The organism is Pseudoalteromonas sp. SR43-2 (assembly GCF_014163885.1).
In the GTDB taxonomy this organism is placed as follows: domain Bacteria; phylum Pseudomonadota; class Gammaproteobacteria; order Enterobacterales; family Alteromonadaceae; genus Pseudoalteromonas; species Pseudoalteromonas distincta.
Window position 1 is genome coordinate 1 of record NZ_JACJED010000015.1, and the last position, 115,343, is coordinate 115,343.

106 protein-coding genes (1 of these 106 running past the window's edge) are annotated in these 115,343 nt (G+C 38.6%); 77 read left to right on the plus strand and 29 right to left on the minus strand.

Features of this window, described 5'->3' with window-relative positions; genetic code table 11:
• Positions 1-146 precede the first annotated feature (146 nt).
• From H5120_RS13080 to H5120_RS13090, 3 genes are read right to left on the minus strand one after another with little or no spacing between them, the layout of a single operon-like run.
• Entirely contained in the window at positions 147-2,168 is a 2,022-nt protein-coding gene (locus H5120_RS13080) for a bifunctional diguanylate cyclase/phosphodiesterase (RefSeq protein WP_182674867.1), read from the minus strand.
• 4 nt (positions 2,169-2,172) lie between these two features.
• Positions 2,173-2,700, minus strand: coding sequence for a YfiR family protein (locus H5120_RS13085; protein WP_182674869.1), 528 nt, complete (start codon positions 2,698-2,700; stop codon positions 2,173-2,175).
• A gap of 9 nt (positions 2,701-2,709) precedes the next feature.
• A complete protein-coding gene (locus H5120_RS13090; RefSeq protein ID WP_182674872.1) occupies positions 2,710-4,770 on the minus strand; it encodes a TonB-dependent receptor domain-containing protein in 2,061 nt (686 codons plus the stop codon).
• Positions 4,771-5,250: 480 nt separating this feature from the next.
• On the opposite strand from H5120_RS13090, the gene H5120_RS13095 reads away from it, so the two are divergent.
• From H5120_RS13095 to H5120_RS13115, 5 genes are all read left to right on the plus strand, one after another.
• Positions 5,251-6,126: a diguanylate cyclase domain-containing protein gene (locus H5120_RS13095; RefSeq protein WP_182674875.1), complete on the plus strand. Its 876-nt coding sequence runs from the start codon at positions 5,251-5,253 to the stop codon at positions 6,124-6,126.
• 150 nt (positions 6,127-6,276) lie between these two features.
• Positions 6,277-6,462, plus strand: a complete 186-nt coding sequence (locus tag H5120_RS13100) for an epimerase (RefSeq protein WP_182674877.1) — start codon at positions 6,277-6,279, stop codon at positions 6,460-6,462.
• 108 nt (positions 6,463-6,570) lie between these two features.
• Entirely contained in the window at positions 6,571-7,587 is a 1,017-nt protein-coding gene (locus H5120_RS13105; protein WP_182674880.1) for a kelch repeat-containing protein, read from the plus strand.
• The gene (locus H5120_RS13110) at positions 7,584-8,300 is read left to right on the plus strand and encodes a Sir2 family NAD-dependent protein deacetylase (protein WP_182674883.1); all 717 of its coding nucleotides are present in this window, start codon (positions 7,584-7,586) and stop codon (positions 8,298-8,300) included. The genes H5120_RS13105 and H5120_RS13110 overlap by 4 nt, the downstream gene beginning before the upstream one ends.
• 121 nt (positions 8,301-8,421) lie before the next feature.
• Positions 8,422-9,219 carry a response regulator gene (locus H5120_RS13115; protein WP_182674884.1) on the plus strand — a complete coding sequence of 266 codons (798 nt, stop codon included), beginning with the start codon at positions 8,422-8,424 and terminating at the stop codon, positions 9,217-9,219.
• 64 nt (positions 9,220-9,283) lie between these two features.
• Here the strand turns inward: H5120_RS13115 and H5120_RS13120 are convergent, their stop codons facing one another.
• Positions 9,284-10,597 carry a M20/M25/M40 family metallo-hydrolase gene (locus H5120_RS13120; RefSeq protein ID WP_182674887.1) on the minus strand — a complete coding sequence of 438 codons (1,314 nt, stop codon included), beginning with the start codon at positions 10,595-10,597 and terminating at the stop codon, positions 9,284-9,286.
• Positions 10,598-10,998: 401 nt separating this feature from the next.
• On the opposite strand from H5120_RS13120, the gene H5120_RS13125 reads away from it, so the two are divergent.
• The 3 genes from H5120_RS13125 to H5120_RS13135 all read left to right on the plus strand — a co-directional run bounded on the left by H5120_RS13125 (position 10,999) and on the right by H5120_RS13135 (position 12,962).
• A complete protein-coding gene (locus H5120_RS13125) occupies positions 10,999-11,817 on the plus strand; it encodes a PIN domain-containing protein (RefSeq protein ID WP_220487092.1) in 819 nt (272 codons plus the stop codon).
• 129 nt (positions 11,818-11,946) lie between these two features.
• The gene (locus tag H5120_RS13130) at positions 11,947-12,537 is read left to right on the plus strand and encodes a lysozyme inhibitor LprI family protein (protein ID WP_220487093.1); all 591 of its coding nucleotides are present in this window, start codon (positions 11,947-11,949) and stop codon (positions 12,535-12,537) included.
• A gap of 44 nt (positions 12,538-12,581) precedes the next feature.
• Positions 12,582-12,962 (plus strand): VOC family protein, encoded by a 381-nt coding sequence (locus tag H5120_RS13135; protein ID WP_182674889.1) that lies wholly within the window; start codon positions 12,582-12,584, stop codon positions 12,960-12,962.
• Between the two features lie 124 nt (positions 12,963-13,086).
• Here the strand turns inward: H5120_RS13135 and H5120_RS13140 are convergent, their stop codons facing one another.
• Positions 13,087-13,767 carry an SDR family oxidoreductase gene (locus H5120_RS13140; RefSeq protein ID WP_182674890.1) on the minus strand — a complete coding sequence of 227 codons (681 nt, stop codon included), beginning with the start codon at positions 13,765-13,767 and terminating at the stop codon, positions 13,087-13,089.
• A 55-nt stretch (positions 13,768-13,822) separates the two neighbouring features.
• Complete coding sequence (locus H5120_RS13145; protein ID WP_182674893.1) at positions 13,823-14,821, minus strand: DUF4382 domain-containing protein; 999 nt, start codon at positions 14,819-14,821, stop codon at positions 13,823-13,825.
• A gap of 226 nt (positions 14,822-15,047) precedes the next feature.
• On the opposite strand from H5120_RS13145, the gene H5120_RS13150 reads away from it, so the two are divergent.
• Entirely contained in the window at positions 15,048-15,902 is an 855-nt protein-coding gene (locus H5120_RS13150; protein ID WP_182674896.1) for a mechanosensitive ion channel family protein, read from the plus strand.
• A gap of 81 nt (positions 15,903-15,983) precedes the next feature.
• On the opposite strand, the gene astB is transcribed toward H5120_RS13150, so the two are convergent.
• From astB to H5120_RS13165, 3 genes are all read right to left on the minus strand, one after another.
• On the minus strand, positions 15,984-17,330 hold the full coding sequence (gene astB / locus H5120_RS13155) for an N-succinylarginine dihydrolase (RefSeq protein ID WP_004334492.1): 1,347 nt from the start codon (positions 17,328-17,330) through the stop codon (positions 15,984-15,986).
• Positions 17,331-17,966: 636 nt separating this feature from the next.
• The gene (locus H5120_RS13160) at positions 17,967-19,073 is read right to left on the minus strand and encodes an L-dopachrome tautomerase-related protein (protein ID WP_182674899.1); all 1,107 of its coding nucleotides are present in this window, start codon (positions 19,071-19,073) and stop codon (positions 17,967-17,969) included.
• 45 nt (positions 19,074-19,118) lie between these two features.
• A complete protein-coding gene (locus H5120_RS13165) occupies positions 19,119-19,553 on the minus strand; it encodes a MarR family winged helix-turn-helix transcriptional regulator (protein ID WP_182674902.1) in 435 nt (144 codons plus the stop codon).
• A 123-nt stretch (positions 19,554-19,676) separates the two neighbouring features.
• On the opposite strand from H5120_RS13165, the gene H5120_RS13170 reads away from it, so the two are divergent.
• The 5 genes from H5120_RS13170 to H5120_RS13190 all read left to right on the plus strand — a co-directional run bounded on the left by H5120_RS13170 (position 19,677) and on the right by H5120_RS13190 (position 25,138).
• Positions 19,677-20,105, plus strand: a complete 429-nt coding sequence (locus tag H5120_RS13170) for an organic hydroperoxide resistance protein (protein WP_149593264.1) — start codon at positions 19,677-19,679, stop codon at positions 20,103-20,105.
• A 175-nt stretch (positions 20,106-20,280) separates the two neighbouring features.
• On the plus strand, positions 20,281-20,637 hold the full coding sequence (locus tag H5120_RS13175; protein ID WP_182674905.1) for a metalloregulator ArsR/SmtB family transcription factor: 357 nt from the start codon (positions 20,281-20,283) through the stop codon (positions 20,635-20,637).
• A gap of 20 nt (positions 20,638-20,657) precedes the next feature.
• Positions 20,658-21,668: an ArsJ-associated glyceraldehyde-3-phosphate dehydrogenase gene (locus tag H5120_RS13180; protein ID WP_182674908.1), complete on the plus strand. Its 1,011-nt coding sequence runs from the start codon at positions 20,658-20,660 to the stop codon at positions 21,666-21,668.
• A gap of 24 nt (positions 21,669-21,692) precedes the next feature.
• Positions 21,693-22,910: an organoarsenical effux MFS transporter ArsJ gene (arsJ, locus tag H5120_RS13185; protein WP_182674911.1), complete on the plus strand. Its 1,218-nt coding sequence runs from the start codon at positions 21,693-21,695 to the stop codon at positions 22,908-22,910.
• A gap of 107 nt (positions 22,911-23,017) precedes the next feature.
• A complete protein-coding gene (locus H5120_RS13190) occupies positions 23,018-25,138 on the plus strand; it encodes a methyl-accepting chemotaxis protein (protein ID WP_182674914.1) in 2,121 nt (706 codons plus the stop codon).
• Positions 25,139-25,241: 103 nt separating this feature from the next.
• Here the strand turns inward: H5120_RS13190 and H5120_RS13195 are convergent, their stop codons facing one another.
• Positions 25,242-25,829, minus strand: coding sequence for a TetR/AcrR family transcriptional regulator (locus tag H5120_RS13195; protein WP_182674917.1), 588 nt, complete (start codon positions 25,827-25,829; stop codon positions 25,242-25,244).
• Between the two features lie 112 nt (positions 25,830-25,941).
• Between H5120_RS13195 and H5120_RS13200 the strand changes: the two genes are divergently transcribed.
• Complete coding sequence (locus H5120_RS13200) at positions 25,942-26,484, plus strand: carboxymuconolactone decarboxylase family protein (RefSeq protein WP_024595406.1); 543 nt, start codon at positions 25,942-25,944, stop codon at positions 26,482-26,484.
• A gap of 60 nt (positions 26,485-26,544) precedes the next feature.
• On the opposite strand, the gene H5120_RS13205 is transcribed toward H5120_RS13200, so the two are convergent.
• Entirely contained in the window at positions 26,545-27,075 is a 531-nt protein-coding gene (locus tag H5120_RS13205) for a hypothetical protein (protein WP_182674919.1), read from the minus strand.
• 51 nt (positions 27,076-27,126) lie between these two features.
• Between H5120_RS13205 and H5120_RS13210 the strand changes: the two genes are divergently transcribed.
• Complete coding sequence (locus H5120_RS13210) at positions 27,127-27,498, plus strand: DUF1294 domain-containing protein (protein ID WP_182674922.1); 372 nt, start codon at positions 27,127-27,129, stop codon at positions 27,496-27,498.
• Positions 27,499-27,562: 64 nt separating this feature from the next.
• Here the strand turns inward: H5120_RS13210 and H5120_RS13215 are convergent, their stop codons facing one another.
• Together H5120_RS13215 and H5120_RS13220 are read right to left on the minus strand one after the other, a co-directional pair.
• Entirely contained in the window at positions 27,563-27,919 is a 357-nt protein-coding gene (locus H5120_RS13215) for a PEGA domain-containing protein (protein WP_024595403.1), read from the minus strand.
• A gap of 170 nt (positions 27,920-28,089) precedes the next feature.
• On the minus strand, positions 28,090-30,063 hold the full coding sequence (locus tag H5120_RS13220; protein WP_182674924.1) for a serine/threonine-protein kinase: 1,974 nt from the start codon (positions 30,061-30,063) through the stop codon (positions 28,090-28,092).
• 493 nt (positions 30,064-30,556) lie between these two features.
• Here H5120_RS13220 and tagH point away from each other — a divergent pair, with 493 nt between their 5' ends.
• From tagH to H5120_RS13380, 32 genes are all read left to right on the plus strand, one after another.
• A complete protein-coding gene (gene tagH, locus H5120_RS13225; protein WP_182671923.1) occupies positions 30,557-31,867 on the plus strand; it encodes a type VI secretion system-associated FHA domain protein TagH in 1,311 nt (436 codons plus the stop codon).
• Between the two features lie 15 nt (positions 31,868-31,882).
• Positions 31,883-32,347 (plus strand): type VI secretion system lipoprotein TssJ, encoded by a 465-nt coding sequence (gene tssJ, locus H5120_RS13230; RefSeq protein ID WP_182671924.1) that lies wholly within the window; start codon positions 31,883-31,885, stop codon positions 32,345-32,347.
• 15 nt (positions 32,348-32,362) lie between these two features.
• Positions 32,363-33,691, plus strand: a complete 1,329-nt coding sequence (gene tssK / locus H5120_RS13235) for a type VI secretion system baseplate subunit TssK (protein WP_182674927.1) — start codon at positions 32,363-32,365, stop codon at positions 33,689-33,691.
• Positions 33,692-33,712: 21 nt separating this feature from the next.
• Positions 33,713-34,993 (plus strand): type VI secretion system protein TssL, long form, encoded by a 1,281-nt coding sequence (gene tssL / locus H5120_RS13240; protein WP_182671926.1) that lies wholly within the window; start codon positions 33,713-33,715, stop codon positions 34,991-34,993.
• 9 nt (positions 34,994-35,002) lie between these two features.
• Complete coding sequence (tssM, locus tag H5120_RS13245; protein WP_182674929.1) at positions 35,003-38,515, plus strand: type VI secretion system membrane subunit TssM; 3,513 nt, start codon at positions 35,003-35,005, stop codon at positions 38,513-38,515.
• On the plus strand, positions 38,497-39,225 hold the full coding sequence (gene tagF, locus H5120_RS13250) for a type VI secretion system-associated protein TagF (RefSeq protein WP_182671928.1): 729 nt from the start codon (positions 38,497-38,499) through the stop codon (positions 39,223-39,225). Before tssM ends, tagF begins: the two co-directional genes overlap by 19 nt.
• On the plus strand, positions 39,218-40,015 hold the full coding sequence (locus tag H5120_RS13255; protein ID WP_024595081.1) for a PP2C family serine/threonine-protein phosphatase: 798 nt from the start codon (positions 39,218-39,220) through the stop codon (positions 40,013-40,015). Before tagF ends, H5120_RS13255 begins: the two co-directional genes overlap by 8 nt.
• Positions 40,016-40,235: 220 nt before the next feature.
• Positions 40,236-41,351: a type VI secretion system protein TssA gene (gene tssA / locus H5120_RS13260; RefSeq protein WP_182671929.1), complete on the plus strand. Its 1,116-nt coding sequence runs from the start codon at positions 40,236-40,238 to the stop codon at positions 41,349-41,351.
• Between the two features lie 16 nt (positions 41,352-41,367).
• Complete coding sequence (tssB, locus tag H5120_RS13265) at positions 41,368-41,871, plus strand: type VI secretion system contractile sheath small subunit (RefSeq protein WP_024594566.1); 504 nt, start codon at positions 41,368-41,370, stop codon at positions 41,869-41,871.
• Positions 41,868-43,358, plus strand: a complete 1,491-nt coding sequence (tssC, locus tag H5120_RS13270; protein ID WP_058547845.1) for a type VI secretion system contractile sheath large subunit — start codon at positions 41,868-41,870, stop codon at positions 43,356-43,358. The genes tssB and tssC (H5120_RS13270) overlap by 4 nt, the downstream gene beginning before the upstream one ends.
• A gap of 36 nt (positions 43,359-43,394) precedes the next feature.
• The gene (tssC, locus tag H5120_RS13275; protein ID WP_182674932.1) at positions 43,395-44,921 is read left to right on the plus strand and encodes a type VI secretion system contractile sheath large subunit; all 1,527 of its coding nucleotides are present in this window, start codon (positions 43,395-43,397) and stop codon (positions 44,919-44,921) included.
• Between the two features lie 2 nt (positions 44,922-44,923).
• Positions 44,924-45,691, plus strand: a complete 768-nt coding sequence (locus H5120_RS13280) for a type VI secretion system accessory protein TagJ (protein ID WP_024598494.1) — start codon at positions 44,924-44,926, stop codon at positions 45,689-45,691.
• Positions 45,692-45,708: 17 nt separating this feature from the next.
• Positions 45,709-46,194: a type VI secretion system baseplate subunit TssE gene (gene tssE / locus H5120_RS13285; RefSeq protein WP_024594570.1), complete on the plus strand. Its 486-nt coding sequence runs from the start codon at positions 45,709-45,711 to the stop codon at positions 46,192-46,194.
• Positions 46,191-48,017 carry a type VI secretion system baseplate subunit TssF gene (gene tssF / locus H5120_RS13290; protein WP_024594571.1) on the plus strand — a complete coding sequence of 609 codons (1,827 nt, stop codon included), beginning with the start codon at positions 46,191-46,193 and terminating at the stop codon, positions 48,015-48,017. The genes tssE and tssF overlap by 4 nt, the downstream gene beginning before the upstream one ends.
• The gene (gene tssG / locus H5120_RS13295) at positions 48,014-49,003 is read left to right on the plus strand and encodes a type VI secretion system baseplate subunit TssG (protein ID WP_024594572.1); all 990 of its coding nucleotides are present in this window, start codon (positions 48,014-48,016) and stop codon (positions 49,001-49,003) included. Before tssF ends, tssG begins: the two co-directional genes overlap by 4 nt.
• A 22-nt stretch (positions 49,004-49,025) precedes the next feature.
• Entirely contained in the window at positions 49,026-51,629 is a 2,604-nt protein-coding gene (gene tssH, locus H5120_RS13300) for a type VI secretion system ATPase TssH (protein WP_182674935.1), read from the plus strand.
• Positions 51,630-51,879: 250 nt separating this feature from the next.
• Entirely contained in the window at positions 51,880-52,359 is a 480-nt protein-coding gene (locus H5120_RS13305) for a type VI secretion system tube protein Hcp (RefSeq protein WP_024594574.1), read from the plus strand.
• A gap of 73 nt (positions 52,360-52,432) precedes the next feature.
• Positions 52,433-54,310 (plus strand): type VI secretion system Vgr family protein, encoded by a 1,878-nt coding sequence (locus H5120_RS13310; RefSeq protein ID WP_182674938.1) that lies wholly within the window; start codon positions 52,433-52,435, stop codon positions 54,308-54,310.
• A gap of 7 nt (positions 54,311-54,317) precedes the next feature.
• Positions 54,318-54,674 carry a hypothetical protein gene (locus H5120_RS13315; protein WP_182671935.1) on the plus strand — a complete coding sequence of 119 codons (357 nt, stop codon included), beginning with the start codon at positions 54,318-54,320 and terminating at the stop codon, positions 54,672-54,674.
• A gap of 35 nt (positions 54,675-54,709) precedes the next feature.
• Positions 54,710-55,000, plus strand: a complete 291-nt coding sequence (locus H5120_RS13320; protein ID WP_024595244.1) for a PAAR domain-containing protein — start codon at positions 54,710-54,712, stop codon at positions 54,998-55,000.
• A gap of 2 nt (positions 55,001-55,002) precedes the next feature.
• Positions 55,003-56,031, plus strand: a complete 1,029-nt coding sequence (locus H5120_RS13325) for a hypothetical protein (RefSeq protein WP_182674940.1) — start codon at positions 55,003-55,005, stop codon at positions 56,029-56,031.
• A complete protein-coding gene (locus H5120_RS13330) occupies positions 56,028-56,879 on the plus strand; it encodes a hypothetical protein (protein WP_182674943.1) in 852 nt (283 codons plus the stop codon). The genes H5120_RS13325 and H5120_RS13330 overlap by 4 nt, the downstream gene beginning before the upstream one ends.
• A complete protein-coding gene (locus tag H5120_RS13335; RefSeq protein WP_259397838.1) occupies positions 56,879-61,453 on the plus strand; it encodes an RHS repeat-associated core domain-containing protein in 4,575 nt (1,524 codons plus the stop codon). The genes H5120_RS13330 and H5120_RS13335 overlap by 1 nt, the downstream gene beginning before the upstream one ends.
• Positions 61,446-61,910 carry a hypothetical protein gene (locus tag H5120_RS13340; protein WP_182674946.1) on the plus strand — a complete coding sequence of 155 codons (465 nt, stop codon included), beginning with the start codon at positions 61,446-61,448 and terminating at the stop codon, positions 61,908-61,910. Before H5120_RS13335 ends, H5120_RS13340 begins: the two co-directional genes overlap by 8 nt.
• A gap of 760 nt (positions 61,911-62,670) precedes the next feature.
• Positions 62,671-63,165, plus strand: a complete 495-nt coding sequence (locus H5120_RS13345) for a DUF6795 domain-containing protein (protein ID WP_182674949.1) — start codon at positions 62,671-62,673, stop codon at positions 63,163-63,165.
• A gap of 12 nt (positions 63,166-63,177) precedes the next feature.
• A complete protein-coding gene (locus H5120_RS13350; RefSeq protein WP_076924325.1) occupies positions 63,178-64,347 on the plus strand; it encodes an alpha/beta fold hydrolase in 1,170 nt (389 codons plus the stop codon).
• A 117-nt stretch (positions 64,348-64,464) separates the two neighbouring features.
• Complete coding sequence (locus H5120_RS13355; protein WP_182674952.1) at positions 64,465-65,229, plus strand: ChaN family lipoprotein; 765 nt, start codon at positions 64,465-64,467, stop codon at positions 65,227-65,229.
• Between the two features lie 2 nt (positions 65,230-65,231).
• On the plus strand, positions 65,232-65,810 hold the full coding sequence (locus H5120_RS13360; protein WP_182674954.1) for a hypothetical protein: 579 nt from the start codon (positions 65,232-65,234) through the stop codon (positions 65,808-65,810).
• Between the two features lie 104 nt (positions 65,811-65,914).
• Positions 65,915-66,181, plus strand: coding sequence for a hypothetical protein (locus H5120_RS13365; RefSeq protein WP_055020043.1), 267 nt, complete (start codon positions 65,915-65,917; stop codon positions 66,179-66,181).
• Between the two features lie 90 nt (positions 66,182-66,271).
• The gene (locus H5120_RS13370; RefSeq protein WP_182674957.1) at positions 66,272-67,051 is read left to right on the plus strand and encodes a hypothetical protein; all 780 of its coding nucleotides are present in this window, start codon (positions 66,272-66,274) and stop codon (positions 67,049-67,051) included.
• A gap of 237 nt (positions 67,052-67,288) precedes the next feature.
• Positions 67,289-67,720, plus strand: coding sequence for a DUF4198 domain-containing protein (locus H5120_RS13375; RefSeq protein ID WP_253188801.1), 432 nt, complete (start codon positions 67,289-67,291; stop codon positions 67,718-67,720).
• Between the two features lie 23 nt (positions 67,721-67,743).
• Positions 67,744-68,910: a lipase family protein gene (locus H5120_RS13380; protein WP_076924320.1), complete on the plus strand. Its 1,167-nt coding sequence runs from the start codon at positions 67,744-67,746 to the stop codon at positions 68,908-68,910.
• Positions 68,911-68,924: 14 nt separating this feature from the next.
• Here H5120_RS13380 and soxR read toward each other — a convergent pair whose 3' ends face one another.
• On the minus strand, positions 68,925-69,386 hold the full coding sequence (gene soxR / locus H5120_RS13385; protein ID WP_182674959.1) for a redox-sensitive transcriptional activator SoxR: 462 nt from the start codon (positions 69,384-69,386) through the stop codon (positions 68,925-68,927).
• Between the two features lie 77 nt (positions 69,387-69,463).
• Here soxR and H5120_RS13390 point away from each other — a divergent pair, with 77 nt between their 5' ends.
• From H5120_RS13390 to H5120_RS13410, 5 genes are all read left to right on the plus strand, one after another.
• Positions 69,464-69,937, plus strand: coding sequence for a flavodoxin family protein (locus tag H5120_RS13390; protein ID WP_182674961.1), 474 nt, complete (start codon positions 69,464-69,466; stop codon positions 69,935-69,937).
• A gap of 65 nt (positions 69,938-70,002) precedes the next feature.
• Positions 70,003-70,515 (plus strand): DsrE family protein, encoded by a 513-nt coding sequence (locus tag H5120_RS13395; RefSeq protein ID WP_182674963.1) that lies wholly within the window; start codon positions 70,003-70,005, stop codon positions 70,513-70,515.
• Between the two features lie 8 nt (positions 70,516-70,523).
• Positions 70,524-71,159, plus strand: a complete 636-nt coding sequence (locus tag H5120_RS13400; protein WP_182675031.1) for an SGNH/GDSL hydrolase family protein — start codon at positions 70,524-70,526, stop codon at positions 71,157-71,159.
• Between the two features lie 78 nt (positions 71,160-71,237).
• Positions 71,238-72,776, plus strand: coding sequence for an EAL domain-containing protein (locus tag H5120_RS13405; protein ID WP_182674965.1), 1,539 nt, complete (start codon positions 71,238-71,240; stop codon positions 72,774-72,776).
• Between the two features lie 56 nt (positions 72,777-72,832).
• On the plus strand, positions 72,833-73,354 hold the full coding sequence (locus H5120_RS13410; RefSeq protein ID WP_182674967.1) for a hypothetical protein: 522 nt from the start codon (positions 72,833-72,835) through the stop codon (positions 73,352-73,354).
• Positions 73,355-73,434: 80 nt separating this feature from the next.
• On the opposite strand, the gene H5120_RS13415 is transcribed toward H5120_RS13410, so the two are convergent.
• On the minus strand, positions 73,435-75,687 hold the full coding sequence (locus tag H5120_RS13415; protein ID WP_182674969.1) for a TonB-dependent receptor: 2,253 nt from the start codon (positions 75,685-75,687) through the stop codon (positions 73,435-73,437).
• Between the two features lie 285 nt (positions 75,688-75,972).
• On the opposite strand from H5120_RS13415, the gene H5120_RS13420 reads away from it, so the two are divergent.
• From H5120_RS13420 to H5120_RS13435, 4 genes are all read left to right on the plus strand, one after another.
• Positions 75,973-76,980: a LacI family DNA-binding transcriptional regulator gene (locus H5120_RS13420; protein ID WP_007378432.1), complete on the plus strand. Its 1,008-nt coding sequence runs from the start codon at positions 75,973-75,975 to the stop codon at positions 76,978-76,980.
• Between the two features lie 175 nt (positions 76,981-77,155).
• On the plus strand, positions 77,156-78,394 hold the full coding sequence (locus tag H5120_RS13425; protein WP_182674971.1) for a sugar MFS transporter: 1,239 nt from the start codon (positions 77,156-77,158) through the stop codon (positions 78,392-78,394).
• A 14-nt stretch (positions 78,395-78,408) separates the two neighbouring features.
• Positions 78,409-79,911 (plus strand): trehalase family glycosidase, encoded by a 1,503-nt coding sequence (locus H5120_RS13430; protein ID WP_182674973.1) that lies wholly within the window; start codon positions 78,409-78,411, stop codon positions 79,909-79,911.
• A 184-nt stretch (positions 79,912-80,095) separates the two neighbouring features.
• Positions 80,096-80,785 carry a LuxR C-terminal-related transcriptional regulator gene (locus H5120_RS13435; RefSeq protein ID WP_182674975.1) on the plus strand — a complete coding sequence of 230 codons (690 nt, stop codon included), beginning with the start codon at positions 80,096-80,098 and terminating at the stop codon, positions 80,783-80,785.
• Between the two features lie 81 nt (positions 80,786-80,866).
• Here H5120_RS13435 and H5120_RS13440 read toward each other — a convergent pair whose 3' ends face one another.
• Genes H5120_RS13440 through H5120_RS13455 form a run of 4 tightly spaced genes read right to left on the minus strand, consistent with a single transcriptional unit; the run spans position 80,867 to position 83,997 of the window.
• A complete protein-coding gene (locus H5120_RS13440) occupies positions 80,867-81,640 on the minus strand; it encodes a CsgG/HfaB family protein (RefSeq protein ID WP_182197166.1) in 774 nt (257 codons plus the stop codon).
• Entirely contained in the window at positions 81,640-82,065 is a 426-nt protein-coding gene (locus H5120_RS13445) for a curli assembly protein CsgF (RefSeq protein WP_024595597.1), read from the minus strand. The genes H5120_RS13440 and H5120_RS13445 overlap by 1 nt, the downstream gene beginning before the upstream one ends.
• Positions 82,055-82,453, minus strand: coding sequence for a curli production assembly/transport protein CsgE (locus H5120_RS13450; protein ID WP_024595596.1), 399 nt, complete (start codon positions 82,451-82,453; stop codon positions 82,055-82,057). The genes H5120_RS13445 and H5120_RS13450 overlap by 11 nt, the downstream gene beginning before the upstream one ends.
• Before the next feature lie 41 nt (positions 82,454-82,494).
• A complete protein-coding gene (locus H5120_RS13455) occupies positions 82,495-83,997 on the minus strand; it encodes a curlin (protein WP_182674977.1) in 1,503 nt (500 codons plus the stop codon).
• A 584-nt stretch (positions 83,998-84,581) separates the two neighbouring features.
• Here H5120_RS13455 and H5120_RS13460 point away from each other — a divergent pair.
• Positions 84,582-87,083, plus strand: a complete 2,502-nt coding sequence (locus H5120_RS13460; protein ID WP_182674979.1) for a S8 family serine peptidase — start codon at positions 84,582-84,584, stop codon at positions 87,081-87,083.
• 64 nt (positions 87,084-87,147) lie between these two features.
• Here the strand turns inward: H5120_RS13460 and puuE are convergent, their stop codons facing one another.
• The 8 genes from puuE to xdhA are packed head-to-tail and all read right to left on the minus strand — an operon-like array spanning position 87,148 to position 96,206.
• The gene (puuE, locus tag H5120_RS13465; protein ID WP_182674980.1) at positions 87,148-88,080 is read right to left on the minus strand and encodes an allantoinase PuuE; all 933 of its coding nucleotides are present in this window, start codon (positions 88,078-88,080) and stop codon (positions 87,148-87,150) included.
• 1 nt (position 88,081) lies between these two features.
• Positions 88,082-89,293 carry a urate hydroxylase PuuD gene (locus H5120_RS13470; RefSeq protein WP_182674982.1) on the minus strand — a complete coding sequence of 404 codons (1,212 nt, stop codon included), beginning with the start codon at positions 89,291-89,293 and terminating at the stop codon, positions 88,082-88,084.
• Positions 89,294-89,298: 5 nt separating this feature from the next.
• Positions 89,299-90,663: a guanine deaminase gene (gene guaD / locus H5120_RS13475; RefSeq protein ID WP_182674984.1), complete on the minus strand. Its 1,365-nt coding sequence runs from the start codon at positions 90,661-90,663 to the stop codon at positions 89,299-89,301.
• A 2-nt stretch (positions 90,664-90,665) separates the two neighbouring features.
• A complete protein-coding gene (uraH, locus tag H5120_RS13480) occupies positions 90,666-91,004 on the minus strand; it encodes a hydroxyisourate hydrolase (RefSeq protein WP_024595278.1) in 339 nt (112 codons plus the stop codon).
• Complete coding sequence (gene uraD / locus H5120_RS13485) at positions 91,001-91,501, minus strand: 2-oxo-4-hydroxy-4-carboxy-5-ureidoimidazoline decarboxylase (protein ID WP_182674986.1); 501 nt, start codon at positions 91,499-91,501, stop codon at positions 91,001-91,003. The genes uraH and uraD overlap by 4 nt, the downstream gene beginning before the upstream one ends.
• Complete coding sequence (xdhC, locus tag H5120_RS13490; protein WP_182674988.1) at positions 91,498-92,388, minus strand: xanthine dehydrogenase accessory protein XdhC; 891 nt, start codon at positions 92,386-92,388, stop codon at positions 91,498-91,500. The genes uraD and xdhC overlap by 4 nt, the downstream gene beginning before the upstream one ends.
• The gene (gene xdhB / locus H5120_RS13495; protein WP_182674990.1) at positions 92,381-94,720 is read right to left on the minus strand and encodes a xanthine dehydrogenase molybdopterin binding subunit; all 2,340 of its coding nucleotides are present in this window, start codon (positions 94,718-94,720) and stop codon (positions 92,381-92,383) included. The genes xdhC and xdhB overlap by 8 nt, the downstream gene beginning before the upstream one ends.
• Positions 94,707-96,206 carry a xanthine dehydrogenase small subunit gene (gene xdhA / locus H5120_RS13500; RefSeq protein WP_182674992.1) on the minus strand — a complete coding sequence of 500 codons (1,500 nt, stop codon included), beginning with the start codon at positions 96,204-96,206 and terminating at the stop codon, positions 94,707-94,709. The genes xdhB and xdhA overlap by 14 nt, the downstream gene beginning before the upstream one ends.
• Positions 96,207-96,404: 198 nt before the next feature.
• On the opposite strand from xdhA, the gene H5120_RS13505 reads away from it, so the two are divergent.
• The 9 genes from H5120_RS13505 to H5120_RS13545 all read left to right on the plus strand — a co-directional run bounded on the left by H5120_RS13505 (position 96,405) and on the right by H5120_RS13545 (position 105,836).
• Entirely contained in the window at positions 96,405-97,964 is a 1,560-nt protein-coding gene (locus H5120_RS13505) for an ABC transporter ATP-binding protein (RefSeq protein ID WP_182674994.1), read from the plus strand.
• Positions 97,961-99,064 carry an ABC transporter permease gene (locus tag H5120_RS13510; protein WP_024591977.1) on the plus strand — a complete coding sequence of 368 codons (1,104 nt, stop codon included), beginning with the start codon at positions 97,961-97,963 and terminating at the stop codon, positions 99,062-99,064. The genes H5120_RS13505 and H5120_RS13510 overlap by 4 nt, the downstream gene beginning before the upstream one ends.
• Before the next feature lie 3 nt (positions 99,065-99,067).
• Positions 99,068-99,994 (plus strand): ABC transporter permease, encoded by a 927-nt coding sequence (locus H5120_RS13515; RefSeq protein ID WP_182671964.1) that lies wholly within the window; start codon positions 99,068-99,070, stop codon positions 99,992-99,994.
• 72 nt (positions 99,995-100,066) lie between these two features.
• Positions 100,067-101,134 carry a BMP family ABC transporter substrate-binding protein gene (locus H5120_RS13520; protein ID WP_182674996.1) on the plus strand — a complete coding sequence of 356 codons (1,068 nt, stop codon included), beginning with the start codon at positions 100,067-100,069 and terminating at the stop codon, positions 101,132-101,134.
• Positions 101,135-101,211: 77 nt separating this feature from the next.
• Positions 101,212-102,588, plus strand: a complete 1,377-nt coding sequence (locus H5120_RS13525; RefSeq protein WP_182674998.1) for a uracil-xanthine permease family protein — start codon at positions 101,212-101,214, stop codon at positions 102,586-102,588.
• A 29-nt stretch (positions 102,589-102,617) separates the two neighbouring features.
• Positions 102,618-103,352: a DUF5020 family protein gene (locus tag H5120_RS13530; protein WP_182675000.1), complete on the plus strand. Its 735-nt coding sequence runs from the start codon at positions 102,618-102,620 to the stop codon at positions 103,350-103,352.
• A 137-nt stretch (positions 103,353-103,489) separates the two neighbouring features.
• Entirely contained in the window at positions 103,490-104,086 is a 597-nt protein-coding gene (locus H5120_RS13535; protein WP_182675033.1) for an RDD family protein, read from the plus strand.
• A gap of 134 nt (positions 104,087-104,220) precedes the next feature.
• The gene (locus H5120_RS13540) at positions 104,221-104,622 is read left to right on the plus strand and encodes a hypothetical protein (protein WP_182675002.1); all 402 of its coding nucleotides are present in this window, start codon (positions 104,221-104,223) and stop codon (positions 104,620-104,622) included.
• A 578-nt stretch (positions 104,623-105,200) separates the two neighbouring features.
• The gene (locus H5120_RS13545) at positions 105,201-105,836 is read left to right on the plus strand and encodes a trimeric intracellular cation channel family protein (protein ID WP_004334621.1); all 636 of its coding nucleotides are present in this window, start codon (positions 105,201-105,203) and stop codon (positions 105,834-105,836) included.
• Between the two features lie 2 nt (positions 105,837-105,838).
• On the opposite strand, the gene H5120_RS13550 is transcribed toward H5120_RS13545, so the two are convergent.
• Positions 105,839-106,183 carry an N-acetyltransferase gene (locus tag H5120_RS13550; protein ID WP_182675004.1) on the minus strand — a complete coding sequence of 115 codons (345 nt, stop codon included), beginning with the start codon at positions 106,181-106,183 and terminating at the stop codon, positions 105,839-105,841.
• Between the two features lie 350 nt (positions 106,184-106,533).
• Positions 106,534-108,000, minus strand: a complete 1,467-nt coding sequence (locus H5120_RS13555) for a DASS family sodium-coupled anion symporter (protein ID WP_182675006.1) — start codon at positions 107,998-108,000, stop codon at positions 106,534-106,536.
• Between the two features lie 283 nt (positions 108,001-108,283).
• On the opposite strand from H5120_RS13555, the gene H5120_RS13560 reads away from it, so the two are divergent.
• From H5120_RS13560 to H5120_RS13605, 10 genes are all read left to right on the plus strand, one after another.
• Positions 108,284-109,123 (plus strand): DUF417 family protein, encoded by an 840-nt coding sequence (locus H5120_RS13560; RefSeq protein ID WP_182675008.1) that lies wholly within the window; start codon positions 108,284-108,286, stop codon positions 109,121-109,123.
• 10 nt (positions 109,124-109,133) lie between these two features.
• Entirely contained in the window at positions 109,134-109,385 is a 252-nt protein-coding gene (locus tag H5120_RS13565) for a Rho-binding antiterminator (RefSeq protein WP_182675010.1), read from the plus strand.
• Between the two features lie 499 nt (positions 109,386-109,884).
• Positions 109,885-110,205, plus strand: a complete 321-nt coding sequence (locus tag H5120_RS13570) for a hypothetical protein (protein ID WP_182671972.1) — start codon at positions 109,885-109,887, stop codon at positions 110,203-110,205.
• Positions 110,206-110,316: 111 nt separating this feature from the next.
• The gene (locus H5120_RS13575) at positions 110,317-110,715 is read left to right on the plus strand and encodes a hypothetical protein (RefSeq protein ID WP_024593234.1); all 399 of its coding nucleotides are present in this window, start codon (positions 110,317-110,319) and stop codon (positions 110,713-110,715) included.
• Between the two features lie 79 nt (positions 110,716-110,794).
• Positions 110,795-111,217: a hypothetical protein gene (locus H5120_RS13580; protein ID WP_024593235.1), complete on the plus strand. Its 423-nt coding sequence runs from the start codon at positions 110,795-110,797 to the stop codon at positions 111,215-111,217.
• A 316-nt stretch (positions 111,218-111,533) separates the two neighbouring features.
• Positions 111,534-112,118 carry a GNAT family N-acetyltransferase gene (locus H5120_RS13585; protein WP_024596159.1) on the plus strand — a complete coding sequence of 195 codons (585 nt, stop codon included), beginning with the start codon at positions 111,534-111,536 and terminating at the stop codon, positions 112,116-112,118.
• Between the two features lie 240 nt (positions 112,119-112,358).
• Positions 112,359-112,751, plus strand: a complete 393-nt coding sequence (locus tag H5120_RS13590) for a hypothetical protein (protein ID WP_310735978.1) — start codon at positions 112,359-112,361, stop codon at positions 112,749-112,751.
• Positions 112,752-112,860: 109 nt separating this feature from the next.
• Positions 112,861-113,373, plus strand: a complete 513-nt coding sequence (locus H5120_RS13595; protein WP_033038241.1) for a hypothetical protein — start codon at positions 112,861-112,863, stop codon at positions 113,371-113,373.
• A gap of 166 nt (positions 113,374-113,539) precedes the next feature.
• On the plus strand, positions 113,540-113,773 hold the full coding sequence (locus H5120_RS13600) for a ribosomal protein L7/L12 (RefSeq protein ID WP_182675012.1): 234 nt from the start codon (positions 113,540-113,542) through the stop codon (positions 113,771-113,773).
• A gap of 319 nt (positions 113,774-114,092) precedes the next feature.
• Positions 114,093-115,343, plus strand: partial view of a glucan biosynthesis protein gene (locus tag H5120_RS13605; protein WP_182675014.1) — the 5' portion only. 288 nt of this gene lie beyond the right edge of the window; the window shows 1,251 of its 1,539 coding nt (coding positions 1-1,251); the start codon lies at positions 114,093-114,095; the stop codon falls past the right edge of the window.

The window sequence follows — 115,343 nt, forward strand, 5'->3', positions numbered from 1 at the left end:
GAAAAACGTGTTGATAGCTAGGCAAAAAATTTGCTATTTAGTTGTTCTCGGCAATTGCTCCTGCATTGCTCTACCTTCTGCATCCATGCAGTCGTAAATGAGAATTTTTTAACACAGGTAGCGACCCGTTTAGCCCCGCAAAATGATTAAGTATTATTGCGGATTGGTATTATATACTTTTCCATAAACTCTTGTTTAGTAATTGCCTTTGAAAAAATGTAGCCTTGAATATAATCACAAGCAAGCTGCTTTAATAGGTCATACTGTTTTTGTGTCTCAACTCCTTCAGCAACCACCATTACGTCTAGATTGTGAGCCATAGTGATAATAGCTTTCACGAGAGCAATACTATTATCGTTTGATTCTATATCGTTGATAAATGAGCGATCTATTTTTAAAATATCTATATCTAAGCGTTGTAAATACGCCAAAGAAGAATAACCAACACCAAAGTCGTCAATCGCAATATCTATATTAATAGTGCTTAAGCGTTTTAATTGTCGTTGTATTGACGAGTCGGGATCCATTAAAGTATTTTCAGTGACTTCAATTAAAATTGTGTTTGCAGGTAGTTGATACTTTTTACTTGCTACAATCCATTCATCCACCCAGCAACCAGCACGGTCAATTTCAAGAGGTGATGTATTCACACTGACTTGAATTGCCTTTTCACTTAAAACATTGAATTGGACGGTATCTTGAATTGCTTGAGATTTTACCCATTGGCCGATATCGTTTATTAATCCGTTTTTTTCAGCGACAGGTATAAATTCATTTGGCCCTATTAGGCCTCGTTCAGGGTGATTCCAACGAATTAGAGCTTCAGCTTTTGGTACTGATTTCCCGTCGATTGAAAATATAGGTTGGTAAAATAATTCAAATTGGTTTTTAACAATTGCAGTGCGTATCTCCTCTATTAGACGACGCTTTTCTGTGGCTTTTTCTTCTATAGCATAAGAGAAAAATTCATAGCGATTCCGCCCTTTATTTTTAGATAAATACATTGCTTGGTCAGCGCGTCTAACGAGCTCTTCTACTGTTAAACCATCAGCAGGGAAAAGTGTTAAACCTATGCTTGCAGTAACATAGACTGTCTCTTTTTTTACTTTAATGCTCTGCATTAAGCTGCTTTTTACAGCTTCGGCAATTTTTGATGCTTCATCCGGGCTATTTACACCCTCTAAAATTAATGTAAATTCGTCACCACCTAAACGTGCGACTGTATCTTTAGTCGTTATACAACTTTGCAGTCTTGTGGCTACTTGGTGTAAGAGTAAATCACCGTAGTCGTGACCTAGGCTGTCATTTACTTCTTTAAAGCCATCCAAATCTATGAATATAAGGGCGAACTTCATTCCCTTAATACTTACTAAGCTTTGTAGTTTTTCGTAAAAATAACGCCTGTTCGGTAAGTCGGTTAATCCATCTTGGTAGGCATATTGTTGCAACTGAATATTCGCATTTTCAAGTTCATTAGTACGCAGTCTAACTTGGTTTTCTAATGAATTTTCTCTTTGCTCAATGTTGTATAACATTGCATTAAAACAATAGGTTAATTGTCCTACTTCATCTTGTGATAGCTGTTTAGCGCGTAAGCTATAATCGTGTGATGTAGTTATTTTATTTGCTGTTTGAGCTAGATATAAAATAGGGTTTAAAAAGCGACGCCTTAATAAAAGAGATAAAATTAGGCTGATGGCAAAGGTGAATACCATCAAAATCATTATAAACTTAAAGTAAAAAGTAATTCTGTCTTGAATGTAGCTGTTGTTAGCGCGTATTTTTAATATACCGTAATCATGCATATCGAGCTGAAGGGGTGTACTTACTTCAATACTTTGCTCCATATCTTCATCTTCGGATTGCGCAATAACAAGTTCCTCACCAGTCATACTTGTTACCATTATACTAATAACATCTGATCGTATAAGTATTGGGTTTATAAGCTCTTGCACTGCATCTAAATCATCAAACATAAGTGCTGTAGTTATATTCGGTGAAAGCATTTTTGACAGAGAGCCCAAGCTTTCTATTTGTTCCTCTTTAGCGCTAGTGATTTCATAAGCACTAAATACAATGGTTACTGTCGCGGTTGATACAAGTGCAACACTCATTAAGATTAATAGTAATTTTTTGCTCATCGTATTTAATGCAAATAGTTTTTTCATTGCACTACCTATCTACAACGCGGGCAAGGCGTAGCACTTTTGAGCTCATAGTAATGCCTGCATCTTTAAGCTGTTTCGGAGCAATTTCAAAGCGAATTTTACCACTGGAAAGAAAAAACCTAATATGACCGCCATTTTCAATAAATGTGTCTGTTTCACCAATGAGCATAACGTTTTTCAGCTCTAAAGGTGTTACGTTTTGCCATTCGATAAATGTATCAGAGGTAATAAATAGCATGTTACACGCCGAGGTTGTTACTTCATCAAGAGTGATTAATTTATTGTATAGAGGTAAGTTTTTTATAGTGCGGCTTTTTAAAGCGTTGTTAGCCGCATCAATAAAGTATTTATCAGGGCTACAAATAATAAATTCATTAAGAGATTCTAAATGATAATCCCAGTGTCCAAAACGTGCAAAGTTATATAAGAAGCCTGCTTTTAGCATGTATTCTTTTTCAACAGCACAAACGCTGGCACTAAAAAGTGTCAACGTTATTAAGCTACTGTGAATAAAACTTCTTAATTTAATCATCTAATTAACTTAGAAATTTGCTGAAATTGTAAATGTAATACATTCATCAATATAGTTTGGTAATGTATAGGTTTCGCGCGTATTATTGTACTCAATATGTGAACCTGCAAAGAGGTTTCTACCCGAAATTGCAGTAGACCACACAGGTGTTGCTTGCCAATTCCAACTAACATCTAACGTTGTGTAATTATCAGTGTTATATGCATTTGAGTTTATTGCGCGCAATGTCGCAAACACATTATGGTTGGTTAAAAAAGAATAATCGGCTTTTGCAAATAACTGCCTGTTTTTAGAGTCATAGCCGATTGCGGGCTCTACTCGAGGAGGTAAATCGTAGTTATAATCGGTGTAACTATAACCAAACTCAGTATTGAGATTATCAACAGGTTGCCACGATACAACTAGGTCGAACCCTTTAGTGGTCGTGTCTGCTACAGATGCAAAGTCTAAATCTATGCGAGTCATTGTTAGTGCTTGAAATACTTCTGGGATTCTCCCTGCTAGAAATAATTCAAGTATAGGAGTGAATTGTTCAGCATGTGTATTCATATCAATAACCGCTACGTTATTAGCATCGGTATAATAAGTAGAAAGATCCAATGACCAATCGTTAGCAGTAAAACGGTAGCCTAATTCATAAGATAGATAGTTTTCTGATTTAACTTTGTCGTTACCATTTAGGTAGGTTGCAATTCGGTATTCGTCTATTTGTCCAAAGCCAGAGCTTAAACCGGTAAGATCTTTAATTTCTGTACCATTAACTTTAAAGTTGTCGTTAAATTCAATCAATGTTGGTGTACGTACACTTCGCGATATAGCACCCCAAGTAAGGTGGTTATCTACTGGTTTGTATATAAGTCTTGCTGACGGTTGATTTTCCCAGCCAGTTAAATCGTTATGATCAAGCTTAGTACCAATAATAAAATCGAGTGTATCAGGCGTCACATTGTATTGAGCTTGAACAAGTGCACCAAACTGTTTGAGGTTATCAAAGTTTTTATCGCTATCTAAAAATACACTTTCTGCGAAAGAGATAGAGTTATACCGGTAGTTTAATCCCCAATCTAGCTGTAGAGATTGGTATATGAAGTTCATTTGATAATCAATATCTATCGATTCAAAATCTTCTTTAATATAATCTTGAGAACCATTTTGTTTCAGCCAAGAAATTTGTAGCATTTGATTGGCATCGGGCGACACTCTGTTTTCAAGTCGCGCCATTATGCGTGAGTCTGTTCGCTTTAAATCATCTGAGAATGAAATATTTTCGTTGGTTTCATCTATAACACCTCGGTAGTTTTGACCAAGTGTTGAGTGAGTAACGTCCCCCTGAAGTAGCGCAGACCACTCATCATTAGGGGTAAAGTCAGCCCGAAAACCTAAGGAATTTTGTTTAGTTGTATCGTTAGGTGCGAGTAAGATCCCTTTTTTTGATTCATTCGCATCTTTTACATGACCATACACACGGTAGCTGCCTACGTTACTTATATCACCACCGTAACGAAGATTTGCATCAACATTTATTTGATTACCAGTTGTTACGTTTGCGTATCCACCGCGAGTATCAATACTGTTTTTAGTAATGATATTAATCACGCCATTATTTGCGTTACTACCCCAAAGTAATCCGCCTTGTCCGCGTATTACTTCAATGCGTTCAATGTCATACAAAGGAACGTTGAGTGTTTCCCAATAAACTGCAGCAAATTTTGGGGTATATAAGCTTTGTCCGTCAATCATAACCAATAGTTTGCTAGAAAATCGAGAAGCAATACCTCTTGATGAAATAGCCCATTGATTGTTATCGAGCTGACGTACAATTAAACCAGGCACCATTTTCAGTGCTTCAGGTACTGATGTAGCACCAGAATTAGTAATTTGTTTTTTACTTAATACATAAATAGATGAAGCGGTATCAAATGCTGATTGCGCTCTTTTCATCGCAGAAGTTGCTTGTACATCCATGCCCATTAAAGCATCAAGATCGAGGTCTTCATCTTCAAACGGCTCGGCCGTTAAGAGAGGGCAAACAAAAAGTAATGGCCAAAACAAACGTTGTGATATTTTCACCCAAAAGTCTCCTGCGCAATCAAAAAATCAAAAACAGTCATTGTTTTTGTAATGCATGTGATATCACACAATATTAACATACATTAACAGTGTAAGAGCATAAATGAGATTAAATCAAGGTAGCTAATTTTGTAGTAGTTAAAAGGTCTAATTTCGCCCAATTGAACTGTAAAAATATAGTTAAATGAACTTTATAAGTATATTTATTAAAGAGTCAGTAAAATGTAAATAACTGATAAATATATGTTTATATACAACTTAAAATTTAGTCTATTTCAGAATAACTTCAAAGTATTTACGGTTATTAAATATTTAATCTTAACTATTTCGTATCATGCTTCTCAAAGTAATATTAATTATATGGGCACAATTTATACCTAGCCCTGTGTTATCTACGATTGTGGTTTAATTATCTTTGCTTTTGTTAAAGCTATATAGAATACTTAAATTTGCTTGGTTTTGCTTTGAAGGCACCAAAGTATGATAAAAAATGAATTAATTAATGTAGAAGCAGTACTCGATTTAATGCTTGATGCCGTTTGTGTGGTAGATAAACAAGGCACATTTGTTTTTGTAAGCGCAGCATTTGAGCAAATTTTTGGTTATACGGCCGACGAAGTTGTAGGCAAAAAGATGATTAACTATGTTTACGAAGGTGATCATTACAAAACGCATAACGCCGTAACTTCGCTATTGTCTGGCGAAACGGTAAACCCTCGCTTCGAAAACCGCTGGATGAGAAAAGATGGTCAAATAGTCCATATATTATGGTCTGTTCGTTGGTCAGAGCAACATCAAGTAAGAATTGCAGTTGCGCACGATATAACTGAGCGAAAAGTAATGGAAGAGCAGCTCCATTACATGGCTCGGCACGATGTGTTAACTGGTTTGCCTAATCGCTCTTTATTGATGGAGCGATTTGAAAAAGTAATTATTAGTGCAACTACAAACAACACATTTTTTTCTTTACTGTTTATAGACATAAATGGCTTTAAAGCAGTAAACGACACCCACGGACACGAAACTGGCGATAAGCTTTTATGTGCTATAGCAAAAAGGCTCTCAGCGTCGGTTAGGCATTACGACACAGTAGGGCGTTTAGGCGGAGACGAATTTTTAATTATTTTAGATAATTTAAGTTCTAGTCACGAAACCGTCAGAATAAAAAATAAAGTCCTCACTGAGTTTAAAGCTGTCTTTAAGTTGGATGACGTACTACTAAATATTTCCCCCAGTATTGGCATTGCAAACTACCCAGAGCACGGCCAAACAGAGCACGAACTTATAAAATATGCTGATCAAGCTATGTACAAAAATAAACAACAAGGGTTAGATAACGTAACCTATTTACCTTAAAAAATCATGCTGAACTACCACTTTAGACAACTCATCATCACAACGCCCTTAACTACAATACATTACTTAGCGCCACATTTTTAATAGCGGTTTTCCAGTGCTGCGTTAAAAAATCTATAAATGCTCTTACAGCAGTTTGTAGGTAGTTCCTTGATAAATAAACTGCACAAGCTATGCCTGGTTGATAATGAAGGCAATTACCGTATAGGCAGTAATACATTTTTTACTAATGATGCAGGCGAAAGCAAGGTATCTGTCACTGATTATGCAAGCGCAATGGTTGATGAAGCGCAAAATGCAGCGTACGTAAATCAGCATATTAGTATTGCCTACTAATATAGTTACTAATCAAAAGCGTTTGATTATTTAGATATAACAATACTGGCTCACAAGGCTAAAATAATTTAATCTGAGCGTATTAATTCTTATTAAATTATTTGCCTTATGAGCCTTCTTTTTTCTCTTGCGTTAGCAAGCCTTCCCGCTTTACCTGAGCCTGTTGCAAATAATGCTGTGGCTAAAGTTATTGTTAAAAATCAGCCTTACTTTTTAAGCTTTATGGGGCTGGGGCGCGATAAACAATACTCGTCAGTGCATAATAAAGTGTGGGCGCTTAAAGTTGGCGATTCACAGTGGCAATCTAAAACTGGTGTGCCTTCAAGCTTGCCATTAAAAGGGCGCTTAGCAAGCACCGCAGCCGGTTTAGGCGAATACGCTTATGTGTTTGGCGGCTATACGGTAGCAGAGGATCATACTGAAGTTTCAAGCCCCGACGTATATAGGTACGACGTAATAAAAGATACCTACACTCATCTTGCGAGTATGCCAGTACCCGTAGACGATAGCGTCGCGCTGAGCTACAAAGCGCGTTACATTTATCTAATAAGCGGTTGGCATAACGACGGCAACGTAAACTTAGTACAAGTATACGACACGCAAAATAATACATGGCAACAAGCCTCGCCATTTTTAGGTGAGCCTGTATTTGGCCAAGCCGCTGCAATTAGCGATAATATCATTGTTATTTGTGATGGCGTTAAAACACAAGCTAATCCTGATTCGCGTCGCTCGTTTGCAGGTGTAGCACAGTGCTTAAAAGGCACAATAGATTCAACTAACCCACAAAAAATAGATTGGCGTACCTTGCCACATCCAACAGGCACTGCTCACTACCGAATGGCAGCCACCAGCTATAATGGCAATATTTATATGATGGCAGGCTCTAATAACCCATATAACTACAACGCAATAGGTTACGACGGCAAACCTGCACCAGCAAGTGACCATGTTTGGCGCTTTAGTGGTGATAAAAACGAATGGCAGATTTTATCCCCAGTTGAAGTAAAGAGCATGGATCATCGTGGTTTACTTGAGCACAGTGGGGTTTTATATCGAATTGGCGGCATTGATAACAGTCAGCAAGTTAGCGCTAACGTACTCGGTTACGAGGTTGAAAAGTGAACACTCTTTACATTACAGGAGCGGGAGTCAGCGCAGCCAGTGGTATTCCCACCTTTAGAGGGGAGGATGGTTATTGGACCATTGGCAGTAAAAATTATACGCCTATGGAAATGGCAACGCGCGCAATGTACCAAAATGCCCCAAAAGAGTTTTTAGCATGGTATTACCATCGCTTTGCAACGTATCGCAACCATGGCCCAAACGACGTACACCATTGGCTAAGTGACAAAAACCTAATTACTCAAAACATAGATGGGCTTGATGGCAAAGCGGGTAACAAAAATTACATAGCGATACACGGCAGGCTTGATCAAATGACCTTATTTCATGAGCAAGGTGAGCCTGTCATGCCACTTGCCACCCCGTGGGATAGCGTAGACGAAAGCCGCCTGCAAGAGTCTCTTTTTGAGCTATTTAATATTCAAAACCAAACGCCTGAGCTAAACCATTCATTTAAGCCCTTTGTTTTATTATTTGACGAATACTACACCGAGCTTTACAGAATAACACAAGCACAACAGCGTATGCTCAACGCCGATAAAATTGTATTTATGGGCACCTCGTTTAGCGTCAATATTACGCAAATGGCAATTGAAATAGCCCGAAATTACGACATTCCTGTTGAAGTGGTTGACCCTGAGCCTGTACATATTTTGCACGCTAACGTCACGTATAAAAAAATGAATGCGTTAGATTACATTCAATCTAATTAATAAGTGCTATATTTTAAAGAGATTGATAGTGTTTTCTTAAATATTACAATCTCTTTATATAATATTAACGAGTCAAAAATGTTATTATTATCCTGATTATAACAATACTAAAGAGATCTGAATGAGCGACTTAACTGCAATAGCAAACTTGTCCATTTTACTTGTAGAGCCTTCGGAGGTTCAGCAAAAAATAATAATAAAATCGCTTTTAGAAAGTGGTGTAAAACAAGTTGAAACTGCATCTACACAAACACAAGCGCTTAGCTTATTAGCAAGTTATCACCCTGATCTAGTTATAAGCTCTATGTATTTATCTGACGGGTCAGCCGACTCACTATTGCAAGAAATAAGATCAAACCCTATCACCGAGCATCAACCTTTTATGCTTATATCGAGCGAGCGTAATAAAAAATACCTTGAGCAATTACGCCAATCGGGTGTGCTGGCTATTTTGCCCAAGCCTTTTAGCGCAAAAGCCATTACCCGCGCACTCAAAGCAACCCTCGATATTATAAGCGAAGAAGAAGTAGAACTTGATCATTTTGACGTAACGTTGCTGCGAGTTTTAGTGGTAGACGACAGCCGCTTTGCGCGTAAACACATAATACGTGTACTTGCGGGGATGGGAATACCTTCACCAATAGAAGCTGAAAATGGTAAAGAAGCTATTGAGCACTTGAATAACCAACCGTTTGACTTAATAGTAACCGACTACAACATGCCAGAAATGGACGGGCGAGAACTAACAGAAACCGTTAGAAGCTCAAATAGTTACTCGCATATTCCTATTTTAATGGTGAGCTCAGAGGCAAACGAAACGCACCTAGCAAATATAGCTCAAGCGGGAGTTGATGCTATTTGTGATAAACCGTTTGAACCGGCCACAGTGCGAGAATTATTGTTTAAAATAATGTCTTAAAAGTAAGTACAAGCGTAGGTCGGTTATTATTTGGCCTACGCTCATCTTTAAAATACATTTACTATTACAGTTTTCCTAATCTATAAATGAGTAATGCCGTTTTTTTAATGTTTTTATCAAGGCTGGTTAAATCGGCTGTTTCGTTTTTAGTGTGCGCACCGCTGCCCATCAAGCCTAAACCATCAAGTGCCATATCAACATGATTTGCCGCAAACGAAATATCAGCCGCACCTGCATTGCGTGGATTGGCGGCTACTACTTTGTTGAAGCCTAAATCGTGGCTTGCGTCGCTGTATAATTCTAATAGCTTTTTATTGCCATCAGTTAATGCCATTGGCGGGTAACCGTCTTCAAAAATAAGTTCTGCTTTACTGCCATCTAAGTTTTTAGCCACAATTTGTAGCATAACCCTTTTAGCGCTTTCTACCTGCTTTGGCGAAAGTGCGCGTAAATCACCTGCAACATGCACGGTTTGTGCTATTACATTACTTTTACCAAACGCCGTTGCTGACGAATTAGCGCTGTCGTAATCGGCATTTGTACCGCCCACAATAAGCCCCGGGTTAAACGTTAAATTAGGTTGCGTGGCAAGTTGCTCTCTAAAATCATTTAAAATGCGTGATGCTTCGTAAATAGCGCCATAACCAACGCTTTCGCTAAATATTTGTGACGAATGCGCTGCATTTGCCGTTACGTTTAGCGTCCAGCCTGTATAACCACGGCGCGCCGCCATAGCTGTTTTTATATTGTTATCGCCATTTTCATAGCCAAGCGCTACGTCAGCCCAAATTGCTGCATCAACAATAGCTTGTTTAGATAAGCTAAGCGGGCGACCGCTGCTTTCTTCATCGCCAGTCAGCAATACTTTTATGCTTACATTTTCGAGTAAATTAAGGGCTTGTAAGCTTTTAAGTGCGGTAATTATTATCGTGTTACCGCCTTTCATATCAGCAACACCTGGGCCACTGGCAGTATCGGCATCAAGCTGTTTGTAAGTGGTAAAGTCATCGTGCTTGGCAAATACCGTATCTAGATGGCCGATCATCAGTATTTTTATTGCATCGGGATCATTACTCTCATGGGTTGCTAATACATGTCCTGCGCGGTTAAACGCACTGCCATCCAGCCATTCTACTTTAAAACCAATGGCTTTAAGCTGCTCACTTGTCAGCGCACCTACTTTTTTTACACCTTCAATATTAAGCGAACCGCTATTAATATTTACGGCTTGCTCTATTTCTTTAAGTGCTTGGGGAATGTTTTTATCGACCTGTTTTACTATTTCACGCTCGTTTTTATCAAGCGCCGCATGGCTTGTAAGCGACAGGGTACTCGTAATGGTAAAAATAAGTGCATGGCTAAATTTTAAAAATGACATAACAGCATAATAAGTGAGAAATAAGAATATTTAATATGAAGTAAAAATACAGAGTATTCAATAGAAGTAGATTGTGATTTTTAACTAATTTTATAAGCAATAACGAGTTACAGTTTTAGGGGTTATAGAGTGTACGCGTTATTGGTTTAAACACAGGTATTTAAAATATAACCTGTTAATTGATAATCAAGCTGTATAACTAAACAACGATTTGTCTGATATTACTGATCTACACCATTTTGGGGTTTTGCTACATTTAGAAAAGGTAAGGCGAAGCTAACTAACTGTTTACAGTTGTTTATTATATAGTTAGGATGAAACTATTATAAAATAGGGACATTTGCCGATTTGTAAAAAGAAAAATGTCGTAAACTAAATTGTTATGTTTGTAGGAGAGTTTAGTGCAACTGGATGCTTTGATTTTTGTAGATACAAATATTTTGCTAGATTTATATCGAATAAGGAAAAGCGATGTGAGCCTTGCATACCTCGACAGGTTAGAAGATTGCAAAGATCGCCTAATAATAGGCTCTCAGGTTGAAATGGAATTTAAGAAAAACAGACAAAAAGTAATTCTTGAAACATTAAAAGCTTATACCTCTCCTGATTGGGGGAAGCTTACCCCTCCAGCTTTATTAGCTGACTTCCAACCATCGAAGATGATTGAGAAACACAAAAAAGAAATATCTACACAACAAAAGAAAGTAAAAGCTAAGGTTGAAAAGATATTACAAAACCCATCTTCTAACGATCCGGTTTTTCAAAAATTAAATAGAATTTTTAAACGTAAATCTGATTACAATCTAGATCGAGAATCGGATGACCGCTTTAGAATTAGAAGGTTAGCTCGAAAAAGGTTTTCCCTTGGCTACCCTCCAAGAAAAGATGCAGATAATTCATTTGGTGATGCAATAAATTGGGAGTGGATTATTGAGTGTGCAAATCAAACAGATAAGGAAATTATCATAGTTACTAGGGATACTGATTACGGTGCAATTCATGGTGGAAAATCTTATTTAAATGACTGGCTTAAAAAAGAGTTTCAGGAACGGGTGAGTAAAAGGCGTAAAATAATTTTGACTGACAAGCTATCATTTGCACTTAAAGCCGTAGATGAAGTTGTAACAAAAGAAATGGAAGAGGCGGAAGAGCAAATCAAAGCAATTATAGCATCCTTAAATGAAAGCCTCGGATTAACTGGTTTTGAATGTGAAAATTAAAAATATAACAAGCGCATGAAATCTGACTCCGCAAACTTTCCGATTTTTTGCATAAAACAAAGGGCGTAAAAAATCGTCCAGCTTGCTCCGCAGGTCATGTGGCGTTAGGGCTAAACAAGAATCGAGCTTATGAATATAACTGAAAAATTTGGATTAGTGCTCCTTGGTGTTGTTATTAGTGTCATTGGATATTTGTTTAAACGCAAGATTGAGAGTAAGCCTCAACTTGAAACGTTAGATAAACAGAAGAAGCTTCTCGATATTCATAAGCAAATGAATGAGCAAGGAATAGATATTAATGGTTTAAAGCAGCTAGAAGCTATGATTACCGGAAAATCTGAAGCTATCCTAACAAAAAATCGGGCTCTTCAAGCCGAAGCTTCACCTCTAATCGAAGAGAACGAATCAGAAGATTTTACCCAGCTTGAATTGAACAACAGAGCGGCGAAACGACTGGAAGTTGCAAAAGAGAAAATGCAACGTGCCATTGCTGGAATAGATAGTCGAGTAGGTGATTTTGTGAGTCAATCTTTAATGAACAGCCAAACAGAATGGGAAAGCTACAGCATCAGTCAGGCAGAGGCTGCTTCAGCTAGTTATCAAGGCGGTAGCATTTACCCATTTATTTATGCTTCTGAACTTGAGTCATTAACTAACGAGCGTACAGCGAGACTTCAGGCGGAATTAGATGAACTTATTGGGCGATGCAACTATAGTTGAACGGTGGAGTGCCCTAACTGAATATTAGGGGCAAAGGAACTTAAATGAACTTAAATCAAATTACATTACCCGTTAAAGACATGGAAATTTCGACTAAAGTTTATCGCGACTTAGGTTTTACTCAAATTGTAGATACCCCACATTATGCTCGCTTTGAATGCCCAGATGGAGATTCAACTTTCTCATTGTCTTTAGATCGAGGTGAGTTTGATTGTGGCACGGTAATATATTTTGAACATGAACAATTAGATGAACTGGTTGAGGCTTTAAAAGTTAAAGGTTTTGTATTTATACAAGAACCTACAGACCAGAGTTATTTATGGCGAGAGGCCGTACTGCATGATCCGTCAGATCATAAAATTAAGCTTTATTGGGCTGGTGAAAATAGGATTAATCCACCTTGGCGTGTAGAAGTACGCAGCTAATCTGATCTTTAATTATGCAGTGTTCAACTTTACGCTATTAAAATCTAACCACAAAATACAAGCAACCATCAGGTTTAACGCCATTAGCATTAAACCCGACAGCCAAAAATCTACCAAGCTACATTTAGTTAGTTGGCATTAAATAAATCTCGCGCACGCTGTTGCGCTGGTTTGCTTCAATAGCAAACAGTACGGCGTCGGCTACATCTTGCGGGTCGAGTTTGTCGGGTTTAGCTTCATCAAAAAACGGGGTGTTTACCATGCCTGGTGCGATAGTAGTGCAGCGTCCGTTCCACTCACTCATTTCCTCAGCTAAGTTTTGTCCAAAGCCATAAGCAAACCATTTAGTTGCACCGTAAATAGAGCCGCCAATTGGCTTACGGCCCGCGGCAGAGCTGGTTAATATAAAGTGACCTTTGTTTTGGCGTAAATGCGGCAGTGTTAATTTTGCAGTCCACAGTAGGGCTTTAATGTTTATGTCAATCATGGTTGACCACTCATCCGGATCACCTTTTTCGGTGCCAGCGGTTGAAACACCCATACCCGCGTTAGCAAAGGCTACATCTAATCGGCCAAACTTTTCAATGCCTTTGGCAACTACGTTTTCAAGCGCGGTAAAGTCGGTTGCATCTGCGGCTACGCTCATTGCGTTATCTGATCCTAGCTCGGCAACAAGTTGGTTAAGTTGCTCTTCTCTACGGGCGGTTAATATAACTTTATGACCGTTGTTTACTAAGGTTTTTGCCGTTGCTTCACCAATGCCACTAGAAGCGCCGGTTATGAGTACTATTTTCTCTTTTGCCATGGTTTTTTCCTTATTAACAAATGAATAAAGGCGCAGCTCAATGTGCGCCATGCAGTTATTGGGCTATGTCAAAATTGACTGATAAATCGTCAGCTTGCGTTAGGCTAATTTGTTTTAGTTGATAAATATTAAAATCAGCATCTATTTGCTCTGCATCGTCTATGTGTGCGCTACACGTATAAGCAAGTTGATAGTCGCCTGGTGTTATGAATGCGAGTTCAAATTCGTATTCATTATCGTCTGCATCAAATACAACATTGGCAATAGCTAACGGAGCGTTATCAGGCGTTTGGTCATCTATTTCATGAATATCTGTTGGGGTTTGTGCCTGCGCAGAGTAAAGGTAAACAGCATGGCCAAATGATGAATCATCAGCGGCAAGAGCAATGTTGTCAGTCTCGCAATTGTTTATAAGTGTTTGGCTTACAGTGCCTTCAATATCTTGTGATTCAGAAAGGTTTTGTAAACGCACACCGCGAGGTTTTAAAAAGACTTCGTTATTATTTTGTGGATCAACTAACGATTTTTTTAAATCAAACTCTAATACAAACTCGTTGTCGGTTTGATTGAGTGTAAAGCCATCTAGCTGTATTTCACCCACACCATCATTACCTTTTCTTTTTACGATAAGCGGTGCAATGCTGCCGTCTTCATAAACTACGTGAGATGTTAAGCTAAGGTTGTTTGTGTCGCCGTTTATTACTTGTGCGCGGATCCACGAATAATCACCTGCAGGTACTTCTTGATCGTCAAGTAATTGAAAAATATCGTCGCCCGTATAGTCTAGTAAGTTGACCATTTGCGCTAAGGTGGCATCGTTTTTAGAGCGAGTTTCAAAGCTAACTTCTTCACCTTCTTGGGCTTTAATTGTTATTGAATCAAATACAACGTTAACCTGTTTTAAACCAGTAACTGGAGCGTCGGAAATTCCTAAGCTAAAAGTGGTTTTATCACTTGTTTGCGGTGGGGTTGTTTCAGCATCGTCATTTGATGAGCCGCAGCCTGCTAAGGCAAAAATAATAGCGCTACTTAATATTGTTGATTTAAAGTTCATGGTTGTTTCCTCTTATTTGATTTGTTAAGTGTATGTATTTAACCCTTAACCTAAATTGAATTAAAAATATAAGAAGTTATAACTTTTAACATGCTGTTTTAAAACGTTTTTAATTTCATCGATTTAATCTTTTTTTACTATATACTCGCGCCACTTCTTTTGAAGTCGGTTTTATTAGATCTAACCATTATTTTGCTGAGTGTCAGCAATATTTATCGGAACAAACATGAAAGATAAACTTTTAGCGTTTTGGCAAAGCCATTCAGAAACAATCATCACTTTAGGGTACAAAGTGATTTTAGCGTTAGTGATTTTAATTGCGAGTGCCTTAATTGCACGCTCGGTTAAAAAAGCGATTAAAAACTCTAAATCGCCATTAAAAAAAGTGGATAGTACGCTGCTTCCTCTTTTATCGAGTATTGCTGGTTATTTAGTTTATATAATTGGCGGGCTATTTATTTTAGATATTTTTGGCGTTAATACGGCAAGCTTAATTGCACTAATGGGTGCTGCTGGTTTAGCGATTGGTTTAGCCCTTAAAAATACGCTGAGCAATATTGCTGCGGGTATTATGCTGCTAATACTCAGACCTTTTAAAATAGGCGATTTTGTTGATGCCAGTGGCACACTAGGTACTGTGAGTGAAATAAACCTGTTTACCACTATTTTTAAAACCACCGACGGCCTTTATATAGCATCGCCTAACGGCAAAGTGTGGGGTGGGAATATTAAAAACTTTACCCGTAATGGCAAAAGACGAATGGACATAGTGGTGGGTATTTCGTATGCCGACTCTATTGATGTTGGCTTAAATGTACTTAAAGAATTAGCCGCATCAGAGAGCCGATTACTCGCAGAGCCTGCACCTAAAGTAATGGTAACTTCAATTGGCGAAAGCGCAGTGAACATTCAATTACGTGCGTGGGCTGTTAATGGTGATTATTGGCAAACTGTGTGGGATTTAAATAAACGTGTTAAAGAAGCAATTGAAGACGCTGGGCTGAGTATTCCGTTTCCGCAGCGTACACTGCATATATCTGAGTCTATGGCATCGGCCATAACTGTTAACAAAGATGCTTAAGTATGTATTAACATAAACATAAATAAAAATAGCGAGCCTTGGCTCGCTATTTTTATATTAGCCTTTGTGTAGGCTGAGGTATTAACCTTCTAATTGAAAGTCGTACACTGAACCTAAATTTAGTAGCTGCGTTAGCTCATCAAGTGCTTGGTAGCTTTCAGTCAATAGGGCTGAGTCTGCAAAGTCACTTGCGCCTAATTTGTCGCGGTAGTTACGTTTTGCCCAGTCACACAGTTGTGTGTATTTAGTATCAGTTAAAATAACCTCTGGGTTTACTGCAGCAAGTTCTTGCTCGTTAAGGGCTACACGTAAACGCAAGCAAGCTGGGCCGCCGCCATTTTGCATACTTTGGCGTAAATCAAAAAACTGTACTTGGTTTACTGGGTTATCAGCCATGATCATTTCTTCAATGTAGGCGTTAACCGCGCTGTTGCGTTTACACTCTTGTGGTGCCACTAATAGCATTGAACCATCTTCAAGGCTCACTAGCTGGCTATTAAATAAGTAACTACTTACAGCGTCGGTAATGCTTACTTTATCGGTAGGTACTTCAATAATGTAAAATTCTTTATTGCCCACATATGCTTCGCGAATATCTTGAAGTGCCAAAGCTTGGTTTAAAAATGCTTGCTGGTGGCACAGTAATACGTTGGCGTTACCTACTGCAATTACATCGTTATGAAACACACCTTGATCTATTACGTCTGGATTTTGCTGTAGTAAAATTTGGCTTGAATCTTTTAAGTTATGTAAACGGCAAATTGCTTCTGAGGCTTCTAGTGTTTGCCTTGCAGGAAATTTTGCTGGTTTTGGTAATTGGCTGTTAAACGCGCTGGCACCAAATACAAACATTTCAAGGCCTTGCTCGCCGTGGCTGTCACAAAAACGAGTATGGTTCGCTGCGCCTTCGTCGCCAAAAAAGCCTTGGTCTGGCAAATGGGTATGGTGCGCAAAGTATTTGTCGTTGTTAAACATCGCTTTTAATAAGCGTGTAGTGGTTGCAGGCTCTAATGAACGATGAAACTTATTATTTAAATTAGCTGAAGTAAAATGTACTTTGCCGTCGGTTGTATCTGGAGATGGCGATACCGTAGCTGCATTTGCTGTCCACATTGCAGACGCTGAATAACACGCGCGTAATAAAATAGGATCTGCTTTAAATGCTTTGTGAATTACTTGTGCATCATTACCGGTAAAGCCTAAGCGGCGCAGTACGTTTAAGTCGGGGCGCGCATGAGGGGCAAATACACCTTGAGTTAGGCCTTTGTCGTGCATGGCTTTCATTTTTTCAAGGCCTTGAAGCACAGCCTCTTGAGGATTTGAAAAGCTTGCTGCGTTATTTAACGAGGCAACATTACCATACGATAAACCAGCGTAGTTGTGAGTAGGACCAACTAAGCCATCAAAATTAACTTCCAAAGCGTGCATACACGTTCCAACTAAAAATTTTCAATAGGATGCAACAATACAACGCAATAGGGCTGCTTGCAAAGTTATAAACGCAGTGTTTTTACTAATTTTTTCGAGGTTTTTAAATATGGAGTTTATTACAAGGGAGTTGTTTTTATATTGAATGATTAATTTGAAGTTTAATTAAAATGTACACATAAATTTCATAGTGTGCAAAAGCTTAGCCTAAAGTAGGTTTATACATTTAAGCTTTATGCCAAGCCTTTACACAATACGATGCTACTTAACATAGGCGCGTTCTTTATCAGCGGTAGTGCGGGTATTTGTTGGATCATTAACTTGCCAAACGCTAATGTCTAAACGCCATAAAAGGTAAAGGGTATGGTATAAGTTGAACATGGTTTTTCCTTGGTATTTTCACTGAACACATCAGTTTATTGGAAGAAGTATGCCAACATTAACTTGAATATTTTATGAATAGAAATCAGGTATTTAGTATTTAAGTGTAAATACGTACTAAAGCATTAGCACCAAAGCGGTGAAGTATTACTAAAATATGCACCAACGTGGTGTGTTTTTAACAAAAAGCCCTGCAACTATTGGGTCACTTAAATGTGCAAGGCTTTTTAAAAATGTAGTCGCTTAAAAAGTAAATTAGCGGCCTACTTTTCCTTTTACTAAAGGTTCAAACGACATTACTTTAAACTTACCGTGACTTTGATTTTTGCCATTATTAAGTACAGGCGAATTATGTAAATCGTCAACGGTAAAGTATATTTTATGATCGGCTCCGTAACTAAAACCATCAGGCCAGCTAAGACGATCGTCTTTAAATAATACTTCGTAGTTGCCAGTGGGTTTAACTACGCCAATTGCGCCATTAGTTATGTCGGTTACATATACGTTACCGCCGCCATCAACAATAATACCGTCTGAAATTGGCTTAGTGCCGTAACGCGTAACTTTGTCTTCAAGTGCTTTACCCGAAAGGCTATCGTTATTTATATCGCTGGTGGCAATGCGGTAAACCGACGTGCCCGACATTGAGCCAAAGTAAAGCCAGTCTTCGTTAGGGTCAAGCGTAATAGGGTTAACACCTAAGCGGGCTGGTTGTCCGCCAAGGCTCATTGTGCGCCCATCAATAACCATATCGATATTTTCGGCGGTGGTGTAATGGCTATTTTGTAACACTCTGCGTGCGACACCTGTTTTAAGGTTTACCGTGATAATAGCGGCTTGGCTGCCTTGGGCTGTGTCGGCAATGTATACAACGCCATGTTTATTATCGATGACTAAATCGTTTAAAAACGAGGTGTCGGTAATGGTCGGTTTAGCCAGATAAATAATTTTATGTAGTTGCTCTTTGTTTGTATCCCAGCCTACTAAGCGCCCAGCGTGATCGGGCCCTGAAGTGTCTAGCATCCATAATACACCATCGCTTGATACGTTTATGCCAAGTACGTCGTAAAAACCTTTACCGTTATTGTACGCGTATGCCCACTCTTCATTAGGGTAGGGCTTAGTTGTACCATCGCTTAAAAGCTCCATAATTTTTTGCTTTTGGCCAAAAAAGCCATGCACAGATAAAAACTTTCTGCCTGATGGGGTAATAGCAATGTTGCCCGGTGGGTGCTGCGCATCAAATGTGGCTACTGTTTTTAAATCAGCATTTTGGCCAGCGGTGTTAGCAGATACAGCGTTGCTACCTAAAAGTGCCGTGCTACACGCCGCTGCTAATAGTAATTTTTTAATATGAGTCATTTTTAAAACCTTTTAAAACACGTTTATTGTTTAAAAATTAAGAGCCTAATCGGCTAAGTCGTTTACTACTAAATCGAGCAGCTGCATCAACTGTTTCGCTTGTGTTGCATCTACACTATCAAATTTACATAAAATATTTTTAGGAATATCGGCTGCTTTTAACTTAAGTGATTGGCCATGCTGGGTTAGCTGAACTAGGCGTTTGCGTTTGTCGTGCTCATCTTTAATAACAGCCAGTAATGATTTGTCGCTCATTTTTTTGAGTATTTGGGTCATTGCACCGCCATCTATCGCGGTTTTATCTATTAGCTCTGCAATTGTTATTTCGTCTTGCTCCCACAGCGCCATCATTACTACGTATTGCGGATAAGTTAAATTTAGCTTGTTTAAAGGCTCGCGATACGCACGCGCAATGCTGTTAGATGCCATGTATAACCGATGGCATAACTGATTTTTTAACTTTAATTGCTCAAACGGCATAACGTTATCCTTTATTTCGATACATGGTATTTTAATTTGCATGCAAAGTATTTGCAATCTCTAATTACTTGTTCTATTATTTTGCATGCAAACTAAATTAATTACTAAACTTTGGAGTTCATTATGAATGTATTACAAAACGTAGCTTATACAGCAAAAGCAACTGCAACTGGCGGCCGCGAAGGCGTAGCTAAATCTGATGATGGTCGTTTAGATGTAAAGCTATCAACACCTAAAGGTTTAGGCGGAGACGACGGTCAAGGTACTAACCCTGAGCAATTATTTGCCGCAGGTTATGCCGCGTGTTTTATTGGCGCACTAAAATTTGTAGCAGGTAGTGAAAAAATAGACTTACCAAGCGACACACATATTGACTCACAAGTATCTATTGGCGCGATTGAAGGCGGTTTTGGTATTGCAGTAAAACTTGCTGTATCACTAGGTGATATGGATAAAGCTGCAGCGCAGGAGCTTGTAGATAAAGCGCACCAAGTATGTCCATATTCAAACGCAACACGTGGCAATATTGAAGTAGAGCTTTCAGTTATTTAATTAATTGCTAAGTTAACTAATACTGTAATAGCCCAGTGGTTTTGCTACTGGGCTTTTTTGTGCGTGGAGTTTAATAAAAAAAGCCGTTAAATAAATATACAAAAAATCATATATTCACTATTTCATATGTTCTGTTTTTGTTTTATTGTATGTGCAATAAAACTGCGAGGACAATATGGAACAATTCAACCCACTTCAATTTTATAAATGCCTAGCGGACGATACGCGTTTAAAAGCAATGCTGCTCATTAGCGACCAAGAAGAGCTATGTGTATGCGAACTGGTTACTGCACTTGAGCTAAGCCAGCCTAAAGTGTCTCGCCATTTAGCGCAGTTAAGACAATGCGGATTGTTGAGCGACCGTAAACAAAATCAATGGGTTTATTACAGTATTAATAAAGCCCTGCCAGAGTGGGCTAAAAATGTATTAACACAAACGCTTACTGCTAACCCTTCATTTTATGAAAACGATTTAACGCGCTTAAATGTTATGGGTAATCGCCCTGAACGTATTACTAGCTGCTGTAACTAACTTATTAAAGGTATTTAATTATGACTATTAAAGTAGGTATTAACGGTTTTGGCCGTATGGGACGTTTAACTCTGCGTGCAGCAGTTGATTGGCCAGAAATAGAGTTTATTAAAGTAAATGATGTAGCGGGCGATGCTAAAACCCACGCACATTTAATTGAGTTTGACTCAGTACACGGGCGCTTAGCACAACAGGTTTCTAGTGATGATAGTAGTTTTAGTGTGGGTAAGCATACGATTGCAGTTACCAACAACAAAACCATAAACGAAACTGATTGGTCTGATTGCGATGTAGTAATAGAAGCCAGCGGTAAAATGAAAACCACAGAGCTGTTAAATCAATATTTAGCACAAGGCGTTAAGCGTGTTGTGGTAACCGCACCTGTAAAAGAAGACGGTATTTTAAATGTGGTAATGGGTGTAAACGATGATCTTTATAATCCAAGTGAGCATAAAATTGTTACAGCCGCCTCGTGTACTACTAACTGTTTAGCGCCAATAGTAAAAGTACTGCAAGAAAAAGTGGGCATTAAGCACGGCTCAATGACCACTATTCACGACATTACTAATACCCAAACGATTATTGATGCCCCTCATAAAGATTTACGCCGTGCGCGTTCGTGCGGTACAAGTTTAATTCCTACTACAACCGGTAGTGCAACAGCTATTACGCATATTTTCCCTGAGCTAAAAGGTAAATTAAACGGCCACGCCGTGCGCGTACCCCTTACTAACGCATCAATTACCGATTGTGTTTTTGAGCTCGAGCGAGGTGTTACACAAGACGAAGTAAACACGTGGTTTAAAGACGCTGCAAATAACGAGCTACAAGGTATTTTAGGCTACGAAGAAAGACCGCTTGTATCTATAGATTACAAAACGGATCCGCGCAGCTGCACTATTGATGCGCTTTCAACCATGGTAATTAACAACACTCAACTTAAACTATACGCTTGGTACGATAACGAGTGGGGTTATGCAAACCGTACTGCTGAGCTAATGCTTAAAGTTGCACAAAGTGATTTGGTTTAATCTCGCTTAAAAAGGTTTAACGCTATGTTTGCGCAGTTGGCTAACTTACCGAGCTCTATAAAACAATATTTAATAATTACTAGTAACTATTGGGCATTTACTTTAACTGATGGCGCGCTACGCATGTTGGTGGTGCTGTATTTTCATCAGTTAGGTTATGGCGCATTTGCGATAGCCATGTTGTTTTTGTTTTATGAAATATTTGGGGTGATCACCAATTTAGTAGGTGGTTGGCTTGGCGCACATTTAGGGTTGAACAAAACCATGAATGTAGGGCTTGGGCTACAACTTGTCGCTTTAGCCGTGCTTTGCGTGCCAGGGGATTGGCTAACCGTTGCCTATGTTATGGCAGCGCAAGCACTGAGTGGCATAGCAAAAGACTTAAATAAAATGAGCGCAAAGAGCGCCATTAAGTATTTAGTACCACAAAACGATGCAGGGCAAAGCCAATTATATAAATGGATTGCCATACTTACGGGCTCTAAAAATGCTTTAAAAGGGGTGGGCTTTTTTTTAGGCGGCTTATTACTAACTGTATTTGGTTTTGTGGGGGCATTAATAAGTCTAATTATTTTACTTAGTGTTGCGTGGGTTATTAGTTTAATTTTTTTAAAAGGCGATATTGGTAAAGCTAAAAACAAACCTAAGTTTAAAGAATTATTTTCTAAATCGCGGGCAATTAACTTACTTAGCGCAGCGCGTTTATGCTTGTTTGCAGCGCGCGATGTATGGTTTGTAGTTGCACTACCTGTTTACTTAGCCGCTCAGTTTAACTGGGATCATTGGTGGGTCAGCGGTTTTATGGCTTCGTGGGTAATTGCTTATGGGCTGGTGCAATCGCAAGCACCGCGAATAACTGGGCAAGGTGATTCAACTTCACATTCGGTTAAAAAAGCATACTGGTGGGTTGCTTTATTAAGTGGTGTAACTGGCATTTTGGCGTTGTTGATGCAATTGGATATAGCGGTACATTTTACGCTTGTAATAGGCTTACTTATTTTTGGTGGAGTATTTGCTGTAAATTCATCGCTGCACAGTTACTTAATAGTAAGTTTTGCTAAAAACGATGGAGTGTCACTAGACGTTGGCTTTTATTATATGGCCAATGCGATAGGGCGTTTGCTTGGTACGGTGCTTTCTGGTTGGGTTTTTCAAGTATATGGGCTTAGTGCGTGTTTATGGGTAAGTGTGTGTTTATTAGTTTTAGCCGCAATTACAACAGCACGGTTAGCTAAACTTTAAAAAAACCAACGTATTGTATTAAATTCAATTTGTTTAACGATATTCATAGCTTCGTTGGTTAGATCTACTAAACTGTATCAGTAGTTTTAATTTAAAGGGTGTAATGAATGCGAGAAATATCGTTAGCAAAAAAGTTACTCTGGCTTAGTGTCGGTAGTATATTTATAACTGTACTAGTGTTATCAGGCATTTTGTGGTGGCAGTTATCATCAAGTAATAAGCAGTTAGCGACTAAATCTGAAGAGTACATTACTGTAGAAGTAGAAGAAAAGCTTAATGCTCATGCAGCTGGATACGGAGAAAAAATTGCCGGCTTTATTAATGAAGCTTACCGCATCCCTTATTCATTGGCTGCTTTATTAGGTGACGCAGCCAAAAGCGAAACCCTGAGCCGCGATACGGTAGTAAGTATTAACCGCTCGATGTTAGAGCAAAATACTTTGCTTTCTTCTATATATTCGCAATTTGAGCCTAATGCTTTTGATGGGCAAGATTCGAGCTTTAAACAAGGTTACAAACATTCGGTTAATGGTAATGGCACCTTAGAGGTGTATATAACTCGCGACCAAAACGGCGTAATTGAACAGCAAAAAGTAGCCAACGCTGCCGATAAATATATTACCTCTTTAAATGAATTTGGTATTCGTGAAGCGCATTGGTATTTGTGTGCAAAAGACACGCTTAAGCCTTGTATTATGGAACCGTATTTATACGAAATCCCATCGGGCGACTCAGTAATGCTAACTTCGTTAACTGTGCCTATTTTAAAGTCAGGTCAGTTTATTGGTTTAGCTGGCGTTGATTTAACGCTCCCAACTTTTCAGGGCTTAACCGAAAAGCTGTCGAGCGAGCTTTACAACGGCCAAGCAAAAGTAACACTTTTAAGTGATATAGGTTTAATCGTAGGCAGCAGTCACTATAAATCTAAATTAGGCCGCCCATTTAAAGAAGCGGTTAGTAGCAACACTTACAGTGAGCTGGTTAAATTTAAAGGTCAACATGGCCTCTTTAAAACGCCTAGCGAGTATTTAGTTAACTACCCAATTAATATAAAACTAGCTAACACTCAGTGGTCATTAATCATAGAAGTACCTACAGACCTAGCACTTGCAGGGCCTGAAGCGCTAGAAAAAAACATGCAGGAAACAGCAGCATCACTCGGGTTTATTATTTTAATTACAGGCTTAATAATTGCTGTGGTTGCTTTTGTTATTATGAAATTAGTAATTGCAGGTGTAATAGCGCCGCTACAACAAATTCAACAGCGGGTTGATAACCTCGCAAGTTCTGAGGGTGATTTAACGCATACATTGCATGTTGATAGCCACGCAGAACTTATTGCATTAGCTGGTGGGTTTAATCGATTTTTAGCAAAACTACGTGATTTAATTTCTGAGCTTAAAACGGTGTCTGATCAAACCAAGCAGCAAGGCGAAATAGCACAACACATCGCTATTGATACTAAGCATAATGTGCAATCTCAATTTCAAGAAATTGAAAGTGTGGTAACGGCTATGAACGAAATGAGCGCAACAGCACTCGAAGTAGCCAGAGCATCAGAGCAATCAGCCCAACAAGCCGATGAAATAAATAGCTTGGTAGTAAGCAGTGAGTCGAGCTTATCATCTGCGATGACGCAAGTTAAAACGATGTCTGAAGAAATTAAAGAAGCTAACCAAGCCGTTGAAAAAGTTGCTTCGCGTAGTAAAGACATTACGCAAATATTAGATGTAATTCGTACTATTTCAGAACAAACAAATTTACTTGCACTTAACGCTGCTATTGAAGCTGCGCGCGCTGGTGAACATGGGCGCGGCTTTGCCGTTGTTGCCGATGAAGTACGTGCACTTGCTTCTAAAACGCGTTCATCAACAGATGACATAAGCCAGCTAATTGATAGTTTATTATCTGAAGTAGGTAACGCATCTACCGTTATTGAAAAAGGCGTAGTACGTGCACAAAATGCCGTTGATGAAACATCAGTAGCTTTTGATGCTCTGCACAGTGTTGTAGTTAAAGTTGATGAGATAACAAATCAAATTACGCATATTGCAACTGCTGCTGAAGAGCAAAGTTCGGTAACAGAAGAGATAAATCGTAACTTAACTCTTATATCTGATGCCGCATCGCAACTTGCTGACTTATCTACACAAGCAGGGGATAGCAGCGAAGCGCTTAATGCACTTGTTGCCCAGCAAGATAATGAACTTAACAAGCTTAAAACGTAACTTACAAATTAAGCTTTAAGCACAAAAAAATGGTCAGTTAATACTGGCCATTTTTATTTAGTAGAATAAATATAACTTGTTGAGAATGCTCGATAACTGCTATTTATAACTTTTTAATCAACATAAACATTTGGTTGATCATTGGCTCAGCAAATTGCTCTACATTAGGGCGATTAAAATAACCGCGTAAACCTGTAAATTGCACTTGAAAAAAGCGCGCATATTCAACAGCGGTCAACGTATTACTTAACTCACCTTTGTTTATTGCTTGTGTAAACAACTGCGTTAAATAAGCTTCAAATTGAGCTGTTAAATCTAAGCTTAACTCGTATAGGTTTGAGTCTTTTTCTGCAAACTCGCTGTTTGCTTTAACTAGCATACAAATAGCGCTTGGGCTGCAATCTTTTGTTTTAATTACCACGCTTTCAACAAACGCACGTAATCCACCAAGTACTGTATCGGCACTTGATAAAAACCCTTCTATTTGGGTTTTCATTTGTACGGTGTAATCTTTCAGCGATTCGCAGTATAGACCTTCTTTAGAGCCAAACGCAGAGTAAATACTACCCGGGCGCATATTAACGGCTTCTTGTAAGTCACGCGTTGAGGTTGCATGAAAACCTTTTTGCCAAAATAGCTGACTAGCAACGCGAACTACATTCTCGCGTTCAAATTTAACCTTATTAGCCATATCATTCTCAATCAATTTGAACATTTGCTCAATTTTAACTTGAACGGTCGCTCAAAATCAAATACTATGTGTCTCGAAGTTACTTAAAACTATTAATTATTAGGAGCTAACCATGGCCGAATTTACTTTATACACTCAAGAAAACGCACCAGAAGAAGCAAAACCGTTACTAGCTGATTCAGTAGCAGCATTTGGTATGCTTCCTAACTTACATGCAGTAATGGCTGAAGCACCAACATTACTTAAAGGTTACCAAGTACTGCATGAGTTGTTTCAAAAAACATCATTCAACGCAGAAGAGCTAACAGTAGTATGGCAATCAATTAACGTAGAGCACGACTGTCATTACTGTGTTCCTGCTCACAGTGGCATTGCAGCGGCAATGAAGGTTGATCAAGGTATTGTTGACGCACTTGTTAACAAAACACCACTTGAAAACCCTAAGCTGGAAACTCTTCGTGAAACTACACTTGCAATGACACGTGAACGTGGCGTGATCAGCGATGAGCAAATCGAAAAATTCTTTGCCGCAGGTTACGCTAAGCAACAGCTACTTGAAATTATTGTAGGCTTGTCTCAAAAAGTAATGAGCAACTACACTAATCACCTTGCTGATACACCAGTAGACGCTGCATTTAAAAAATACGTAAAATAAATACGGTTTTATAAATGACAAAAGGCAGCCTAGGCTGCCTTTTGTGCTTTTAAATCACAGCTATTTAAATTTGACCGTTTTTGTACTGCGTGTATAAATACGTTGTTCGGGCTTTGTCCACTCACCTTTTTTTAAATAAGAGGTCGATACAATAAATTTATCGTCTTTTAGTTCACTCATTGATTTAACCTTTGTAATACCATCTTGGCTACCCGTTACATCTTCATAAGCTACAAATTGAGTGGGGCTGAGTACTTTCATAGTCCCTTTTGTATAAAATCCTGCGGTTGTGAAATAGTAAAATACCAAAGACTCTTTTTTACTGTCGTAAAAAATCATCGACTCGCCGCCATACTCACCTTCATTAATAGAGTGCTTGGTATGTATCGCTTTACCGTTTAAAGCACGCTCCCAACGGCCAACATCTTGTATTTTTTTAGCACCTTCAGGGACTTTAAAGTCAGCCTGCCAAGTTCCTAAATAGGGCTTAAATACGGCAAGTTCTTTATCAAGGTTGGTGGATGTATCGGATGCATAGCTATTAAATGTTGATAAGCATAAGACTAAGAATATCGCTTTAAAATATGTCATAATTTGGCTCTTGTTTTTGTAATACCAATGCCAAGTATAGGCGATAATTAATTGATAAAGAAAATATTAATCACATTCTCATTACTTTATTTAGCCGCCATTTGGCTGGCTTACCTACTGCAATACTTACCTGTTTATATACCAATATATGTACCTGGTTATATAAGTGTATTAAGTGCTATCACTTTTTTAATGTACGCGTGGGATAAGCGACAAGCTAAGCGCTCTTCACATAAAAAAGTAAATCGCACGCCAGAGCGCACACTGCAACTACTTGCATTATTTGGAGGATGGCCGGGGGCATTACTTGCTCAACAATTACTTCGCCATAAATCACAAAAGCGACGTTTTATAGTGGTGTTGTGGTTATGTAGTTTAATAAATGTAGGGGCTGTGGGGAGTTTATTATATTATTTGGTGTAGTTTAAAATTATGCCTTTAATACATGTGAAATGTTTAAAGGCATAATTAAAGTTTAGATACTGGACTAGTTAGCCGCTTCAGTTGCTGCCACTTCATCTAAATTTACTGTTAAAATTGTCTTTTTATCGACTACAACCCATTTGCGGTAAGTTAAGTAACCTGGCTTGCTTACTTCAACGTCGTACTTACCTTCTTTAAGTTCAATGGCATCTTGGTACACAGGCGCAATGTTCATAATGCGTACGCGTGCATCACTAGGGTTAGTGATTACAGTTAATGAAATAGGTGCTACAGCTTCGACAATTTCTTCTTGTACTTGAACTGCTTCTTCTTTTGCAAGTTGCTGCGTTTCATCTACAGACGATGTAGTTGAACAACCACTTAGTATTAGTAATGCCGCTAGTGCGCTTATCTTTTTCATAGGTACTCCATAAACTCATTTAAATAGTGATAATTACGAAAAATCTTGGAGGAGTTTATGCAAAATGATCGCTCAACCCGTCGTCCTTGACCTTCGTTTGTTAAAACAAAACGTTTGTTAGTTTAATATATTTTTAGTTATTTGGTGATGCTCTCGCAATAAATAGTTTTTTAAAGCATTACATTATCAAGAGACTGAGTAATAGCTTCGCTTCTTTCAACAAGTTGCTCTGCTGTACGGTACATCTTTCTTTTCATTAACGTATTTGCCATAGTGATATAACGTCTAGATAATTCTTGTTTTAAAGAAACGAGTAATGAAAAGTCTTTAGGTAATGTTGCAGACTCGGTATTGATTAATTCTTCAAAATCTAATAAATCTCTGTACTCTTCAATCGTCTCTAGTTTTTGTGTGTATCTATCAAATCTAGGACCGTAAAATACGACGGCATCTTCAGTAGGAAAATCAGCTGGCTCACCTAGATTTACTTTCTTTTGGTAAAGCGTTAAAGCATCTATCGCCGACTCTCTTTTTAGAAGGTCTGCAAAGCCAAGTTCATTTTTTTGATTATTGGTGAAAATAGCTTTACCAACATTAAGTAAAGATTTTTGCGTGATAACATCATCTTCTTCAATCGCTTTATCTAAGGCAAGTTTATAGTTATCAAAATGCACTTCAGACGGGCGATAAACGTAGGTGCTATCGACTACACTTAAATCATTGATTAATTGTGGAATACTATTATTGTCTAGTTCACTATAGCGAGATTGCTCAAGTAACAAATCAATACGAGAAGTAATATCTGAAATTATTGATTGACGCTCTCTTAAAATGCTTTCGAGTTGTACCGATAGCTTTTCTGAATCTGGGTAATATTCCAAGGCTTTACTATAAACATTAATTGTTTCATCAAAGTCTTTAAACTTGTTAGCGCTTGTATTGATTTGATTCGCTCTGTAATCAAAGCTTTGTAGAATATTAGCTTGATTAGATCTTAATAATCCCTGTTTTAATACCTCGTATTGAGGTGGGATTTCTGCAAGCTTGTTTAGAATCTCCGGTCCATCCCAAGACATCCATGTTTCTACTTGTTGGTTAATTGCTTTTGCATTATCTAATTTTGCTTCAAGCTGCTTTATATTATTTGTATTTGATAGATAGTACTGACCAGCCAAAAGGGCTAACACAACAGTACTGGCTGCAAGTGCTATTGCCGGTTTAAAGTTACTTTGAAGCTTATCTAAAACAGGCTTTAACGAATCAGTTCTTTTTGCTGCATCTAAAGAAATTGCTTTATTAAGTGTGCCCCATAACCATAAAGGGCAGTTACTAGGACGTTTTGCCGATGTATCTTTAGGGAGTGTGTCTGCTGCAACACGATTATATGGATGTTTGCTACTTAATAACTCTAGGGCAATACACGCATAAGAAAAAACATCATCTTTAACGGATGCTGCAGCACCTTTTAATTGTTCAGGACTTGCATAGGTTGGCGTATAACCTCCTACAGTGCCTAGGCTTGATTCACTATTAACTGCATAGGCATCTTCAATGGTTTTGTGTTTAGCAATACCAAAGTCAAGTACCTTGAGGCTACCATTTGAATCGAAGATTATATTCGATGGCTTTAAATCGTTATGAATGACGCCACGAGAATGAGCATAAATTAAAGCATCGGCAAGTTGATCAAGAATCACGCTCGCTTTTTTGAAAACCATTCCAGAGGGTTTGTTGCGTTTAATTATTTGCTCTAGCGTTTCGCCTTCTACTAATTCCATGGTTACGTAATGTAAACCGTTATCAGAACCTGCAGAATATACTTTTACAATATTTGGATGGGAGAGCTGTTGTGTTTTAGTTGTTTCATCCTTAAGAAGTGAAATAGCTTCTTCAGAATGAGAAAACTCTTCTAATAATACTTTAATCGCTACGAAAACTTCAGGACGACTCGCACTTTCTAAAAATAAATCTCTGGCTCGGTAAATGTAACACATACCACCTTGGCCAATAAGTTCTTCAACTAAGTAGCGATCCGAAACTTTTTTACCAATAAGGTTTAATTTATTTATTGCTTTTGACGTGCGAAGATTTGAGTCAAGCGAAGCTATCTGCGTTTTATCATTAGAACTGTTGACACCGCTCATTATAAATCCTTTTATTGTGTATATTAAAATAATCGCAAAGGTGAGTTTTTTATTTTTATCAATTCTCCCTTTGATAAGCGCTGTATTTTTACAAAAATTAGCCAACTTAGCAATGTTTCTAAAGCAGAACTTTCGTACAAAACTTTAAAAAATTAAGGGCTTTTATATTAATTATTGAAATATCGTTTATTTACAGTTTATATTTATAAACAGCGTAAGCCTACAGGCATTGTTTTGTAACACTTCTAGGGGCTTAAAATGAATAAAATGTAATGCTAATTATTAAATAGCAATTTTTTAAATGGGAACATACAAAATATCTTTTGTAAGCTTTGAAAGGGCTTTTTTATATAGGTTTTGTTTAATTTAATTTATTTAAATTTGAGCTTTTGTATGGTTGAGTATATTTTTATATATTAATTTCAATGTTGACAATAGTTTCTCTTCTACTTTATCCTAATGAGAATGTAGATTTATGGGACTAACTTATCAAATGGAACTGATACTAAACATCACTAGTTATCATAGACTCTCTCCAGAAATTGAAGCAACTAAAACAGTAAAAGACTCTCTAATATTTGGCCGTTCAGAAGCATGTGATTGGCATTTTCCTGATCCTGAAAAAATCATTTCTAGTAAGCACGGACGCATAGTTAAAGAGGGCGACTCTTTTTATGTTTACGATACATCTACAAATGGTACTTTTGTAAATTTTGGTGTAGCTCCATTAGGTCAAGGCAATAAACAACGCTTGTCAAATAGTGATACGATCACTGTGGGTGATTTTCAGATAGAGGTAAAATTAGCTACTAATGAAAAAACACCTGACACCGATTATGGTAATTTAAGCGCTGCAGCTAGTATTAGCAAAGAGCCAGAAAGATCTTATCAGCATCCTACGGAGCATTTTTCTGAGCCAGAACAGTATTTTAATGAATCAATAATGGATGAGTCTATGCCTGCAGTTTCTATGACTCAGGCCAGTGACCTTAATTCAGCTAACCAAATACCGGAAAACTGGGATGAGCTTGCTCACTTAATGAACCCAGAAGCTGTAACTCAACAAGCACCCGTTGTAAGTAAACCACAACAAAAACCAGCTGTAGAGCAGCAAACTTCAGTTAATACACCAGTACTAGATACGCCTGTAACTAAACCTCAAGCAGTAAAGCCTGCTCCTAAACCAGTAGTGCAAAAAAATCCAACATCGCCTAGTGAAGATACCGCTTTAACTGATGCTTTTTTGAACGGGCTGGGGGTCAAAGCTGAGTTGCAAAATTCATTAAACTCACAAGAACTTTGGTTTGAAATGGGCCAAGGGTTAAATCTATTACTGACCGAGTTGATGGAGTCTCTTCGCCAAAGAGCGCTTGTAAAAAACCAATTGCGTTTAAACCAAACGATGTTTCAAACTCAACAAAATAACCCAATTAAGTTTTCGGCAGATATTGATGACGTTATTCAGAATTTATTCATCAGAAATAGTGCAAGCTTCCTGTCGTCTCAAGAATCAATCAAAGAAAGCTTTGTTGATACACGAAGACATGAACATGCTTTATTAGCAGGAGCTGACGGCGTATTAAAAGGGATGTTAGAGCAAGTTTCTCCCCAACATATAAATCAACAAATAAATGATAATTCTAACGTATTAAAAATCATCCCTGGTCAAACAGAGGCTAAGTGCTGGAAGCTATACAAAAATTTATATGATGAGTTATCTCATGATGTAAATAGTAAGGGAGCTATGGCGTTGTCAGATGATTTCTTAAAAGCATACAACGATAGAATTAAAGAATCGTTCTAGAAAGGAAAGTAGATAATGAACAAATTTAAGCTCTTTTTAATGAGTTTCAGTTTACTGTTTTTAGCCATGGGTTGTTCAACTGTTAATAAGTTTGTGCCTCCTTCTACGGATCTAAAAATTAATGTGTCTAAAAATGTAAATCCAGACACGTCAGATAGACCTTCACCGGTAGTAATGAAAATTTTTGAGCTTAGCTCGAGAACAATTTTTGATACTCAGGATTTCTTTAGCCTGTATGAAACACCTGAAAAACTATTAGGCCCGGACTTATTAAAAAAAGATGAATTAGAATTACAGCCAAACTCTGTTCAAGAATATAAAATGAGCTTAAACCGCAATACACGATATGTTGGTGTTGTTGTCGCGTACAGAAATATCGATCAAGCACGATGGAGAGCTGTAATCGAAGTTGACCCAACTGGCTATGACGATATAGATGTAAATGTTGAAGCAATTGCTACATACATGAGAGAGCAGTAAAAAAGGATTTGTACAATGAGTGATAACACTCGTGTTGCCTGGACCGAAGGAATGTTCTTAAGGCCGCAACACTTTCAGCAGTCAGATAAGCATTTTTCGCATTTAATTAAGCAAATTTGTAATGGGAATTTAGCAGATCCTTGGGGCATACTTGATATAAGTATCGATACTCAGCTATTAAGCTCAGGCCAATTTGCTATTGAGTCATTGTCAGCTATTACCCCTGATTTGCTACCTATCGATATGCCTCAATCTACCTATTTGCCTGAGCCTTTAGTGGTAGGCAAAGATGTTTATGATGAAATAATTTATTTAGCGGTTCCTGCACTAAAAGCCAGTGGTATTAATATTTCATCTTTAGATGAGGATATTGTTACGCGTTATAAACTAAGCGACTTATCTGTAAGTGATGACTCTTTAGGTGCACAAGCTCAAGAAATTATTCAAGTAGCTAAGGTATTTAGTAAGCTAGTATTGTCATCAGACGACCATGCAGGCTATATATTATTGCCACTTGCACGCATTGTTGAAGTTAGCAGTGAAGGGCAAATTAAGCTCGATCCAAAGTATATACCAGCATCGTTAAAAGTCGGTCATTGTAAGCCATTACTTGGTTTAGTGAGAGAGATTGGCTCAATGATCAAGCAGCGCTCAGAGAGTATTGCTGTTAGATTGTGCCAAGGTTATGCGGGAAGTACCTCTGTAGCTGATTTTATTATGCTGCAAACATTAAACAAGTATGACGCTGTTTTTGAAAACTTATTATCAGTTAATAATCTTCATCCAAGCGTTCTTTATACACGTCTAATAGAGCTTGCTGGTGAGTTATCTACTTTTAGTACAGTAAACAAAAGAGTGCCTAAATTACCTAAGTATGATCATAAAAACTTAGGCCCAGTATTTAGTGAAGTAGTAAACTTTTTATACCAATCTTTAAGTCATGTAATTGAGCAAACTGCTACAGAAATAAAGTTAGAGCAAAGCAAGTTTGGTATTTCTTTTGGTGCGCTCAAAGACAAATCAGTACTTAGCTCAGGTCAATTTGTATTGGCTATTAAAGCCAGTGTTCCTCACGAGGAGCTTCGTAAGATATTACCTTCTCAAATTAAAATTGGTAGTGTTGAGACAATCCGAGATTTGGTAAATAATCAAATCCCAGGTATTACAATCAGTAACTTACCAACGGCACCGCGTCAAATTCCTTACCATGCAGGTTTTCATTATTTTGAATTAAATAAACATGGCGAGCATTGGGCTAAACTTCATTCAAGTGGTGGTATTGCTATCCACTTGTCAGGAAATTACCCCGAGTTACAACTAAGCCTGTGGGCAATAAGAACTTAACTTTTAAAAGGAAGAGTTTCAATGGACGAAACCATTATAAAACCACGTCCTGGTCGATTAGGGCGTGATGCCTCAAATAATCCTCAAGTAGATAATGATCCAGACAAAACAGTCATGTCTGTTGAGCCTGTTGCAAGTAGTATTCCTAGTAATGCAAAGGTTTCTATATTTAGAAACCCATTAATGGAAGCCGCAACAGACTGTTTCTCTTTGGTTATTTCAATTAGAAAATCAGTTGAGATGACTAACTTAGCTGCGTTAAAGCATCGATGTGTAGAGGCTATCAAACGTTTTGAAGTCGAACTACGTAATCAAAATTTATCAAAAGATGTAATCAAAAACTCTCGTTATTGTTTATGTGCAATTTTAGATGAATCAGTTTTAAACTCTAAATGGAGCTCTATGGAATGGGCTGACGAAAGCTTGCTTTCGACATTTCATAAAGAAACTTTTGGCGGTGAGTACTTTTATACTTTACTTGATAATGCATTGACCCAGCCTGAGCAACACAAAGCCTTTCTAGAGCTGCAATACCACTGTTTAAATTTAGGTTTTAAAGGTAAGTACAGGCTAGATACTGTGGGTGATAATAAAGTAGAAGAATACCGCTCACAAATGTATCACTTATTAAATCAATTAGATGGGCCAATCAATAATAAGCTTTCTCCTAACTGGAAACAAAGAGTAGCCGCTGGCGTAGAATTAAGAAATCAGGTGCCATTGTGGGTTATTTTTTCTGTTTTAGGCTTACTTTTACTTACCGTTTATTTATTTATAAATATGAAGCTAAATGATGATGTTATGGCTGTTAGTGACAAGCTTGCAATCATTCATCCTGTAGCTGAAGATCAAGCAGTAGATAAAAAAGATCAGCAGTTACTTGTACTAGAGCAGCTATTACAAACCGAGATTCAAATGGGGATTGTAACGATAAAGAAAAATATCGATAGGATCAGAATCTCAATTAATAGTGAGAGCCTTTTTAATCAAGGTGACTCTAAATTATTACCTTCATTTCAGCCTATTTTAGAAAAACTAGCGTTAAGCCTTGAAGGAACCAAAGGACGTATTTTAATAACCGGCCATACAGATGACACACCAATTAGAACTGATAAGTACCCTTCTAATTGGCACCTTTCTTTAGCGCGCGCAACGCAAGTTGCAAACTCTATGGCTAAAAGTACAAACCTCAGTGGGCGTTTATGGCCCGAAGGTAAGGGCGCAGCAGAGCCTATTGCCAGTAATTCAGATTCAGCTTCTCGGTCATTAAACCGACGAATTGAAATCGATTTATTATTTTAAGAGGCTGAAATGAGTTTTTCACAAAAAATAAAAAAAGTGACCTACGCACTTACATCTCGTACGGCAATGCTAATTATTGGCTTTTTAGCTTTATCATTATTAATTTGGTTTGGCGGCCCATTAATCGCGATAGCTGACTATGTACCACTACAAAGTATTGCAGCAAGACTGTTTACTATTATATTGGTTTTATTGGTTTTTTCTGTGTCTAAAATTTATCGTCTTGTGCAACAAAGCAAACGAGACGAAAAAATGGCTGATGAGTTAATTGATAGTAATAACGATACAAATAGCTCTGAAGTAAATGAAGAAATTACTACGCTTAAAACGCGAATGAACGAAGCTATCGATCTTTTAAAAGACGTAAAGCTGTTCAAAGGTAAAAATATTTACCAGTTGCCATGGTACATAATGATAGGCCCACCAGGGGCTGGTAAAACTACCGTAATTCATAACTCAGGACTTGATTACCCGCTAAAAGACAAACTAGGTGTTGACTTGGTTCATGGTGTTGGCGGTACTCGTAATTGTGATTGGTGGTTTACCAATAAAGCAGTTTTAATTGATACAGCTGGGCGCTACACAACGCAAAGCAGCCATGCAAAGCATGATTCACGTGCATGGGAAGGCTTTTTAGGATTACTTCGTAAGTACCGTCCTCTTAGGCCTATTAATGGTGTAATGATCAGTATGGGTATTTCTGAGCTGATGAGCCAGACCAAAACTGAGAGAAACCTACATGCTCGTGCTATTAAACAGCGCTTACAAGAGCTGCAAAGCCAATTAGGCATGACCTTTCCTGTTTACGTTATTTTTTCTAAAGTTGATTTAATTGAAGGTTTTAGAGAGTTTTTTGGCGAATTAACCGAAGAAGAGTGTGAGCAGGTTTGGGGCGTAACCTTTGAACTTGATTTAGATAAAGACACGCAAGTAGATGCTTTCAACAAAGAATTTCACTCATTAATTTCTAAATTAACTGAAATGTTAAATCGTAGATTAATTAATGAAAGAAACGAAGAAATTCGCGCTAAGATATTTGAATTCCCTAGGCAGCTTCGTGTTTTACAAGGTGTAGGAGATGCTTTTTTAAAAGAAATATTCACTCCTAATGCATACGAAGAACTACCAATGTTTCGTGGTGTTTACCTCACAAGTGCAACGCAAGAAGGTACGCCATCTAGTTTTTTAAACGAAGCAAACGCAGGCGAATCTGGATACATTAACCAATCTAAAAGCTTTTTTATAAAGAACGTATTAGAGGGTGTAATTTTTCCAGAGCAAAACTTAGCAAGTACTAACAAACATCATGACAAGCAAAATAAATGGCTTCGTGTTGGTAGCATAACGCTTGCATGCATAGCTTTACTTGGTTTTTCAACATCGTGGTACTTTAGTTTTGCTTGGAATAGTAACTTAATTTCAGAGACTGAAGACGCGATTGCAACGTACCAAGAACTTGATACAGCCTCATTTGACCGTAATAACTTACTAGTACTAAACGACAGATTAAAGGCTCTTAGAAACTTACCTGCAAGCAACCCTGAACTTGTTAATACACAAGAGTCTAAATCAATTGGGTTTGATAAACTAAATGAAATAAAAATGGCTTCTACACAAGCCTACGACCGTTCATTACAAACGTATTTAGAACCGTTTATTGCAAGTACCTTAATTAAAGAAATGGAAGCTCATCCTGAGCACTTAAGCTATTTATACGAAACACTTAAGTGTTACCTCATGTTGTTTCAGCCTGAATACTTTGAAAGTGAAGATATAACGGTTTGGTTTAACGCTTATTTAGAGCGTAACTTACCAGGCGATAAAAATATGCAAACCAGAGTAGAGCTGATGGAGCATGTAGCTACATTACTTGAAAATGGTGTAAGCCAAATTGAAATTGATAATCAAGCAGTGCGTGTTGCGCGAGCTGAGCTAACTAAGCTACCAATTGCTGAGCGAGCATATCAACGATTACAAGCCGACTTCCTAGATAGCAGTATTCCGCCATTTAGGCTTACAGACATTATTAGTTTTGAAAGTGCGCAAAAATTTACTTTTAGAAATGACGGTGAGCTTACGCGAAGTATCCCTGGCTTATATACATTTAATGGTTTTCACGGCATTTTTAATGTTGAGAAAAGTAAAATGCTTGGCAATTTAATGGCAAGTAGCTGGGTGTATGGTGAAGAGGCAACGGGCACTTACGATATTTCTAAAGATGAGATTGAGAAGAAACTAGAGCAGCGATACTTTCAAGATTATATCTATTATTGGCAATCATTTATTGATGATCTGAGCCTGAATCAATATAGCTCTCCGGCTGAGGGGGTTAATATTACTGATGCCTTAGCAGGCTCTGAAGCGCCTATTAAAAATATTATCACTGCAGTACAAAAAAATGTGCAGCTAACTAAATTACCAGTATCTGATAACCAAAAGGCTGCAGGTAAAGTTGCAGCAAATGCTGCTGAAATAGCTATGCAAACCAAAGCTAATCGTATCAAGCGATTTTTACCTGACGAAGCCCCTAAATTTGATATTAAATTACCGGGTCACCAAGTTGAAGAAGCCTTTGAAGATGTAATAAAAATTGATGCTCAACAATTAGATAATATTCAGAAAAACCTAAGAGAGTTAAACGTTTACTTAACCAAACTTGATAGAGGCGATCAATTAAAGTCGTCAATTAAAGACCAAATTAGCGGTAAAAGTAAGCCTAGCTTTATTCGTCAGCTTGAGTTTCAAAGTCGAGATTTACCTTACCCGTTTAATAGTTGGCTGTTAGATATAAGTAGAGATACTAGTAACATAACTAAAAATAGTGCCAACAGACATTTAAACGAGATGTGGAAAAGTAAGGTGCTACGCGAATATAACGCTGCAATTGTTGGCCGTTATCCGTTTTCTCCATACGCAGAAAAAGAAGTGAATATGAAAGATTTCACTCGATTTTTCGGCCCAGGTGGAACAATTGATAGCTTTTTCACCAATTATATTGCGCCAAGTGTAGATATGAGCTCAACGCCATGGAAATTTGAAAAAGATATAGGTATTAGCCGAGATACATTAGCGATGTTTGAACTGGCGAATCAAATTCAAACAGTCTTTTTTGATGGCGGAAGTGCAACACCAAGAATTGAGTTTGGCTTAAAACCATTAGAATTAGACCGTACCATCTCTAGCTTTATGCTCGAAATTGACGGTCAGTCAATGACTTACAGGCATGGTCCACTTAGAGTAACAAATTTTGTATGGCCTGGAGCAAGTGGCCAGAGTAAAACACGAGTTGTATTTACTCCTCCAAATGGTGGTCGTTCTATAAATACAACTTACCAAGGTGAATGGTCGCTATATCGCATGTTAGACGAGTTAAGTGCTAAAAGAGCAAAAACACGTGAAGACTTAGAGTTACATTTTTCACTCATGGGAAACAATGCGAAAGTCGAGTTATTGCCTAAATCAATCAGGCATCCATTTTGGAATAAAAGTGTAGAGAAGTTTTCATGTCCGACCCGATTATAAATATTGGTTATCTTGGCAAAGTACCTAGTTTAGGTGATTTTGTACAAGATAGCGTTTCGAAAGAGTTTTCAGAGCATTGGGAGCAGTGGCTGCAAGCAGCCATTGCAGTGAGTAAAGAACAGCTAGGTGAAGTATGGCAAGATAATTACTTAATTGGACCAGTATGGCACTTTGCATTATCGCCAAACATTGTTGGTGACAAAGGCGTTATGGGGACTCTATTACCGAGTATGGACGCAGTAGGTAGACACTATCCCTTCACAGTTGCTAGCACATTAGAATTTGCACCTATAGATGTTTTAAACTCAGGTGTGTTTTCTTTAGAGTATGAAGACACTGTATTAAAAGTGCTTGATAGTTCGGTTGATTTATTCTCTTGGCGTAAAGAGGTTGCTAAGTCTCTAAGCTCTATAGCAGGAGTTAAAAAGCAGGTTAGTTTTTTAAATTCTGTAGATAAAAATAAAAGTGCAGAAGCATTTGAGTTCTCAGGTGATGAGTTATCAAGTCAAGTCCTCCAAGATGCAATGCATGCTCTTTTGTTAAAAAAACACGGTGATTACAGCGTTTGGTGGACACATGGCTCTTATAATATAAAACCTATGGTACTCATAACGCCTGGCTTGCCTGCGGTAAATCAAGTTGCAGCAATGTTAGATGGAAGGTGGAAACACTGGGAATGGAACTTTACACAGGTAAAAAATAGTGATTAGCAAGTTTAGTACAAGTTATGCAATTACCCACCGAGGCGCTGTGAGGCAGCTTAACGAAGATGCGCATGTAGAGATAAATAACCATAACTTATGGGTTGTCGCAGATGGGATGGGAGGTCACGAAGCAGGTGAAGTTGCCAGTCAGCTTGTTGTAGATGTAATAAGAGCAAAAGTTGAAGAGCTACCACTTGAGAAGCTTGAAGTATCTCACATAGTTGAAGCCATTGAAGATGCGAATAGGCAATTAAACGAATATAGCGCCCAATATTTAGGTAGCAAAACCGCAGGAAGTACAGTTACTGCCTTATTTCTTAAAAATAATAAGTACTATGTTTTGTGGGTTGGTGATAGCAGAGCTTATATGCTTCGAGATGGCCAACTTAAGCAGATATCGAGAGATCACAGCCAAGTAAACGATTTAATTGATGAAGGGATTATTTCAGTAGAAGAAGCCAAGACACATCCATTATCAAATGTAATCACAAGAGCTGTGGGTGTTACTGCGGATGTAAAAGTAGACGTTATTCAAAATGAAGTAAAAACGGGCGATATATTTTTACTTTGTTCAGATGGGCTCACCGGTGAGTTGTCTGATGAGGACATATGTTTATCGCTAGAGCCTAGTAGCATTATTGATTCTGGTATGGCGCTTATGCATTCATCATTAGTTAGAGGTGCAAGAGATAATGTGACCTGTATTTTAATTAAGTACGATGAAGGATACGCTGGTCATAAATCAGAAACATTCAACATTCAAGATGAAGCTACTATCCCGCTTTTTTCTAAATAACGATTTTAAGTTAAAAAATTTGGTTTGTATTTTATATTTGAGTTTTTACTTTAATTACATCTATTAATTAATAAGTATATTAAATTTTAATTGTTTATATAAAGGCAATAATTAAGGTTTAAACTCAATTGTAACTAGGCTTGTAATTTATTATAAAGAATGTAATATGAAATCCGCTCCGCTTTATTGGAGTTTTATGGATAATTATTAGGACGATGGAATGTTTTTATTTGAAGAGTATATTTCCCCTATTTCAGACACCGAGGTTGCAGGTATTGATCCTCGCTCAGATGTCTCGCCTACGTCGACTTATTACGCCTTAAAAGATTTAAGAAACCAGCTTCGCGCAGCAGAAAGAAATGCATTAGTGGATGAAGAAGGTATTTCCTCACTAGCAAGAGATTGGCTTCCTTTATTAGAGCAATGTAGCAAAGCAATAAAAACACAAAGCAAAGATATCGAATATTTAGCTTGGTTTATTGAAGCACTTTGTCGAATTCATGGCTTCAAAGGCTTAGCTTTTGGTTTTAAAGTTGCTCATAACTTGCTCGACAATTATTTTGATGAATTATACCCGTCACTCGATGACGATGATGAAGTGTCAGACAAAGTATCTGCATTGGTTGGCCTTAATGGTTCAGCAGGCGAAGGTACATTAATAATCCCGATAAAAAGTATCTATCTGACCGATAGCGCCAGTATGGAGTCATATTCTTTTTGGGAATATCAGCAAGGCTATGATATTTCTCGTTTAACAGATGAAAAAAGAGAGAAAAAGCTTAATTTAGGTGCTGTTGACTATGAGCTCATTGAAAGAAGTGCTGCAGAAACAAGTACTGAATTCTTTGTTACTTTAAAACAAGACATTGAAAACGCGATTGAGCAATTTGCTTTATTAAGCGAAGTATTGGATAGAGTAACTGGACAGCCACAGCCAACATCAAATATAAAACAAGCATTAGAAGTTAGTCTTGCTGCTGTTGAGCATGTTGCTGCAGATAAGCTTGAAGCTGCTGATAAGGCAAAAGCTGCATTAAACGAAGTGCAAGAAGTGGTTCAAAGTGAAGACGACGACGGTCAAAGTGTTACAGAGCAAGTTGTAAAAGTTAATCACGAAATTAACTCAAGAGAAAGTGCGATTAATAAACTCAAAGAAATCGCTACTTTTTTTAGAAAGACAGAGCCGCACTCACCTATGTCGTACACCATAGAACAAGTAATTCGATGGAGCGAATTGTCGCTGCCTGAATTATTAAATGAATTAATTACAGATAGTGATGCTAGGACTGGGTACTTTAAGTTGTCTGGCATTAAAATCAGCGAAACTGAAACATAAGTAAAAGGAGTTCTCTATGAGTATCCATGATAAATTAAAACGAGTTCGTAAGCCTCGCGTACACATCACTTATGATGTGGAAACTGAAGGCACTGCAGTAAAAAAAGAATTACCATTTGTTGTTGGTGTTATGGGCGACTTCTCTGGTGATAACACAGAAGCATTAAAACCACTTAAAGATAGACGATTTGTGCAAATAGATCGTGAAAACTTTAATGACGTTTTAAAGCGCATGAGCCCTTCACTAAAATTATTAGTTGATAATACGCTTAATGATGATGGTTCTGAATTTGAAGTAAAACTTAACTTTAAATCGATTGATGACTTTGAACCAGCAGCTGTTGTAAATCAGGTTGAGCCATTACGTAAATTAATGGAAACACGCAACAAGTTACGCGATTTAATGACTAAGATTGACCGCTCAGAAGAATTAGAAAACGTGCTTGAAGAAGTACTAAGCAACACAGCAAGCTTAGATACAATCGCAAAAGAGCTTAAAATAGAGGAGACTGAAAAATGAGTACAGAGCAACTAAGTACTGAATTAGAGTCTACCTCAGAAGCAACGTCTTCACTATTAGAGCAAGCTATTGGCGCAACTAAGCAAACAGATGCAAGCCGTGCAGAAGAGTTACTTAAAACACTGACAGAAGAAGCCTTAAAAGGGACTGTTCAGTGGAACAAAAACATGACAGTGACGTTTAATGAAGCAATTCAATTAATCGACCAAAAGATCTCAAAACAGCTAAGTGTAGTAATGCACAGCGAAGAGTTTCAAAAGTTAGAAGGCTCTTGGCGTGGATTGCACCATTTAGTAATGAATTCTGAGACAAGCTCTACACTTAAAATTCGTATGCTAAATATGAAGAAAAAAGAACTTCATAAAGATTTGAGCAAAGCTGTTGAGTTTGACCAAAGCCAAACATTCAAAAAAATCTATGAGTCTGAGTTTGGTACTCCAGGTGGCGAACCATACGGTACTATCGTTGGTGACTTTGAGTTTACTAACCACCCTGAAGATGTTGAAACATTAAGTCTAATGTCTAATGTTGCAGCCGCTGGTTTCTGTCCATTTATTGCAGCTTCATCGCCATCATTATTTGGTTTTGATAACTGGGAAGAGCTAACCAAACCACGTGATTTAGAAAAAGTATTTGAATCTCTAGAGTACACTAAGTGGCGGTCATTCAGAGACAGCGATGATTCGCGTTTTGTTTCATTAACTATGCCTCGTTTCTTATCTCGCCTACCTTATGGTGCGGCTTCTAAACCAGTTGAAGAATTTAACTATGAAGAGTTTGAAGTTGAACCAAAAGATGGCCGTTCAGTAAGTACTGATAACAGTGATTACTGTTGGAGTAATGCAGCCTACGCTATGGCAACAAATATGACCAAAGCATTTGCTCAATACGGTTTCTGTACTGCAATACGTGGTGCTGAAGGCGGCGGTAAAGTAGAAGGTCTTCCTACGCATATCTTCACAAGTGATGATGGCGATCCAGATCTTAAATGCCCAACTGAAATTGGCATTACAGATCGTCGTGAAGCTGAATTAAGCAAGTTAGGTTTCTTGCCTCTTTGTCATTACAAAAATACAGATTATGCAGTATTTTTTGGTGGACAAAGCTGTCAAAAACCACAAATTTATTCAACTCCAGATGCCACAGCTAATGCGGCAATATCTGCACGTCTACCTTACCTTATGGCAACGTCTCGCTTTGCTCATTACCTAAAAGTAATGGCGCGTGATAAAATTGGTAGCTTTATGGAAGCTGAAGACGTTGAGTCTTGGTTAAACCGCTGGATCCTTTCGTATGTAAATGCGACTGAGGGTGGTGGTCAAGATATCAGAGCACGTTATCCTCTAGCAGATGCAAAAGTATCAGTTAAGGAAATTCCAGGTCAACCGGGTGCATATAATGCAGTTGCATGGTTACGACCTTGGCTACAAATGGAAGAGCTTACTTCTTCTTTACGCCTTGTAGCTAAAATTCCAGAGATCGGTTAATTAACTGATCTCGAGCGTTAAGGATAATGCAGTAGAATGAATCACGAAGAGTTTTCATTTATAAATCAAGACTTCGCTTTTGTACAAAAAGCGCAGTCTAGAATAAGTGATAATGAGGCTTTACTCGATAGGTTTTTAAACGAAAAAAACCTAGATAAAGCCTTGTTGTTATGGCTTGAAGGCTCTTCAGATTCACCTATATCTTGGACTAAAGAATCACTTGGTCCTTATTTACAGCGCGTAATTGTTGAACTCGATCAACTCATTTCAGAACAATTAAACCTCATAATTCATAATGATAGATTTCAAAAGTTAGAAGCCAGTTGGCGTAATCTTTGGTGGCTAATACTTCAAAGCGAACAATACGACAAAGAAAATAAAGTAAAAATAAAAGTATTGAACTGCGATTGGGCAACACTCTCTAAAGATGTAAACAAAGCTATTGATTTTGACCAAAGCCTATTTTTTCAACTACTTTATCAAAGTGAGTTTGATAGCGCAGGTGGCGAGCCATTTGGTGTAGTAGTAGGTGATTATGAAATTAGTAACATGTGCTCAGCAGGCACAATTTATAATGACATAGACACAATAAAAGAAATATCTAGAACCGCTGCCGCTTCTTTCTCTCCATTTATTTGCTCGGCTTCTCCTAACTTATTTGGTGCAGATAACTTTTCTGATTTAGGCTATTACGCAGACTTGTTTAACCAGTTTGAACAACCCGAATACGCTAAATGGCAAAGCTTTCGAGCGATGGAAGAATCTCGCTTTATTGGGCTTACGCTTCCTCACGTATTAGTTAGACCGCCATATAGCAATGATGGAAAGCGTCATCAAGATTTTTACTTTAAAGAACAAATTAAAGATCCTGAAAGCGATATGCTTTGGGGCAATGCAGCATACCAATTTGTATCTACCTTAATAAGAGCATATTGCGATAGTGGCTGGTTTGGTCACATTCGTGGTATTGAGCCGGGTAAATTTTCAAAGGGGCTGGTTACAGGGCTGGCGAGAGACAGTTTTGCAAACGACACCTATCAAAAAGAAGCAAAGCCACCACTAAACTTGTTAGTGACAAGTAAGTTTGAAAAGCAATTTTCTGAACTTGGCTTTATTCCAGTATCGTCAGTGACTAATACAGAACACATTGTTTTTTATAGTAATGCATCGGTTCAAAAAACTAAAAACTATGAATCAAGCGCTGCTAATATTAATGCGCGCTTATCTTCAATGCTGCAATATATTTTGTGCGTATCTCGTTTTGCTCACTATTTAAAGCTATTAGCTCGAGACCGTGTCGGCTCTTATAACACGGCACAAGCTTGTGAGCGAGACCTACAAGCGTGGATAAATAATTATACAACGGCTTCAGACTCTGCCTCCGAGCATATAAGAAGTAAGTACCCGCTAAGTAATGCCAGAATAAAAGTCAGTGAAAATAAAGCCAATCCAGGGCATTACTTTTCTGTTTTACAATTACAGCCACATTTTCAATTAGATCAGATGATCTCCAGTATTAAATTAATTACAGAGCTCAGTCCTCATCATAAAATAAAGGAATAGTCATGAAAAAAATACATAGCTTAATTCGCGAGGGGAAACTTACTGATGCATTATCTTGTTGTGCTACAGAGCTTCAAGATGAGCCATTAAACTTTGATATCAGAAGTATTTACGCCGAATTACTTTGCATAAATGGTGAACTTGAAAAAGCCGATAAACAGCTAGATTTCATGGTACAAAAAAATCCAGAGTTTGCAGTAGGTGCAGTAAATTTAAGGCACTTAATTCGTGCTCAGCAATCTCGTGTAGATTTTTACCAAGGTAAAGGCATTCCTAAGTTATTTCATGATGCGAATGAGTTAGACACACTATTTTTGAAAATGCATGTTGCTCTGTTAGAAGGCTCAACCGACGAAGCAGCTCAGTTAGCTCAAGAGATGGAGTCTTTAAGAGTTAGCACAGACGAGGCATCAACAAGAGATCTCGATGATTGCTTAAGCCCGTACCTAGAGGTTTTAGGTACTAATGGTGAGTTTTATCTAGCAAACTTTAACGAAATTGAATCGTTAAAAATGGAGCCAGTAGAATCTTTATTAGAAAGTATTTGGTTACGTGTTGAAATTACAATTAAAGATGGTCCATCAGGTACAGCTCATTTACCACTTGTTTATATTAACTCTGAATCGGAGCTTGAAAAGCTAGGTCAAGTATCTGATTGGGTTGAGTTAAAAGATGAATTTATTATTGGTAAGGGCATGAAAATGCTGTTTGTTGATGATGAGGCTATCACCATCCCAAATTTAAAAATAAGCTCACTTGAAACAGCATAATTTAAGCTTAAGCAACCATGATAGAGCATAAACAACAGCTTCAAGCATCCATTATAGATAGGCTCATTGACGATGAGCCCGACTTCCAGGATGCGCCATCACGTACCGAAGGCATCACTATTAGTGAGCTTAGAAAAAACGTGCGCAGAGATATAGAAGCTTTGCTAAATGCTCGAATTCAATGGCATACATGGCCAACTCAATACACCGAACTGGCTACTTCATGTTTGTCTTATGGTTTACCTGACTTTTCGAGTATGTCTGTAAGCTCTCACGAAGGGCGCGCATTACTGTGCGAAACCGTCAGAAATACAATTTTAAAATTTGAGCCACGGTTTCTTGAAGTTGAAGTGTTCACTGACGAAGAAGTACCTTTAAATAGAGTATTAAATTTAAGAATAAATGCGCTTTTATACGCCGATCCTGAGCCAGAATTTATTAGTTTTGATTCAGAAGTAGAGCCCGTGAACTTAGGTATGAAGATTATTGAGGCATCATTATGAACGATGAGTTATTGAAGTATTACAATCGTGAATTAGCATTTGTGCGTCATCTAGGTAAAGACTTTGCTGAAAAATATCCAAAAGTTGCAGGGCGTTTAAAGTTAAGTGAAGATCATATTGAAGACCCTCATGTCTCAAGATTAATAGAATCTTTTGCATTTTTAACTGCCAATATAAGGCAAAAGCTCGACGATAGTTTCCCGGAGTTAACGGATGCTTTGCTAGGGCAAATGCTACCAGATTACCAAGCGCCAATTCCATCAATGTCAGTTGTTAAGCTCGAAGCTGAGAACTTATCTACGGCAGGGGTGGTTATACCAAAGGCAAGTGAAGTAGAAACTAACGTTGACTCAATGAAGCAATGTAAATTTCAAACGTGTTATGAAACCTACCTTTGGCCTGTTGAAATAACAAATGTGCAATTTGATAATAGCCCATTTGTAGCGCCTAAGCCTCGCTGGCAAGAAAAAGCAAAATCTATTTTCAAAATAGAATTAACAGGTGAGTATAAAGGGGTTTCGCTTGCAGAAACTGGCCTTGAAAAATTACGGATTTTTATCAATGGCCAATGGCATCATACACTTAAAGTTTACGAACTACTGTTCAAACATAGTATTGGTATTGCTATAGACAATGGCGATGAAGGTATTAGATATCTGTCAAAAAACCAATTAAAAGCAGTGGGCTTTGATTCTAACGAGGCTGTGGTTCCTTATTCACAGCGCTCATCTGCCGGATATCGTTTGCTCGTCGAAAATTTTACTTTTCCTGAGAAGTTTAGGTTTTTTGAGCTTGAAGGCATTCTTTCATCACTGCCTAAGCAATCTAATAAATGTAGTATTTATATTTACCTAGATACTGAATCTGCTGAGCTTGAAAAGCAAGTAGATAAAGATATGTTCTTATTAGGCTGTACACCAATAATAAACTTATTTGAACAAGAGCTTGAGCCAATACGACCTGAGATCAGTGAATATGAATATCAGTTAACACCGCGTTATATGGACTCGGAAATATCAGAAGTAATTGGTATATCGGAAGTTATTGCATTTGATCATAAAGGCAATAAACAAATTGTTTCGCCTTTTTATGGTCAAACACATCCTAAATATCATGGACATGATGATTTGTTTTGGCATATTCGTCGAGAAACTGCTTCTTGGGCTGGCGGTTATGTAGAGTCAGGAACCGAAACATTTTTATCGTTAGTTGATGCTACTTTTGAAAATAGTGCGATGGAATATGGTGACGGAAACTCTGTACTTACTGTGCGCGCAAATTGTAGTAATCGCAACCTACCAGCAAGCATGCCATTTGGTGATGACGAACTTGGTTTATTAATGCCTGAGCGCGGCGATGTAATTAAAAAAATAAGATGTTTAACGCCATTTACTCATGCAGTGAGACCTATATTAGCTGATGCAACACGGTGGCAGTTAGTTAATCATTTAACGCTTGATACCTTTAGTGGTGAAGACGCATGTAATAAGCTTAAAGAAGTTTTACGTTTATACGATTTTAGAGCATCACCACAAACTAAAGGCATGATAGATAATATTTATAGAGTGGTAATAGAGCCCTCAACTGCCCGTGTGATTCAAAAAGGTAAAGTAAGCTTTGCAACAGGCAGCGAAATTGAAATTACATTTGCTAATGATGATTTTTCTGGCAGCGGCATGTTCTTCTTTGCATCAATACTTGATCACTTTTTTGCTCAATTTGCAGCAATAAATAGCTACACGCGTTTAAGTTTAAGGCTTAAAGAGCAAGAACAAATTTATTATCAATGGCCTGCAAGAGTGGGTGACTGTCCGTTATTATGATAAAGCAAATAATCTCACAAGCTTCTCAAATTGACTTTTACAAAGCTGTTTTCATAATTGAAAATCAGCTAAAAAAGCGTGGCTTAGATTATCGACATGTCGGTTACGACAGTAATCCAAAGCAAGAGTTGATTAAGTTTACAGCTACCCAAAAGTTTGGTTATCCAGGTAATGCAATTACCAAATTAGAAGAAACTGGTTTTGAAGACGGTATGCATAAAGTAACTATGCAGGTTTCTTTTATGGGGCTGACGGGTTGTTCAGGCGCTTTACCCCAGTTTTATAGTGAACTTGTGATGCAGCGTTTACGCTATAAAGATACAACCATGCGTGACTTTTACGACATGTTTAATCATCGTTTAGTCTCACTGTATTACCGCGCTTGGAAAAAATATAAGCCTTCGCTTAATCACGTTAATAAAGAAAAAAACAAAGACCCATACACACAAATACTCGGTTTATTAAGTGGTGGCTATAACGAGCACCAACTGCATTTTTCAGGTTTATATAGCCGTAAAATTAGAAATGCATTTGATTTAAAAAATGTACTTTCGTCATACCTAGGTTGTGATGTATCAATCAAACAAATGGTTGGCCAATGGCACGAGTTAAAAGAGCAAGAACAAACCCGTTTAGCCAGCCAGGCATTATATGAAGGCCAGCACGCCCGTTTAGGTGTTGATACCATGATTGGAAATAAAGTATGGGACGTATCTTCTAATATCGAAATCCACATAAAATCAGATGATCCAGATAAAGCAAAACAACTTTTGCCCAAAGGTCCGCTTTTTGAAATAGCGAATCAAATAACAAAAGACTATGTAGGAAATGCTATTAACTTTCGCTTAGTCATTGAGTCAAATTTTCAAAATTTAGGTGCCGCTAAACTTTCAAAAAATGAGTGTCAGTTAGGCGCCAATAGCTTCTTATCTGTACAAGATAACAAATTAAAATCTAACCCTACTAAGTTATCGTTTAAGGGATAATTAAAATTAAAAGGAAAAAAGTATGTCTTCGATGACACTGAATAAACTAGTTGAAAAACTGAGTCCTGATTGCAGAAAAAGCCTAGAAGGTGCTGTTGCTATATGTAATAGTCGCAGTCATTTCACGGTTGAACTTGAGCATTGGTTACTTGCAATGATTGAGCAGCAATTAGATGATGTTAGACTAATTTTTGGCTCGTTCGATATAGATATTGATAAAGTTCAACAGGATTTAAATCAATCATTAGAGTCGTTTAAAACGGGTAGTGAGTCATCTCCTAGTTTGTCAGTGCATGTTACGAGTCTTCTTAAGCAATCTTGGTTAAGTACTAGCATTGAGTTTACAGATAATCAAATTCGTAGTGCATACGTTATTTATACCCTTACTAAAGACGATACATTATCTAGCTTAGTAACACGTTGTAGTAAGTTATTTAATAAAATAGAGCCTGGTCAATTGCTTCATGCATGGCCTGAAATAGTTGCGCAATCTCAAGAGCGCAACCATTCAGTACAAAATGCGTCAACTCAAGCAAATGTTGGTTCTAAAACTCCAAGTTTAGATCAATTTACTGTTGATTTAACTGCCCAAGCACTCGCTGGAAAAATAGATCCTATTCTTGGTCGTGATTTCGAAATTCGTCAAATGGTTGATATTTTAACCAGACGCCGCCAAAACAACCCAATTTTAACTGGTGAAGCGGGCGTAGGTAAAACAGCAGTCGTTGAAGGGCTAGCATTAAGAATTGCTCAAAAAGACGTACCTGCTGTATTACAAAATGTAAAAATTCACAGCTTAGATTTAGCACTATTACAAGCTGGTGCAGGTATGAAAGGGGAATTTGAAAATCGCCTTAAATCGCTTATCAATGAAGTAAAAAATGCGGTAAATCCGGTTATTTTGTTTATTGATGAAGCACATACCATGATTGGTAGCGGTGGTGCAGCGGGTCAAAATGATGCGGCAAATCTATTAAAGCCTGCTTTAGCGCGTGGTGAATTACGCACAATAGCTGCAACTACTTGGGCTGAATACAAAAAGTTTTTTGAGAAAGACGCCGCATTAACACGCCGGTTCCAAGTTGTAAAAGTTGAAGAGCCAACCCCTGAAAAAGCGGTGGCAATGTTACGAGGCTTAGTGCCTGTAATGGAAAAACACCACAAGGTGTTTATATCTGAGCAAGCACTTGAAGGCGCGGTGCATTTATCACATCGTTACATTACTGCAAGGCAGCTACCAGATAAAGCCGTTGCATTACTAGATACAGCTTGTGCACGTGTTGCAATGAGCCAAGCATCTACTCCAAATACTATAGAGCAGCTTGTAAATCGCTTAAGCGAAATAGAAACACAAGTAAAAATGCTTAACAGAGAGCAAAAAACGGGTTTAGATCATTCTCACCAGCTAGACACATTAAAAGCAGAGCTAATTACAATTGAAGAGCGATTAGCGCCGTTAAATGAGCAATTTAGTGCTGAAAAAGAAATTGTAGCTGAGCTTAATCAAGCTTTAGAGCTTATTAACTCTCAAGATGAAGAGTCATCACAAGAAATACTCGATAAGCTAAGACTTAGTAAAGAGAAGCTAGCCTCTTTTGAACATAATATGGTTCATTGGCAGGTTAACGAAGAGCTTATAGCGCAAGTTATTTCAGATTGGACAGGGATACCTGTTGGCAAAATGCATGAAGATGAAATACATGGCATTTTAAATTTAGCACAGCAAATGAAGCAACGAGTTGTAGGGCAAGACCACTCTCTTGATTTAATAGCTAAAGTTGTTCAAACATCTCGTGCTCAGCTAGCAGATGAAAGCCGTCCTAACGGTATATTTATGTTAGCAGGGCCAAGCGGTGTGGGTAAAACAGAAACTGCACTTTCGCTAGCCCAAGAAGTGTATGGTAGTGAAGAAAACGTCACGGTAATTAACATGTCAGAGTTTAAAGAAGAACATAAAGTTTCTTTATTACTTGGCTCTCCTCCAGGGTATGTAGGTTACGGTGAAGGAGGAATATTAACCGAGGCTGTAAGAAGAAAGCCATACAGTGTTGTACTTTTGGATGAGATGGAAAAAGCACACCCAGGCGTACAAGATATTTTTTATCAAGTGTTTGATAAAGGTACAATTAAAGACGGTGAAGGCCGCGATATCGACTTTAAAAACACAATTATTATTATGACCTCAAACGTGGGCACAGATACCACAATGAGCTTATTTGAAGACGAAGAAAGTAAACCAAGCATCAAAGGTTTATTAAAGGCATTACAAGATGATTTACTTGCTTCATTTAAACCGGCATTTTTAGGTCGTATTAATGTAATACCTTACATTCCATTAAGTGACGATATTCTTACTGAAATTGCCGCTATTCAAATAAATAAAATAATTAAACGTGTTAAAAAACACTACAATGCAGAGTTAATTTATAATGACGATGTAATTGAATATATTATTGCTAATTGCCAAAATGCAGGCTCAGGTGCACGTAATATTCACACTATACTTCAAAATAGAGTGCTGCCATTGTTGTCTGAGGTTTTACTTTCTAGCATGATTGACGACAAAGAAATTAATAGTATATCGCTATTAGTAAAAGATAATGAATTTGAACTAGAGCTGAATTAAAGGTTAATTAAAGTTAATTTGAAATAACTTGTTATTAAGGTTGTTTCTTTAGTTTGAGGGCATTATAATTTTGGTGCCTGATATCACTACATGGAATTTTTGAGACATTGTCTTCATCTAAGGAAAGGAATCAGAAGGCCTTTTCATTGCTGTATTAAAGATAATGGTTTCAAAGGAATTTTGGTATATACCAAAGTAAAGAATCCAGTATTAATGGATAACATTGTTTAATAAAAAGGAGCATTATCAAATGCAAGCAAATACATATTTAAAATACGGTTCAATCAAAGGCGAAACTACTGCTGAGTCTTTCAAAGATTTAATTACAGTTTTATCTCTTGATTGGAATGTAAGTCGCGAAATTAGCTCAGCTACTGGTACAGCGATGGACCGTGAGTCAAGCTCTACTCGCCTTGGTGACGTAACAATCACTAAACTTCAAGATAAAGCATCTCCGGATCTTTTCAAAGAAGCGACAATCGGTAAAGGTTTACCAGCTGTTTTCCATATCACTAAGCAAGGTGATAAGGTTGAAGAAATCATGAAAATCGAACTTACAGATGCAATGATTTCTAGCTACTCAGTTTCAGTACAAAATGATCGTCCAATCGAAACAATCACTATCAGCTACACAGAAATGATGATGACTGTTACTCCAACAGACGACAAAAATAACATTACTGCTCCTCTTGTATACGGTTACAGCGGTGTTAAAGGTCAACAAATGTAATATTTGTTACCTTATAATGGCTCTGGGCATTGCTCAGAGCTTTTTTTGATCTTTAGGACGGGAAAAGCAAGGAATGCAAAAAGCAACACAAGATAAAAACGTAATTCAAATTAGCACCCCTGTTGGTAAAGATGCCCTCTATTTAACTCGTTTTGTTGCCCAAGAGGCAATGTCTGATTTGTTTGTTATGTCGGCCAATATGTACACTATTGGAAAGCAGATCGCGCACGAAGACTTAGTGGGTAAACCTGTATCTATTAAAGTAAAAAATGCAGATGGCGGTGGTGAGCGTTACTACCACGGCATTGTTAGTCATTTGGTTTCAAATGGCAGCCGTACGGCTGATGTTGACGAGCAAAAAAATTATATAGATTATCAAGCGACGATAGTTCCATTCGCAGCTTCAATGCGCAATCGTAAAAATAGCCGCATTTTTCAAAAGAAAACAATTAAAGAAATATTTGCTGATTTATTTGGCCAACACAATGTTGCCTTTAGCGATAAAACCAGTAAAACCTACCCTAAATACGAATATTGTGTTCAGTATCAAGAGTCTGATTTTGATTTTATTCAGCGCTTATTCCAACAAGAAGGTATATTTTACTTTTTTGAACACTCAAACAGTAACCATACGCTTGTATTAGCTGATGATATTACGGCTTACGAAGTATGTAATGAAGGCAAAGTTGTATTTTCAACTGGCCATTTAAGCGAATCACACGTATCGCGCTGGCAAGGTGGCTTAAGCATTGCCCCTGGTAGTTTTAAACGTATTGGTTACGATTTTAAACAGCCATCACGATACCCAGATGGCGAGCAAGCAAACGCTGAACTTCCTACTCAATCGGTCTCTGAAATTTTTGAATACACGGGCGAGCAAGAGTGCCACCCGCGCGCTGCTAATCTAGCGTCTGTGCAGTTAGAGTCACTGCAAAGAGACATGAAGCTTTCCAGTGGGCGCAGTGACTGCCGCTCATTTACTGTAGGTAAGTTATTTAGTTTTAAAAAGCACGAAGACCCACGTCTTGAAGGTAAAACATTTGTTATTACCTCTATGATGACTTCAATTACAGTACCCAACCAATCAGGTTCGCAGCAGTCATCGGTAGAAGAAGTTTATTCAAATCACTTTGAATGTGTCCCAAAAGAAATCCCGTACAGAGCACAAATAAATAAGAAAAAGCCTGTAATAAACGGGGTCCAAACGGCAATCGTAACTGGCGACAGCGCTGATGAAATTATGATTGACCAATATGGTCGCGTAAAAGTGCAATTTGATTGGGACAGAGAAGGCAAAAAAGATTCTAAAAGTTCGTGTTGGATCCGCGTTGCCCAAAACTGGGCTGGTAAAAAGTGGGGGGCTTTTTTCTTCCCTCGCGTTGGCCAAGAAGTACTTGTGGATTTTATAAATGGCGACCCAGATCAACCTATAATAAGTGGGGCCGTGTATAACGCAGACTTAATGCCTCCGTATGCATTACCGGCAGAAAAAACACAAAGCGGCATAAAAACGCGTTCTACAAAAGAAGGCGGAGCAGATAATTTTAACGAGCTTAGGTTTGAAGATAAAAAAGGCAGTGAGCTGGTTTATCTTCAAGCAGAAAAAGACAAGCAGCTCTATGTTAAAAACGATCAAAACGATAAGACAGATCACGACCACAACATTGAAATTGGCAACGACAGAAAAACAGATATTGCTAACAACGACACCCTTAATGTTGCTAAAAATCGTATTGCCGAAATGGGTGAAAACGATACTTTAAAAGTAGGTAAAACATTAAATATAGAAGCGGGTGATGAAATAGTTATTAAAACAGGCTCTGCACAAATTAAAATGAGCAGTAATGGTAATATAACTATTGAAGGCACTAATATAAATATTAAAGGTAGTAATGTTAAAGTTGACGGCAGTGCTATTACTTTATCAGCTGGAATGATTAAATTAAATTAGTGCAAATATGGAAATAATAAATAGCTTTCATTCAGGACTTAGAAACGGCATTAATAATAACGGATATGTTGTATATTGCCGTTATGGGCTTGCGCATTTAATATGTTTGCCAATTAATAGGCCAGACGATCCATTGCTAAATCCAGCATTAAGTCATCTAAAAGCAATGAATGGTTATTACGCTGGCCAGTTTTTAAATAATTTACACCCAGTATTAAATAGTGAAGATGTTGTGTCGGGATTATACCAATATGCTATGCAAAGCCCTGTTGCACTTTCAGATTATTCTCAAAGTGAATTAATAGAGTGTTTATCTCTATTAGTGGCGCACAGCAAGTTATTAATTATCCCTTTATTTGATTAGTTTTATTTAAAAATATAAACAGACAAGGAGTCTTTATGGGCAAGCCCGCAGCTACAATTGGTCACATGCATGTGTGTCCCAAAACAACCGGCACAGTGCCGCATGTAGGCGGCCCTGTAGTTATTGGTTCAACTAATGTCTTAATTGGAGGAATGCCTGCTGCGCGTAAAGGCGACATGATGGTGTGTATTGGCCCACCAGATAGTATTAAATCGGGTTCTGGCTCGGTTAAAATTAACGGTAAGCCTGCAGCTAGAATGGGCGATGACAGCTCCCACGGCGGTAAAATTGTTGTTGGCAACCCTACAGTATTAATAGGTGGCTAACCTTGCTATCTACATACCTAAGTAATCATAAAGCGCAACTGCTAGCAATTAGTGAAGCACAATATTGCCCTTTTACATGCGTAGGTTTTATTAAAACGCTTAAAACAAAGCTATTAGAAGCATGTTGGTTAACGGCTAAGAAAAATAACGTCCCACAAAAATTTAGCCAGCCAGATTTAGTGCAATTAATCACTTTTTTACAAAGTGACCCCAATATTGATTCCACTGCACAAGCATGCGTTGAGGTAATGGCTAATTTGCCTCAAAACATTAACTTAGCGTTTATTAACGCTTTAATGAACGAGCCTACCTTACATAGCCTAACTAAATTAATTATTTATAAAGTTCTATTACAACAACATAGCTTGAATTTAATCGCTTATATTGACTTAAAAACTTTGTGCTTTGCATTAACCACTGACAAAGAGTCACTTGAGCATTTACAGCCAGCGTTGGAGCAAAATTTATTAATAAGTAGCCAAGCCAAAAATACCGATGTAATAAATACGTTTAAACACATATGCAATGCCGGGCTTATTAATTCTCCGTTAATGTCGCTTTTTTTATTATCACTCAGTTGGGAACAGGTGAATGTAGTTGGCAACCATGCAAGCAACACTTTAACGGTTGACCAAACCATGCAGGTATTACTGCAAAGTAGCTTTGCAAAATTAATTCCATTAGCTAATACTTTTTTAAATAAAGTTGAAGAACCACATACCATTATTGCTTTAATAAGGCGCTTGCTTGGCGATAAGCTTGATTTATTAGTGAGCTTTGAAACACAACTGCAAGCATGGCAAGGTGATGAGCTATCGTGTAGTGAATTTAAGCGTCAGTTACACACTAACTGGCCAAAGTTTGAGGGCGAGCTTTCATCTTCGCGCTTAATAGCTGGTAAAGCGCTAAATACTAAGTTAAATGCTATAGAAATGTCTGCTATGGATAGTTATAGCCAAGCTGTATTTAACTTATATAACTACTACCAACACGCTACTGCTAAAAAGTTAGCTGCGGAGGCCGTGCTGTGAGTGCTTTTAATATTAATATGGAGTGTTTTTTAGCGCCATTTTCACAAGACATAGATGAGCTTTTATACGGCGAAGAGTCAGCATCAAATGAGTTTAAAGAATGGCAATCGTGGAATGCATGCATTTACGATTGCATATTAAAAGCAAAAGAATTATTTGCAAAAGTTGAAGACCTACAAGCGCCTTTAGTTTGGTTGCTTCCTGCGCTTGAATACCAAGGCGAGCTTAAGCACCTTTTGGCAAATAGTTTAAAACAGTTATTTCCACAGCATGTAAGTCATATTTTGTTTTATGGTGCTACAGGCGCTAATGCAATGATCGAACTTGTGCAAAAAAATCAGTGGAAAAAGGTTAACGTACTTGCAGTAGACGCTACACACAAAGCAAATATAAACGGTGAATATACTTATCAAGGTGTTGGTGGAGCACTTGCAACTGTTACAGCGGTTAAAACTGGTTGGATGCAACAAAGCCACGAACTGGCTCCATCTGTAGATTTTATAAAGCATAACCAATTAAGTGGGATTTTTTCTAACATTGCGCTTAATAGTAAAAAACAAATAGATTTTATATGTGCGCCAGGTAATGGCGTAAACCACGAAAGCGATGTGTGGTTAACAAATTTACAATTGCTCAGTAATTTAATTAGTGAGCATACACATTATGAATTACCTAATTACAAATTAGGTAAAATTGGTGCGCTTGAAGGACTCGTCAATTTATATCAATTGACCTCAAGCCCGGCTATTGTAAATCACTTTAAACACGCGTTAGTGATTTCTCAAGAACAATCAAAATACCAGGCCGCAGCATCATACTTATGGATAAGTGAGGAAGTACACAACTAATGCAAAGTAATACAGTTGTTTTACAAGGAACAAGTTACCCCATTTGCCTCGTTGCTGGTAAAGGCCAAACGCCTTCTGGCTATGCACCTGCAGTAGCAAACACGGCACAAAGTGCTAAACAGCAAATAGCTGAAATTGGTGGTGCGCTAACTGGCGATGCTGCCAAACGCCTCGACGTAATTAACTTATTAAATAGCGCAGGCGTTAGCTGCCCACGCAGCGCCTCTGCCCGCGAAACCGCAAGTGCACTTACCCAAGCTTTAATAGCTGGCGCTGTAACGTGTTATCACCAAAAAGCAAAGTCATCTATTCAAGTTAGTGATAACACCAATAGTGGAGCAGCTGGCAAAAAGTCGAGCAAAAAATCAAGCTCAACAGCATCAGGGAAAAGCGCATCGCAAGCACCCGCTAAAAACACTGGCGGTGCAAGTAATAACACCGCAAGCGAAGAGCCCATTACAAATCAAGAGTGCCGTTCAGATCCGGTATCAATGCTTTCGGGCGAAGAAATTCTCCCGCTCATCGACTTTACCCTAGCAGGGAGTCGGCAATTAGTGTGGCGACGTTTGTATCGCTCATCTCATGCTGATGTGTGTACAACAATGGGTAATGGTTGGCGCCATGACTTTATGGCAAGCCTTACAGAGCATTATTTGCCGCCGCCAAAAGTGGGTCCTAAACAAAAAGGCACTTACTGGTTAGAGTACCAAGACGAGCACGGCGCTAAACATAAATTTGAAAAGGTAAAACCTGGCCAATCAAGCTATCAGTTAAGTAGTAACTTAGCGCTACATTACCAAACAAATGGTAAGCAAGTACTTGTAACGCCAGATGACCAACACCTTACCTTTAAACCAGGCGAAAGCGCGTGGTTGCTTGAAAAAATAATTAACGAAAAAGGCCAAAGCATCGCGTTTTATTACGATGCAAAAGAGCGCCTACACCGTATAGAAGTCAACAAAGTACGTGGCTGTATTATTAGCTACAACGCGCAAGGTTTATTAAGCAAAATAGCAGCGTACCACACTGACAAAAATAACAAACAGCAATTACTTTCGCCATTGCTTGCAAGCTACGAGTACGATGAAAACAAAAATCTTGTTGAGTCTACTAATCAGCAAAACGAAACTGAACGTTACGCCTACAACGCCGCTAATTTATTAACAAAGCGTACCCGAGCCAGTGGCTTTAGCCATCATTTTGAGTGGGATAGCTACTCACCCAGTGCTAAATGTATAAAACAATGGGGCGATAACAACACCTATACCTACCAGTTTGAATATAACTTAGAGGCTGGAGAGACAACCTGTATAGACTCACGCGGTCATAAAGAGCACTTTGTACATAACGCGCAAGGTAAATTGGTAAAACATACCGACCCTAACGGCAATGTTTGGCAATATACATACAATGCGCAAGGGCAAAAGCTCAGTGAAATAAAGCCCGATAGCAGCACAACGCGCTATAGCTACACACCTTTCGGCCAATTAGAAACAATAACGCAGCCAGATGGTAACCAAACCCATTTTGCATACAACCAACTTGGACAACGTGTATTAACTACCCTACCTGATGGCCAAACCATTACGCGTAAATACAGTGTGGCTGGCTTATTACAAAGCGAAACCTTTGGCGATGGCCGTACCACGTTATACAGCTACGATAAGCTCGGCCAGTTAACTCAGCATATAAATAAAAACGGCCAAATCACCAAGTTTATTTGGAACGAGCAGGGCGAGCTATTAGCAAAGCATTATAACGATGAATTAATACGTTACAGTTACGACAGCCTAGGCCGCGTAAATGCCACACTTAATAACGCAGGCTTACTCACTCAATATAAATACAATGAGCACGGCCAGCTTACACAAACAATTGCCTTTGATGAAAACGAGCCTGAAAATAAGCAGCATCAATACTTTAGTTACGACGAAGCAGGGCGATTAATTCGCTCGCAAAACAGCAAAGGCGATACCACAGAGCAACACTTTGAAGGGCTAAGCCAGCCGCATTGTGTTATTCAGCCCGATGGTAGCGCACTGCATTTAACCTACGACAAAGAGCGAAATTTAACGGCCATAGAGCGAAGCGACGGCCACGTATACCGCATAAGTTACGACGCGAACGAAAACCCAACGCAAGTAACTGGGTTTGATGGCACGCTACAGCAGTATAAATATGATGCCTGTAACCGCTTAGCCTCTGTAACGCAAAGCAACAAACGCCACGTAAAAATAGAGCGCAACAGCTTAGGCCGTGTAACTGCGCAGCATGCAAGCCTTGCAAGCGACTCACAAATCATTAATAACGCCAATTACTACAGCTATAACCTGCAAGGTAAAATTACTCGTGCGCATAACGCGCAATCAACACTTAAACAAACGTTTGATAAAGGCGGCAGGCTACTGTGCGCTGAGCAAGTGAATAACCAGCAACAAGCGCATACTTTAAAATACAGTTACGACGAATACGGCAGACGGCAATCACTTACTCTGCCAGATTCAACCACGCTTAAATATAGCTACAATAAATTTGGTCAGCTAAGTGCTATTCACTTACAGCAAGCCAATAGCAATGCTGTTGAACTTGCAGCGCTTAGCTACGACAGCCAAGGCAATATTCAAACTCAACAATTTGGTAATGATGTAACCCTTACCCAACAATTTGATGTATTTAACCGCTTAACACAGCAGCAGTTAACTCATCCTGCGCAAGCACTATTTGATACCTGTACGTACAATTACGACAGCGTAAACCAGTTGATTGCGCGTAAAGAGGAAGGCGTTAGTAGTCATAACATTAATTTTGAATACAACAGCCTTGGCCAGTTAATTCAGCAAAATCTAGCCAGTGGTGAGAACACAAAAGCTACCCAATACCAGTGGGATAGCTTTGGTAACCCAGTTAGCCAGTCAACGGTTAAAAATGACGAATTAGCTGAGCAGCAAACGACGCAGCCAAGTTATGATAGCGATGCTAGTGACGCCATCAATAAGGTTGCAAGCAACCAGTCAGAAAGCAAAATTAATGTAAGTCATAGTGAATATAATGATTTAAGTGCAGCAACCGCAGCCAGTGACCTAAGCAAAGACGATGGGGTTATTCAAGGCACTACAGACGCTGACCGTTTAACCCATTTCGGCGACAGCGACTTTCATTATGATGAGTTTGGTAACCAAATACGCGAAACCGGCAAAGGCATAAAAACCCGCCGCGAATACAATGCATTTAATCAATTAAGTTGCTTTAACAACAACGGCACGCTCACCCAATACGACTACGACCCATTAGGTCGTCGTATCGCTAAGCATACCGAGCACGGTAAAATTGACTACATTTGGGATAACGACCAGTTAATCGGCGAATGCCAACACGGTGAATATACCTGGTACATTAACCTGCCGAATCAATTTCACCCAGTTGCGCTGATTAAACAAGGCGAGGTGTACTACTACCATCTAGACCAACTTAACACCCCACGCTTTGTAACCAATAACAAAGCAGAAGTCGTATGGGAAAACCAAGCCGATGTGTATGGTTATGAAGAGCCAGAAGCCGAGCCTGGCACTAATAAAGAAAACACCTTCACCCAGCCAATACGTTTTCAAGGTCAATATTTAGATGAAGAGAGTGGCCTGCATTATAACCGTTATCGCTACTACAGCCCCAAACAGCAGCGCTTTATAAACCAAGATCCGATAGGATTAGTGGGTGGGATAAATCACTATCAATATGCGCCGAATCCTGTTAACTGGGTTGATCCGTTTGGGTTGATGTGTGAAGAGGGTGAGAGGAGCTTAAAAGAGGCGTTAGATACAAGAGTAGCTTCTGGGTGCATAAGTCCAAAACTATCTGAAAAATTATTTAAAGCAGCTCAAGATGGGCAATTAACGCCTAAGGAAATTAAGGATAATCTGAATTCAATACCACAAGAGGAAGGTTTAAAACCAGTAAGTATTTTTCCGATAGAGTGGGCTGTTGAAGGCGTTGCTGATGTTTTCGATGCTGTACTTACTATGGTTGATGAAGGTGTAACTGCCGCCGGTGCTGCAACATTAGCGGTAGCAGCTATTCCAGGTAAGTTTGCAGATGAAGCAATTGAACCAATTGTTAAAAAGCTTGGTAGCGGAACTGGAGCTTTAAAAGTTGGTGAAGCAACCACATACAGTAATCATAATAAGAGAGCAAAAGTAGGCGACGATCTTGAAGGTAATCATATTCCTGCTATTAAGCAGATTATAAAAGCTGAAGAGATAAAAAGGGAAAGAAAGCTAACGAAAGCTGAAAAATCTGAACTAAAGAGGTTAACTGGTGTTTTAGTGGAGCCTAAAGAAGTTCACGCTGCAGGAGCAACATTTAGAGGGAAAAATACAAAAGTAAGGATTAGTGAAGATGCCTCTGATTTAGAAAAAGCGGCTTTTCGAGATACTGAAACAACAAAGGGTGAACTGCTCAAGCGAGGTTTTAGTGAAAATGAGATTAATAATGAAATAACTAAACTGCATAACTATAATAAGTCTATAAATGTTTATGATAAAAAAGAACCTATTAAATTGAGTACCGATAATGATTGATTTTAATGTGATTAGTGAGATTGTAGAATCGACTTTAAAGAGTGGTATCGAAGAGCTATGCCATTCTATTTTTAAGGAAAAGCCGGAGTTTCATCACGATGATGATTTGGATGAGACTTATCTAATTATGAAGGATAGCGGAGTTTCGATCTTATATAATGAAGATGGAATTTTTGAATGTTTATTTTTTCATTTTGAAGGTGACTCAGATACTAAGGCGTGTCAATTAGAAGTTGTTTACCTTAATCAATTCTCTAGTCCATACAAAGTGAAAGAAACACTATTAGAGGCAAATTTTAATTATATTAAAGAAATAATGATGTCTTCTGGTAAATATTTAAAAGTTAAAAGTGCTCTGGTTTTTGAAAAAAATAAGACTTACTTCAATGCTGAGTTTAATGAAGAGAATGGACTTTCTTTATTAAGTGTTATGAGTGAAAAAAGTTTTCCTGGTTGATTTTTGATTCAAAAAGATATCCTAGATAACAAAGACACCTATCTTAATTTTGAAGCAAGTACTACGTCTTATCAGTGTGAAAAACAAGCAGGATATCATATCGCATTAGAAAAAAGCGCCAAGTTAGTAAGAGTGATAGAAACTATTACCACTGTATTTCGCGTTGTGTTCGGCGTGCTTTTTTGTGTGGTGAGGACCTTTAATAGGTCAATCTTACGAGCATCGTAGAGGGTGGGTTGAAGACAAGCTGCTTGAATTAGCTAAGGTATTTTGTATTGGCTTAGTGCTTATGCCGTAGTTAGTAATTACACTCACTTAGTACTGTGTAAATGGATAAAAAGCTAATAGGTTAAATGACAAAGCTACAATTATCAGATGAGATAAGCTGTTTAAAGGCACTGCACTTACGCAAAAGGTCATCCAAGGTGAAAAGCTAAGTAAAGTTGAATCTATTTTTTAATCGAACGGTCAAACAATATCAAGAGCGTTTAGCTGGTTTATGCGCTTGTAAAATGAAGACATTGCCACAGAGCAAATAAGAAGATAACTGTAAAGGTCGCTTTTGGTAGGGCCGATTAAAGTCTCAGGAACTATTGGATGAAGCTGTACTAGCTGCGTGTATATACTTGAATCCCAATCAGGACAGATTAACATGATATGGCTAATGAGGTAACGGTTGAAAGTGATTCACTTCCACGTTCTTAATTAATGGTACTTATTTTAAATAATTAGAAATATAGGTAAGGAGGCCCAAACCACTATGTTTGGTTTAATAAAAAAATATGACGTACATATGTGCTCTGAAGTTAAAGGGATTATTACTTTAAACGGCAACCCTGTTGAAGGTGTTTTAATTAATCGCAGCCTCAAATTTGCACATAAAATTGAAAAAGAAGATCAGGTTATTACAGCTTCCGATGGCACGTTTTATATGCCCGAAGTTGTAGTTGAGTCAAAAATACCCGGTGATATGTTTTCCCATGAAGTTACTTATCAACTTATTACTGCAATTCATGGCGGTGAAGAATATGAGCTTTGGAGCTCAAAGCTCAATGGCATAAAAGAGCGAAGTGAATATAAATACAAGTTAAGTAGCTTAAATGCTGACTTAGAATCTACAGAAGTAAACTTTACTTTTCCTAATTATGATAATCCAAATTTGGAATTTGATGCTTCTAGTATATGTAGATGGGAACATGATTTTGAAATATATGAGATAGAAGATAGCGAAGATTATTTTAAAGATTTTAGATAAAAGGGAATTTATATGAATATTTTATCACCTAGTGTTGCATCACAATTAGCTGAATTTGCATACGATAGTATTGGCGTTGTGTCTGATCGCTCCTCAAATATAGAGCCAGGTAGAGTCATAAGTAAACATTTTGTTTTTGATGCAAAAAAGTCTGCTTTTACTGGTGTATCAGGTACTGTAGCTGAGCATGTTTTAAATCATTCAACAGGTTTTGGCTTTTTTGGTATTGGCTCAAAAGAAGGGGATCACAAAGGGGAAGTTGTTCTTACTTTTCGTGGAACTGCTGGTATTGCTGATACCCTAACAGATCTGCACTGTGGTTTAACTGTTGGGCCAAATTATAAAGCTGTTCATGCGGGATTTAATCGAACTTTTGAGTCTATTAAACCACAATTAGCAGCAATATTGACTAAGGTTGGCGGTCGACCAGTTCACTGCGTTGGTCATAGTCTTGGTGGTGCGTTAGCTACTTTGGCTGCGTGCTGGATAAAAGCAAGATTTAAAGTGCCCGTTAAGTTATATACTTTTGGATCTCCTAGAGTAGGCCATGGGCCTTTTGCGATGCAAAGTGAGACGAGTTTAGATGGAATTTATAGGGCTGTTCATCGCAGCGATCCTGTACCTATGGTACCTGTTTGGCCGTTTGTACATGGAGGGAGCGAATATAGGCTAAGTACGTGTGTTTCACTAACGGGTGCGGCTCATAAAATGGCAGGCGATTCACCTGGATATATTAATACTGCTTCTCGTTACCCTGATTATAAGAGTATGCAAAAGGGGTCTTTATCTAATCTAACCATGACACGCCTAAAATATAGTAATAGCCATCATGCATCATTTAATGCTCATTGGGCAGAGAAGATAACTAGTGCCTTACTAACACTACTAAGAGAAAGTGGTAAAATAACAAGCATTCTAGCACAAGGTGTAGTCGCAGGTACGTTAACTATCTATGATGCATTAGCTCGCAGCCTGGTTGAAATATCCAAAATGTCCGCAAAGTACGCTGATGATTGCCAAGGTTTACTAGGACACATATTAAACTTTGTCGGTAAGCCTGGAGTGATAGCTGCTGACTTTACATACGCTCAAGCGAAAAAAATATTATATTGGATGCTAGAAAAACTAAGTAGAGTCGTAATTGCTGCGGTTAAGGTTTCACCACATTTGGGTATTGGTTAGTAATTAAATTAAGGCTCAGGTAACTACTGAGCCATTTTTATAAAGCGGGCCACAATTAGTAAATGTAAAATATCTAGTTTAAAAGCCCTTCGAAGTTATTAAACATAAGGAAATACAGTGAATAAAATAAACACGGATGTAAATTATAAAACAATGGCCGGTAATGCGCGCTTAGTGATGCTTGGTGAATCAAGCCATAACCCAGCTATCTATAAATTTGAGGCTATCAAAGCGCTTCGTCAACTGAAAGCTTCAGGGTTTACTCACTTTGCAATCGAAATGCTACCAAGATCTATGCAGGAAAAAATAGTTTTTTATCAACGCACTGGTAAAGGTTTTAATGTTATTCAGCAATATTTTAATAATAATTGGGGTCGGGGATATGGTGTAGCAAATAGTTATGGTGAACTAGTTAAAGCGGCCAGAGAGTTGGGATTAAAAATTATTGCTTTGGATTTAACTTTAGATGAAATGGATTTGATTGATGCTTCATGTAGTTACGATAATTCAGCAGCAGAAAATTGTTTTAATAGCCACACAATAAGAAATATGGTTTGGACACAAAATATTAGTAATATTTTAAATACGTCTAAGCAGAATAAAATTATTGCTTTTATGCATAGGTGGCATGCTGTGAGATCTACTAATTATCAAGAAGGTCTCGACACACTGATAAAAGCGCAGGGTATTTTAAAAATTAAATTTATCGACTTTATTGGTGGGTCAGCTTGCTACTCACAAATTGATTGTAAGGGTTACTCTGATGAAAAAGAAGCGCTTAAGCAAAAGTACTTTTATCGAGAGGGATTCCCGTTTAAATCTGCAGTAACAACTTATCAGGTTCACTTACCCGAAAATTCAGCTCATATGAAAGGGCTATAATAGTGAAAAAAATGGCTACTCTTCTTTTTACTACCGTAATATGTTTTGGCGCAATGGCAGGAACTCTTTTTCCTAACCTTGATATTAATGATCCTAACTTATCCCAAGATAAAGTCATGCGCCAATGTCAAAAAAGCTTAATGCATGCGCCTCAAGAACTTGATGCTTGGTGTGAAAAAGCTTATAAAATGGGAAATTGGCAAGCTCTTGAATTGGTAGGCCTTCATACAGGTGATGGAAGCCGCTATATTGCTGAAGCAAAAAAGCATGCCGAAGAAGGCGACCCTGACGGTATTTTAGCTTTAGCGTATGTATATAGTACTGGACGTTTTGTTACTAAAGACTTAGCACAGTCTATAAATCTTTATAATCGTTACCTCACTGAAAATAGCAATAAAGTTAAAGAAAAAATGAGAGTGCAAAGGACTCATAAAGATCTTTATTTAATTTACACTGAGCTAGGCAACTTAGAAAAGGCTGCTGAACATAAACGCTTTTTAGATGAAAGTAATTATGAAAAAATCAGAATAGAAATGTTTGAAAAGCAACTTAAGGATTCGGGTATTTCTTTAGATAATTAAGTAATGAGTATTTACTTAAATGATTTATAATTGGTACAAACATTAAAGTTATTGCACTTTTAAAGGAGCTACAAACGCCTAAGCTAAGGCGCTATAGAAATGATATGGAACAACAAAACCAACAAACATTAACTAACCTTGTTTACGATATATACGAGAACCCAACTTTAATAGAAGAGTATCAAATGTTTATAAAACCTTTGTTGAGCGATTTAGTTGCCACTGCGCCAGCTGGGTTTGAGGGTATGGCGACGATGATTAATACCCATATTTCTAATGGGTTTAAATTCAAAAATCCTAAAATACAAAAATTTGAACTTGAATCAGGGCTTTTAAAACTTAAAACGTATTTTCAAAAAATAAACCTATAACACCTACCTCTTTTTATTATTGAGCACCCACATTTTTAATTTTAATGCAGCACTAGTGCTGCATTAATTTTTTCTCATCAAGGATGATCTATGAGCCTTATCACCACGAGTATTCTAATGCTGTTTTTACAGCCTTTATTTGTATATTTAGCTCTTTTTAAAGAGTCAGATCGGAGTACTCCAAGCCGTTCATTAGATAACGAAGATGCTATGTATCTATTTATAGCGCCTGGTTTAGCCGTATTTTATTCTGATGAGTTTTGGCAGGCGGTACTTTATTTAGGAAGTGTATGCCTATTAGGTTTAATGCTTGCCATTATTGTAAAAAGCAAAGCTAAAAAGCGATTAACAAGGGATGACGCTATCGGGTTTACTATTGCCAGTTTTTTATTTTTTGGGATTATAAAATTAATTATTGGTGGGTTAGGATATTTTTTTAGCGAAAATGCCGTGAATGCTTCAGCGCCTGTCATAGGCCAGCAAACTTATTCATCAACTACAGGTGAGCTTTTAAACTGGGGGTATTTATATTATCAGTTTTGGCCAACGCTATACTTTTTACTCTTTATGTTAGCCACATTAGTTATAAAAATAATAGAGAGCCGGTTTAATAAACATTCATTTTCAGGCTCGCTCTTAATATTGGGCGCAGTTTTGGCAGGTGTATCACCGTTATTTGGGCATGCTTTTATTTTAGGCGTTATCGCAAACTTTTTTATATTTTTTGTTGTGTGCACGGCATGTATAGAAATTGATAAAAGGAGCGATCCTTCAGCTGGTGCTATTAGTTTTATATATGGTTTTTTGCTTGTGGGCGGTATCGCGTTTAGTAGTTTTGGTAAATTAATATATACGCTATTTTATAATTAAATTAGGATTGTTTTTTGATTAAAAAACATGCAGTATAATTGTACCTAATTAGTATGTTCCCCTACTTTTTTTTATATAAATATGGTCGATGTAATTAATTGGCCATAAACATTAAGTAGCTTATAGCTAGGTCTTGGGAGAGTGTTTGCTTTGTTTTTATCGCGTTTAAAAATTTTTGTGTTGGTAATAGTCTCTATTGCCGTTGTTTTTTTTACTACATCACAGGCTTGTGCGGATATGTTTGGCTTTTTTAATAAACAAGAATTTTATTTATCGGCTCCAGTAAAGGGGCAGTTATTAGATAATGGGCAGCCAGTTGCAAACACTAAAGTAATGCGCTCACTCACCTATGGCGATGAATACGTTGACGAAACCACAACAGACGAACACGGTTATTTTACTTTTACAGAAAAAACAATAAAGACAGGTAAGCCCTCTAATATGTTTGATAACGACTCGTTGGTTCAGCATATTTATTTAGAAAACGGCACGCCAGAAGGAATTGTTTTATGGTACACGCTTGTTTCAATTCATGAAAAAAGTGACACACTTAAAGAGCTTCTTGCACACTTGAAGTGCGATATTTCTAAAGAGCCGCAAACATACGATATTCCAATTAAAGAAGATACCAGCCACGCTTTTGCGATTTACACATCATGTAAACTTTAACTATTAATTTAAAGGGAACTTATATGAATACTTTGACGCCAACCCAAGCGGTACAGTTAGCTAACCTTGCTTATAAAGCAAAAAGCATTAAAACCACTAACTTACTTCATCGTTCACTTCATGCATCTTTGCGCGACAATTTTAACTTTTCAGTTAACCCTGGCGCAGTACAAGGGGTAACAGGCGGTTTTTTCTCCCACTTGTTTAACTTAAGTACGGGTTTTGCTTTAGTAGGGCATGGGCTTGGCGATTATCAGGGTGATTCAGTCATAACAATTCGTGGAACTAATTCGCTAAGAGATGGCTTAACTGATGGCCATTTTGGTTTAAGTGGAGGCTCAAACGGTAGTATGGTGCATGCTGGGTTTAATAAGACCTTTTACAGTATGAAGCCCGCGTTACAGGAGTTTGTTGAAGCTAATATTAAAGATAAAGTAACCGATTGTATTCATTTAGTTGGCCACAGCTTAGGTGGTGCATTAGCGACGCTTTCTGCCGATTGGATTAGAGCTGAATATTCAATACCTGTAAAGCTATATACGTTTGGCTCACCGCGCGTTGGGCTTGAAAACTTCTCTCGGGCTGCGACATCAAGAATTGATAAAATTTATCGCTGTACTCATGGTGCAGACCCAGTTGCTAAGGTACCTTTGTGGCCGTTCTCGCATGCACCTTATAGCGGTCAAGAAATACGCTTAGATAATGGGCAAGGTTTAAAAGGTGCTGCCCATACTCTCAATGGTACGCCTGGCTATATAAACACAGCCAATAGTAATAATTGGAACAACTTAACCATTCAAGCTAATCATTTTTTGAGTACCCCTGTACGTTTGAAGTTTGAAGATAGAAATCAAGCCTCTTTTACTTCCCACTGGGCTGATAAACTAGGGGCTGCGTTAGTCACACTTTTAAAAGATGCGGGCTATTACAGTGCAGTTGCTGCCCAAGCTGCTATTGGTACTGGGCTCACTTTTTACGATATGTTGGCGCGTACTTTAGATAAAATAGCTAAAGCGTCAGCCTCGTTTGCAACACAAACCTTAGGTTTACTAGGGCATATGTTAGTGTTTGCAGGTAAAGTAATTAGTAAAGCGGTGGAGCTTACATATAGCTTTATAAAATCGGTATTCGATTCAACCCTAGGTGCTTTATACCGAGCGGCGAGAGAGGGGCTAAGCGGCTTAGATTAATTCTAATCTAGCCCTCAATCTCGCTCTAACAAAATAGCACCACTTTGGTTTTCGCCTAAGTGGTCGTTTTTGTTATAAATAGGGCATTTACTCATAGATAAGCACCCACAGCCAATACATCCATCAACGCGATCGCGCAAACGCTGCATATACGCTATTCGCTCGTCCAGCTGTGCTTGCCATTGCTTTGAAAGGGCTGCCCAGTCTTTTTGCGTGGGTGTGCGCTGATCAGGTAATGTGGCCAGAGTGAGTTTAATTTTATCAAGTGTTATTCCCATTGCTTGTGCGGCTTTTATTACCGCTATACGGCGCAGTACATCTTTTTTATAGCGGCGTTGATTGCCGCCATTACGCCAGCTACGTATTAGTCCTTTGGTTTCATAAAAATGCAGGGTTGATACTTTTACGCCGCTACGCTTAGCTACATAACCCACGGTTAAGTTGGCCTCTGTTAGTTTTTTTTGATCTATTGGCATTATTTTTAATTTCCGTTTGACCTCAATATAACTTGAGGTTTTAAGCTTCTTTCAACATTAAAAAAGGAGCTAACTAAATGCAACAAAAACTTGAGCGTAGCACTGTTATTATTTATTCAAGTGCACGCAAAAATGGTAATACACAGGCGCATGTTAATGGATTTGCAGAGCAAAATAATGTGCGTGTAATATGCTTAGATGATTATAAAATTGCGCCGTACTGCTATAACAAAAACTATAAAAATGATGATTTTTACGCTGTGTTTGAAGCTCTTTTAAAATATGATCATTGGGTGTTTGCGTCTCCTGTTTATTGGTACAGCACCACGGTACAAATGAAATTATTTATCGATAGAATAACCGATTATATGGACGATGAAGCATTAAAACCTAAGCTTCGTAGTTTACGCAGTAAGCATTTTTCTGTGCTATCAAATGCGTCATCAAGTGAAGCCCCCGCCTGTTTTGTAGAGCAGTTTAAAAATACGTTTAGTTATTTAGGTATGCAGTTTATTAACCACAGCCATAAAAGTACCCAAAAAGTTGCTTAAATTGCAGCCTTTTTTGGTTGTCTCTGGTAGTTTAGTAATAATCTTAAAAAACACAGGACTGTTTTATGAAATATTTACTATTGTTAGTGCTGCTTTTTAGCCCTTTAATATATGCTACAGAGCAACCAATTAAGGGGTATGGTAATTATTACAATGTACCCGAGCATGATGAAATTAATGACGCTACGGTATTTAAAATAGCATTTGATGTTGCTGATGGCGCTGAAAAAGGCGCGCAAAATAATTCAATAAATTCGCTAGCGCGTTTTATTAATATGCATATATCGCATGGCGTAAAGCCTGAAAACATACAACTTGCATTAGTTGTGCACGGCAGCGCAAGTGTTGATGTGTTAGCTAATAGCGAATATAAAAAACGCTTTAACGCTGACAATAAAAACCAAGCGTTAATTGAGCAGTTACTAGCAAACAACACTAAAGTGTATGTTTGCGGGCAATCGGCTACTCACTTTAAAGTAACGCCAGCGCTTTTAATTGAGGGTGTAAAAATGTCGCTTTCAGCTATGACCGCTCACGCACAACTTCAACAGCAAGGCTATACGCTCAACCCATTTTAATGACTCAAATAATAAAAAATATTCTCTGCTTTGGGGATTCAAATACATGGGGCTTAAACCCTGTAACGGGTAAACGTTTTGATGAAAATACCCGTTGGACATCACTTTTAAATAAACACTTAGGGTGTGGCTTTAACGTAATAGAGGCAGGGCAACCTAATCGCACGTTAGTGCATAATCCCCCGTTTGACGGTGTGCTCAATGGTGTTAGCTATTTAAAACCTTATTTGGATAAGCATGATCTCGACTTTATTATTATAGCTCTTGGTACAAACGATCTTAAAAAACGTTTTCATTTAACACCTAGTTTAATAGCAGATGGCTTGAATGATTTAATTAACTCAATACACATTTATTATCAGCAAGGTAGTACTTTAAAATCCCCTAAAATTATTATTGCCAGCCCACCTAAAATAAGAATAACCGAGCAGTATTCACGTATTTATGAAGAGGCTGATACAAAAGCAAAAGAGCTCTCTAGTGCATTTAAAAGCGTTGCAGCTAATAATAAGTGTGCTTTTATTGATCTTAACTCGTTTATTAGCATATCAGATGGTGATGGAATTCATTTTGATAATAACCAACATTTGTCAATAGGCTTTAAAATAGCGCAATTGGTTCAAAGTTCACGCAATAATTGTTGAATCTATCTGTGTGAATTTAATGCGACTTATGCAATCATCTAATAAAGTAGTGATATAAATTAACAACTTCGGGATGCTATGAAAAAGTACCAACAAAAATCTATTATAGCCGTTTTAACCGGAGTGTTAGTTTTCATAACTGGCTGTATTATTTTACTCAATTTTGCAGCGCAGCAATTAACAGCACAAACAAAGTCAGATGCTGAGTACATCCTCACTCATTTAGAAGGTGCAATTGCAGAGAGGCGTCGAATACTTACCCCATTAAATAAGCTTGCGTTTAAACAGTGTGACAATACGACTCTTCTTGAGATGCGCCGCGCTTTATTTGACGCAAAATATGTAATTGATATAGGTTTTTTTAAAGGTAACCAGTTAGTTTGTACTACGGGGGCAGGCTTATTAAGTAAACCAATTAAAGATAAACAGCCTGACTTTATTCGAGATGATGAACAGGTGAGGGTTCGTTTTGAGCCAAAGCTTTATTTATTATTATTTAGTGAGCGCCCTATGGAGGTAATTATAGTCAGACAAGGGGACTATAATTTAATTATGCAGAGTACTCCCTTTACTAATATTGGAGTTACTGCGCCTGATTGGGAAGTTGTTTATAAAACACCAAATACTTTGCATCATTTAGCAGGTAAAGAGGATCTCTATCTTCAAGTAAAAAACAATGTTTTCTTACCTTACGAAACTAATTTAGTTTGCAGTTCTACAAATAGTCAATATTGTGTGGTAGTGCACTTACCTTGGAGTCTGTTTTTTTCTAATAACCACTTATTACTAATAATTTCGTTAATTTTAACCTGTTTAGCGGGAATATCGAGTGCGTTAATAGTTGATGCAAGAATTGCTGCACGTCGCTCTATTAATCAGCGTATTCGTAAAGGACTCAAAAAGGGATCATTTTATTGGACTTACCAGCCTATTATTTGTTTGCAAAGTGGCAAGCTGATTGGTTGCGAGGTACTTGCACGTTTTGAAGATAAGTACGGTGTTTTATTTCCAGATGAGTTTATTCCGGTTATTAGAAAAAACAATTTAACCTGGATTTTTACTGAGGCCATGATTGCCACTACAATCAAAGAACTAACCTCTATAGAGGTATTGCCTGAAGGCTTTAAAGTGTCGCTTAATATATTTCCGTGTGATGTAGAGCTGGGTAATGTGTCGTTGCTGCCACAAATTACAGAGCTTACCAATTCACGCTTTATTATTTGTTTAGAGATAACTGAAGACGAATACCTTGATACAAGCATCGCGCATGCTCATTTTAGAACCTTGGTTGAATCGGGATTTAACTTATCATTAGATGACTTTGGTACGGGTTATTCAAATTTAAGAAACTTACAAAATTTGAGCTTTCATCAACTTAAAATTGATCGTACGTTTGTTCAAGATATAACAACTGAGGGCTTAAAAGCCTCTATGATCCCGAATATTATGGAACTTGTGCATAAGTTTAATTATACCTGTGTAGCAGAAGGAATTGAAACCACTGAGCAAGAAGCCATTTTAAAAACAGCGGGTGTGCATTACGGACAAGGCTGGAAGTACGGTAAGCCCATGACTGCGTCTAAATTTAAAAATTATATAACTAGTCAGCATTTTTAGATCTCAGCTGCCATACTAAACGTATCGGTATGAAATTTATAAATATTAGGTTTATTATGATCAAATTAACATTAAGTGCTTTTGCACTTTTACTACTTAGCGCATGTACAACACAGTACCCAAACCAGCAATTAACAGGTAAGCAGTTCCCAAGCATTAGTGGCGAAAGCTTAGAGCAAAGTATGGTGACTATACCTAGTGATTTTAAGGAAGATAAAACACTACTGCTCATTGGGTACAAGCAAGACAGCCAGTTTGATATAGACCGTTGGTTAATTGGTTTAGATATGGCGGGCGTAACGATCCCTACCTACGAACTACCAACCATTGCCGGCATGGCACCACGTATGTTTAGCACATTTATAGACAGCGGTATGCGCAAAGGCATCCCTAAAGAATTATGGGGTGGGGTAATCACTATTTATAAAGATGGCGAGACAGTTCAAAAGTTTACAGGTAATCAAAGCCCAAATAACTCTCGTGTGGTACTTATAAATAGCAGCGGCGAAATTTTATATTTTTATGATCGAGGTTTTTCGGTTGATGCACTTAATAAATTAAAAGCGAGTATTGAGTAATTCACTTTAGCCTTTAAATTCATTTGTTTAGGTTAATTAAAGTGAAAGGGAGCGAATGCTCCCTTTATATTGTATTTTATTTAAAACGCGTAACTTACACTAAAACGCGTTGTACGAGGCATAATGTAACGACCATTTGGTGCATCAGCATTACGTGGATCACCTTCTGTAATGCCTTGCTCATCCGTTAAGTTATCTATTGCTACTTGAAGCTTGATGCCTTCCATTGGTTCTAATATTAAACCTAAATCAACTTTTTCGTAGCCATCGAGTGTTACAGTGTTTTCGTTATTGCCAAAGCGATCATCAACCGCTGAAAGCGTACCGTATAAAGTTGCATACATACCTTGTAGCTCAAAATCGTAACTTGGCGTTATACGTACTTGCCATTTTGGTTGGCGCTGCGACTGGTTACCATCGTTTGTTGGGCTCTCTGTAATTTCAGCATCTTGTAATGTCGTATTTAAATTAACAGAAAAACCAGAATCATGATTAAAGTTGTAATCAAGCTCTATACCGTATGCTTCGTTTGTTAAAATTTCTGCTGGTACGCCAGGTCTTCTTACAAATGTGTCGCCTTTAACTTCATTTACAAATACGGTTGCATAAAAGTCGGTTGATTCAGTAATTAATTTATAACCTAGTTCACCTTGGGTAATTTCTTTAATAAGCTTTTCGCCGCCTTCGTAAGCATCAAAGTTATCTCTAAAGTCATCAAAGTAAGGCATTTTATAACCACGGTTAACACGGGCAAACACACCCATATCATCATTAATTGAATAGTTTAACCCTGTAGTCCACGATGTTTTACTTTCATCATAGCTAACGGTTTTAGTAATAATACCGTCAAGGCCCTCATCTACACTGTATTCTACTTCGTGGTTTTCTTGACGTACGCCAACATCAAGTGTAAACGCATCAGCAAATTTGTATTCACCGGTGACATAAAACGCATTAGTGCGCGCATCACCTGTTGAGCTTATGTCGTAGTTAAAATCACAACCATCGGTGTTTTGATTACATTCAATACCGGTTAATGCTTCGCCACCTGATTCAAGTACATGGTATGCAGTGTTACCTAAGCTCCACCAATCTTTTGCTGAAGTACTTGCAGTGTAATATCCAAAGGTTGTTGATAGGTCGCCAAATTTCTTCGAAAAAGCTAAATCATTAGTAAATGAGCTGATTTCTTTAAGTACTACCCATCGACCAAGTTGTTGGACTGGGGTATCGCTTGCGTATTCAGTGTTTGTAACTGCTCCAAATGCAGTTTGGCCGTTATCAGCAACTGCTCCAACCGTTGTTGCTGAGCCACTAGGTACTAAACCGTAGGTATTTGCATCGCCTTTAGTAATGTTAAAGCGATCTGAAAAATGCCAACCACCTTTTAGCTCTAGCTTAATACTACCGCCCGAAACATGGCCGTCCCACCCTCGGCCATCACCTAGGTCAATATCAAGTGCTTGCGCATCGGGGCCTGTAAATATTGTTGCTTGACGATTTAGCGTACCAAGTTGCGTATATTCTGCGTCAATACCATCAACATTAAGGGGTGTTGGTAAGTACCACGCACCGTGATCGTCTGTTTGGCGGGTATAAAAGTTAAGCTCGCCGTTGTCTAAATCTTTAGTAATGTTGATTGTAAATTGGCTACCTTTTTCAGAAGTAAAGCCCGCATCACGAATACCCGGTGAGCTTTTTACGTAACCGCCAACCATAAAGTATAAATCGTCAGTAATTTCACCACTCATCACAGCGTCAACTCGCTGTAAGTCGTAATCAGAAGTTGTGTATTTAAATAAGCCTTCTGTTTCTTCGCCACCACGTTTTAATCTAAAATTGGTTGTTAATCCTGGTTGTCCGTTAGATAAAACAGGATTAGGTCCACCACGCAGGGCTTCTACTGTCTCAATGGTTTCATCAATACGAAACATTGATGAGTTCTCTAAAAATGACAATGTTGAAGCAGGATAAATAGGTGAGCCTTCAATACTGAGTGTTAAAAATGGGGCATCACCACCACCAGGAAAACCACGAACAAATACATTAGCGCCCGATTCACCACCTGAGCTTTCTACCCAAACACCAGGTATTGCTTTAAACAAGTCAGCGGTGCTTTTTGGAGACAGTTTAATAATTTGTTCACTATCGATATTAGTTACCGCATAGCTGGCATCAATTTTTCTAACTCCAACACCCGTAGGTGTTCCCGATACCACAATGCGCTCAACTTTCTGTTTTTCTTGTGTTTGCTCTGCTGCAAATGCGCATTGAGTGCTAAGCGCTAAAGTAATTGCACACGCTAATGTACTTTTTGCTTTATTGATTTTCATGTGTGTGATCCCGTTTTTAGTGTATTAAACAGTGTATTTCAGCAGCCTTTTTACTAAAAATCATTGTAAATAGGCTGTGTATATTGAAACCTTAGAGATAAATGCAAACGTTTGCAATATTTATTTGTAAATTATTTATGAATTTATATAGTTTATTTATTGAGCTTATTTATATGTTAAACACTTTTTAGGTCGTTGTTCGCGCCAGCAAAAAATAATAATGCTATATTGTCAGCGAGTTAGATAATTGTATTGATCAGTGGTAAGCGACTATTTAGGAAGATCATGAATAACAAAAAAATTAAATTAACTGATTTAGCGAAACTAGCAGGCGTGTCTACCTCTACAGTTTCGCGTGCGCTTAATGATAATCCGCTAATTAAGCAAGAAACCCGCGATAAACTTCAGCGCTTAGCTAAAGAGCATAATTTTAGCCTTAATACGGCTGCAAGTCGGTTGCGGACACAAAAAACCAATGTAGTTGCGGTTATAATTAACCTTGACGAACAAACAGAGCAGTCGATTAGCGATCCGTTTTTACTTAAAGTAGTGAGCGAAATTAATCTTGCACTTAATCAGCAAGGGTTAGAGCTTTTACTATCTAATTCCATCATGGCGCAAGACGATTGGGCTAATTATTTTATTAATAGCCGCCGTGCAGACGGTATTATTGTTGTAGGTCAAGGTAAAAACCAAACCAATATAGAAAATGCAGCTAACGCAGGTATTCCGCTGGTGGTATGGGGAGATCCTAAAACACCTAGCAACTACCCCATTGTAGGAAGTGACAATTACTTGGGAGGCTTGCAAGCAACAACGCATTTAATAGAGCACGGAGCTAAAAACATTGTATTTTTAGGCGACCCAGAACATGGTGAAATTAGTGAGCGTCATAGAGGGTACTCTGCCGCATTAGCATCCCATAAATTAGAGCAACATGTTGTATCTATTGATATTACAAGTAGCTCAGCGTATCAATCAATTAACCAATTACTGCGTGAAAAAGGCCTTTATTTTGATGCTATAGTGGCATGTAGTGATATGGTTGCCTTAGGTGCCATGAAAGCCTTAAAAGAGCGTTATGTAAGCATTCCTAATGATGTCGCTCTAGTAGGTTTTGATGATATTGCTATGGCCGACATTAGCCACCCTTCATTATCAACTATCCGACAAAACACACAGTACGCAGCCACGCTATTAGTTCAAAAGTTGATGCAGCAACTAGCTGGTGAAAAAGTTGAATCACAAGTAATTGATATTGAACTGATTACCCGCCAATCAAGTAAAAGATAGTTTATAAATCATGTTGAGTTAATGTTAAATTTAAAATGCAAACGATTGCATTAAGGGCTATTCTAAACTAAACTCAAACCTCACTGATATAAACACACACTGTGTATGCACTCGTTATGGGCATACAATAAAGGTCGTTATAGCGTTTAAATAACGCTGTAAAGCGAGGGCAATTATGAGTAAAACAAAAGTCACACTGGCAATTGCAGCAAGTTACTTTATTTTCGCTATTTTGTTAAATAGCGTGGGCACCGTTATTTTGCAGGCAATAAATACCCTTGGGGTAAGTAAAACAGAAGCTTCAGTGCTTGAGGGGTTTAAAGATTTATCCATTGCGATAATGTCATTTGTAGTGGCTTCGTTTATTCCTCGCCTAGGCTATAAACTGGCTATGCTTGGGGCACTTACTGTTGTTGCCCTTGCTTGTGTAAGTACGGCTTTAATTAGTGACTTTTATGCGTTTAAAATTTTATTTGCCGCCATTGGTTGTGGCTTTGCTGTGGTTAAAGTGTCGGTTTACTCTATTATCGGCCAAGTGACAGATGATGCAAATAGCCACTCTTCATTGTTAAACACCATTGAGGGCATTTTCATGGTTGGTGTGTTAAGTGGCTATTGGATTTTTACTGCTTTTATAGATCCAAACGATTCAACCGCGTGGCTCAACGTTTATTACTTGCTAGCAGCTCTGGCCCTAATCGTTATAGCGAGCGTAATTGCTGCGCCTATAAAGCCCGCCATTATAAGTAAAACTAAACGCTCCTGTTGGTTCGATTTTATCGCCATGCTTAAGCTAACATATCAACCGTTGGTACTCGTATTTATAATTAGTGCTTTTTTATACGTATTAATTGAGCAGGGCGTAGGTACTTGGCTACCCACATTCAATAATGAAGTTTTAAAACTTCCTATAGCTATTAGTATTCAGCTGGCCAGTATTTTTGCTGCGGCACTTGCATTTGGGCGCTTAGTCGCAGGGCAAGTACTTAAACACATTCACTGGTTTGTTGTATTGAGCAGTTGTTTAATTGCGATGGCCGGCCTCATACTTATTACCCTACCGCTTACTGAGAATGTTACTGAAAATACAGTAATTAGCTTATTTGATGCACCACTTGCTGCATTTATTTTACCGTTAATTGGCTTTTTCATGGCGCCTATTTATCCGGTACTTAACTCAGTTATGCTCAGCGCTCTTGAAAAACATCGTCATGCCGCTATGACTGGCTTAATTGTAGTTTTTTCAGCACTTGGTGGAACAACAGGCTCAATAATAACTGGTTATGTATTTGAGCACTTTAGTGGCCAGCATGCGTTTTACCTTTCTTTGGTTCCCATTAGTTTGATTTTTATTAGCGTGATTTTTTTCAAAAAACGAACCGACGCTATCTCACAACACGCAACGACAGCTTAACAGTAAGGAAAGTTATGAGTTTTTTTGACAGCCAATTATTTAAAGATGTTCAAATGCAGCATGTATTTAGCGACTGTAAAACATTCGCAGATGCAATTGCGCGTGTTAATTGGCAAAGTGCATGTAAAAGCTATGAACAATTAGCGCCTTTAACTAATACGCAGCTTAGTGAGTTTGTAAACGCACACTTTATTACTTCTCCAGTGCTAGCAATGGGCACTGAGGCTGATACGTCATCGGTTAAACATTATATAGACTCGTTATGGAGTGGCCTTAGAAGAGAGGCGGATACCCCGAAGCAAGATTCATTACTAGCACTAAAGCACAGCTATATTGTGCCTGGCGGGCGCTTTCAAGAGATTTACTATTGGGATAGTTATTTTACAGCATTGGGCTTAATCGATGCAGATAAAGGTGATGTAGTTGAAGATATGCTACTTAACTTTGTCGATTTAATTAACGATTATGGTTGTATTCCAAATGGTAACCGTCGCTATTATTTATCACGCTCGCAGCCACCGGTTTTAGCACTCATGGTCGAGTTATTATGGGAACATACGCATAGCAAATCACTCAATACGCAATGGCTTGCTATGTGTGTTGCAGCACTTGAAAAAGAATATATATTTTGGATGCAAGACGCGCAGTTGCTTTCGAGTGATTTATTGGGCTCGAAGCGGGTAGTAAGAATGCCTTGTGGTGGTGTTTTAAATCGTTATTGGGACGATGTAAGTGAGCCAAGAGCAGAGTCATTGCGTGAAGATTTAGCGCTAGCGGAAGGATTGGCGAAGGAGAAAAAATCTGATTTTTATCGTAATATTCGCGCTGCATGTGAGTCGGGTTGGGACTTTAGTTCTCGTTGGCTTGGTGAGTCTAATTTACTAAGCTCTATTCAAACAACTGATATTGTTCCTATAGATTTAAACTGCCTTATGTATAACTTAGAGAATCAATTAAGCAAATTCTTTCAATTGCTCGGCAATAGTGAACAAGCAGAGCATTACCAATTACTTGCCAGCAATCGCAAGGCACTTATTAATGCTTACCTTTGGAATGAACCAACCGGTTTTTTTGTTGATTATAACTGCCGTACAACGACTCAATCTCCAATACTTAGTGCAGCGGCAACTACTGCTTTATTTGTTAATTTAGCCAGTAATGAGCAAGCAATCAAGGTAGCTACAATATTAGCCAATGAATTTTTAAAAGAGGGTGGCATTGTTACAACTATTACTCAAACGCCTCAGCAGTGGGATAGTCCAAATGGTTGGGCTCCACTCCAATGGCTTGCGGTAAAAGGGCTTAATAACTACGGTATTACTCAATTGAGTACACATATAATGCAAAATTGGGTAAATATGGTTGAGCAAAATTTTGCAGTAAATAAGTGCTTACTCGAAAAATACAATGTGTGCACACCAGCGGTTTTAGCCGCTGGTGGTGAATATCAAGTACAGCAGGGTTTTGGTTGGACTAATGGCGTAACGACTCGATTTTATAAATTACTAAACTACTAATCCGATCTGTTATTTATCTTACAAAAAAATTGTTAAAACAAAGGCAATGTAGGTTATGTATTGATTTAATAGGTTTTTATCTGTTTTAGGATGAGAAACGATAACTTTATTTTAATACCAAAATCTCATTGTAAGTTGTATTTGATTTAGGTAATGTAGTGTAAATGTTTCAAGGACGAAATTTATGCCCCATAAAAACTCAGTATTCGTAAAAACTACATTTCAATCATCTTTTCATTCACACAACTACACAGCTATTTTAAGAACACTACAGGCCTTGTTTGGTGATATTAAAATGGACGATGTTATTCCTAAAGCTGAGCAGCGTGCAAATTATGATTTGTTTTTAATAGATGGTGCTAAAAGCAAATGGCAAGATCTCATTCCCGCAGACCTTATTTGTTTAGCTAAACACCATAGTGTTGTTATCTTTAATGTTGATAAAGAAGATGTGTGCGAGCAAAACTTATTGCTTAACCATTTTAATGGTGTTTTTTATAAATCAGATCCGCCAGAAGATATTTTTAAAGGGTTAGTTCGTGTTGATACTGGCGAGCTTTGGTTTACGCGTAAAGTAATTTCAAAAGCTTTTAACGACATTTTAGCCGTGGCATCGTCATTTAATAACCTACATGACGACATTGAATTAAAGCAGGACGATTACGATCATTTAACAAAGCGAGAAAAGTCCGTTATTCATTTAATTGCACAAGGTGCGAGTAACAATACAATTGCTGATAAGCTCAATATTAGCGACCACACTGTAAAAACACATTTGTACAGTGCGTTTAAAAAAACTAACTCACGTAACAGGGTAGAGCTTGCGAATTGGGCTCAGCGCTACGTTTCTGTTTTATTACCAATGGCTAAATAAATAGCATATATAATCTCAATTTCTCCCATAAAAAAGGCTACTGTTAGTAGCCTTTTTTATTTGTGATGACGGCCTGAGTAATTAGCTCACTTTTTTAGCCCATAAGCCTTTATCAATGCCTTTTGTTATAAGGTCTGTCAGTGCTTTTTCTATTGCCTGAGTTACACAAATACTCATAGGTTCGTTGTCACTAAAGCCGGCTTCAGCTTCAGCTAGACGTTTGTAGCTTACGTATCTAAAAAAGCCTGCACGCATCTCTTGGCTTAATACTTTTTTGCTGGTGGCCACACTAAGCAACACTTGACCTGTACGAACATCCACAGCGCGTAGATAAATTGAAATAGCATCTTCACGGTAAAGCTCAGATGCGCCTATACCAAAGTATTCCATACCTAACCCACCCGTTTTTACATTGGTGTCATAGCTTATAATACCGCCCTCTAAAATGATTTTAGCTGTGGTAAGTGGAGGTAACTCAGCCTGGTTAGGATTATCAGTTTGGCCTGCACGAATAATTTTTCGCTCAGTTAAAATGTTTTGTAAACCTTCACGCTCAACAGGTGTAAACCAATCAGATTCATGCAGTGCTTGTACGAGTATTGAATTAGCACCTTGTGTAACGGCAGTCGAAAACGAACTAACGTTGGTTTGTGGTTTGTATTGACCTGTTTGGTCTCTAAATGAGTAGACCGATACAGGAATGCTGCCAACAGGTTTTGGTAAATTTTTTAAATCTGCAAATAATTCAGTTGGTTCTAGGCTAATTGCTTTTTGCTGTGATGGTGGAATAAGCTTACCTAAACTTGTACAGCCGCTCAAACCCAGTAATGTTATTGTTATTAGTAGTTTATACATTATCCAAACCTCGGTACTTCAATGATCACAACAGAGTCATCTAATATGTTTGTTATTTTTACTGTAATAGAATCGGTTGTGCTGGTTATAACTTCAATTTGATAATCACCACTCATAAAAATTGAGTCCTGATTAAAAATACTATCTTCAATATCCTCACCAAAAGCCATATCGGTAATTTCTCTTACCATGCGGTTTAAGTATGTGCGCTCTAAAGAGTCTTGAAATTGTTCAGCGTAACCTTTTTCGATTACCGGAGCCTTGTGCTTATTTTGAGCCTGTGCTTTGCTCAGCAGCATATTTGCATTGAGTGGATTACCACCAAAGCTTGGATTTATTGGGGTGTAAATTATTTCAGTCGCGGAAGCTGAAAAGCTTAATATTGTTATTATTATAAGGGCTATTTTTTTCATTTTACCATCCATCTTTAGCCATATCTGGTGTTGATGCAGCCATGTTTGAGCGAGCCATTGCATCTATTACTGTATAAACAGCTTGCTCAACACGTTCATCGAGGGGTTCTAATCTGCGACCTAAATAAGTCGCGTAAACAAGTTGGTTATTCATTATTAAAGAAAGTTGTGTACCCGCTTTTGGTATTACGGTTTCTTTTATTTCAATATTAAAACCAGCTGTTGAAGGGAGATCTCGCCAGTAGTTTGAAAATTCATAATAAAATTGATGACCAAAGCGGCTAATACTTCTATCAAGTAATAAGCCATCTATTTCTAGTTCATCCGCAGCATGAGTTGCCCCAGAAAAACATAGGAAAAGTGTGAGTAGGTAACGATTAAAGTTAATATTTTTTTTCATAATTTAAAAAGGGGAGAGGGTCGCTCTCCCCACCTCAACAATTACATTTGAGTAATTGTTGCTGCGTTTCCATCACCAATTTGGGTAACAGATACAGTGCTGTCAAAGCCAATTACTGAGCCTTCAACAATATTGTCGTTACCAATTTGAGTAACACTAAACGATACGTTTTCACCACCAACTAAAAATGCTGATTGTTCAACGCCAGTAACCCAGTTACCTTCACCTGTTTGTGAAATATCAATGCTGTGGTTATTGCCTTCAACCATCATATCAATAAGGTTTAACGTGCCACTTTGTGCAATATCAATTTGGTTATTATTACTATCTAAAATGCCAGCAAGGGTAACAATTGCTTCATTTTGAGAGCCGTCTTGAGCAATATCGATGTCATTATCGTTAGATGTAAGCGTTACATCTGGGTATGAAGATTGAACAAGTACGGCATTTTCATCGCCAGCTTGTACTAAATCAACATCATTGCCAGAGCCGTTAAAGTTAGCTAAGTGAATCGAGTTTAAATCACCTATTTGGGCTGATGTAAATTCATTGTCTGAACCAATTACACCCATGTAGGCTTCGTTTAAATCACCGTTTTGCATTGAAGTTAGTTCGTTGTTGTCACCAATTAAATCGGCTGTCATTAAGTTTTCAGCGCCAACTTGTGTTGCTGAAACCTCATTATTAGAACCTTCAAATAAGTTTGATTCAATTGTGTTAAGTGAACCTTCTTGATCTAAATCTATTTGGTTGTCGTCCCCAATTACAGTTGCAAACGTTACCGCATTAGTTAAGCCATCTTGCTCAATTTCAATTTCATTTGCATCACCAGAAATTGCACTAAATGCTACAGCATTACGATCACCTACTTGTTCAACTTCAAGCTCGTTGTCATTGCCTTGTAAACTACTTACTTTAAAGGTACTCCAATAACCGTCTTGAACTAAATCAAGAGTATTTTCGTCGCCTGTAAGCATCGTAATTTCTGCTTCATGCCATTCACCGGTTTGCAGTGAGGTAATTTCATTTGCGTTACCTTGCATATTCATGTTGTAAAACCAGTGACCACCAGTGCCTTGTTCAACATCAATGATATTATCATCACCAGTTACAATATTAATCGCTTCATTATTTACAAAAAAGCCTTGGCCAAATTGTGAAACAAATAACATATTATTATTACCAGTCACTTCAGAGATAAAACCATTAGCAACGCCATCTTGGCTGTATACTTGCAGGTTGTTGTCACCTGTGGTGGTTACTTCAGCATAATTACCAAATTGACTCTGCACAACTTCAGTTTCGTTATTATTACCGGTTGTTGTTACAAGCATGGTGTTGCTATCACCATCTTGTGTAAGTAGTGCAGTATTTTCATTAAAAGTTTGGATAAGAGTCATTGAGTTTTCAACACTTGCTACAGAAACGTTGGTAGCAAGTTCTGAGCTTGATGCTGATTTGTTGTTAGTATCTGCATAAGAAGCAAAGCTAGTACCCATTGCAATTGCAACTGCGCAGCTTAAAAGTGATTTGTTCAACTTCATTATTTTCTCCTTGAAATATTAAAACCAAACACCTTAAATTTTATAGGTTTTATAAGGTATTTGCTGTGTCAGCATGCCGTGCCGATATAATGTTTTGTGATCCGCTTGAAAAGCTCTTAAAGTAAAATTTTTCGATGTAGTTAATAATTATCACTAAACGCTTTGTCATTATTTTTAACTTACGTTTAATAACTGTTAATTATTAAGTACCTAATTACTGTATTCCTCAAATGTATTTTCTGAAATCATCATTTTTTACCAATTTTTTAATTTTTATTTTTCAGTGGGTTATGGTGCGGTTGTTGAGGTTTTTTATTAATTCAATCTAAAAGCAGTAAAAATCTCCGACCCTTTATTAGGTAAATGGCTTTGCGTGAATTTCATTAAAAGGTCTGTCTTTAGTGTTTTTTTTATACTTTAACTGGTCAAAATTGTTGGTTTTAACAACGTTTTTATTTTTTAACTTGTTAAATGATTAGTTTGGTTGTTTCCTTAGGGTATGCCATGTGATCCCTTGTACTCGAAATAGTGAAAGAACGTGCTTAGAGCATCTAAGCTAACCCAACAAAACTATGGATAGAACAATGAAAACAAAATTATCTATTATTACTCTTGCCTTACTTCCGTGCTTAGCAGCTGCAAAAGTTCCTGATGTGGGTGTAAAGCAATCTGTAACTGCTAGCAGTGATTCTATAATTGTTAAATATAAAAGTAATGCAACGAAAGAAATGCGTAAGCAGGCTCGTTCATTAGTTAAAGCTAAAATTACTGATCTAAATAAAGATGAACTTGATGACAGCTATACGTCTTTACTTTCAGGTCGCTTAGCTAAGTTTAAAGTGTCGGGAATGAGCACTAAAGACGCAATTGCGCTTTTAAAGTCTCATCAAGCTATTGAATATGTAGAGCCTGATTACCAAGTAAGCATTGCACGTACGCCAGATGATCCTCGTTTTGATGAGCTTTGGGGCTTAAATAATGATGGCCAAACGGGTGGTACAGCAGACGCTGATATTGATGCAGTAGAAGCATGGGATATTTCGACAGGTAGCCGCGATGTAGTGGTAGGTGTAATCGATACGGGTATTGATTACAGCCACAGTGATTTAGCGAGCAATATGTGGGTAAATAGCAGCGAAATACCAGGAGATGGTATTGATAATGATGGTAACGGTTTTATAGATGACGTGCATGGTATAAATGCCATTACTGACAGTGGCGACCCTATGGATGACGAAGGCCATGGTACCCACGTTTCAGGTACTATTGGCGCAAGTGGTGGCAATGGTATTGGTGTTGTAGGTGTTAACCATGAAGTATCACTTGTTGGTTGTAAGTTTTTAGATGCTGCGGGGAGTGGCTCAACATCAGACGCCATTAAGTGTATTGATTACATGGTTAGCCTTAAAAACTCAGGCGTTAACTTACGCGTATTAAATAATAGCTGGGGTGGTGGCGGTTACAGCCAAGCACTAGCAGATGCAATTGCATCAAGCGAAGCGGCGGATTTACTCTTTGTAGCCGCAGCTGGTAACGATACTATTGATAACGATGTTAACCCGCATTACCCATCTAACTACGAAAACGCAAGTGTATTATCGGTTGCAAGTACAGATCAAACCGATGGTATTTCATGGTTTTCACATTATGGTTTAACAAGCGTTGATATGGGCGCGCCGGGTAGCGCTATTTTATCTACTACACCAGGTGAGAGCTATGCATCTTACTCTGGCACATCTATGGCAACCCCTCATGTAGCAGGTGCTGCAGCGTTAGTGTTGTCAATTAATCCTGAGCTTAGCACTCAAGAGCTGAAAGATTTACTAATGAACTCTGGCGATGTAAATGCTGCGCTACAAGGTGTAACGGTTGCAGGTACTCGTCTTAATGTTAACCAAGCGCTTATTGATGCAGACCCTACACCTGGCTTTAAAATATCAGCCGATCCACTTACGCAACAAATTGAAGCAGGCCAAGCTACAAACTACACATTTACAATTGGTTCAATTGCCGAATGGGATGAAGAAGTAACGCTTGAGTTATCAACAACATTAGGCGGCGCTTATTTATCATCGCTTACAGCGCGCCCAGGCGATGAAGTAATGCTAAATGTTGAAACCGATACTAACACTCAGTGGGGCGAATACGAGCTTACTGTAACAGCTACAGCTGGTGATATTGTTAAAGAGCAGTCAGTTAAATTAATGGTTCAACCTGTTGGTTTAAACGACTTTACTTACAGCAGTAACACAAGTGTTGATATTCCTGATAACTCGCCAGTAGGTGCAGTGTCAGTAATTAATGTTCCTGATGACTTAACAGTATTTGGCACTACTGCTGATGTAGATATTTCGCATACCTACTCAGGCGACTTAGTGGTTAAGTTAGTATCTGCTCAAGGCACACAAGTAACGCTACAAAGCAATGTGGGTGGTTCAAACGACGACATAGTTAGAAGCTTTACTTCTGAATCATTTAACGGCGAAGTTGCTACAGGCGATTGGACACTACAAGTAGAAGATACTGCCGCAGCCGATACCGGCACAATTAATAGCTGGTCATTAACGCTAAGCGCTATTGGCGAAGTTAGCCCACAACCACCACGTGCTAGTTTTGACGTTGAGACACAAGGCTTAACAGTTAACTTTATTGATTCAAGCACTGATTCAAATAACGATATTACACAGTGGAGCTGGAGCTTTGGCGATGGTGCAACATCATCTGATCAAAACCCTATGCATGTGTATGCAGCATCAGGTAATTACGATGTAGAACTAACGGTAACAGACAGTGAAGGCAATACAAGTACATCAACTCAAACGGTTGTTGTAAGTGATGTAGAGCTAGAAATTACCTTAAAACGTGCTAATAAGTCTCGCCTTGATACTATGCGTGTAGAGCTTAGTTGGGAAAGTGTTGGCGCTGAATCACTAAGTGTTTACCGTAATGGTGAGCTTGTAGATACTACTGCTGACCGAGGTCGCTATCGTGATTACGTACGTGGAGCTACATTACCATCGTACGATTACCAATTATGTGTAACTGAAAATGTATGTTCTAACATCATTACGGTTTCATTTAACTAACTACTCCTAAAGTGACTTTAAGCCCAGCATTGCTGGGCTTTTTTATGTTTTAAAAAAATATAAACTATGCTTTTTTATACGGATGTGTTTTAAGCCAGTGCTCGGCTATTTGTTCACGCGTGGCAAACCAAACCTGCTCATGCGAGCGGGCATATTCTAAAAACTGTGCTAATGCTTTTATTCTTCCTGGTCTGCCAATTAAGCGACAATGCAGCCCTATCGACATCATTTTAGGGGCGTTTTCACCTTCTGGGTCGCCTTCCTCGTATAGCGTATCAAAGGCATCTTTTAAATAATTATAAAACTGATCGCCTGCGTTAAAACCCTGCACGGCAGCAAAGCGCATGTCGTTTACATCAAGCGTGTAGGGCACTATTAACTGTGGTTTACCTTCTTTAATACTGTAAAAAGGTAGGTCGTCGCTGTAATCGTCGGCGTCATATAAAAATGTGCCATTTTCAACTACTAGTGCTGCGGTATTTGGGCTAGTTCGGCCGGTATACCAGCCTTTGGGCTTTTTACCCGTAAGCGTTTGAATAATCTCAATGGCTTGTTGCATATGCTTGCGCTCGGTTTGCTTGTCTATATGTTGATAATTAATCCAGCGCAGGCCATGGCTTGCTATTTCGTGCCCTGCATCAACAAAAGCTTTAGCTACATCGGGGTGGCGCTCAAGGGCCATTGCAACTGCAAAAATGGTGACCGGTATATCGTATTTTTTAAAGAGTTTAAGTAAACGCCACACACCCGCTCGCGAGCCATATTCGTAAATAGACTCCATGCTTATATGGCGGTCTTCAACATGGGGAGCACTGACTATTTCAGATAAAAACGTTTCAGCGGCTGCATCACCATGCAGCACGCAGTTTTCGCCGCCTTCTTCGTAATTTAATACTACTTGCACGGCAATACGTGCTTTATTGGGCCAATTTGCATGGGGTACATCTGGACCATAACCAATTAAATCGCGCGGGTAGTTTTTAAATTGCTCGCTCATTTTATTGCTCCTTTTTAAGTGCTGTGAGCCAAGACCCGAGCGTTTCGCGCTCTGTGTCTGTCATTTTGGTCATATTAGCCAGTGGCATATCTTTGGTTATAACCGCGCGAGTATGAATAAGCGTGCTGGATTTTTTTACATCACTAATAGAGTCGAGCTTAAAGCCTAGCGGCGCTGTTTGAAAAAGCTCAGAGGTGGGTGTTTCGCTGTGACACCGAGTACAGTGTTTGCTAATTATATCCCACGCTTGTGCGTCGGTAATACTTGCTTGTAAAGGCGCGCTTTCGCCTGCATTTGTTGGAGTACTGGGCCAAGGGGCTATGGCGAGCATAAGAGCAAAGAAAGCTGCAATACCGCTTACAAGCACTGAGGGTTTATTAATACCTTGATGTTTTAAGTTAAAGTAATGGCGTATCCACATACCAATACCAAACAGCGCAATTAAAATAAGCCAGCCAAAGTTGTGGCTATACGTGTAAGGAAAGTGATTGCTAAGCATTATAAATACCACAGGTAACGTGGCGTAGTTATTATGAATAGAACACAGCTTTGCCTTTAAACCTGGCGCTGAATCAGGGATTCTACCGGCTTCTACTTCACTTACCATATAGCGTTGGCCTGGCATAATAATGTGATACACATTACCCACCATACACGTGCCAATAAGTGCACCTACATGAATATACACAGCGCGGTCGCTAAATAATTGATCAACCCCAAAAGTCCACAGAGCTAATAAACCAATAACTACAGCAATAAACACTTTGCCGTTTTCGACCAGTGGGGTTTTACACAATAAACGATAAACACCATAGCCTAAGCCAATAAAACCAAGGGATGCGCCAATAGCGGCAAATTTACTTAGCTCACTTTTGCTGTTATCAATTAAATACACATCGGCGCCAACATAATAAAGTAAGCTAAATAGTAATATACCGGTGATCCACGTTGTGTAGGCTTCCCACTTAAACCAATGCAGGGTGTGAGGCATTTGTTCAGGGCCATTTTGATACTTAGCCACTTCGTAAAAGCCACCACCATGCACGGCCCATAAATCGCCTTTTATGCCTTTGTCTATTTTCCACTGCGGTGGTGTTTGTAGGTTGTTATCAAGCCATGCAAAATAAAATGAAGCGCCAATCCATGCTATACCAGCAATAACATGAAAATAACGCAGTACTAAATGAGCAAGCTCAAATAAATAGTTTTCCATAACGGTTAAGCCTCTTCTAATACCGGTGAGCGGGTGTCTGAAAATTGATTGTTATCATCGCGCTTATACACACTTTTACCCATAATGTAGGTTTGCTCAACGCAGCGGTCGTCGCCTAACATCATCATTGCAAACAGTTTTTCGTGCAGGGTTTTGGCATGCTGTATTCTAAATTTTAAAAATGAAGTTGCTGAACAATCCATCACAATAAAATCGGCCTCACAACCGGCTTCAAAATTACCAATTGTCCCTTCTAAATCAAGTGCTCTGGCACCGCCGAGAGTTGCTAAATACAGCCCTTTAAATGCTGAAAACTTTTGACCTTGTAATTGCTGGATTTTGTACGCTTCGTTACCTGTTTGTAGCATAGAAAAGCTTGTTCCTGCGCCTACATCGGTACCCATGCCTACGTTTATGCCGTGCTCTTCACAGGCTTTTAAATTTAAAAGTCCTGATCCTAAAAATAGGTTTGAGGTAGGGCAGTGCGATATTGCTGCATTGTTATCTGCAAGGCAGCAAAGCTCGCGCTCAGATAAATGAATGCTATGGGCAAATACCGAGCGTTTACGTACCATTTTTGCTTGCTCGTACACGCCTAAGTAATCATCAAACTCTGGAAATAGCCCTTTTACCCATTCGCACTCGTCTTTGTTTTCAGATAAGTGTGTATGCAGGTAGGTGTCTGGGTATTCTTCAAGCAACTGAGTACATTTTTGAAGTTGCTCAGGGGTTGATGTGGGAGCAAAACGCGGTGTAACTGCGTAGCTTAACCTATCAACATTGTGCCATTTTTCGATGAGGGCTTTAGATTCGTCATAACTTGTTTGCGCGCAATCAGATAAGTCGTCTGGGCAGTTACGGTCCATCATTACTTTACCGGCAATCATGCGTAAATTGCGTTTTTGTGATTCTTTAAAAAACGCGTCAACCGATTGCGGATGCACAGTGCCAAATACAAGGGCAGTGGTTGTGCCATTGCGCAGTAGCTCGTCTAAAAAGCGATTAGAGATCTCTTTTGAATAATGCTTACACGTGAACTTTTTCTCTGTCGGAAACGCATACTCGGTTAGCCAACTTAAAAGCTGCTCGCCATACGCGCCTACCATTTCGGTTTGCGGCAAATGTATGTGGGTGTCAATCATACCAGGCATAACGAGTTTGCCATCGTGGCGGATAACACGCGCTGATTTATCAATTGTAGGTAATATGTCGTGCTCATAGCCAAGCTTAACTACTTTGCCGTGCTTGATAACTAATGCGCCTTTTTCAAAAAAACGATGGGCGTTTTCGCCAGCAATGGCAGGGTCGTCAACAAAGTCGAGTATATCGGCACAAACTACTGTTAAGTTATTATTGTTTTGCGTGCTCATTATTAGCTACCTCTGTATGTAGAGTAGCCAAACGGGCTAAGCAACAACGGAATATGGTGATGTTTAGTATCTTGTAATCTAAACGTTATTTGCGCCTCTGGGTAAAACGCAGGGGTAGGTTGGTTTTGGTAATAACTATCTAAATCAAATACTAGCTTATAGGTTGCAAATTCTACTTCTGTATTTAGCCAATCGGTAATTCGCCCATCGGAATCGGTTTTGCCTTGGGTTAGTTGTACCCATTCGTTATTTGTAAGTTTAAATAGCTTAACAGCAACATTTGCTGCTGGTTTTCCGGTGCTTGTATCAAGTATATGGGTAGTTATAGGGCTTTTGCTCATAGCAGTGACTCCAATCTTATTTTTGTTATTTTGGCTTGTTCGCCCGCGGCTATATTTAGCTCTGTACTGCGGGTGTTGTGTATGCGCTGCTCTATGAGTTCGAGCATTTGTTCGGCCGTTTTACCGGTGGCGCACACAATAAAAATAAAACCAAACTTGTTCAGGTACTCTTTATTGAGGGCAATCATTTTGGTAAGTACGGCTTCGTTTGCTTTGCTCATACCCGATTGCTCATGCCCCGCTTTTTGTGCGGTAGCAGCGTATTTTTTGCTAAGGGTTGATAAGTCGCCTATTTGCGGGTGGCCTTCAAAGGCAGCTAAATAGTCGCTTTCGCCAAGGTTATCCCATGTGTTTTGTGCGCATTCAAACAGCTGCTGTGCACTTTTAAATGGCATTGCTTTTATCATGCCCGCTACCCAGTTAGGGGCCGCGCAGCAATGCTCAAGTGCTTGTTTTGCTTGTGCATCATTTAGCGTATTTATTTGTAAGCTACTCATGCGCCTACTTCCTCCTGCGTGGTGCTAATTAAGGCATTTTTTAGTGTGCGCCATTGCAAGCCTTGGCGTTTTGGCTCTTGGGTTTGCATAGCCTGATAAAGGCCAATTAGCTGTCCACTAATCGAAATAGCCACTTCCATTGGTAATTTGCCCGTAATGTTATTAAGCCCAACAGGGCAGGTCATTTGCTGTATTTGATCGGCTGTAAAATCGCGATGTGCTAGGCGTTGCTTAAAGCGTTTGGCTTTAGTGTCAGAGCCAATTACACCAAGCCAATTGGCATCGGCGCGTTTAATAATGGCTTGGGTGAGTGCAAAGTCGAGCTGGTGGTTATGGGTTAATATTAAGTAATTATTAGCTTTAGGCGCACGTTTTACTTGCTCTGTTGGTTCTTCATCAACCACTTTTACTACGTTATTTGGAATAGCCTGTGGGAATACATCGGCGCGGCTATCTATCCAGCGTATGCGCATAGGTAGTTGTGCCAATATACCAATAAGCGCCTGTGCTACGTGGCCTGCGCCATAAATGTCTAAGGTAAAGCGCTCGCATTGCATGCATTCAAGCATAACGGTGGCAGCTCCGCCGCAGCACTGGCCTAAATTTGCACCTAGGTTAAATTGCTCTATTACTTGGGCGGCTTCGCCTTTGGAAAGTAGTTCGCGGGCTTTTTCTATTACTACGTACTCAAGATGGCCACCGCCAAGGGTGTCGTAAATATGCTCGCCGCTTATTACCATTTTAGAGCCTGTGCCGCGTGGGGTTGAGCCATTGGTGCCAAGTACCGTGGCAATTACATAGTTAGTGCCGCTTTGTTCGTGCTCGTTTATAGCCTGCGCCCAATTTTGCGTATGAAAACCCTGAAACGACTCATTTAAATTAGTCATGTTGATTCTCCTTAAACCAGCTAGCGGTTTGCTCAATTGCACTCAATACTCGCTCTGGGGTTGCGGGTGTATCCAGTGGGGCTGTGTATTTGTAATCAGCCACACTGCTTATTGCATTACGAATGGCGCTCCATACACTAAAGGCCAGCATAAATGGCGGCTCGCCTACGGCTTTTGATCTAAACACGGTGGTTTCTGGATTTTCTGAGTTATAAAGATTGACGTTAAATTCGGCAGGGGTATCGCCAATGGCTGGTATTTTGTAGTTGGCTGGGCCAAAGCTTGCAAGCTGGCCTTTATCATTCCATTGTAAGTCTTCGGTTGTTAGCCAGCCCATGCCTTGCACAAAAGCGCCTTCAATCTGCCCTATATCAAGTGCTGGATTAATTGAACTGCCTACATCGTGCAGTATATCAACGCGAGTTACCGTGTTTTCGCCAGTTAGGGTATCTACTTCTACTTCACTCAGTGCCACGCCGTGAGCGTAGTAAAAAAACGGACGGCCTTCGCCTTTGGCTCTGTCGTAATGAATTTTTGGTGTGGCGTAATAACCGGTAGATGAAAGCGATATACGATTCATGTAAGCAAGATTTGCAAGTTCGCTAAAGCTAATTTCCCCTTTACTAAAAGTAATGAGGTTATCTTTAAATACAACAGTGTTGCTGTCTACTTCAAAGTGCTCGGTAATAAAGTTTATTAAGCGCTCTTTTATTGTGTTTACTGCATTTAGCGCCGCCATACCGTTTAAGTCGGTACCGCTTGAAGCCGCTGTTGGCGAGGTGTTTGGCACTTTGTCAGTACGCGTAGCGCTAATACTTACCGCGTTAAAATCGACCCCAAAGCCATGGGCTACAATTTGCGCAATTTTGGTGTTCAGCCCTTGGCCCATTTCGGTGCCGCCGTGGTTTAAATGTATAGAGCCATCGCTATAAACATGTACGAGTGCACCGGCTTGGTTTAAGTGCTGTACGGTAAACGATATACCGTATTTAACCGGCGTCATCGCAAGGCCTTTTTTGATAATAGGTGACGATACGTTAAATGCTTTAATAGCCTCTTTACGCGCCCAGTAGTCACCCGACTCCTCAAGCTGAGCAATCATATCTTTTAAAATATGTTGCTCTACGGTTTGATGGTACGGCGTGGTATCGCGGCCTTTTTTGTATAAATTGAGTTTTCGGATCTCAAGCGGATCTTTACCTAATTTGGCGGCTATATCGTCCATTATTAGCTCGCCCATAATCATGCCTTGCGGGCCACCAAATCCTCTAAATGCGGTATGGCTTACGGTATTTACTTTACAGCGATTACCCTTAATTGTGGCGGCTGGGTAGTAGTAGGCGTTATCGACATGAAACATGGCGCGGTCTACAATTGCATCTGATAAATCTGGGGAGTAGCCACAAAATCCGTTTACGGTAATGTCGGCACCTTCTATTAAACCATTTTCGTCAAAACCAACATGATAGTGATTATAAAACGGGTGGCGCTTACCGGTTAATTTAAAATCGTCGCTACGGGCTAGGCGCATTTTTACTGCGCAGCCAAGGTGGTAAACCGCAAGGGCTGCAAGGCATGCCCATGGTGCGCCTTGGGTTTCTTTGCCGCCAAAAGCACCGCCCATACGGCGGGTTTCTACGTTTACAAAGCTAAATGGCTTTTTTAAAATTTTAGCAACTAAGTGCTGCACCTCAGTAGGGTGTTGCGTAGAACACTGAACATGAATGCCCCCGTCGTTATCAGGTTGCGCCAGCGCTATTTGGCCTTCTAAATAAAAGTGCTCTTGCCCGCCTATGCTTATTTCGCCTTTAAGCTGGTGGGCTGCGTTATTAATGGCGTTTTCGCTGTTACCACGGTTAAGTGAATGCGGCGGCCTTACCCAATGCTCTTTGCTAATGGCTTCTTTAATATCAAGTATTGGAGTAGTTTGCTCGCACTCTATAACCACTAAACGTGCCGCGCGGCGCGCTATTTCATATGTGTCGGCAACGACAATTAATACAGGTTGCCCGTGGTATTGAATTTCATGGCTGGTCAGCAGTACGTCACCAGGAAATACTGGGCCAATATCTAATTTACCCGGTACATCTTCGGCAGATAAAATACGTTTAACACCTTTAACAGCCAGTGCGAGACTTGTATCAATTGATTTAATAAAGCCGCTAGTAACAGGGGCGAGCACTGGGTAGGCATGCAGGCATCCGTAAGGCTCAGGGTTATCGTCGGCAAAATTTGCACTGCCACAAACTTGTTTAATAGCGCTTTCGTGATATTTAGATTGCCCAACGCTACCACCTTGGGCTTTTAGTTTATCCATTTCAAAGTGACGCATGTGAGATCCTCGTAATGGCAATGTTGTTATTGTTGCGTGCTTGCGGCTCACAAAACTCAATACCAATGCGTTGTAATAAGTTTTTGCTTACCGTAATGCGATAATGCGCACTGCTTCTTACATCGCTCATGGGCGTAAAGTCATCGTTAATAGCCGTTGCTGCGTCTATAAAACTACTTACTTGTAATGATTGAGATATCAGCTTTTGCTCAATATGATGTGCGCGCTTAGGAATAGCAGCCATACCGCCCATAGCGCAGCGGGCTTGAGTAATCATGTTTTGTGAATGCTCTATAGCAAGCACCAAACAAACGGTAGATATATCGTCTTCAAAGCGTTTTGATATTTTATGACATGCCAGTTTTAGCGACTCTGGGCGCTTTGGAATGGTGAACTTACTAATTACTTCATCGCTTTTAAGAACCGTTTTTTTGTAATCAATAAAGTAGTCGGCAACTTTAATAGTGCGCGTACCAGCGCTGCTTAATAAATCCATTGATGCATTAAGAGCGATTAAAAGGGGAGCGGGATCGCCAATAGGAGAGGCATTCCCTATGCTGCCACCAAGCGTGCCGCTGTTACGTACTTGGCTTGATCCTAAGCGTTCAAATAGCTCTTTTGACTCTGGGTAATGGTTATAAAATACTTCAACAAATTGGCTATAAGGTAGTGCTGCACCAATGTGTAACTCACCGTTATTATCTGCCAAGGTGCAAAGATCCTTTACTTGGCTAAGGGAGATAATTACATCTGGTAAGAGCATGTTTTGGCTAAGCTCAATGGCAAAGTCGGTGCCACCAGCAACTAAATGTGCATAAGGATAAAGCGCTTTTAGCTCAACAAGTTGCTGGGCAGTTTGTGGTAAGTAAAATTTACGAGGACCATTTTTTAAAAATGGAATATCGTCATCATATTGCGTATTAAGTGATGCTTTAAATTGAGCGGCCATTGCTGAGTACGGTTCAGCTTTACGCTCATAGCTATAGGCTTTTTCGGCTGCAAGTAATATAGGGCTATAACCTGTACAACGGCATAAGTTACCGCCAAGTGCATGAATAACCGCTTTTTTACCAGGGTACGTTGGCTCATTAATATAAAGAGCCAACAAACTCATTATTATACCGGGCGTGCAAAAACCACATTGCGAACCATGGCACTCCACCAGTGCACGTTGTACGGGATGTAAATCGGTTAAGCTTGGGTATAAGCCAGTAGTCACAGCCTCTACCGTTACTATATGTTTTGCATGCGCATTACCTAATAACAATAAACAGCTGTTCATTGTTTTGTATTGCCAACTAGTTTGCCCGTTTGCATTTATACGCTCTTCACCCACTAAAATTGTGCACGCGCCACAGTCGCCAGTTGCACACCCTTCTTTGGTGCCCACTTTCCCTTTTTTGGTGCGTAGCCAGTCCAAAATGGTGAGACTTGGCGAACATTCTTGTACTTCAATTGGCGTGTTATTTAATAAAAATTGAATCACACAGACCCCCTTAATTTTTATAAAGCCCTGATACATAAAGGCTTGGCGTATGTTTTTTCTTGTTGTTTGCGCACGGGTAAGAAAAATACTTTTTCATCTTGGTAAGTATATTGCAGTTACCATGCCATTGTTGACCGGTTGGTCAGTTGATTTTTTGAGTATGCTAAATTGCTCATTAAGCACAAATAGGCCCTAATAATGAATAATAAATACCGCCTTACTATGCAGGGAATGACAAAGCAGTATCCCGGATGTATAGCCAATAATGACGTAACCTTAAAAATTAAGCATGGTGAAGTGCATGCCTTATTAGGTGAAAACGGTGCAGGTAAAAGCACATTAATGAAAATGCTTTATGGTGTGGTTAAACCTGACCAAGGGGACATGTTTTTCAACGGCCGTATAATGAATATAAAAGAGCCTGCTGATGCCCGTGATTTAGGCATTGGAATGGTGTTTCAGCACTTTTCGTTATTTGAAACACTTACGGTCGCCCAAAATATTGAACTAGCGTTAGGTGATTTAGCAGGGCATAGCAGCACGCTTGCGGGTCGAATTACAAAAACATCAACACGTTATGGTATGCCATTAGACCCCCATAGACTGGTATCAACACTTTCAACTGGCGAGCGCCAACGAGTAGAAATTGTTAGATGCTTATTATTAGATATCCAGTTACTTATTTTAGACGAACCCACTTCAGTACTGACTCCACAAGAAGTCGATGCATTATTTAAAACCCTAAAGTCACTTAAAAAAGAAGGCTGCTCTGTGCTGTTTATTAGCCATAAACTGCACGAAGTGATTGAGCTATGTGACAGTGCGACCATTTTGAGAGGCGGGAAAGTAAGCGGGCATTGTATTCCTAAAAACGAAACTAGTGAGTCAATTGCTAGGCTGATGGTAGGCGACAACACGCCAATTAGTAACCAAACTCGCAGAGCTTTGGGTACTGCGGATTTTTTAACCGTTAATAATCTAACCACCGCCGCACAAGCGTTATTTGAAACCCCCCTTAAAAACATTAACTTTGCAGTACAGCAAGGCGAAATAGTGGGGATTGCGGGGGTTGCTGGCAACGGACAAGAAGAGTTATTAAAAGTGCTTTCGGGGGAGCAAATTCAAGCTAGTAGTAGCGCCATTAAATTTAAAAATACCGTAGTTGATGCACTGTGCCCGCTAAAAAGGCGCCGCCTTGGGCTTGCATGTGTACCAGAGGATAGGCTTGGGCGAGGAGCCGTGCCCACTATGGATTTAGCACAAAATGCATTGCTTACTAGTTATGATAGTGGACTAGTTAAAAATGGCTTTTTAGTAAAACAAAAAATTACTGAGCTTGCTAATAAAATCATTACAAAATACAAGGTTAAAACACCAAGTTTTCGCACTCATGCAGCTAGCCTTTCAGGTGGTAATTTACAAAAATTTATTATTGGTCGCGAGGTAGAGCAAAGCCCAAAACTACTCGTTATGTCGCACCCTACTTGGGGTGTAGATATAGGCGCACAAGTGGCGATACATGAAGCTATTTTAAAGCTTCGCGACGAAGGGTGTGCGGTACTCGTTATTTCAGAAGATTTAGACGAACTTTATAAAATTTGCGACCGCATTGGCGCAATTTGTGATGGCAAACTGTCTCCTATTTTAAATACCGATACCGTACCGCTTGTGCAGTTAGGGCAGTGGATGGCTGGCGACTTTAGCGATGTTTTTAATAACCAGCCTAAAGTACACACACCACAAGGGGAACTTGCATGATTAAGTTAGAACCACGTGTTGAGCGCTCACCGGCTTGGAGTTATCTCTCTCCTGTTTTAGCTATTTTACTCACATTAATAACCGGTTACGTGGTGTTTGCCTTATTAGGGCATGATCCTTTAAATGCCCTGTATACATTGCTTATAGCACCTGTTGCCGATTGGTATGGTGTAACTGAGCTACTTGTAATGACCATTCCTATTTTGCTATGCGCCTATGGCTTAGCGCTTTGTTATAGAGCATCGGTTTGGAATATAGGCGCAGAAGGGCAACTGCTTATTGGTGGTGTATGTGCAAGTGCTGTAGCCGTTAACTTTGTTGACTCAACAAGTGCTTTTGCAATGCCACTTACATTACTCGCTGGTATTGCTGGTGGCATGTTGTGGGCGGGGCTTGCTGCTTTTATGAAGCTGCGTTTAAACACCAATGAAATTTTAGTCACCATAATGCTCAACTACATAGCAGTAAATGTATTGCTGTGGGCTGTTCATGGGCCACTCAAAGATCCTCACGGTTATAACTTTCCTGAAAGTGCATTGTTTGGCGATAGCACGCTATTACCTGTTTTATTCGACGGTACTCGATTGCACTTAGGCCTGGCGTTTGCGTTATTAGCGCTATGCGCCACATGGGTTTTTATTAGTAAAACCTTTATAGGCTTTCAAATACAAGTACTTGGGCTTGATGCATCCGCGGCCAAAATGGCGGGTTACAAGCGAGCATTATTAATTGCCGGAGTGCTAGTTATTAGCGGGGGCTTGGCGGGGCTTGCTGGAGCGGGCGAAGTAGCTGGGCCTATTGGGCAGCTGGTTCCGCAAATATCACCCGGTTATGGCTATGCCGCCATTATTGTTGCTTTTTTAGGGCGACTCCACCCAGTAGGAATTACGTTTGCGGGCTTACTAATGGGGCTTATTTATATGGGAGGTGAACTTGCGCAAATTAACATGGGATTACCTAACGCTATAACCGGTATTTTTCAGGGGTTAATGCTGTTTTATTTACTCTCGTGCGATGTGCTTATTACTTATCGCCTTAGATTTTCGCTGCCATTTAAACAACAAAAAGCGCAGCCAATACATATTGCACAGGAGTCTTAAATCATGGAATTAGATGTAATTACTAATATTTTATACGCCACTATTCGTACAGGCACCCCCTTATTGCTGGTGGCGCTGGGTGAAATGGTATGCGAAAAAAGCGGCACCTTAAATTTAGGGCAAGAAGGCATGATGCTCTTAGGCGCTGTGGCAGGGTTTATAACTATGTACCAATGCGACAACCTATTTATTGGTTTTACGGTAGCAGCTTTGGTCGGGGTTATGGCCTCACTTATTTTTGCTTTTGTAGCACTTAATTTAAATGCTAGCCAAGTAGCGGCAGGTTTAGCGCTGACTATTTTTGGTACAGGCCTATCTGCATTTTTAGGTGCTGACTATGAGGGAAAAACCATTAACGCGTTACCTACTTTAGCAATTGCAGGGTTTGAGCATATTCCGGTTTTAGGCAAAGCGCTATTTTCGCAAGACGCCATTGTGTATTTAAGTTGGGGTTTAGTGCTTGGTGCGTATTTGTTTTTTAAATATCACAGAGCAGGGCTTGCAGTACGAGCTATTGGCGAAAACCCAAGTGTGGGCAATAACTTAGGATTACCTGTAATGCGTACACGTTATTTAGCCGTAATGTTTGGCGGCGCACTGGCTGGCATTGCGGGCGCATATTTGTCGTTGGCTTATACACCACTTTGGACTCAAAACATGACGGCAGGGCGAGGTTGGATAGCCCTTGCTTTAGTGGTGTTTGCAAGCTGGCGTATTGAGCGCGTAATACTTGGCGCTTATTTATTTGGCTTTGCCAGCATTATGCACTTAGTGGCACAGGCTTTTGGGTGGGCTGTGGAGTCTAACTTACTGGCCATGTTGCCTTATGGTGCAACGCTTATAGTACTGATTATGCTCAGCAAAAATAAACAAAAATTAAAAATGTACGAACCCATGTGGCTAGGTAAGCCTTGGCACAAGGGTCATTAAATTAATTACAAAATCAATAAGGTAAATCACCTGCTTCAACAGGATATTAAAAATATAACACGGAGAATAACAATGAAAAAACTTATAACAGCACTCGGGGTTGCATTGAGCTTAGGCATAAGCGCATCTGCTATTGCAAAAGATAGCGTAAAAGTTGGCTTTGTATATGTAAGCCCCATAGGTGAGGCCGGTTGGACTTATACACATGACTCTAGCCGCCACTACCTTGAAGAAAAGTTTGGCGACAAAATAGAAACCACTTTTGTCGAAAGCGTACCAGAAGGGGCGGATGCAGAGCGTGTTATTACGCAACTGGCTAAAAGCGGGCACGATTTAATATTTACCACGTCGTTTGGCTACATGAACCCAACACTTAAAGTGGCTAAACGATTTCCTAATGTAAAGTTTGAGCATGCCACAGGCTATAAACGCGCAAAAAACGTAAGCACTTACTTTGATCGCATTTACGAAGGACGCTACTTAACAGGTGTTATTGCAGGGCACATGAGTAAAACCGACAGCATTGGTTATATTGCTGCGTTTCCTATTCCGGAGGTAATACGCGGTATAAATGCATTTACGCTTGGTTTGCGCTCAGTAAAGCCTAATGCAAAAGTAAAAGTAGTGTGGGTTAATAGCTGGTTTGATCCGGGTAAAGAGCGCGAAGCTGCCGATAGCCTAATAGATCAAGGCGTTGATATTATTACCCAACATACTGATTCGCCTGCACCACTTCAAGCAGCGCAAGCCGCTGGTATTTACGCTATTGGCTACCACTCAGATATGAGCGGATACGGTAAAAAAGCACATTTAACAGCTGCGATTCATCACTGGGATGAATTTTATGCAGAGCGCGTACAGCAAGTCCTTGACGATAAGTGGCAATCGCAAGATATATGGAAAGGGATAGGCTCAGGGATGACTCGCTTGGCGCCGCTAAGTAAAGACATTCCAAGTGATGTAGTGAGTGAAGTAAATGCTATTTCAGAGAAAATTGGTAAAGGTGAATTTCATCCATTTACTGGCCCTATAAAAAATCAGCAAGGTGAGCTGGTTACAAAAGCTGGGCAGACTATTGATGATAAAACCTTACTCGGCATGGACTTTTACGTTGAAGGCGTAGAAGGGCAGCTTAAATAAACGCAGACGTATTTGAATTAAAATAGGGCAGGGCGTTAATACCTTGCCCAAGTTTAAGCGCTAAAAGGATATTGACCATGTCAAACCAAGAAGCTATTTCAGAAGACATAATTTACGCGGTAGATGATAAACCAGGGCTAACTGAATCATTTTTTGCTGCACTACAGCACGTACTCGCAAGCTTTGTAGGCATTATTACACCCACACTTATTATTGGTGGGGTGCTTGGCCTAGCAGCTGAAATACCATATTTAATTAGTATGGCGTTGTTTGTATCGGGTGTTGGTACGTTTATACAAGCGCGCAGAGTAGGGCCTGTTGGTTCTGGACTTATATGTGTGCAAGGCACCAGTTTTGCTTTTTTAGGCACTATTTTGGCCACAGGCTTTACTGTTAAAGCTACGGGTGGCAATAACGATGAAGTGCTCGCTACTATTTTTGCTGTGTGTTTTTTAGCGGCCTTTGTAGAGATATTTATTAGTTTTTTTATAGAAAAACTCGGCAAAGTAATTAAGCCTGTTGTTACCGGCGTGGTTATTACCACTATAGGCGTCTACCTTATAAAAGTGGGTATGACCGACATAGGCGGCGGCCAGTGGCTATTAACTAATAAGCCTGACGAGTTTGCCTCACCAAGTAACCTAATTGTTGGTTTTTCGGTTGTTGCTTTAGTGGTGCTGCTTAATGCAAGTAAAAATCAATGGGTAAGGCTAACAGCCGTGGTTGTAGCCATGATAGTAGGTTGGATACTGGCCGTTATATTAGGAATAGCCAAATTTGAAGTCGGCGAGTTTGATTTAATCGCCATGCCAATACCGTTTAAGTACGGTTTTAGTGTAGATTTTGGTGCGCTTATAGCCTTTGGTTTTTTATACCTTATTACTGCAATTGAATCGACAGGCGATATTACTGCCAATTGTGCTGTTTCTAAGTTACCTGTTAGAGGGCCTAGTTACTTAGCACGTATTCGCGGCGGTATTTTAGGTGATGGCGTTAACTCGATGATTGCCGCTTTATTTAATACTTTTCCTAATACTACTTTTAGTCAAAACAACGGCGTTATTCAGCTAACTGGAGTTGCCAGCAGATATATTGGCCTGTGGATAGGCAGTATTTTAATTATTCTTGGCTTGTTTCCTGTGATTGGCGCTGTATTACAAAATATACCTAAACCTGTTTTGGGCGGTGCAACGCTTGTAATGTTTGGCACCGTAGCAGCCGCTGGGGTCAAAATACTCGCCAGCGAAAAAATAAATCGCAGAAGTTTACTTATTATTGCGGTGAGTTTGGGGCTCGGGCTAGGTGTTAGTTTTGTACCGGAGTTGTTTGCAAACGCACCTAAGTTAGTTACTGCCATATTTGGTAGTGCAGTGACGGTGTCGGGTATCACCGCAATAATAATGACGTTGGTACTACCAGAAAATTACTCAGCAAGTACGGATCATCTTAACTAAACTAATAAAAATCATAAAAGGGATTAACAATGAAAATCAAAACAATAAAAAAATTAGCATTAGTAACTGCAATTGCAATGTGCTCTACAGGTGTATCGGCTAAAGAGCTTTGGTCTGATTTTAGTATTACCGCAATGACAGGAGCCGACTACCTAGAGCCGTTTTCAGGTACTGAAGATGATAGAAGTGTTGTGACTATAGAGCATGCATCGGGACATACATGGGGCAGTACGTTCTTCTTTATGGATAGACTAAGTAATCCCGATGAAGTGTACGGTGAGCTAAACATAAACCCTACTCTTTACAAGCCACAAAATAGCTTTGTTAAAGAGGTGTTTTTAGGCCTACAAACAGAGTATGGCTCGGGAGATACGGATCAAAATAACTATTTATTAGGGGGCGGTGTATCACTTGATGTACCTGGCTTTCAATATTTTAATGTGGCTTATTATCGTCGCTTTCAAGATGATATAGGTATTCAACGTGAAGATAATAACCAAATAACAGTTACGTGGGGCTATAACAAAGGTAACTTTAGATACGATGGCTTTTTAGATATTGTAGATAGCACCGACACAATGTTTGGTAAAAGTGAAGGTGGCTTTAACTTTACCTCGCAGATTAAATACAATATTGCCCCTATGCTCGGCTTAGATACAGGCCGCCTTGATGTGGGTATTGAGTATGTTTATTGGAAAAATAAATTTGGTGTAGATGGTCAAACCGAACATAATCCAAACTTGCTAGTTAAATGGCATTTTTAACAGCAAATTGAATGGTATTTAATTAATAATTAAAGGCTACTTTTTAGTAGCTTTTTTATTTGATAATCTTAAATAATTGAATAGCTTAAATTAATTGTGTTAGATTGCTTTTTAATAACACTATATGGATTTTTTGCATCGACTCTGAAATTGATTTTTCTACCTACACTTTAGATGAGCTTTACTCATCAGCGAGAGCTATAGATCGCGAAGCCTACCCAGATCGAGCAAAAGAAATAGACGACTTAATTAAAATGCGAGAAGCACAGAGCCCATCTGAAAATATTGTATCAAAAGTAGCAGGAGAAAAAGCAACGCGCTCAGATAGGCTAGTAGCTGCTATTGTTGATGGCGTTTTAGGTGTTGCTTGTTTTATACCTGTATTCATACTCGTAGGGTTTGATAATTTAAGCCAACCAACACTTACTTTATCTGCAGGTTTGCTAGGTTATGGCATATTAAGCACGTTAGTGCTTCATGATTACCTTATGTACCAACGCGGACAAACGATTGGTAAATCTTTAATGTCTATCCGTATTGAAAATTTAGATGGTACACAAGCAAGCTTTACTACAATTTACTTTAAACGCATGCTTTGTATGCAACTATTATCACTTGTACCTTCGGTAGGTCAGTTTATAGCAGGTTTTGTTAATCCATTATTTATATTTGGAAAAGATAAACGATGTTTACATGATCATTTAGCGGGAACAAAAGTGAGTTATGTAGATTAATCAAGGTATTAATTAGGGCAACTTTGCCCGGATTTAAGTTTGATTAGCAAAAGTTACAAAATGGCGTATTTCACTAAATTGGTAATATAATTAAAAAACCTTACCGATTTTTTGACTAGTAACCAAGGATGATTATGAAAAACAGCACACAGCTAATTTTAGCACTAGCGGCCTCTTTAATTTGTTACTCAACATATATTGTATTGATAGATAAACCTTTTAGTTTGCAAGCGCTTAACCTGTTTTTATTTCCCGTTATTTTATATTTTGTGTTTATTCGTTCGCGCAATGTTGAGCAAAGCCCGTTAAAGGCTGTACGCGTTGAGGGGCAAATATTATACGTTTATAAGCAAGTGTTTAATATTAACGATATTAACAAAGTTGTCATCGACAAAACTAAGAGGCACGGTATATTTGCACTACCATATAATCAAGTTGATGGTAAAACAACTGAGTTTATTTTCAATAAAGATGCGTTTGAATCTTTAAAATCCTACCTTTTACAAAACATTCCAAATGTAAAAATTATTGAATAAAGTAAAGAAGTAACAATGAATTTAAAGAGCATATATTATTCACTGGTTTTCTTACCGCGGCGAAAATCAATGAGGTGATAAATGAGAATATTTAGGAAAACAAACGAGTTTGATAAACTGTCGAGGCGTTACGCATGTATTAAATGTGGTACTTGGGTGAGCATAAAAGCCCAAAACTGTATGCAGTGCCAGCATAGTTTTACCAATAATGATAAAAGCTCAATGCAAACACTCTATAATCAAAATAAAGAACAAAACTGGCAACATGCAATATTGCCTATTATTTTTGTAATATTGGTAATAGCTTTATTGTTCATTTAATTTTTGCTTAAAATTTAAAAGTGCTCGACTGCAACTCTGTAACAAAATCCCTCTGTACTTTAACGTGTAAAAACTACCCATAATTAAAATAATTACTCTTATTAAGCCTTCTATAAGTATCACATAGCTAATGTTTTTTAATAAATGAGATAAGCTTATAAATTTCAGTCACTTAAGTTGTTGGTTTATTTATATTTACTCAGTTTTTTGGCACGTAAGTTGATACAACTCCTAATAAACTTTAAAAAGGAATTACCATGACTGCTGAATACTTTATGGTACTAGGGTTACTCGGTGTTGCATTTTTTGCTGTTGCAGGGGCATTGCTTGGGTATGAAAAAAACATTAGTGGCTTTGGCGTCGTAGTGGTTGCAACCGTTACTGCCCTAGGGGGCGGTACCCTCAGAGATATACTTTTAAACAAACCAGTATTTTGGATTGCTACCCCAGAGTATTTATATTCAACCTATGGGGCCGTTATAGCAACAATTGCATTTATTCGATATTTACCGCGCGTTAATAATTACTACTTTTTATTAGTAGACGCTGTGGGTATGGCGTTATTTAATATTATGGGGATAGAAAAAGCACTCATTAATGGCTCTGGTATGGTGGTCGCAATTACCATGGGCATCACTACAGGTATATTTGGTGGTTTAATACGCGACGTAATTTGCCGTGAAGTACCAACTGTTATGCGCAGCGAACCTTACGCCTCTGCGTGTTTAGCGGGTGGTGCAGTCTATGCTGCTTTATTTAGCCTTAATGTAGATTACATTTGGTGTATTTTAGGCTCATTTTTCACGACTATCTTTTTAAGATTAGGCTCTTTGCATTGGGGTTGGCATTTAACTATTTTCAGAAAAAAAGACTTCAGAGATCAAAGCGACTAATTTTAGCTACGAGTAGCTCGCGTTTGCATGTGGTACTCGTAATTATCTTCATCCGTTATAGTAAAACCCAGCCGCTTATAAAGTCCTAATGCTGGGTTGTTTTTAAGCACGGTGAGTTTAATGGGTTTTGACTGCGCATTTGTAATAACTTGTTCAATAACCGCTTTCCCATACCCTTTATTTTGGTGCAATGGATGTATTTGTAATTGCATTATTTCAACGTGTTGAGCGTGTGTTTGGTATTTTAAAGTACCAATTGGTACCTCATTTATAACTATAAGATGGGAGCAGTCATATTGATCATTAAGCCTTAAAACATGCTGTTGCTCTGTTATACCAATCCGCAATAATACTTAATCATTTTGCGGGGCTAAACGTGTCGCTACCTGCGTTAAAAAATGCTCATTTAGAACAACTAAATAGCGAATTTTTTGCCTAGCTATCAACACGTTTTTCCAGCCTCAAAATAGATCACTTAATTAAGCGAATTGGTATTAAAAATAACCCGGCATTTTCTAAGTGTTCGACCATAGTTAGTTTACTGAGGCTTAATAAGTAGTCTCGGTCTGAATATGCTGCCTTTATGAATTTAAAAACCATAGTGCTCCCTTGCAACAGCCTTAATGTTTATATTTGTAGAACTAATCAAAATATGTGCGCAGTATTAAATGTGCAAGCCAAACTAACAAAGGCAACACTACCAATACCCAAGTGCTTTCCACCAAAGCCCGCCAATAATTCCCCATACACTTAAATTAATAATGCTCATTATAAGGCCCATTACCCACCAGTCTTTTAATGATACATAGCCTGAGCCAAACACTATGGGTGATGTGCCTGTTGCGTAATGCGTTAACGACATCATGAGTGATGAAGCGCCAGCTAGCAGTAAACCTAAAAATAAAGGCGGAGCGCCAAGCGCTAAACCTGCGGCGTAAAATGCGGCAAACATAGCAGTGATATGTGCTGTGGTACTGGCAAAAAAGTAATGAGCATAAAAATACACAGCTACCAATATAATAGCCGATACAATCCAGTCAAAGCCCAGTTGCGCAATATTGCTCTCAACAAGTGTTGAAAACCACGTTACCAAACCTAGTTTATTTAAAAAAGTGGCCATCATTACTAATGCTGAAAACCAAACAACGGTATCCCACGCAGACTTTTCTTTAAGTACATCGTCCCAGCTTAATACACCAGTCACTAATAAAACCGAAAGACCCAAAAAAGCCACTGCGGTTGTGTTAACTGCGTAGTCAGCCCCTAAAATCATTGCAGGTACGCCAGCCCATAAAACAAGCAGCATGGCAAAAACTCCCACCATTATTTTTTCGCCATAACTCATTGGGCCCATTTCAGTTAATTTAGATTCTGCGTAGGTTTTAGCGTCGGGTGTACTTTTAACTTCAGGTGGGTAAATGGCATAAACAACCAAAGGCACAAGGGCAATACATAGCAAACCAGGAACAAGCGCTGCCAGCGCCCACGTACTCCAAGTAATACTGATATTTGCACCGGTAGCATCAGCAATCAGCTTTACAATTAGCGGGTTTGGCGCAGTCGCTGTAATAAACATAGCTGATGTAATAGGGTTTATATGGTAACTCACTAAAGCAAGGTAGTGGCCAATTTTACGAGATGTGCCTTCCTCAGGGGACGAGCCAAAGCTTGTTGCTATAGACTTCATAATTGGGTGAATAATAGCGCCGCCTCGCGCGGTATTACTTGGCGTTACAGGTGCTATAACAAGTTCAGAAAGTGCGAGTGCATAGCCAATACCAACTGTTTTTTTACCAAAAAGAGAAATAAAATTATAGCCAATACGATTTCCCAAACCAGTTTTAGCTAAACCCCGAGAAATAATAATAGCAATACCAATCAACCAAATTAATGAATTAGAAAAGCCACTTAATGCATCTTTAATAGCACCAGATGGGCTGTCATTAGTTACGCCGGTTAACGCAACAGAAGTAATAGCTAAAATAGCAATGGCGCCGATAGGCATTGCTTTACCAATAATGGCAACAACAGTACCAATAAATAAAGCGAGCAAATGCCATGCGTTTTCGGTAACACCTTGCGGAGGCGGTACAGCAAACCAAAGTAGTAAAACAATGGCTATAGAAATCAGTCCAGAGGTAACTCGAATATCAGTACCCTTCATTAAAATATCCCTAAGTTTTAGAAATGCATGCATTCTGTTTATTGAAAAGGCAACGTTATTTTACTTCATTTAATAATAAAAAAGATGACGCACATCATATGAATATTAGGCTTATTTAATTTTATTAATAAAGAGGAAATTAACTATAAACTAAAGTGATTGATTACATTACCCGATAAGAGCTTACAGTGTGCTTAATTAACTCTGATTTTTAAGAGTTAGCTTGAATTTTTTTATAGGTTCGTAAGGTCTTTATAAACCTCAACGAATACTTGGAAATACAATGAACTTAAAACTAACCAATAACGTGATTACTTTTTTATTAGCGAGTAGCTTTTTGCTACTTGGCTTGTCGTTTGCGTTAGGAGCAAACCCTAATACGTTAACGGCTACGTTTAGTTTTTATGGCGTTGATTCGCTAATGTCTGTATCTGCATTAGGTTTGATTAGTGGCTCCTTTATGATTGCCTTAGCTTTTGCCACCGTGCTCGCTCGCCTTAAACTAATGAAACCTACACCAGCACTTTTACTTGCAGCAATTATAAGTTTAGTTGCATTACTTACCTTGTTTGCCAGTAACCGTTGGATGGCGCAACTTGGTGGCTTTCCAATCATTGGTAGCGGGCAGGGCATAATTAAATATTTTGCTGTAGTGCCTTTATATTTATTTTTGTTTTATAAAGACAAACTTACCGACAAACAACACGCACTTTTAAACTTTATACCGGTTGCTATGGTTTTATTGTGGATCGGCGGCATGAAGTTTTATGAATTTGAAGCAAAAGGCATTGTAAGTTTAGTAGAAACCTCACCGTTTATGTCGTGGTTATATACGGTATTTAGCGTACAAGGCGCGTCTAACGTGATTGGCGGGTTTGATGTATTATTTGCTGTGTTATTGGGCTTAGGGCTATTTTTAAATAATAAAAAGCTAATTATTGTAAGTGGCTTAGCGTGTTTAAGCGTATTTATGATGACCCAAACATTCTTAATTACCGCAACCGGTGCATTTAGTTCATCCACTTTATTGGATCGTTTAGGGCAATTTGTAATTAAAGATTTGTGGTATATAGCCAACCTTGTTGTTATTGCTTTTTTAATGATTTTTAAACCGACTAAATAAAGAGAGCGTTATGATCAGTTGCAACCAATACGACTACATCGAAATTGCTTGTATGCACCATTTAAGCATTGAGCTTATATTAAAAAATGGTGATGGTGTATGTGGCGTAGCAACTGACACAAAACGCAATGCTAATAGAGACGAATGCATAGTTGTTAACGTAAATAGCGAATTGAAACTCATTGTGCTAACTACAATCAGCGTACTTAAAGCGCGTGAGAAAAATCCATACTTTGACCACGTGAATTTTGAAGTAAAGTAAATACCTTACTCATTTGTTTTACCATAAATATCTCAGCGAGCCTGCATCATTAATATGTTAAGGCTCGCTTATCTCACCAATGCTTTAGCTAATTACGCGCTAAATACATAAAGCCAAAATTTTCCTACAACTTTCTTTTGTTCTTTACTCGAGTTTTTCACCGAACAAGTCTAAACGCCAACTATTAAAGCGTATAAAAATGCTAAACCAGTATAAGTAAGCCTCAATAAGCCTTAACTAGCCCTTAGTATCCGTCCGTTTGTAAATTATGGTTGTAAAGGTAGCTACATAAATAAAGCTCTATTTTTGTTTTGTCCAATAACATTATTAAACACCGTTTTGGTGAAAAATAATAAAGGGCTTTTTGTAACATATTTAATTACTTGTTTACATTAGAGTTATTTAGTGGAATTATTGAACACTGTAATATACGCCGTTTTGGGGTGCTATAAATCCCCAAAGTGGTGTTCAATAAGCTGTTAGGTGTTTAAGGATAAGCATGAAAAAGTATCTACCTTTAGTCATATTAATAATCTCTGGTTGTGTTGGTATGAAAACTTATAAAGGTGTCATAGTCCAATATAGCGATGTAAGCAAAAACTCTGATGGGACGTATTCAATTGAGGTTCTTGGTCATACCGATCTCAATGAAACAGATATGCTCGAATTGGTAGAGCTCAAAGGAAAAGAGTTATGCAAACCAAGTGATATATACGTAAAAAAATATAAAATGGGTACTTATGGCTCGCATAGTCAGTTTGGTTCTGTCTACCCACCAAAGATTAACGCAACAATTGACTGTAGGGTAAACAATGCATAACAGGCTGTTAAACAAGGACAAAAATAGTTGATTTTGCTCCTTTTTTACTAATTTAACCAACTATTTTCTGCCTGTTAACAGGCTCGTTATATAACTACGTGAGGAGAGATGATGAACAAGGAAACTATAGGGAAATACGTCGCAGTTTTGGGATTATTGCTTTTCTGGGCACCTCTTTGGGGAATTGTTGATTCGTATTTAATTATGTCCTCTTCATTTCAAGAGATAACGCTGTTTGGAAGTAATGAACCTAAAATATCACAAGAAGAAATGTCATCAACAGCTTTGTCTACAGTAACAGGGTTCATCTTATTTTTAGTTGCACTTTGCTTTTTAACATTTTCCGTTGTGGGCTTAAACTATCGAACTAAGTGGCTTTTTTGGGCACTAATAATATATTCAACATTGTTACTCTTCATGTTCCCTGTTGGTACAGTGTTAGGAGTAACTGTGCTGGCAGCGCTAGTTTTGAACAGGGAAAAATTTGGACTTGACGGTGACCTTACATAACAAAACCATTAACCGGGTTTGTGCAAGAGCGCCACAAATCTGGTTATGGCAGGCGTTAGCTTTTTAAGAGGGTTTCGAGTTGAGAACAATATTTAGCTTTATTTTAGCCTCTTTAGTTGTTGCATTTTTAGCGCCAATGGCAATTGAAATGAAATTTACTATTATTCCTTTTGGTATATTTATTTGGACGTTAATAGTTGTTCTAATTTTAGTTCCAGTAACAGCATTTCCAATTTATAAATTTATCACTAAAAGTTGTGATTATTCGCTAAATACAGTGCTCAAATCTTCAGTTATATCTACTTGCTTAGTTTCTTTCTTTTTTGTTTTCCCTTCAGGTTTAGATAGCTCAATTATTAATGGTAAGGTATTGGTCGAAAATGGTTCAATTACGTTAATAGGTTATGGATATAGCTTTTTACAATTGTTTTTATTTTCTATAGTAGGCCTTGTTGCTGGTATTGTATTTTACGTTTCAAAAATAGAGTTAAACAAAAGCTAAAGAATTAGGATGAAGTTCATTCTAACTTTTACATAAATAATAAATTAAAGCAGCGGGTTAAGTGAGTTTTATAAAAATGAATCACGCAAAAAGCTGAGCTACAATGAAAGAAAGAGTAAAAAGCCAACCACACTAAACTTTCCCGTAATACCTTCCAAAACACCAATTAAAACATCAGCTAACAATTTTTTATATTCCACGTGAAATACAGTAATAGATTGAACCAAAATAGGAACTCAGCTATGGTTTGTTTATCAATAAAAAATTAAAAAACGAGTTGATCTACAGGCTTGTTATATTTCACGGAGGATTTAGGTTGTCATTTCCAACTTTAGAGACAAATCGCTTAAGGTTAGATCAATTATCAAAAGAAGATTCAAATAGTTTGTTTGAGTTGTTCTCGGATAATTCAGTTGTAGAATATTATGATTTAGAGGCGTTTACTGAACTGTCACAAGCCAGCCATTTAATTGAGTTTTTTAACGCTCGTTTTAAAGAAAACTCAGGTATTCGTTGGGCTATTCGCCTAAAAGAAACAGATCAACTTATAGGTACTTGCGGCTTTAATACTTGGAGCCCTAAAATGAAAAATGCTGTTATTGGATATGATTTACTGCCTAAATATTGGGGTAAGGGTTTTTCTACTGAAGCAGTTCATCGAATAGTTAAAGCCGCATTTTCAGGTGACTTATCTTGCGGTAAACTTAATCGTATTCAAGGCGATACTGTTCTTGGAAACTCTGCATCTGAGTCACTCCTTTTAAAAGTTGGGTTCAAAGAGGAAGGTATAAGGCGTCAAAGTGGTTACTGGAAAAATCAGTTTCACGATCTTAAATGCTTTGGGTTAATTCAGTCCGAGTACTCTGAAATACGCCAAGTTAGGATAATAACAAACAGTTAGCACACCAAATTTCCAGTAATACCTTCCAAAACGTCAATTAAAGCAACACCTAGTCCTCTTTTTATATACCACGTGAAATACAGTAACGATTGAACCAAAATAGGAACTCAGCTATGGTTTGTTTATCAAAAAAATAAAAAACGAGTTAATCTACAGGCTCGTTAAGATTAAAGAAACTAATTAATTGAATCTGGCTGTTAGAGCTATTCTATAGCCTCGTTGTATTGCTAAAGGATTATCGTGAAATACTCTAGGATTGTACTCTTTTCAGTAGGCTTGTATTTATTGCTAGTTGCTTTATCAACAATAGCAACAAAGATTGTTGGCTTTGATGAAATGACTCAAAGTACATCATACATTTTTACTCATTACGTCCTCGGATTTTTAACCTCTTTAATCGTGTATTGTTACTTAGGCTATAAGCAAACAGTGAGTCCCTATAAGCAAGCCTTTTTAGTTGCGGCGGTTTATGGGTTTATTGATCTAAGTGTCGGTGCCTTACTATACATTTTGTTAGAGATATCAATGGATCCTTTGATATATTTAATTTCAGCTTTGCTGCATGTTATTGCTGTTTTATTAGGTACATTACTTGGTATTCAATTACGTCGTAAAATAGTTGAGCGTAAATAAACAAATCGTAAAGCAGAGCAAAAACAGCTGGTTTTTGCTTTTTCACCCTAACCTTAGATAACAACCTTACGGCCTATTTATTCGGCATAAGTAAAAAAGGAATTTAAATTTGCTATTCGATTGGTTTAGCTCTGAAAAGCCAAATGTTTATTTGGGATCGTTAGCTGTAGCTAATAGCAGCCATTTTTCTAAGGTAGAGTCGTTTTTTTATATAACGGGCGATTCATTACAAGATCATATGCACAAGAAGCTTGAAGATATTTTTTGTCTTCACAGCATTTCGTCTATTAAAGAGCCTAAAAAGTCAGATATTGGTTTAGATGTTGTTATAGTTACTTTGCATGGTGGTGATGCATTCACTATAGATTTTGATACAGCTATTATTCCGCTATTTTGGCGACCAAAAGTTAAGTTAGTATCGCGCTTGTATAATATTAAACATAATAAGACGATTAAAACGTTCAGCGTTTCTAAATCTGTTACGTGGCGCGAATTCATAGCTAAAAAATTTAGCTTAAGAGGCTTTTTTCGTTGGGGTCCTTTGTATCATAACGAAGACATGGAAATACTGTTGTATAAAGCATGCTACGAGTTATTAAATAAAATGCGAAAGGCTATTTAACCAGTAGCCAATATGAATAATTAAAATAAGGTAAAAATATATTTTGCTCTTGGTGAACATTATTACAAACAAAATAGGAACTCAGCTCTGGTTTGTTTATCAATAAAAACAAATAAAAAACGAGTTAATCTACAGGCTCATTATTTTTCGAACATCGAGGATATTTATGGAAATTGAATATATTTGGGGTGTTTTAGCGGTTATTGCAGTTTTATTTATATTAATATTTGGTAACTCAATACCTAAACATGGCAGCGTAACTGAAGGTGATGTTATTGTTGCTTTAAAATCAGGTCATAAAGTTAGAGCAATAAAATATTATAGATCTGTTCATGGTGTAAGTTTGAAAGAAGCTAAAGATGCCATTGAAAAATTAACTTCAAAACATGCCCTGAAGTGAGGCCCAAGTAAAATTCAGCCATTAATTGCAAGTTTTAAAAGTGGTGAGCCTCTTCGTTTTCCACCACCTAAATACAACCCTTACCCATTTGAATACCAGCGATCTAATAATAAATTGCGTTATCCTCACTTATTTTTACTTCAGCGATATCATCAAACGCGCCGCCCCAAAAACAAATTAACTAAGAATCAAATAACAATACTTTAGTAAACGCTAGTTCATATTACGTCACGTAATATCCATACAGAACTTTAAGTTAAACATACGTTCGTGCAGCGTTCCCATTTTTATTTGACTCAATTTATTGGATATTCTTTTTATGAAATTAAAGTTATTTATCGCAATTATTTTTAGCACTTCGATGTCGTCTTACGCGACAGAAGCAATAGATAAAACGCAGTTTTCATTCGAAGACTTAAAAGCCCTAGCAAAAGCTTCAGCCGAAAAGCCCTATACGCCAACTGCAGTACCAGCCCCTGAGCTTATCGATAAAATTACGTATGACGAACATTGGAAAATACGCTTTAAAGAAGATGAAACCTTATACCCAAGTGGAAAAAAGGCACCTGTACAATTATTTTATCCTGGGCGATATTTTCCTGAGCCAGTAAGTATTTACATCAGAGACGATAAAAATCAGGTACAAAATGTACCTTTTAGTAATGATGTTTTTGATATGCCTGATGACAGCCCAGCTCACGATCTCCCAGAAGGGTTTGGATTTGCAGGCTTTAGAATAATGCGCCCAGATATGAAACCAGATTGGATATCTTTCTTAGGCGCGTCTTATTTTCGTACCGACGGGCCAGAGGGGCAATATGGACTGTCGGCTCGAGGTATTGCAATTAATACGGGTATGAATAAGCCAGAAGAATTTCCGCGCTTTTCTGCATTTTGGATTGGCCCCGCAGAGAAAAAAGGTGAAAGTGTGTCTGTTTGGGCATTGCTTGAAGGGCCATCTATCACTGGTGCTTATCGATTTGGTTTAAGCAAAGATAACAAAGAAGCCAAAGGCCATATTACCTCTGTAACGGCTAATTTGTATATGCGCGCCGATGTTGAACGCTTAGGCGTAGCACCGTTAACCAGTATGTATTGGTACTCACAAAAAGATAAAACAGAAGCTAAAGATTGGCGCCCAGAAATTCACGACAGCGATGGCCTGGCGATTCACACAGGATCGGGTCAATACGTTTGGCGCCCATTAAATAATCCTCAGTCGGTTTCGACTAATAGTTTTATTGATGAGAACCCAAAAGGGTTTGGTTTAATCCAAAGAGATCGTGACTTTAATAACTACCAGGACGATGGCGTATTTTATAATAAGCGTTCATCAGCGTGGATAAAACCTACTGACGATTGGGGCAAAGGTGCAGTTCAGTTAATCGAGATTCCAACAAAAGATGAAACGTTCGACAATATTGTTGCCTATTGGGTGCCCGAAAAAAAGGCGCGCAAAGGTGATGAGTTTACCTTTTCTTATGATATTGAGTGGCGTCCCCTCGATCCAAAATCAAAAAACCTTGCAAGCGTTGTAAATACTCGCCAAGGCTTAGGCGGAATTCCCGGC

Coding starts and splice junctions, on each gene's coding strand:
- H5120_RS13080 (WP_182674867.1), bottom strand. CDS start 2,168: ATGAAAAAACTATTTGCATTAAATACGATGAGCAAAAAATTACTATTA.
- H5120_RS13085 (WP_182674869.1), bottom strand. CDS start 2,700: ATGATTAAATTAAGAAGTTTTATTCACAGTAGCTTAATAACGTTGACA.
- H5120_RS13095 (WP_182674875.1), top strand. CDS start 5,251: ATGATAAAAAATGAATTAATTAATGTAGAAGCAGTACTCGATTTAATG.
- H5120_RS13105 (WP_182674880.1), top strand. CDS start 6,571: ATGAGCCTTCTTTTTTCTCTTGCGTTAGCAAGCCTTCCCGCTTTACCT.
- H5120_RS13115 (WP_182674884.1), top strand. CDS start 8,422: ATGAGCGACTTAACTGCAATAGCAAACTTGTCCATTTTACTTGTAGAG.
- H5120_RS13120 (WP_182674887.1), bottom strand. CDS start 10,597: ATGTCATTTTTAAAATTTAGCCATGCACTTATTTTTACCATTACGAGT.
- H5120_RS13130 (WP_220487093.1), top strand. CDS start 11,947: ATGAATATAACTGAAAAATTTGGATTAGTGCTCCTTGGTGTTGTTATT.
- H5120_RS13135 (WP_182674889.1), top strand. CDS start 12,582: ATGAACTTAAATCAAATTACATTACCCGTTAAAGACATGGAAATTTCG.
- H5120_RS13140 (WP_182674890.1), bottom strand. CDS start 13,767: ATGGCAAAAGAGAAAATAGTACTCATAACCGGCGCTTCTAGTGGCATT.
- H5120_RS13145 (WP_182674893.1), bottom strand. CDS start 14,821: ATGAACTTTAAATCAACAATATTAAGTAGCGCTATTATTTTTGCCTTA.
- H5120_RS13150 (WP_182674896.1), top strand. CDS start 15,048: ATGAAAGATAAACTTTTAGCGTTTTGGCAAAGCCATTCAGAAACAATC.
- astB (WP_004334492.1), bottom strand. CDS start 17,330: ATGCACGCTTTGGAAGTTAATTTTGATGGCTTAGTTGGTCCTACTCAC.
- H5120_RS13160 (WP_182674899.1), bottom strand. CDS start 19,073: ATGACTCATATTAAAAAATTACTATTAGCAGCGGCGTGTAGCACGGCA.
- H5120_RS13165 (WP_182674902.1), bottom strand. CDS start 19,553: ATGCCGTTTGAGCAATTAAAGTTAAAAAATCAGTTATGCCATCGGTTA.
- H5120_RS13170 (WP_149593264.1), top strand. CDS start 19,677: ATGAATGTATTACAAAACGTAGCTTATACAGCAAAAGCAACTGCAACT.
- H5120_RS13175 (WP_182674905.1), top strand. CDS start 20,281: ATGGAACAATTCAACCCACTTCAATTTTATAAATGCCTAGCGGACGAT.
- H5120_RS13180 (WP_182674908.1), top strand. CDS start 20,658: ATGACTATTAAAGTAGGTATTAACGGTTTTGGCCGTATGGGACGTTTA.
- arsJ (WP_182674911.1), top strand. CDS start 21,693: ATGTTTGCGCAGTTGGCTAACTTACCGAGCTCTATAAAACAATATTTA.
- H5120_RS13190 (WP_182674914.1), top strand. CDS start 23,018: ATGCGAGAAATATCGTTAGCAAAAAAGTTACTCTGGCTTAGTGTCGGT.
- H5120_RS13195 (WP_182674917.1), bottom strand. CDS start 25,829: ATGGCTAATAAGGTTAAATTTGAACGCGAGAATGTAGTTCGCGTTGCT.
- H5120_RS13200 (WP_024595406.1), top strand. CDS start 25,942: ATGGCCGAATTTACTTTATACACTCAAGAAAACGCACCAGAAGAAGCA.
- H5120_RS13205 (WP_182674919.1), bottom strand. CDS start 27,075: ATGACATATTTTAAAGCGATATTCTTAGTCTTATGCTTATCAACATTT.
- H5120_RS13215 (WP_024595403.1), bottom strand. CDS start 27,919: ATGAAAAAGATAAGCGCACTAGCGGCATTACTAATACTAAGTGGTTGT.
- H5120_RS13220 (WP_182674924.1), bottom strand. CDS start 30,063: ATGAGCGGTGTCAACAGTTCTAATGATAAAACGCAGATAGCTTCGCTT.
- tagH (WP_182671923.1), top strand. CDS start 30,557: ATGGAACTGATACTAAACATCACTAGTTATCATAGACTCTCTCCAGAA.
- tssJ (WP_182671924.1), top strand. CDS start 31,883: ATGAACAAATTTAAGCTCTTTTTAATGAGTTTCAGTTTACTGTTTTTA.
- tssK (WP_182674927.1), top strand. CDS start 32,363: ATGAGTGATAACACTCGTGTTGCCTGGACCGAAGGAATGTTCTTAAGG.
- tssL (WP_182671926.1), top strand. CDS start 33,713: ATGGACGAAACCATTATAAAACCACGTCCTGGTCGATTAGGGCGTGAT.
- tssM (WP_182674929.1), top strand. CDS start 35,003: ATGAGTTTTTCACAAAAAATAAAAAAAGTGACCTACGCACTTACATCT.
- tagF (WP_182671928.1), top strand. CDS start 38,497: ATGTCCGACCCGATTATAAATATTGGTTATCTTGGCAAAGTACCTAGT.
- tssA (WP_182671929.1), top strand. CDS start 40,236: ATGTTTTTATTTGAAGAGTATATTTCCCCTATTTCAGACACCGAGGTT.
- tssB (WP_024594566.1), top strand. CDS start 41,368: ATGAGTATCCATGATAAATTAAAACGAGTTCGTAAGCCTCGCGTACAC.
- tssC (WP_058547845.1), top strand. CDS start 41,868: ATGAGTACAGAGCAACTAAGTACTGAATTAGAGTCTACCTCAGAAGCA.
- tssC (WP_182674932.1), top strand. CDS start 43,395: ATGAATCACGAAGAGTTTTCATTTATAAATCAAGACTTCGCTTTTGTA.
- H5120_RS13280 (WP_024598494.1), top strand. CDS start 44,924: ATGAAAAAAATACATAGCTTAATTCGCGAGGGGAAACTTACTGATGCA.
- tssE (WP_024594570.1), top strand. CDS start 45,709: ATGATAGAGCATAAACAACAGCTTCAAGCATCCATTATAGATAGGCTC.
- tssF (WP_024594571.1), top strand. CDS start 46,191: ATGAACGATGAGTTATTGAAGTATTACAATCGTGAATTAGCATTTGTG.
- tssG (WP_024594572.1), top strand. CDS start 48,014: ATGATAAAGCAAATAATCTCACAAGCTTCTCAAATTGACTTTTACAAA.
- tssH (WP_182674935.1), top strand. CDS start 49,026: ATGTCTTCGATGACACTGAATAAACTAGTTGAAAAACTGAGTCCTGAT.
- H5120_RS13305 (WP_024594574.1), top strand. CDS start 51,880: ATGCAAGCAAATACATATTTAAAATACGGTTCAATCAAAGGCGAAACT.
- H5120_RS13310 (WP_182674938.1), top strand. CDS start 52,433: ATGCAAAAAGCAACACAAGATAAAAACGTAATTCAAATTAGCACCCCT.
- H5120_RS13315 (WP_182671935.1), top strand. CDS start 54,318: ATGGAAATAATAAATAGCTTTCATTCAGGACTTAGAAACGGCATTAAT.
- H5120_RS13320 (WP_024595244.1), top strand. CDS start 54,710: ATGGGCAAGCCCGCAGCTACAATTGGTCACATGCATGTGTGTCCCAAA.
- H5120_RS13335 (WP_259397838.1), top strand. CDS start 56,879: ATGCAAAGTAATACAGTTGTTTTACAAGGAACAAGTTACCCCATTTGC.
- H5120_RS13340 (WP_182674946.1), top strand. CDS start 61,446: ATGATTGATTTTAATGTGATTAGTGAGATTGTAGAATCGACTTTAAAG.
- H5120_RS13345 (WP_182674949.1), top strand. CDS start 62,671: ATGTTTGGTTTAATAAAAAAATATGACGTACATATGTGCTCTGAAGTT.
- H5120_RS13350 (WP_076924325.1), top strand. CDS start 63,178: ATGAATATTTTATCACCTAGTGTTGCATCACAATTAGCTGAATTTGCA.
- H5120_RS13365 (WP_055020043.1), top strand. CDS start 65,915: ATGGAACAACAAAACCAACAAACATTAACTAACCTTGTTTACGATATA.
- H5120_RS13370 (WP_182674957.1), top strand. CDS start 66,272: ATGAGCCTTATCACCACGAGTATTCTAATGCTGTTTTTACAGCCTTTA.
- H5120_RS13375 (WP_253188801.1), top strand. CDS start 67,289: ATGTTTGGCTTTTTTAATAAACAAGAATTTTATTTATCGGCTCCAGTA.
- H5120_RS13380 (WP_076924320.1), top strand. CDS start 67,744: ATGAATACTTTGACGCCAACCCAAGCGGTACAGTTAGCTAACCTTGCT.
- soxR (WP_182674959.1), bottom strand. CDS start 69,386: ATGCCAATAGATCAAAAAAAACTAACAGAGGCCAACTTAACCGTGGGT.
- H5120_RS13390 (WP_182674961.1), top strand. CDS start 69,464: ATGCAACAAAAACTTGAGCGTAGCACTGTTATTATTTATTCAAGTGCA.
- H5120_RS13395 (WP_182674963.1), top strand. CDS start 70,003: ATGAAATATTTACTATTGTTAGTGCTGCTTTTTAGCCCTTTAATATAT.
- H5120_RS13405 (WP_182674965.1), top strand. CDS start 71,238: ATGAAAAAGTACCAACAAAAATCTATTATAGCCGTTTTAACCGGAGTG.
- H5120_RS13410 (WP_182674967.1), top strand. CDS start 72,833: ATGATCAAATTAACATTAAGTGCTTTTGCACTTTTACTACTTAGCGCA.
- H5120_RS13415 (WP_182674969.1), bottom strand. CDS start 75,687: ATGAAAATCAATAAAGCAAAAAGTACATTAGCGTGTGCAATTACTTTA.
- H5120_RS13420 (WP_007378432.1), top strand. CDS start 75,973: ATGAATAACAAAAAAATTAAATTAACTGATTTAGCGAAACTAGCAGGC.
- H5120_RS13425 (WP_182674971.1), top strand. CDS start 77,156: ATGAGTAAAACAAAAGTCACACTGGCAATTGCAGCAAGTTACTTTATT.
- H5120_RS13430 (WP_182674973.1), top strand. CDS start 78,409: ATGAGTTTTTTTGACAGCCAATTATTTAAAGATGTTCAAATGCAGCAT.
- H5120_RS13435 (WP_182674975.1), top strand. CDS start 80,096: ATGCCCCATAAAAACTCAGTATTCGTAAAAACTACATTTCAATCATCT.
- H5120_RS13440 (WP_182197166.1), bottom strand. CDS start 81,640: ATGTATAAACTACTAATAACAATAACATTACTGGGTTTGAGCGGCTGT.
- H5120_RS13445 (WP_024595597.1), bottom strand. CDS start 82,065: ATGGATGGTAAAATGAAAAAAATAGCCCTTATAATAATAACAATATTA.
- H5120_RS13450 (WP_024595596.1), bottom strand. CDS start 82,453: ATGAAAAAAAATATTAACTTTAATCGTTACCTACTCACACTTTTCCTA.
- H5120_RS13455 (WP_182674977.1), bottom strand. CDS start 83,997: ATGAAGTTGAACAAATCACTTTTAAGCTGCGCAGTTGCAATTGCAATG.
- H5120_RS13460 (WP_182674979.1), top strand. CDS start 84,582: ATGAAAACAAAATTATCTATTATTACTCTTGCCTTACTTCCGTGCTTA.
- puuE (WP_182674980.1), bottom strand. CDS start 88,080: ATGAGCGAGCAATTTAAAAACTACCCGCGCGATTTAATTGGTTATGGT.
- H5120_RS13470 (WP_182674982.1), bottom strand. CDS start 89,293: ATGGAAAACTATTTATTTGAGCTTGCTCATTTAGTACTGCGTTATTTT.
- guaD (WP_182674984.1), bottom strand. CDS start 90,663: ATGAGCACGCAAAACAATAATAACTTAACAGTAGTTTGTGCCGATATA.
- uraH (WP_024595278.1), bottom strand. CDS start 91,004: ATGAGCAAAAGCCCTATAACTACCCATATACTTGATACAAGCACCGGA.
- uraD (WP_182674986.1), bottom strand. CDS start 91,501: ATGAGTAGCTTACAAATAAATACGCTAAATGATGCACAAGCAAAACAA.
- xdhC (WP_182674988.1), bottom strand. CDS start 92,388: ATGACTAATTTAAATGAGTCGTTTCAGGGTTTTCATACGCAAAATTGG.
- xdhB (WP_182674990.1), bottom strand. CDS start 94,720: ATGCGTCACTTTGAAATGGATAAACTAAAAGCCCAAGGTGGTAGCGTT.
- H5120_RS13505 (WP_182674994.1), top strand. CDS start 96,405: ATGAATAATAAATACCGCCTTACTATGCAGGGAATGACAAAGCAGTAT.
- H5120_RS13510 (WP_024591977.1), top strand. CDS start 97,961: ATGATTAAGTTAGAACCACGTGTTGAGCGCTCACCGGCTTGGAGTTAT.
- H5120_RS13515 (WP_182671964.1), top strand. CDS start 99,068: ATGGAATTAGATGTAATTACTAATATTTTATACGCCACTATTCGTACA.
- H5120_RS13520 (WP_182674996.1), top strand. CDS start 100,067: ATGAAAAAACTTATAACAGCACTCGGGGTTGCATTGAGCTTAGGCATA.
- H5120_RS13525 (WP_182674998.1), top strand. CDS start 101,212: ATGTCAAACCAAGAAGCTATTTCAGAAGACATAATTTACGCGGTAGAT.
- H5120_RS13530 (WP_182675000.1), top strand. CDS start 102,618: ATGAAAATCAAAACAATAAAAAAATTAGCATTAGTAACTGCAATTGCA.
- H5120_RS13540 (WP_182675002.1), top strand. CDS start 104,221: ATGAAAAACAGCACACAGCTAATTTTAGCACTAGCGGCCTCTTTAATT.
- H5120_RS13545 (WP_004334621.1), top strand. CDS start 105,201: ATGACTGCTGAATACTTTATGGTACTAGGGTTACTCGGTGTTGCATTT.
- H5120_RS13555 (WP_182675006.1), bottom strand. CDS start 108,000: ATGAAGGGTACTGATATTCGAGTTACCTCTGGACTGATTTCTATAGCC.
- H5120_RS13560 (WP_182675008.1), top strand. CDS start 108,284: ATGAACTTAAAACTAACCAATAACGTGATTACTTTTTTATTAGCGAGT.
- H5120_RS13565 (WP_182675010.1), top strand. CDS start 109,134: ATGATCAGTTGCAACCAATACGACTACATCGAAATTGCTTGTATGCAC.
- H5120_RS13570 (WP_182671972.1), top strand. CDS start 109,885: ATGAAAAAGTATCTACCTTTAGTCATATTAATAATCTCTGGTTGTGTT.
- H5120_RS13575 (WP_024593234.1), top strand. CDS start 110,317: ATGAACAAGGAAACTATAGGGAAATACGTCGCAGTTTTGGGATTATTG.
- H5120_RS13600 (WP_182675012.1), top strand. CDS start 113,540: ATGGAAATTGAATATATTTGGGGTGTTTTAGCGGTTATTGCAGTTTTA.